This is a genomic window from Burkholderia sp. WP9 (assembly GCF_900104795.1).
Lineage (GTDB): Bacteria > Pseudomonadota > Gammaproteobacteria > Burkholderiales > Burkholderiaceae > Paraburkholderia.
Genome location: NZ_FNTG01000001.1, coordinates 518,218 through 633,560, shown reverse-complemented (window position 1 = coordinate 633,560; position 115,343 = coordinate 518,218). Strand labels below are relative to the sequence as shown.

97 protein-coding genes and 1 tRNA gene (2 of these 98 only partly in view) are annotated in these 115,343 nt (G+C 62.9%); 31 read left to right on the top strand and 67 right to left on the bottom strand.

Going from position 1 to position 115,343, the window contains the following annotated elements:
* Positions 1 to 1,169 carry the 3' portion of a hypothetical protein gene (locus tag BLW71_RS02765; RefSeq protein WP_091800302.1) on the top strand. The gene continues 241 nt to the left of window position 1, outside the view, so the window shows 1,169 of its 1,410 coding nt (coding positions 242–1,410); its start codon lies beyond the left edge, outside the window; it ends in the stop codon at positions 1,167 to 1,169.
* On the opposite strand, the gene BLW71_RS02760 is transcribed toward BLW71_RS02765, so the two are convergent.
* Entirely contained in the window at positions 1,149 to 1,688 is a 540-nt protein-coding gene (locus tag BLW71_RS02760; RefSeq protein WP_011488927.1) for an FKBP-type peptidyl-prolyl cis-trans isomerase, read from the bottom strand. The genes BLW71_RS02765 and BLW71_RS02760 overlap by 21 nt on opposite strands.
* Before the next feature lie 32 nt (positions 1,689 to 1,720).
* Here BLW71_RS02760 and BLW71_RS02755 point away from each other — a divergent pair, with 32 nt between their 5' ends.
* Together BLW71_RS02755 and BLW71_RS42075 are read left to right on the top strand one after the other, a co-directional pair.
* Entirely contained in the window at positions 1,721 to 2,980 is a 1,260-nt protein-coding gene (locus BLW71_RS02755) for a cupin domain-containing protein (protein WP_091792956.1), read from the top strand.
* Positions 2,981 to 3,212: 232 nt separating this feature from the next.
* Entirely contained in the window at positions 3,213 to 3,488 is a 276-nt protein-coding gene (locus BLW71_RS42075) for a hypothetical protein (RefSeq protein ID WP_091792954.1), read from the top strand.
* Between the two features lie 156 nt (positions 3,489 to 3,644).
* Here the strand turns inward: BLW71_RS42075 and yoaA are convergent, their stop codons facing one another.
* From yoaA to BLW71_RS02730, 3 genes are all read right to left on the bottom strand, one after another.
* A complete protein-coding gene (yoaA, locus tag BLW71_RS02740) occupies positions 3,645 to 5,897 on the bottom strand; it encodes a DNA repair helicase YoaA (protein ID WP_091792952.1) in 2,253 nt (750 codons plus the stop codon).
* A 64-nt stretch (positions 5,898 to 5,961) separates the two neighbouring features.
* Entirely contained in the window at positions 5,962 to 6,180 is a 219-nt protein-coding gene (locus BLW71_RS02735; protein WP_007181361.1) for a DUF465 domain-containing protein, read from the bottom strand.
* 127 nt (positions 6,181 to 6,307) lie between these two features.
* On the bottom strand, positions 6,308 to 7,342 hold the full coding sequence (locus BLW71_RS02730) for a hypothetical protein (RefSeq protein ID WP_353615878.1): 1,035 nt from the start codon (positions 7,340 to 7,342) through the stop codon (positions 6,308 to 6,310).
* Here BLW71_RS02730 and BLW71_RS02725 point away from each other — a divergent pair.
* Together BLW71_RS02725 and BLW71_RS02720 are read left to right on the top strand one after the other, a co-directional pair.
* Complete coding sequence (locus tag BLW71_RS02725) at positions 7,341 to 7,541, top strand: hypothetical protein (RefSeq protein WP_091792950.1); 201 nt, start codon at positions 7,341 to 7,343, stop codon at positions 7,539 to 7,541. The two genes, BLW71_RS02730 and BLW71_RS02725, sit on opposite strands and share 2 nt — an antisense overlap.
* Positions 7,542 to 7,705: 164 nt before the next feature.
* Positions 7,706 to 10,048 (top strand): Tex family protein, encoded by a 2,343-nt coding sequence (locus tag BLW71_RS02720; RefSeq protein ID WP_091792948.1) that lies wholly within the window; start codon positions 7,706 to 7,708, stop codon positions 10,046 to 10,048.
* A 194-nt stretch (positions 10,049 to 10,242) separates the two neighbouring features.
* On the opposite strand, the gene BLW71_RS02715 is transcribed toward BLW71_RS02720, so the two are convergent.
* The 17 genes from BLW71_RS02715 to ndk form a co-directional block, all read right to left on the bottom strand.
* On the bottom strand, positions 10,243 to 12,129 hold the full coding sequence (locus tag BLW71_RS02715; protein WP_091792946.1) for a potassium transporter Kup: 1,887 nt from the start codon (positions 12,127 to 12,129) through the stop codon (positions 10,243 to 10,245).
* Positions 12,130 to 12,410: 281 nt separating this feature from the next.
* Positions 12,411 to 13,001 (bottom strand): phosphoribosyltransferase, encoded by a 591-nt coding sequence (locus BLW71_RS02710; RefSeq protein ID WP_091792944.1) that lies wholly within the window; start codon positions 12,999 to 13,001, stop codon positions 12,411 to 12,413.
* Between the two features lie 3 nt (positions 13,002 to 13,004).
* Positions 13,005 to 14,351, bottom strand: a complete 1,347-nt coding sequence (locus BLW71_RS02705) for an adenylosuccinate synthase (protein ID WP_091792942.1) — start codon at positions 14,349 to 14,351, stop codon at positions 13,005 to 13,007.
* A gap of 204 nt (positions 14,352 to 14,555) precedes the next feature.
* Positions 14,556 to 15,707, bottom strand: a complete 1,152-nt coding sequence (locus BLW71_RS02700; RefSeq protein ID WP_091792940.1) for an ATP phosphoribosyltransferase regulatory subunit — start codon at positions 15,705 to 15,707, stop codon at positions 14,556 to 14,558.
* Positions 15,708 to 15,996: 289 nt separating this feature from the next.
* Positions 15,997 to 16,188 carry a DUF2065 domain-containing protein gene (locus tag BLW71_RS02695; protein WP_012433522.1) on the bottom strand — a complete coding sequence of 64 codons (192 nt, stop codon included), beginning with the start codon at positions 16,186 to 16,188 and terminating at the stop codon, positions 15,997 to 15,999.
* Positions 16,189 to 16,232: 44 nt separating this feature from the next.
* Positions 16,233 to 17,135 (bottom strand): protease modulator HflC, encoded by a 903-nt coding sequence (gene hflC / locus BLW71_RS02690; protein WP_091792938.1) that lies wholly within the window; start codon positions 17,133 to 17,135, stop codon positions 16,233 to 16,235.
* A 12-nt stretch (positions 17,136 to 17,147) separates the two neighbouring features.
* Positions 17,148 to 18,548, bottom strand: coding sequence for an FtsH protease activity modulator HflK (hflK, locus tag BLW71_RS02685; RefSeq protein WP_091792936.1), 1,401 nt, complete (start codon positions 18,546 to 18,548; stop codon positions 17,148 to 17,150).
* 49 nt (positions 18,549 to 18,597) lie between these two features.
* Positions 18,598 to 19,812 (bottom strand): GTPase HflX, encoded by a 1,215-nt coding sequence (gene hflX, locus BLW71_RS02680; RefSeq protein ID WP_177204955.1) that lies wholly within the window; start codon positions 19,810 to 19,812, stop codon positions 18,598 to 18,600.
* A 30-nt stretch (positions 19,813 to 19,842) separates the two neighbouring features.
* A complete protein-coding gene (hfq, locus tag BLW71_RS02675) occupies positions 19,843 to 20,079 on the bottom strand; it encodes an RNA chaperone Hfq (protein WP_006051315.1) in 237 nt (78 codons plus the stop codon).
* A gap of 153 nt (positions 20,080 to 20,232) precedes the next feature.
* Complete coding sequence (gene der / locus BLW71_RS02670) at positions 20,233 to 21,570, bottom strand: ribosome biogenesis GTPase Der (protein ID WP_091792934.1); 1,338 nt, start codon at positions 21,568 to 21,570, stop codon at positions 20,233 to 20,235.
* Between the two features lie 447 nt (positions 21,571 to 22,017).
* Positions 22,018 to 23,163, bottom strand: a complete 1,146-nt coding sequence (gene bamB, locus BLW71_RS02665) for an outer membrane protein assembly factor BamB (RefSeq protein WP_091792932.1) — start codon at positions 23,161 to 23,163, stop codon at positions 22,018 to 22,020.
* 86 nt (positions 23,164 to 23,249) lie between these two features.
* Positions 23,250 to 23,879, bottom strand: a complete 630-nt coding sequence (locus BLW71_RS02660; RefSeq protein WP_091792930.1) for a YfgM family protein — start codon at positions 23,877 to 23,879, stop codon at positions 23,250 to 23,252.
* A 78-nt stretch (positions 23,880 to 23,957) separates the two neighbouring features.
* Positions 23,958 to 25,298: a histidine--tRNA ligase gene (gene hisS, locus BLW71_RS02655; RefSeq protein WP_091792928.1), complete on the bottom strand. Its 1,341-nt coding sequence runs from the start codon at positions 25,296 to 25,298 to the stop codon at positions 23,958 to 23,960.
* Positions 25,299 to 25,319: 21 nt separating this feature from the next.
* On the bottom strand, positions 25,320 to 26,636 hold the full coding sequence (gene ispG / locus BLW71_RS02650) for a flavodoxin-dependent (E)-4-hydroxy-3-methylbut-2-enyl-diphosphate synthase (protein ID WP_091792926.1): 1,317 nt from the start codon (positions 26,634 to 26,636) through the stop codon (positions 25,320 to 25,322).
* A gap of 86 nt (positions 26,637 to 26,722) precedes the next feature.
* On the bottom strand, positions 26,723 to 27,835 hold the full coding sequence (locus BLW71_RS02645) for a helix-turn-helix domain-containing protein (protein WP_091792924.1): 1,113 nt from the start codon (positions 27,833 to 27,835) through the stop codon (positions 26,723 to 26,725).
* A 217-nt stretch (positions 27,836 to 28,052) separates the two neighbouring features.
* Positions 28,053 to 29,204: a dual-specificity RNA methyltransferase RlmN gene (rlmN, locus tag BLW71_RS02640; RefSeq protein ID WP_091800296.1), complete on the bottom strand. Its 1,152-nt coding sequence runs from the start codon at positions 29,202 to 29,204 to the stop codon at positions 28,053 to 28,055.
* A gap of 161 nt (positions 29,205 to 29,365) precedes the next feature.
* Entirely contained in the window at positions 29,366 to 29,791 is a 426-nt protein-coding gene (ndk, locus tag BLW71_RS02635) for a nucleoside-diphosphate kinase (RefSeq protein WP_007181343.1), read from the bottom strand.
* Positions 29,792 to 30,090: 299 nt separating this feature from the next.
* Between ndk and BLW71_RS02630 the strand changes: the two genes are divergently transcribed.
* Positions 30,091 to 30,789 carry a Bax inhibitor-1/YccA family protein gene (locus BLW71_RS02630; RefSeq protein ID WP_007181342.1) on the top strand — a complete coding sequence of 233 codons (699 nt, stop codon included), beginning with the start codon at positions 30,091 to 30,093 and terminating at the stop codon, positions 30,787 to 30,789.
* A gap of 145 nt (positions 30,790 to 30,934) precedes the next feature.
* Here the strand turns inward: BLW71_RS02630 and BLW71_RS02625 are convergent, their stop codons facing one another.
* From BLW71_RS02625 to BLW71_RS02580, 10 genes are all read right to left on the bottom strand, one after another.
* Positions 30,935 to 31,708 carry an MBL fold metallo-hydrolase gene (locus tag BLW71_RS02625; protein ID WP_091792922.1) on the bottom strand — a complete coding sequence of 258 codons (774 nt, stop codon included), beginning with the start codon at positions 31,706 to 31,708 and terminating at the stop codon, positions 30,935 to 30,937.
* A 7-nt stretch (positions 31,709 to 31,715) separates the two neighbouring features.
* Positions 31,716 to 32,855, bottom strand: coding sequence for an NlpB/DapX family lipoprotein (bamC, locus tag BLW71_RS02620; protein ID WP_091792920.1), 1,140 nt, complete (start codon positions 32,853 to 32,855; stop codon positions 31,716 to 31,718).
* A 132-nt stretch (positions 32,856 to 32,987) separates the two neighbouring features.
* Positions 32,988 to 33,914: a 4-hydroxy-tetrahydrodipicolinate synthase gene (gene dapA, locus BLW71_RS02615; protein ID WP_091792918.1), complete on the bottom strand. Its 927-nt coding sequence runs from the start codon at positions 33,912 to 33,914 to the stop codon at positions 32,988 to 32,990.
* A 43-nt stretch (positions 33,915 to 33,957) separates the two neighbouring features.
* Entirely contained in the window at positions 33,958 to 34,557 is a 600-nt protein-coding gene (locus BLW71_RS02610) for a class I SAM-dependent methyltransferase (protein ID WP_091792916.1), read from the bottom strand.
* A 73-nt stretch (positions 34,558 to 34,630) separates the two neighbouring features.
* Entirely contained in the window at positions 34,631 to 35,833 is a 1,203-nt protein-coding gene (locus tag BLW71_RS02605) for a tryptophan--tRNA ligase (protein WP_091792914.1), read from the bottom strand.
* 6 nt (positions 35,834 to 35,839) lie between these two features.
* Positions 35,840 to 36,502, bottom strand: a complete 663-nt coding sequence (locus BLW71_RS02600) for a site-2 protease family protein (protein WP_091792912.1) — start codon at positions 36,500 to 36,502, stop codon at positions 35,840 to 35,842.
* A 47-nt stretch (positions 36,503 to 36,549) separates the two neighbouring features.
* On the bottom strand, positions 36,550 to 37,185 hold the full coding sequence (locus BLW71_RS02595; protein WP_091800294.1) for an L-threonylcarbamoyladenylate synthase: 636 nt from the start codon (positions 37,183 to 37,185) through the stop codon (positions 36,550 to 36,552).
* Between the two features lie 157 nt (positions 37,186 to 37,342).
* Positions 37,343 to 38,173, bottom strand: a complete 831-nt coding sequence (locus BLW71_RS02590; RefSeq protein ID WP_091792910.1) for a 3',5'-nucleoside bisphosphate phosphatase — start codon at positions 38,171 to 38,173, stop codon at positions 37,343 to 37,345.
* 148 nt (positions 38,174 to 38,321) lie between these two features.
* The gene (locus BLW71_RS02585; RefSeq protein ID WP_091800291.1) at positions 38,322 to 39,206 is read right to left on the bottom strand and encodes an alpha/beta fold hydrolase; all 885 of its coding nucleotides are present in this window, start codon (positions 39,204 to 39,206) and stop codon (positions 38,322 to 38,324) included.
* 83 nt (positions 39,207 to 39,289) lie between these two features.
* A complete protein-coding gene (locus BLW71_RS02580) occupies positions 39,290 to 40,210 on the bottom strand; it encodes a ferritin-like domain-containing protein (RefSeq protein WP_091792909.1) in 921 nt (306 codons plus the stop codon).
* Positions 40,211 to 40,540: 330 nt separating this feature from the next.
* Between BLW71_RS02580 and BLW71_RS02575 the strand changes: the two genes are divergently transcribed.
* From BLW71_RS02575 to BLW71_RS02565, 3 genes are all read left to right on the top strand, one after another.
* On the top strand, positions 40,541 to 41,065 hold the full coding sequence (locus tag BLW71_RS02575; protein WP_091792908.1) for a gamma carbonic anhydrase family protein: 525 nt from the start codon (positions 40,541 to 40,543) through the stop codon (positions 41,063 to 41,065).
* 64 nt (positions 41,066 to 41,129) lie between these two features.
* The gene (hslO, locus tag BLW71_RS02570) at positions 41,130 to 42,080 is read left to right on the top strand and encodes an Hsp33 family molecular chaperone HslO (RefSeq protein ID WP_091792907.1); all 951 of its coding nucleotides are present in this window, start codon (positions 41,130 to 41,132) and stop codon (positions 42,078 to 42,080) included.
* A gap of 194 nt (positions 42,081 to 42,274) precedes the next feature.
* Positions 42,275 to 42,664, top strand: a complete 390-nt coding sequence (locus BLW71_RS02565) for a hypothetical protein (RefSeq protein ID WP_091792906.1) — start codon at positions 42,275 to 42,277, stop codon at positions 42,662 to 42,664.
* Positions 42,665 to 42,785: 121 nt separating this feature from the next.
* On the opposite strand, the gene ftsB is transcribed toward BLW71_RS02565, so the two are convergent.
* From ftsB to BLW71_RS02515, 10 genes are all read right to left on the bottom strand, one after another.
* The gene (gene ftsB / locus BLW71_RS02560) at positions 42,786 to 43,220 is read right to left on the bottom strand and encodes a cell division protein FtsB (protein ID WP_091792905.1); all 435 of its coding nucleotides are present in this window, start codon (positions 43,218 to 43,220) and stop codon (positions 42,786 to 42,788) included.
* Between the two features lie 107 nt (positions 43,221 to 43,327).
* A complete protein-coding gene (gene eno, locus BLW71_RS02555) occupies positions 43,328 to 44,611 on the bottom strand; it encodes a phosphopyruvate hydratase (RefSeq protein WP_042322785.1) in 1,284 nt (427 codons plus the stop codon).
* A gap of 165 nt (positions 44,612 to 44,776) precedes the next feature.
* On the bottom strand, positions 44,777 to 45,631 hold the full coding sequence (gene kdsA, locus BLW71_RS02550; protein WP_091792904.1) for a 3-deoxy-8-phosphooctulonate synthase: 855 nt from the start codon (positions 45,629 to 45,631) through the stop codon (positions 44,777 to 44,779).
* The gene (pyrG, locus tag BLW71_RS02545; protein WP_091792903.1) at positions 45,628 to 47,301 is read right to left on the bottom strand and encodes a CTP synthase; all 1,674 of its coding nucleotides are present in this window, start codon (positions 47,299 to 47,301) and stop codon (positions 45,628 to 45,630) included. The genes kdsA and pyrG overlap by 4 nt, the downstream gene beginning before the upstream one ends.
* A gap of 174 nt (positions 47,302 to 47,475) precedes the next feature.
* Positions 47,476 to 48,279 (bottom strand): alpha/beta fold hydrolase, encoded by an 804-nt coding sequence (locus BLW71_RS02540; RefSeq protein ID WP_091792902.1) that lies wholly within the window; start codon positions 48,277 to 48,279, stop codon positions 47,476 to 47,478.
* Positions 48,280 to 48,422: 143 nt separating this feature from the next.
* Entirely contained in the window at positions 48,423 to 51,167 is a 2,745-nt protein-coding gene (locus BLW71_RS02535) for a DNA internalization-related competence protein ComEC/Rec2 (RefSeq protein ID WP_091792901.1), read from the bottom strand.
* A 110-nt stretch (positions 51,168 to 51,277) separates the two neighbouring features.
* Positions 51,278 to 52,066 carry a TatD family hydrolase gene (locus BLW71_RS02530; protein WP_091792900.1) on the bottom strand — a complete coding sequence of 263 codons (789 nt, stop codon included), beginning with the start codon at positions 52,064 to 52,066 and terminating at the stop codon, positions 51,278 to 51,280.
* A 46-nt stretch (positions 52,067 to 52,112) separates the two neighbouring features.
* Positions 52,113 to 52,856 carry a lipoprotein-releasing ABC transporter ATP-binding protein LolD gene (gene lolD / locus BLW71_RS02525; RefSeq protein WP_091792899.1) on the bottom strand — a complete coding sequence of 248 codons (744 nt, stop codon included), beginning with the start codon at positions 52,854 to 52,856 and terminating at the stop codon, positions 52,113 to 52,115.
* Complete coding sequence (locus BLW71_RS02520) at positions 52,849 to 54,102, bottom strand: lipoprotein-releasing ABC transporter permease subunit (RefSeq protein WP_091792898.1); 1,254 nt, start codon at positions 54,100 to 54,102, stop codon at positions 52,849 to 52,851. The genes lolD and BLW71_RS02520 overlap by 8 nt, the downstream gene beginning before the upstream one ends.
* Before the next feature lie 313 nt (positions 54,103 to 54,415).
* Positions 54,416 to 54,661: a hypothetical protein gene (locus BLW71_RS02515; RefSeq protein WP_091792897.1), complete on the bottom strand. Its 246-nt coding sequence runs from the start codon at positions 54,659 to 54,661 to the stop codon at positions 54,416 to 54,418.
* 169 nt (positions 54,662 to 54,830) lie between these two features.
* Between BLW71_RS02515 and BLW71_RS02510 the strand changes: the two genes are divergently transcribed.
* From BLW71_RS02510 to BLW71_RS02490, 5 genes are all read left to right on the top strand, one after another.
* A complete protein-coding gene (locus BLW71_RS02510) occupies positions 54,831 to 56,015 on the top strand; it encodes a regulator (protein WP_091792896.1) in 1,185 nt (394 codons plus the stop codon).
* Between the two features lie 40 nt (positions 56,016 to 56,055).
* Complete coding sequence (gene recJ, locus BLW71_RS02505) at positions 56,056 to 57,762, top strand: single-stranded-DNA-specific exonuclease RecJ (RefSeq protein WP_091792895.1); 1,707 nt, start codon at positions 56,056 to 56,058, stop codon at positions 57,760 to 57,762.
* A gap of 153 nt (positions 57,763 to 57,915) precedes the next feature.
* Positions 57,916 to 59,020 (top strand): peptide chain release factor 2 gene (prfB, locus tag BLW71_RS02500; protein ID WP_143048276.1). Its coding sequence is split into 2 segments (ribosomal slippage): positions 57,916 to 57,996 and positions 57,998 to 59,020, totalling 1,104 coding nucleotides; the frame shifts between segments, so codons are not numbered across the junction.
* A gap of 170 nt (positions 59,021 to 59,190) precedes the next feature.
* Complete coding sequence (gene lysS, locus BLW71_RS02495) at positions 59,191 to 60,747, top strand: lysine--tRNA ligase (RefSeq protein ID WP_502686812.1); 1,557 nt, start codon at positions 59,191 to 59,193, stop codon at positions 60,745 to 60,747.
* A 291-nt stretch (positions 60,748 to 61,038) separates the two neighbouring features.
* Positions 61,039 to 61,770 carry a glycine zipper 2TM domain-containing protein gene (locus BLW71_RS02490; RefSeq protein WP_091792894.1) on the top strand — a complete coding sequence of 244 codons (732 nt, stop codon included), beginning with the start codon at positions 61,039 to 61,041 and terminating at the stop codon, positions 61,768 to 61,770.
* 122 nt (positions 61,771 to 61,892) lie between these two features.
* Here BLW71_RS02490 and iscX read toward each other — a convergent pair whose 3' ends face one another.
* From iscX to BLW71_RS02440, 10 genes are all read right to left on the bottom strand, one after another.
* On the bottom strand, positions 61,893 to 62,090 hold the full coding sequence (gene iscX, locus BLW71_RS02485) for a Fe-S cluster assembly protein IscX (RefSeq protein WP_007181290.1): 198 nt from the start codon (positions 62,088 to 62,090) through the stop codon (positions 61,893 to 61,895).
* Positions 62,091 to 62,105: 15 nt separating this feature from the next.
* The gene (fdx, locus tag BLW71_RS02480) at positions 62,106 to 62,447 is read right to left on the bottom strand and encodes an ISC system 2Fe-2S type ferredoxin (RefSeq protein ID WP_091792893.1); all 342 of its coding nucleotides are present in this window, start codon (positions 62,445 to 62,447) and stop codon (positions 62,106 to 62,108) included.
* Between the two features lie 159 nt (positions 62,448 to 62,606).
* Positions 62,607 to 64,478, bottom strand: a complete 1,872-nt coding sequence (hscA, locus tag BLW71_RS02475; protein WP_091792892.1) for a Fe-S protein assembly chaperone HscA — start codon at positions 64,476 to 64,478, stop codon at positions 62,607 to 62,609.
* A gap of 117 nt (positions 64,479 to 64,595) precedes the next feature.
* Positions 64,596 to 65,123, bottom strand: a complete 528-nt coding sequence (hscB, locus tag BLW71_RS02470) for a Fe-S protein assembly co-chaperone HscB (protein WP_091792891.1) — start codon at positions 65,121 to 65,123, stop codon at positions 64,596 to 64,598.
* 161 nt (positions 65,124 to 65,284) lie between these two features.
* Positions 65,285 to 65,608: an iron-sulfur cluster assembly protein IscA gene (gene iscA, locus BLW71_RS02465; RefSeq protein WP_028199494.1), complete on the bottom strand. Its 324-nt coding sequence runs from the start codon at positions 65,606 to 65,608 to the stop codon at positions 65,285 to 65,287.
* 151 nt (positions 65,609 to 65,759) lie between these two features.
* Entirely contained in the window at positions 65,760 to 66,173 is a 414-nt protein-coding gene (gene iscU / locus BLW71_RS02460; RefSeq protein WP_007181285.1) for a Fe-S cluster assembly scaffold IscU, read from the bottom strand.
* Between the two features lie 80 nt (positions 66,174 to 66,253).
* Positions 66,254 to 67,477 (bottom strand): IscS subfamily cysteine desulfurase, encoded by a 1,224-nt coding sequence (locus BLW71_RS02455; protein WP_091792890.1) that lies wholly within the window; start codon positions 67,475 to 67,477, stop codon positions 66,254 to 66,256.
* Between the two features lie 75 nt (positions 67,478 to 67,552).
* On the bottom strand, positions 67,553 to 68,083 hold the full coding sequence (gene iscR, locus BLW71_RS02450) for a Fe-S cluster assembly transcriptional regulator IscR (RefSeq protein WP_091792889.1): 531 nt from the start codon (positions 68,081 to 68,083) through the stop codon (positions 67,553 to 67,555).
* Between the two features lie 142 nt (positions 68,084 to 68,225).
* Positions 68,226 to 68,723: a low molecular weight protein-tyrosine-phosphatase gene (locus tag BLW71_RS02445; RefSeq protein ID WP_091792888.1), complete on the bottom strand. Its 498-nt coding sequence runs from the start codon at positions 68,721 to 68,723 to the stop codon at positions 68,226 to 68,228.
* A 182-nt stretch (positions 68,724 to 68,905) separates the two neighbouring features.
* The gene (locus BLW71_RS02440; RefSeq protein WP_091792887.1) at positions 68,906 to 69,145 is read right to left on the bottom strand and encodes a hypothetical protein; all 240 of its coding nucleotides are present in this window, start codon (positions 69,143 to 69,145) and stop codon (positions 68,906 to 68,908) included.
* Positions 69,146 to 69,443: 298 nt separating this feature from the next.
* Between BLW71_RS02440 and BLW71_RS02435 the strand changes: the two genes are divergently transcribed.
* Positions 69,444 to 70,007, top strand: coding sequence for a hypothetical protein (locus BLW71_RS02435; protein ID WP_091792886.1), 564 nt, complete (start codon positions 69,444 to 69,446; stop codon positions 70,005 to 70,007).
* Positions 70,008 to 70,246: 239 nt separating this feature from the next.
* On the opposite strand, the gene BLW71_RS02430 is transcribed toward BLW71_RS02435, so the two are convergent.
* Positions 70,247 to 71,662 (bottom strand): lactate utilization protein B, encoded by a 1,416-nt coding sequence (locus tag BLW71_RS02430; protein WP_091800285.1) that lies wholly within the window; start codon positions 71,660 to 71,662, stop codon positions 70,247 to 70,249.
* Positions 71,663 to 71,743: 81 nt separating this feature from the next.
* Positions 71,744 to 72,466 (bottom strand): (Fe-S)-binding protein, encoded by a 723-nt coding sequence (locus tag BLW71_RS02425; protein ID WP_091792885.1) that lies wholly within the window; start codon positions 72,464 to 72,466, stop codon positions 71,744 to 71,746.
* A 180-nt stretch (positions 72,467 to 72,646) separates the two neighbouring features.
* Between BLW71_RS02425 and BLW71_RS02420 the strand changes: the two genes are divergently transcribed.
* Complete coding sequence (locus BLW71_RS02420) at positions 72,647 to 73,453, top strand: IclR family transcriptional regulator (RefSeq protein WP_091792884.1); 807 nt, start codon at positions 72,647 to 72,649, stop codon at positions 73,451 to 73,453.
* Positions 73,454 to 73,547: 94 nt separating this feature from the next.
* On the opposite strand, the gene pbpG is transcribed toward BLW71_RS02420, so the two are convergent.
* Positions 73,548 to 74,720, bottom strand: coding sequence for a D-alanyl-D-alanine endopeptidase (gene pbpG, locus BLW71_RS02415; protein ID WP_091792883.1), 1,173 nt, complete (start codon positions 74,718 to 74,720; stop codon positions 73,548 to 73,550).
* 771 nt (positions 74,721 to 75,491) lie between these two features.
* Between pbpG and BLW71_RS02410 the strand changes: the two genes are divergently transcribed.
* Positions 75,492 to 76,064 (top strand): phasin family protein, encoded by a 573-nt coding sequence (locus BLW71_RS02410; protein WP_007181275.1) that lies wholly within the window; start codon positions 75,492 to 75,494, stop codon positions 76,062 to 76,064.
* Between the two features lie 349 nt (positions 76,065 to 76,413).
* Here BLW71_RS02410 and lpdA read toward each other — a convergent pair whose 3' ends face one another.
* The 3 genes from lpdA to aceE all read right to left on the bottom strand — a co-directional run bounded on the left by lpdA (position 76,414) and on the right by aceE (position 82,951).
* Positions 76,414 to 78,222, bottom strand: coding sequence for a dihydrolipoyl dehydrogenase (gene lpdA, locus BLW71_RS02405; RefSeq protein WP_091792882.1), 1,809 nt, complete (start codon positions 78,220 to 78,222; stop codon positions 76,414 to 76,416).
* A 286-nt stretch (positions 78,223 to 78,508) separates the two neighbouring features.
* Positions 78,509 to 80,167 (bottom strand): dihydrolipoyllysine-residue acetyltransferase, encoded by a 1,659-nt coding sequence (aceF, locus tag BLW71_RS02400; protein WP_091792881.1) that lies wholly within the window; start codon positions 80,165 to 80,167, stop codon positions 78,509 to 78,511.
* Between the two features lie 87 nt (positions 80,168 to 80,254).
* The gene (aceE, locus tag BLW71_RS02395; RefSeq protein WP_091792880.1) at positions 80,255 to 82,951 is read right to left on the bottom strand and encodes a pyruvate dehydrogenase (acetyl-transferring), homodimeric type; all 2,697 of its coding nucleotides are present in this window, start codon (positions 82,949 to 82,951) and stop codon (positions 80,255 to 80,257) included.
* A gap of 275 nt (positions 82,952 to 83,226) precedes the next feature.
* Between aceE and fixL the strand changes: the two genes are divergently transcribed.
* The 5 genes from fixL to folD all read left to right on the top strand — a co-directional run bounded on the left by fixL (position 83,227) and on the right by folD (position 90,377).
* Positions 83,227 to 85,743, top strand: coding sequence for an oxygen sensor histidine kinase FixL (fixL, locus tag BLW71_RS02390; RefSeq protein WP_091792879.1), 2,517 nt, complete (start codon positions 83,227 to 83,229; stop codon positions 85,741 to 85,743).
* Positions 85,740 to 86,384 (top strand): oxygen response regulator transcription factor FixJ, encoded by a 645-nt coding sequence (gene fixJ, locus BLW71_RS02385; RefSeq protein ID WP_007181270.1) that lies wholly within the window; start codon positions 85,740 to 85,742, stop codon positions 86,382 to 86,384. Before fixL ends, fixJ begins: the two co-directional genes overlap by 4 nt.
* A 570-nt stretch (positions 86,385 to 86,954) precedes the next feature.
* Complete coding sequence (locus BLW71_RS02380) at positions 86,955 to 88,316, top strand: DUF3300 domain-containing protein (RefSeq protein ID WP_091792878.1); 1,362 nt, start codon at positions 86,955 to 86,957, stop codon at positions 88,314 to 88,316.
* 18 nt (positions 88,317 to 88,334) lie between these two features.
* Positions 88,335 to 89,276: a DUF2950 domain-containing protein gene (locus tag BLW71_RS02375; RefSeq protein ID WP_091792877.1), complete on the top strand. Its 942-nt coding sequence runs from the start codon at positions 88,335 to 88,337 to the stop codon at positions 89,274 to 89,276.
* 240 nt (positions 89,277 to 89,516) lie between these two features.
* Entirely contained in the window at positions 89,517 to 90,377 is an 861-nt protein-coding gene (folD, locus tag BLW71_RS02370; protein WP_091792876.1) for a bifunctional methylenetetrahydrofolate dehydrogenase/methenyltetrahydrofolate cyclohydrolase FolD, read from the top strand.
* A gap of 170 nt (positions 90,378 to 90,547) precedes the next feature.
* Here the strand turns inward: folD and BLW71_RS02365 are convergent, their stop codons facing one another.
* Entirely contained in the window at positions 90,548 to 91,663 is a 1,116-nt protein-coding gene (locus BLW71_RS02365) for an acyltransferase family protein (RefSeq protein ID WP_091792875.1), read from the bottom strand.
* 326 nt (positions 91,664 to 91,989) lie between these two features.
* Between BLW71_RS02365 and BLW71_RS02360 the strand changes: the two genes are divergently transcribed.
* Positions 91,990 to 94,098, top strand: a complete 2,109-nt coding sequence (locus tag BLW71_RS02360) for a M3 family metallopeptidase (RefSeq protein WP_091792874.1) — start codon at positions 91,990 to 91,992, stop codon at positions 94,096 to 94,098.
* Positions 94,099 to 94,197: 99 nt separating this feature from the next.
* On the opposite strand, the gene BLW71_RS02355 is transcribed toward BLW71_RS02360, so the two are convergent.
* A complete protein-coding gene (locus tag BLW71_RS02355; protein WP_091792873.1) occupies positions 94,198 to 95,490 on the bottom strand; it encodes an amidohydrolase family protein in 1,293 nt (430 codons plus the stop codon).
* Between BLW71_RS02355 and BLW71_RS40680 the strand changes: the two genes are divergently transcribed.
* Both BLW71_RS40680 and BLW71_RS02350 read left to right on the top strand, forming a co-directional pair.
* Positions 95,489 to 95,707, top strand: coding sequence for a hypothetical protein (locus BLW71_RS40680; protein ID WP_143048275.1), 219 nt, complete (start codon positions 95,489 to 95,491; stop codon positions 95,705 to 95,707). The genes BLW71_RS02355 and BLW71_RS40680 overlap by 2 nt on opposite strands.
* Positions 95,704 to 96,402: an aspartate/glutamate racemase family protein gene (locus BLW71_RS02350; RefSeq protein WP_091792872.1), complete on the top strand. Its 699-nt coding sequence runs from the start codon at positions 95,704 to 95,706 to the stop codon at positions 96,400 to 96,402. The genes BLW71_RS40680 and BLW71_RS02350 overlap by 4 nt, the downstream gene beginning before the upstream one ends.
* Positions 96,403 to 96,589: 187 nt before the next feature.
* On the opposite strand, the gene BLW71_RS02345 is transcribed toward BLW71_RS02350, so the two are convergent.
* Positions 96,590 to 97,975 carry a hypothetical protein gene (locus tag BLW71_RS02345; protein WP_091792871.1) on the bottom strand — a complete coding sequence of 462 codons (1,386 nt, stop codon included), beginning with the start codon at positions 97,973 to 97,975 and terminating at the stop codon, positions 96,590 to 96,592.
* Between the two features lie 871 nt (positions 97,976 to 98,846).
* Here BLW71_RS02345 and tssF point away from each other — a divergent pair.
* The 4 genes from tssF to BLW71_RS02325 all read left to right on the top strand — a co-directional run bounded on the left by tssF (position 98,847) and on the right by BLW71_RS02325 (position 105,750).
* Positions 98,847 to 100,733: a type VI secretion system baseplate subunit TssF gene (gene tssF, locus BLW71_RS02340; protein WP_091792870.1), complete on the top strand. Its 1,887-nt coding sequence runs from the start codon at positions 98,847 to 98,849 to the stop codon at positions 100,731 to 100,733.
* 88 nt (positions 100,734 to 100,821) lie between these two features.
* Positions 100,822 to 103,581: a type VI secretion system Vgr family protein gene (locus tag BLW71_RS02335; protein WP_091792869.1), complete on the top strand. Its 2,760-nt coding sequence runs from the start codon at positions 100,822 to 100,824 to the stop codon at positions 103,579 to 103,581.
* Between the two features lie 38 nt (positions 103,582 to 103,619).
* Positions 103,620 to 105,020, top strand: coding sequence for an N-acetylmuramidase family protein (locus tag BLW71_RS02330; RefSeq protein ID WP_091792868.1), 1,401 nt, complete (start codon positions 103,620 to 103,622; stop codon positions 105,018 to 105,020).
* The gene (locus tag BLW71_RS02325) at positions 105,004 to 105,750 is read left to right on the top strand and encodes a hypothetical protein (protein WP_143048274.1); all 747 of its coding nucleotides are present in this window, start codon (positions 105,004 to 105,006) and stop codon (positions 105,748 to 105,750) included. The genes BLW71_RS02330 and BLW71_RS02325 overlap by 17 nt, the downstream gene beginning before the upstream one ends.
* Positions 105,751 to 106,127: 377 nt before the next feature.
* On the opposite strand, the gene BLW71_RS02320 is transcribed toward BLW71_RS02325, so the two are convergent.
* Both BLW71_RS02320 and BLW71_RS02315 read right to left on the bottom strand, forming a co-directional pair.
* Positions 106,128 to 106,204 (bottom strand) — tRNA-Met (locus BLW71_RS02320).
* A 78-nt stretch (positions 106,205 to 106,282) separates the two neighbouring features.
* Positions 106,283 to 106,570: a hypothetical protein gene (locus tag BLW71_RS02315; RefSeq protein ID WP_091792866.1), complete on the bottom strand. Its 288-nt coding sequence runs from the start codon at positions 106,568 to 106,570 to the stop codon at positions 106,283 to 106,285.
* Positions 106,571 to 106,741: 171 nt separating this feature from the next.
* Between BLW71_RS02315 and xth the strand changes: the two genes are divergently transcribed.
* Entirely contained in the window at positions 106,742 to 107,518 is a 777-nt protein-coding gene (gene xth / locus BLW71_RS02310; protein ID WP_091792865.1) for an exodeoxyribonuclease III, read from the top strand.
* 56 nt (positions 107,519 to 107,574) lie between these two features.
* Here xth and BLW71_RS02305 read toward each other — a convergent pair whose 3' ends face one another.
* The 4 genes from BLW71_RS02305 to glnA form a co-directional block, all read right to left on the bottom strand.
* A complete protein-coding gene (locus BLW71_RS02305; RefSeq protein WP_091792864.1) occupies positions 107,575 to 109,656 on the bottom strand; it encodes a prolyl oligopeptidase family serine peptidase in 2,082 nt (693 codons plus the stop codon).
* A gap of 154 nt (positions 109,657 to 109,810) precedes the next feature.
* A complete protein-coding gene (gene ntrC, locus BLW71_RS02300) occupies positions 109,811 to 111,325 on the bottom strand; it encodes a nitrogen regulation protein NR(I) (protein WP_091792863.1) in 1,515 nt (504 codons plus the stop codon).
* Between the two features lie 35 nt (positions 111,326 to 111,360).
* Positions 111,361 to 112,503, bottom strand: coding sequence for a nitrogen regulation protein NR(II) (glnL, locus tag BLW71_RS02295; RefSeq protein WP_091792862.1), 1,143 nt, complete (start codon positions 112,501 to 112,503; stop codon positions 111,361 to 111,363).
* A 199-nt stretch (positions 112,504 to 112,702) separates the two neighbouring features.
* Positions 112,703 to 114,118, bottom strand: coding sequence for a type I glutamate--ammonia ligase (glnA, locus tag BLW71_RS02290; RefSeq protein WP_091792861.1), 1,416 nt, complete (start codon positions 114,116 to 114,118; stop codon positions 112,703 to 112,705).
* A 441-nt stretch (positions 114,119 to 114,559) separates the two neighbouring features.
* Between glnA and BLW71_RS02285 the strand changes: the two genes are divergently transcribed.
* Entirely contained in the window at positions 114,560 to 115,024 is a 465-nt protein-coding gene (locus BLW71_RS02285) for a rhodanese-like domain-containing protein (RefSeq protein ID WP_091792860.1), read from the top strand.
* A gap of 263 nt (positions 115,025 to 115,287) precedes the next feature.
* Here the strand turns inward: BLW71_RS02285 and BLW71_RS02280 are convergent, their stop codons facing one another.
* On the bottom strand, positions 115,288 to 115,343 hold the 3' end of the coding sequence (locus BLW71_RS02280) for a competence/damage-inducible protein A (protein WP_091792859.1). Its footprint extends 781 nt past the window's final position; the window shows 56 of its 837 coding nt (coding positions 782–837); the start codon falls outside the window, past its right edge; its stop codon occupies positions 115,288 to 115,290.

Sequence of the window (115,343 nt, the reverse complement as noted above, 5' to 3'; positions counted from 1 at the left end):
AAAGCGCGGCCGACGAAGCACCGACGCAGCGGCTGATCGACGCGATCAGCCGCGAGCGCGACATGTCGTTCATCGTGTACGACGGCAATCTGAAGGGCGCCAAAGAGGCCTGCCGCGATGCGCTCTACGAACGTCGCCACGCGTTGCTGGAAGCGTCGCGACCCGCCCTCTTCTTCATTCCCGGCCAGCATGACTGGGCCGATTGCGGCACGGCCGAGGCCGGCGGCTTCGACCCGGTCGAACGGCTCGATCAGTTGCGTCAGACACTCTTCAGCGACGCCACGTCGATGGGCCAGAACCCGATCGCGTTGACGCGTGAAAGCGAAGTCTCGCGCTTTCGCCCGTATCGTGAGAACGTGCGCTGGCAAGTGGGCGATACGGTGTTCGTCGGCCTGAACGCGCCGAGTCCGAACAATCACTATCTCACTGCCGGCGGGCGCAACGGTGAATTCGAAGATCGCGTGATCGCCAATGCGTTCTGGCTGGAACACGCCGGCGAATATGCGAAACGCCGCGACGCGCGCGCAATTGTCGTGTTCATTCAAGGCGACCCGGACCCTGAACGTTACGAACGGCCCGACCGTTTCGCATGGCTGCGTTTTGCGCGCAATACCCGCCGCGACGGCTTCCTGGAATTCAAGCGCAGCCTCGTCAAGCTCGCGCAGATTTTCCGCGGGCCAGTGCTGGTGATTCATTGCGACGACGAACGTGCGAGCGCCGGCTTCGTCATCGATCAGCCGCTACGCAATGACAAGGGAATGCTCGTGACGAATCTCACGCGTGTCGCGCTCGCGCCGCATGATCGTCTCAATCAGTGGATTCAGGTGGAAGCGGATCTCGGCAGAAAACCGCCGTTCCGCGTAAGTGTGCGCGACGTGCCGAAGCAGATGCCGATGCCCACGGCGCAGCCTGTTATGCCACGCGACGAACCTGCCGCATCCATGCCGGCTGTACCCGCGCTCGGACCCGCATCGGAATTGCCGCCGCTGTTGCAATCGCCCGGGGACTCGCAACTGGATCAGCAGCCGCGCATACCGGCCGATCAGGGCGGTGGTGGATATGGGCCGGCGACCTCGACCCCGCCCGCCTCCGCTACGCAGCCGCGCACGCCGGGCGCTTCTTCAAGCATGCCCGGCGTGCCCGCCAGTTCAGTGCAGCGTGGGCCCTGACTTGTCCTCTTCGTCGTCCTCGTCATCGTCGAGGACTTCGAGGCCGTCGGCACCGTGCGCGTGTTCGTGCTGGATTTCGTCCTCAGTCGCCGGGCGCACGTCTTTCACGGTCAACGCAAAACGCAGCGCCATGCCGGCGAGCGGATGGTTGCCGTCGAGCACGACTTTGTCTTCCGCGACGTCGGTCACCACGTAGACGAGCGAGTCGAGGTCCTCGTCGCCTTCTTCGGGTGTGCCTTCGAATTGCATGCCGACTTCGAGCGGTTCCGGGAAGCGATCGCGCGGCTCGATCTTCACGAGATCGGGGTCGTACTCGCCGAACGCGTCTTGCGGCTCGAGCTGGATCTGGGTCTCGAAGCCGGCCTCATGGCCGTCGAGCTCTTCCTCGATCTTGGGGAACGTGCCATCATAGCCGCCGTGCAGATAGACCATCGGCTCGTCGCTTTCCTCGATCAGATTGCCCTGCGCATCCGACAGCTTGTAAGCGACCGACACGACGGTGTTCTTTGCGATTTTCATTCGATTCTCCAGAATACAACTCACATTATACGATGCCCAAGCGGCCCACTGACCACCCGGCCGACGCTGCATCGGCACGGAATTCGTCGCCGGCTTCAAAGCCGGCTCTGTCCGCTCTTCCGGTTCTGCCGCCCGCGCCGGACACGCCTACACCGCTGCTCGGCAATCTGACGCCGTCGCAATTCATGCGCCGCTACTGGCAGAAGAAGCCGCTGCTGATTCGCCAGGCGATCCCGAATGTCGAGGCGCCGCTCTCGCGAGAAGAATTTTTCGAGCTGGCCGATCAGGACGAAGTCGAAGCACGTCTGGTCACGCATTTCCGCAATAAATGGCAGCTGGAGCACGGTCCGTTCGCGCCTGACGAACTGCCTTCGCTGAAGCAGCGCGCATGGACGCTTCTCGTGCAAGGTGTGGATCTCTACGACGATCGCGCGCGCGCCCTGCTCGACCGCTTCCGCTTCGTGCCGGACGCACGTCTGGACGACCTGATGATCTCGTATGCAAGTGACGGTGGCGGCGTAGGCCCCCACTTCGATTCCTACGATGTGTTTCTTTTGCAAGTAAAAGGCAAGCGGCGTTGGCGCATTAGCGCGCAGAAAGATCTGACACTGCAAGCCGGCTTGCCTTTGAAAGTTTTACAGAATTTCCAGGCCGAAGAGGAATGGTTGCTCGAACCGGGCGACATGCTGTACCTGCCGCCGCACATCGCGCACGACGGAGTTGCCGAAGGCGAATGCATGACCTGCTCGATCGGTTTTCGCGCCCCGTCCGCAAACGAATTGACCGCGCAGTTCCTCTATCATCTGGCCGAGCGCGGCGAGTCGTCGGGCAATGCGGGAGCGCTTTACCGTGATCCGCAGCAGCCCGCTGTGGACCGTCCGGCTGAACTGCCGGCGGCGCTCGTTGAAAGGGTTGGCGCAATCCTTGCTGGCATTAAATGGAAAGAGCAGGATATTGCGTCGTTCCTTGGCACGTATCTCAGCGAACCCAAGCCGAGTGTCGTCTTTGATCCGCCGCAAAGGCCGCTTAATGAAGCACGTTTCATCAGTCAGGCTTTGAAGTCAGGTATTCGGCTGGACCGCAAGACCAATTTGTTGTACAACCGCCGTTTTTTCTTCATAAATGGAGAGGAAACGTCATTCGATGGCGCAAAAAAGTGGTTGTTTGACCTCGCCGATCACCGCTGTATGAGTGCGAAACGCTTTGTAACACTCTCACACGATTCGTCGGTGACAGCACGGCTACACGAGTGGTATTGTGCGGGCTGGATACAAGTGGGCGAGCTTGCGTAACTCCGCCTACCTGCTATACCGTACAGTGAAATTTTGTATGAGAAAGACAACGTATTGACCCCGGATTTATGGATTGTCAGTACGAAAGTGCATATAATTTCCGCCCAAGCCGTAGGGAAGATTCCAGCTCGTCAAAAGAGCGTCTCCACCAGCGGCCCAGGTCGGTGTTGGAGCACATTACCGGTTTTATTTTGCGCTGTTGCTTACCTTTAAACCATAAAAGGACGTGATCATGAAGAAATCCCTCCTCGTAGCATCCCTGTTGGCAGCTGTGGCACTGGCTGCATGCAACAAGAGCAACGACCAAGCCGCTGCCCCGGCTAGCGACGCAGCTGCTGCTTCGGCACCGGCTGCTGCAGCTTCGGATTCGGCTGCTGCTGCTTCGGGTGCTGCTGCTGCTGCGAGCGACGCTGCTGCTTCGGCTACGACCGCTGCTTCGGACGCAAGCGCTGCTGCTTCGGACGCTGCTGCTTCGGCTGCTGCTCCGGCTTCGGGCGCAAGCCAGTAAGCTGCTGCATAGGGTTCGCCTCTGGGCGAAAACTGCATCGGGAAATCTTCGCGGTTTCCCGGGCAGTAAAGCAAAACGCCACGGATTCACATCCGTGGCGTTTTGTCATTTAAGCGCCGCTTTTTACAACGGCGCTCATTGATTCCGATTGGCTTATTAACCCGCTGTTTGATTCTCTTCAAAGAACTCGCGCACGACTTCGATCTCACGTGTGCGTTTAAATGGCGGCAGGCTCTGCCAGATACGGCGTCCATACGGTTTATCGACGAGACGCGTGTCGCAGATCATCAGCACGCCTCGATCGGTCTCAGCGCGAATCAGGCGCCCCGCACCCTGCTTCAGCGTAATCACGGCCTGCGGCAACTGATGCACGGCGAACGGGCTCAAGCCTTTCTTGGTCAGCGCGTCGAGACGTGCGGACAGAACAGGATCGTCGGGCGGCGCAAACGGCAGCTTGTCGATCACTACCAGCGACAATGCGTCGCCGCGCACGTCCACCCCTTCCCAGAAGCTCTGACTGCCCACCAGAATCGCGTTGCCGTAAGACCGGAAACGATCCAGCAATTCGGTGCGGCTTGCATCGCCCTGCACGAGCAGCGGATAGTCCCAGCCACGCGCTTCGATCGTGTCGCGCAGCTTGGCTGAGATGCGGTCCACGGCGCGCAGCGTCGTGCACAACATGAAGACGCCGCCGCCCGATGCCTCGATCGCCGGCAACGCGGCGTCGAACACGGCGTCGGTGAACATCGGCGAGGACGGCTGCGGCAAATTGCGCGGCACGTACAGCAGCCCCTGAGTCGGATAATCGAAGGGACTGGGCAACGTCATGGAACGTTTCGCGTTCAGGCCCATTTGCGCGGCGTAGTGCGTGAAATCGCCGCGCACCGACAACGTGGCCGACGTGAAGATCCACGCACGCGGCACGCCGGCGCGCTGCTTCGCAAAGATCGGCGCAACCGACAATGGCGTTTCGTGCAACTGCACGGTATGCGAGAAGACTTCGATCCAGCGCACCTTTTCATTCGGGTCGGCGCGCTCGGCCTTACCGTCGGCCGAAGCGGCGTCGGCGGCCTCGCGCTCGGTCTGCGTGGGCGGCGTAGTCCAGCCGGCGAGCACACCCTGCAGTTCGCGCGCACGGCGCAGACACGCGCCGATCGATTCAGCGCGCTCGGCCTGACCCGCCAGCGCGGACGCGAGCGCGTCGAGTTCGGTTTCGAGCGTTTCGAGCGCGGGGAACAGCGGGTGGTCGTCCGGCAACTGGCCGATCGACAGGCGCACCGAGTCTTCCTTGAACGCGAGCCGGACGTCGCGCGCTGCGCGTTCGAGCGTCGAGCCCAGCGTGACCCAGTCGACCGTTTCACGCGCATGGCCCAAACCTTCGGCCACCGAATCGCGAGCAAGCTCGAGAAACTGCGTGGTCGAAAGCGTCTCGCCGAAAAAGAGCGTCGCCGTTTCGGGCAACTGATGCGCTTCGTCGAAAATGATGGTGTTGGCGGTGGGCAGCAGTTCCGCCATGCCCGTATCGCGCAACATGATGTCGGCGAAAAAGAGATGGTGGTTGACCACCACGATATCCGCCTGCTGCGCCTCGCGGCGCGCCTGCATTACGAAGCAGTCCTTGTAATGCGGACACTCCTGGCCGAGACAGTTTTCGCGCGTCGACGTGACCATCGACCACACCGCCGCCGTTTCGGGCACGCTGGCGAGTTCAGCCTTGTCGCCAGTGCGCGTGATCTTCGCGAAACGCACGATATCCTGCAGATACGAGGTTTCCTGGCGCGACGGCAGACGGCCGTTATCCGCGGTGCGCTGCAGATAGTAGTGGCACAGGTAATTCGCGCGGCCCTTGAGCATGGCGACCGATACCGGCACCGCGAGCGCATCGCGCACGGTCGGAATATCGCGCTGAAAGAGCTGGTCCTGCAGATGCTTCGTGCCGGTGGAGACGATCACCTTGCCGCCCCACAGCATGGCCGGCACGAGATACGCGTAGGTCTTGCCCGTGCCTGTACCCGCTTCGACGATCAGCGTGTTTTCGCTGCCGTCGAGCCCGCCCGATTCGGCGCTCTCCGCAGCCTCGGCGGTGGCGTCCGCGCCCGGTGCCTGCAGACGCCGTGCCGGACGCTTCTGCGCCTCGAACATCGCGGGCTCGGGCATTGCGCGGCCCGACGCTTCCATGGCCGCAGCCACGGCGCGCGACATTTCGATCTGCGACGCCCGCGAGCGGTAGCCGTCGATCTGACGGGCCAGCAAGCCGTTGTCGGCGAAGATCTCGTCCAGTTCAACGACGCGGCGCGGATTCAGCGACGCGCTCAGTGCGGACGCGACAGGACGCGGCGCCGGCGCATTGGCTCCGGCTGCGTCGTCGCCCGGCGTGGCACGGGATGAAGTTTCAAGCGGTGAATTCAAGGCAAGCGTTTCCTGCAAAGTCCGGCTCGCGCGGCGCGCGCCCGGCGCCTGCCAGGCCGCGAACTCAGGCGCGTGCGTCCGGTTCGAGCTGCAACTGCAGCAAGATGATGGTGTCCTTGACTTTGAGTTTGCGCTTTTTCAGGCGCTGCAACTCGAAGTCGTCGATGCCGGGCTCATCCGACATTCGGTCGATCAGGCGATCGAGCCCACTATGCTCCGATTCCAGTTGCAGAATACGGTCGCGAAGTGTGTCCGCGTTGATGACGTGATGTTGATCGCGCATACTCGCCTCCTCTCGTCTACGGAGCGGGCGGCGTGTGCAGCCCGATACCTGAGGTTGCTGTCCGGCTTAAAACGCATTACGGCGACTACGGCCCTGCCACACACGCTCAGGGCCCATTCCAGCACGCTTACTGCTGTTGTTGCTGCTGCTTTTGCTGCTCTTCGAGCTGCTGCTGTTTCAACGCGTCCTGACGTTTCTGCTCGGCTTTCTCCGCCGCCTGCTTCTGACGCGCTTCCACATCGGCCTTGTGCTGCGCCGCGTCGGCCTGCTTCTTCTCGAAGCTCTGCTGCTTCTGCACGCGCTCCTGCGCCTTCTGCGCACCTTGCGCACGCGCCTCGTCGAGCTTGCGTTGGAAGTCGGCCTGCTTCTGATCGTACGCCTGCTGGTTGGCGGCGGCCTGCGACGGGCTGACGCCGCGCTGCGCCTGATCCAGCGCATGCTGACGCTGCTTCTGCTGATAGGCCTGCTCATTCGCGCTGCGCTGCGGCGCCTCGGCGGCGCGCTGCGCCTGATCGAGCTGATGCTGGCGCTGCTTGTCCTGGTATGCCTGCGCGTTGCGCGCGTCTTCGGCGGCGCGTTGCGGCGCGCCCGCTTCTTCCTGGGCACGCTTGAGCGCGGCCTGCTCGTCACGGTCGCGGGCACGCTGCGTGCGCTGCTCACCGTCGAGCGCAAGTTGTTCCTTGCGGATGTCGGCCTGCACCGAGCGCATGCTGTCGCGCGCCTTGTTCAGGCAGTAGTTGACGAAGAACTTGCTGTAGCAGTCGTGTTCCGCGACGCCATAGCGATAGTTGTTCTCCTCCGTGCGCTGATCCAGGACTTTCTGCCGGGCGTCGAAGCCACTGTTCGGCGAGGCCGCATTGCCGGCGCTGTCCGTACCGCCGGCGTTCGTCCCGCCCTGCGCATTCGTGGCGCTCATGGCCCCCACGCCCGACGCAGCGGCCGGGGCGAGCGCGCCCGCGGGCCGCGCGGCGCTGCTGCTTGCCGGCAGCACGGACTGAGCCATCGCCGGAAGGGGCGCGGCCAGCGCGGTGGCGAGAACGCACGACGCACACGACGCGAGCAATACGCCATTAGAAAGGAACGCGGACCTGAACACCGGGCGCGAAGCCGCCACGAGCGAGCCGAGCGGTGAGCGCAACGTACGCGCCGAAAAATGCGGCATGGAACGCAGCACGGAACGCATCAGCGAGCGCGATAAGAAACGCGACGATAAAAACGGCGGCAATGGAGTCAAGCGCGATGCCAAGCGCGGTGTCAAGCGAGAGACCAAGCGGGAGCCCAGGCGGTTGAGGGACAAGGAGATCGGCAACGTCGTAGAGGGTCAGCGGAACATGCCCGAAATTCTATCACCCTGCGGTTGAGCCCTTTTGCATTTATGGCAAAATGCCCCGCTCCAGCAACCTGGTCGCAGCGCGCACGCCCGGCGAGCCCGGACGTGCCCCACGTGCCTCATTTGCCCTAACGTGCCCACATGTGCGGTTAGCGCGCGGCCCCTGAACTGAGTCCGCAGGAACACCAAGACCTTATGACGGAAACCGTAGCACTCAAGATCGTACAGCGCATCGCCGCCGAACTGTCCGTCCAGCCGCGCCAGGTCGCGGCCGCGGTGCAACTTCTCGACGAAGGAGCGACTGTTCCGTTCATCGCCCGCTACCGTAAGGAAGTGACCGACAATCTCGACGACACGCAACTGCGTAACCTCGAGGAACGCCTGCTGTATCTGCGCGAGCTGGAAGACCGGCGCGCCGCGATCATCGCCAGCATCGACGAACAGGGCAAGCTCACCGACGAGCTGCGCGCGGCGATCGAAGGCGCCGACAGCAAGCAGGTGCTGGAAGACCTGTATCTCCCGTACAAGCCTAAGCGCCGCACACGCGCGCAGATCGCTCGTGAAGCCGGCCTGCAGCCGCTCGCCGACGCGCTCCTCGCCAATCCGCTGCTCGACCCGCAAACCGAAGCCGCCGCCTACGTGGACGCCGAAAAAGGCGTCGCCGACGTCAAGGCCGCGCTCGACGGCGCACGCGACATTCTCTCCGAACAGTTCGGCGAAACCGCCGAGTTGCTCGGCAAGCTGCGCGATTACCTGTTCAATCAGGGCGTGGTGTCGTCGAAAGTGGTGGAAGGCAAGGAAAACGCCGAAGAAGAAAAATTCCGCGACTACTACGACTATGCGGAAACCATCCGCACCGTGCCGTCGCATCGCGCGCTGGCGCTGTTCCGCGGCCGCAATGCGGGCGTGCTGATGGTCAAGCTGGGCCTCGGTGAGGAACTCGACGCGCAGGTGCCGCATCCGGGCGAAGCGCTGATCGCGCGCCACTTCGGTATCGCCAATCAGAACCGTCCGGCCGACAAGTGGCTCTCCGACGTGTGCCGCTGGTGCTGGCGCGTGAAGGTACAGCCGCACATCGAAAACGAACTGCTGACCAATCTGCGCGACGAAGCCGAGCACGAAGCGATCCGCGTGTTCGCGCGCAATCTGAAGGACCTGCTGCTGGCCGCGCCCGCCGGACCGAAGGCCGTGATCGGCCTCGACCCGGGCATGCGCACCGGCGTGAAGGTCGCCGTGGTTGACCGAACCGGCAAGGTGCTCGCCACCGACGTGATCTATCCGCACGAGCCGCGCCGCGACTGGGACGGCTCGATCGCGAAACTCGCGCGCCTCTGCGCGCAGACGCAGGCCGAACTGATCAGCATCGGCAACGGCACGGCGTCGCGTGAAACGGACAAGCTTGCGAGCGAACTGATCGCGCGTCATCCGGAATTCAAGCTGCAGAAGATCGTAGTGTCCGAAGCCGGCGCGTCGGTGTACTCCGCCTCCGAACTCGCGGCGAAGGAATTCCCCGACATGGACGTGTCGCTGCGCGGCGCGGTGTCGATCGCGCGCCGTTTGCAGGATCCGCTCGCGGAACTCGTGAAGATCGAACCGAAGGCGATCGGCGTCGGCCAGTATCAGCACGACGTGAACCAGCGCGAACTGGCCCGTTCGCTGGATGCCGTGGTCGAAGACTGCGTAAACGCCGTCGGCGTGGATGCGAACACGGCGTCCGTCGCCCTGCTCGCCCGCGTCTCGGGTCTGAATGCCACGCTGGCGCGCAACATCGTCGATTATCGCGATGCGAACGGACCGTTCCCGTCGCGCGAACATTTGCGCAAGGTGCCGCGTCTGGGCGACAAGACGTTCGAGCAGGCAGCCGGGTTCCTGCGCATCAACAATGGCGAGAATCCGCTCGACCGCTCGTCGGTTCACCCGGAAGCGTATCCGGTCGTCGAACGCATGCTCGCGAAAATCAGCAAGCACGTCGGCGAAGTGCTGGGCAACCGCGACGCGTTGCGCGGCCTGTCGCCCGCGGAATTCGTCGACGATCGTTTCGGCCTGCCGACCGTGCGCGACATTCTGCTCGAACTCGAAAAGCCGGGCCGCGATCCGCGTCCCGAGTTCAAGACGGCGACCTTCCGCGAAGGCGTCGAGAAGGTCAGCGACCTGACGCCGGGTATGGTGCTCGAAGGCGTCGTGACGAACGTGGCGGCGTTCGGCGCGTTCATCGACATCGGCGTGCATCAGGACGGTCTGGTGCACGTATCGGCTATGTCGACGAAGTTTATCAAGGACCCGCACGAAGTCGTCAAGGCCGGCCAGATCGTCAAAGTGAAGGTGCTCGAAGTCGACGTGAAGCGTCAGCGTATTGCGCTGACCATGCGCATGGACGACGAAGTCGGTGCGGCTTCGGCGCGCAGCGGCGGTGGTGCCCAGCAGGATCGCGGCGCGGGTCGCTCAGGCGGCGCACGCGGTGCGCCGCAACAGCGTTCACGTGAACCAGAAGCAGGCGGCGCGATGGCGGCTGCATTCGCCAAGCTCAAGCAGAAGTAAGATCGCTGGTTAAGCGCGTGATTTTTTCATGCGCTTGTAGTGCACGTTGCGCTTGTCGAGCACGGTAAACCGCGGTGCAGAGCACTGCGCAATTTGACTCAGCCGAACATGCGGCACATAAAAAAACCCACGCATTCGCGTGGGTATTTTTTTTTGCCCCGGCATCTGGGGCGTTCATGAATCAACGGCGACCGTCAGATCTCAATCTTCGTCCCCAACTCCACCACCCGGTTGGCCGGAATACTGAAGAAGTCCGTCGGCTTCGCGGCATTCTGGTGCATCCACGCGAACACGCGCTCTCGCCACACCGACATGCCCGGCAACTGCGTCGGCACCACCGTTTCGCGCGCGAGGAAGAACGACGTGTCCATCAATTCAAAAGTCATGTCATGCGTGCGGCCGACTTCGAGCAGCACCGCCTTCACGTCCGGCGTTTCGTTGAAGCCGTAGGCCGCCTTGACGAGATACAGGCCACCGTCGATATCCTTGACCGTCACACGTTCCGCGTCGTTCACGTACGGAATGTCGCGCGTCACGAAGGTCAGGAAAATGGTGCGCTCGTGCAGCACCTTATTGTGCTTCAGGTTGTGCAGCAGACTCACCGGCACGAGCGAATCGCTGCCGGTCAGATAGATCGCCGTGCCCGATACGCGATGCGGCGGATGCGCGAGCAGCCCCTGCAGGAAAGGCATGAGCGGAATACCGTCGGCCGCCGTGCGTTCCTTGACGATCATGCGCCCCTTGTACCAGGTCATCAGCAGGAAGAAAAGCAACGCGCCGATGCCGAGCGGCAGCCAGCCGCCCTCCTCGACCTTCAGCAGATTGGCGCCGAAAAAGCCCAGATCCACCGTCATGAAGACGCCGATGATCAGCGCCACCAGCAGCTTGTTCCAGTTCCACACTTTCACCATCACGACGCAGGCGAGCACCGTGGTGATCACCATGGTGGCCGTCACCGCGATACCGTACGCGGCCGCGAGATTGTCCGAACTCTTGAACGCAATCACGATGCACAGAATGATGAACAGCAGCATCCAGTTCACCACCGGCACATAGATCTGGCCGATCGCCAATTCAGACGTGTGCAGAATCTTCATACGCGGCACGTAGCCGAGCTGGATCGCCTGGCTCGTGAGCGAATAGGCACCGGAAATCACCGCCTGTGAGGCAATCACCGTCGCGACCGTGGACAGCACCACGAGCGGCAGCAACGCCCAGTCCGGCGCGAGCAGGAAGAACGGATTTTCGATCGCTTTCGGATCGTGCATGAGCAGCGCGCCCTGGCCGAAATAGTTCAGCACCAGCGACGGCATCACGAGCACGTACCACGCCATGCGAATCGGCTTCGCGCCGAAGTGGCCCATGTCGGCGTACAAAGCTTCGGCGCCGGTCAGCACCAGCACCACCGAGCCGAGCACCACATAGGCCTGCAGCACGTGCGCGGCCATGAAGCTGTAAGCGTAGTACGGGTTCAGCGCGCGGATCACGTTCGGCGACTGCAGGATGTGCCACAGGCCGAGCGCCGCGAGCACCACGAACCACAGCACCATGATCGGACCGAACAGGCGGCCGACCATGGCCGTGCCGTGCCGCTGAATCCAGAACAGCAATATCAGGATCACGATGGTCAGCGGCAACACCAGATGCGACAGATTTGGCGCCGCAATCTCCAGACCTTCTACGGCCGAGATCACCGAAATGGCCGGCGTGATCACCGCGTCGCCATAGAACATGCAGGCGCCGAAGATGCCGAGCATCATCAGCAAGCCGGCCATTTTCGACTTCTCGTCGAGCGAGCGCAGCGCCAGCGCCATCAGCGCGAGAACACCGCCCTCGCCGTTATTGTCCGCGCGCATCACGAACAACACGTACTTGATGCCGACCACGATCACGATCGCCCAGAACAACAGCGAGATCACGCCCAGAATGGATTGCTCGGTCAGCGGAATGCCGTGGGATGGACTAAAGGCTTCCTTCAGCGAGTACAACGGGCTCGTGCCGATATCGCCGAATACCACTCCGATCGCAGCGATGGCGAGGGAAGGCAGAGGCTGTTTGTGCTCGTGATTGTTATCTGTCATAAACGCGAGGAAATCCGTTCCCTGGGCGAAAAAGCGACCGCTATTCTAAACTGCCCGCCTGACGCCGCCCGGCTTGTTGTGGATACACCACGAGATGGTCCGCGAAGTGTAGCACCGCGATATGGGCGCGTCTGCTGGGCGGGCCGTATTAGCGGCATCGCCGATGCGCAGTTTGCGAAGCACGCGCGCACGGCGCGCACATAAAAAAACGGAGCCCAATGAGCTCCGTTTTGCGAGACAACGCGGGGGACGACGCAACGATTTCGGCGCCGAAGTTCGCATCACTTCTCCGACGACTCCTGCGCTTGCGCCGTGCCACGCTTGATCCATGCGCCGAGGTTGTGCGGACGAACCGTGTCCCATTCCTCGAACGGCTGATGAATCCACGGATTGGTGGGCAGATACTGCACGTGGTAGTCGGGCTTCACCTTCGAGCAGCCCTTGTACCAGAGCACCGCCGAACGCACCGCGGTGATCGCCGGATAACGCTCTTTCAGATGCTGCTGAACACGTGCGAGCGTTACGCCCGAATCCACCAGGTCGTCGACCAGCAGCACGTTGCCGTGCAGTTCGCCACGCGTCATGGTGATGTATTGCGCGATATCGAGTTCGCCCTGCTCCGTGCCGGCCGCTTCACGATACGAACTCGTGGCAAGAATCGCCAGCGGCAGATCGTAAATGCGCGAGAGCTGATCGCCGACGCGCAAACCGCCGCGCGCGAGGCACAGGATCTTGTCGAATTTCCAGCCCGACTCGTGCACCTGCAACGCGAGCATTTCGATCAGCCGGTGATACTCGTCCCAGCCGACCCACAGGTTCTTGTCGTCGTTGCGCGGATCTTTCATCGCAATCATGGGTACACCTTGCACCATGGCTTAAACCTTGAACGGATGACGAAGCAGAATGGTTTCGTCGCGATCCGGACCGGTCGACACCATGTCGATCGGAATGCCCGCGACTTCCTGCACGCGCGACAGATACGCACGCGCGTTCGCCGGCAGCTTGTCCCATTCCTTGATACCAACCGTGCTTTCCTTCCAGCCCGCGAAGGTTTCGTACACTGGCACGCAGCGCGCGACTTCCGACGAACCACGCGGCAGCAGGTCGACATGCTGGCCGTCGACCGTGTAGCCGACGCACAGCTTCACTTCGTCCAGACCGTCGAGCACGTCGAGCTTGGTCATGCACAGACCCGACACGCCGTTGATCTGGATCGAACGGCGCAGCGCGGCGACGTCGAGCCAGCCGGTGCGGCGCGGACGGCCGGTGACCGAGCCGAATTCCTTGCCGACGGTGGCCAGTTCGAGGCCGATCGCTTCCTGACGGGCGGCGTTGTCCGCGTCGTACAGTTCGCTCGGGAACGGGCCCGAGCCGACGCGTGTGCAATACGCCTTGGTGATGCCGAGAATGTAGTTCAGCTTTTGCGGACCGACGCCCGCGCCCGCCGTGGCCGCGCCGGCCACGCAGTTGCTCGACGTGACAAACGGATACGTGCCGTGGTCGATGTCGAGCAGCGTGCCTTGCGCGCCTTCGAACAGCAGGTTGCTGCCGTTAGCGTTCGCGTCGTACAGGCGGCGCGACACGTCCGTCACCATTGGCTTCAGACGGTCGGCATAGCTGAGCATCGTGTCGAGCGTTTGCTGGAAGTCGACAGCGGCGACACCCAGGTATTGCGTCAACACGAAGTTGTGATAGTCGAGGTTTTCACGCAGACGTTCGGCGAAGGTCTCCGGCTCGAACAGGTCCTGCACGCGCAAACCGCGGCGCGCCACCTTGTCTTCGTACGCCGGGCCGATGCCGCGGCCGGTGGTGCCGATCTTGCCCGCGCCACGGCGCGCTTCGCGGCCCTGGTCGATGGCGATGTGGTACGGCAGGATCAGGGTGGTGGCTTCGGAAATGAAGAGGCGATTCTGGACATCGACCCCGGCGGCTTCGAGCTCGCCGATTTCCTTGAAGAGCGCTTCCGGCGACAACACGACGCCATTGCCGATGTAGCACGCGACGCCGGGATGCATGATGCCCGACGGAATCAGACGCAAGATGGTTTTCTTGCCGCCGATGATAAGCGTGTGACCGGCATTGTGACCGCCCTGGAAGCGAACGACGCCTTGAGCGTGGTCCGTCAGCCAGTCGACGATCTTGCCCTTGCCTTCATCACCCCACTGGGTCCCCACGACGACGACGTTACGCCCGGGGTTCACATTCACTGCGCTGGCAGACATGTTGTTTCGTAAGCTGGTTAAAAACGTATTCTACCTATGTTCGCGGAACCTTCCGAATTTTTCCGTTTCCGCTCAACGGTATGCACGTTATGGTGGGTATGGCGAAAGTAGCGCGGCCACTGGCCGCGCCCTGCTTCGGCGACACATTCGACGCCGTCTGACATGCCCTGAGGATCGCCCTCGGGCGGGTCTGCCGGAACGCGCTCAGGCGCGCGGTTCGACGACCCAATTACCGTTGCGCTCGATCAACACACGGTCGAACGCGAATTCGTCCAGATCGTGCTCATGGCCGGGCAGCGCCTGAATCACCACCTCGCCGGCATCTCGCAACGCGGCGACGCTCACGCGCAGCGCCTCGTCATGCTGCCACGGCGCGAGAATCGCGCTGCTGCGCGCTTCGACCGGTGAAATCCGCGCCACCTCGCGCAGATCGAGCGAAAAGCCCGTGGCCGCCCGTGCGCGGCCGTACGCTTGACCCACGTGGTCGTAACGGCCGCCGCGCGCTACTGCATTCGGCACGCCGTCCACATACGCCGAGAACATCACGCCGCTGTGATAAGCATAGCCGCGCAGATCCGCGAGATCGATCATCACTTCGGCGCCCTCCACCTGGCTCGCGAGGAACGCGAGATCGTCGAGCGCACGGGCAATGGCCGGCATATTCGGCAAGCGCGCGCGGGCTTCGTCGAGCACGGACGCGTCGCCGTACAGCGTGGGCAGCGCGCGCAACGCGTCGCGAATCGCCGGCGTCAGGTTCGCCGTGAGTTCGACGAGGCGCGGTACGTCTTTGCCCGCGAGCGCGTCGTAGAGCGACTGCCCGAGCTCGGCCGCGGCCGGTTCGGCTTCGATCAGCGCGGCGAGCACGCCCGCGTGGCACAGATCGAGGCGAACTTTCGCGAGGCCCGCCAGACGCAGTGCGTCGAGCATCAATTGCTGGATTTCCAGGTCCGCTTCGAGGCCGGCGTGGCCGTAGATTTCCGCGCCGATCTGGATCTGCTCGCGCGTGGCGTGCAGGCCGCGCGGCCGCGTATGCGCGACGTTGCCCGCGTAGCAAAGGCGTGTCACGCCCTGGCGATTCAGCAGATGCGCGTCGATTCGCGCGACCTGCGGCGTAATGTCCGCGCGCAGACCGAGCGTGCGTCCCGACAGTTGATCGACGAGCTTGAAGGTGCGCAGATTCAGATCGTGACCGCCGCCCGTAAGCAGCGACTCGATGTACTCGAGCAACGGCGGCATGACCATTTCGTAGCCGTACGAACGGAAACGGTCCAGCAAATGGCGCCGCAACTCTTCGATCTTACGGGCTTCCGACGGCAGCACGTCGGCAATATTCTCGGGAAGTAACCAGGTCGACATCGATACAGTCCTACGACGTTGAACACGGCGTCTGGGTGCGCCGGTAAGTGAGTGTGAATGGCGGGCGGCGGCTCGATTTTGGCGGCTGTCGCGGGCGTTGCGCGGGCGTTGCGTGGTCGTTGCACGGTCGCTGCAATTACCTGCGGCGACCGCTTGCGGCTTTTGGCCGCTGGGCGCTGCACTACGCGGCGTTCAGAACCCTCAGGTACTGGCGCGCAACGGCGCACATTCGCGCTCGAGCGCGGGCAGCCTGCGCAGCCTGTCAGCCCGCCCGCAATAGCAGGCCCCTTCAGGTCACGATAAACAGCAGGATCAGCCCGAGCACCATCACGATCAGGCCGCCCACACGAATCTGATGCGGCGGACGTTCCGCTATTTTACGGAACGTGTCGCTCCAGGCGCTCGGAAAAACGAAGGGAAACATGCCTTCGATAATCAGCATCAACGCGATCGCGAGCAGTAACGAGCCGGCTATATCCATGCGAATGAAGGTGCCGCGATGCGGATGCCGCGGCGCTCCGGTTATCAGTGTTTGCGCGGGACCGCGGGAGCGTCCGGGGCTGCGCCGCCGGTCGGGCTACGCATGAAGCGGAAGAACTCGCTGCTCGGGTCGACCACGATCACGTCGCCCGGCTTGAAGGTGTTCTTGTACGCCTGCATGCTTTGATAGAACTGGTAGAACTGCGGGTCGGCGCCGTACGCTTCGGCGGCGATTTCCGCGGCCTTGGCATCGCCCTCGCCCTTGATGGTCTGCGCCTGACGATAACCGTCCGCGAGAACCGCCTGTTGCTGGCCGAGCGCGTCCTGCCTGATCTTGTCGGCCTCAGCCGTGCCCTTCGCACGTTCGTCGGCCGCGATCTGCTGGCGTGCGGCGATCATCCGTTTGTAGACGGAATCGGCCATCGACGCGGGGAAGTCGACACGCGTGAGTTGCACGTCGACCACCGACACGCCGAGCGACGCCGCGGCCTTGTCCATGGCGGTGCGCGCTTCGTCGGCGACGGCCTGCTGACGGGCCAGCGCGTCGGACAGCGTGACCTTCGCGAACGCATCGCCAAGCGCGCTGCGCGACAGCAAGGCGAGCCGGTCCGGCAGGCTCTGCGCATCTCCTCGCGTTTCGGCGAGCAGCTTGAGCGGATCGGTCACGCGGTATTTGACAACCGGGTTCGCCAGCAAATCGGTTTTATCGGACGTCACGTAGCGGTCTTCGTCCGGGGCGTCGAGCGACTGGATACGGTTATCGACCAGCGTGACCGTTTGCAACGGCGGCGGGAGTTTGACGTGCAAGCCGGGGCCGAGCAGGCTCGGCGCCTTGTCGCCATGCGACGACAGGACAGCCAGATGCCGCTGATCGACGACGAACACCATCGACGAAGCGGCAAACAGCACGATGACGATAGCGACGACGAGCGCAATGATCTTGTTCATGATGTGCGCTCCTTATTGAACGTCGTCTTCGCGCATACGGCTGCGGAAGGAGTCGCGTGAACGCAGCGCGTCGCTGCTGGCTGCGGCCTGGCTGGCGGGCGTGGCGACCGCCGCCGGCGCGGAGGCTGCGGTGCCGGTTGCGGAGGCAGACGGGGCGGCCGACGGCGTGGCCGACGGCAACGCGGCAGCGCTCGCCGCTTGCGGCGCGGCAGCGGCCGCGGTGCCTGAAGCGGCAGCAGCCTCGGACACACGCTGGCGGGTTTGCTCGACCAGCTTGTCGAGCGGCAGATACAGCACGTTGTTCCCGCTCTTGCTATCCACAAACACCTTGGTCGTATTCGAATAGATCTGCTGCATGGTTTCCAGATACATGCGCTCGCGAATCACAGCGGGCGCTTTCGAGTACTGCGCATAGACCTGCTTGAAGCGTTCGGCGTCGCCTTGCGCCTGGGCCACCGTCTTGTCGCTGTACGTTTTCGCTTCGTCGATCTGGCGCGCCACGTCGGCTTGCGCGCGCGGCAACAGATCCGCGGCATAGGCCTCGGCATCGCGTTTCGCCCGCTCGTTTTCCTGACGGACTTTCGCGGCGTCGTCGAACGCGGCTTGCACCTGGCTAGGCGCCTGCACACCCTGGATCGTCACACCGGTCACGGCGAGTCCGGACTGATATTCATCCAGGGATTGCTGGATCGCCGCGATCAGTTGCTGGCGAATTGTTTCGCGATCCTGATAGAGAATGTCGTTGGTGCTGCGCGCGCCGACGATGCTGCGCACCGCCGCCTGAGCAGCCTGCATCACACCCTGATCGGGATCGACGCTGCGAAACAGGTAGTCGGTCGGCTTCTTCACCTGATACTGCACGGCGAAGCGCACGTCGACGATATCCGCGTCGTGCGTGAGCATCGACGCGTCTTTCACATTCGCGAGACGCACCACGTTGTTGCGGCCGATCTCCACCTGGCGGACCTGACCGATATTGACGAGCTCATGCGCTTCGAACGGATACGGCAGACGCCAGTGCACGCCCTGACCTGCCGTGTAGCGATACTTGCCGAACTGCATCACGACCCCGGCCTGGCCGTCCTGCACGACGAACACGCCGCTGCCGAGATAAATGGCCAGCAGCACGCCGATCACGATGCCCACGCCAATGCGCGCGCCACGACCGTTGTCCGGCCGCCCGCCACCCGCGCCGCCACCCTTGCGACCGAACACGCGGCTCAAACGGCGGTTGAAATCGCGCCACATCTCGTCGAGATCGGGCGGGCCTTCACCGTCCTTGGTCGGTGGACGCTTAGGCTCGTTTGGACGTTGCCGCTCGCCATTGCCATCCCCACGGCCCCAGCGCGGATCGTTCAGTGAAAGCATGGCGCGCATGCGCAGCCAGATACTCCGCTCGTTGTAATCGTTCACCTGTGTTCGTTCACCAGAGTAGACAGCGGGTCAGTGCAATTGGAACGGGTCAATGCCCGAGTTCTGGGACCTTGCGGTCGTCGCGTGGTGCTGCCGACCGGTCTTCTTCCGAGAGATCGACCAGCGTTTCGGGAAGAGGTTCGGCAGTAGCGATTTCAGCGATGGCAGCGCGCAGTGTGTCTAGCCCTTGCCCCGTGCGCGCGCTCAAAAAGACGCGCGAAATATTACCATACTCGTCCCTTTCAACCGCGTCCCCACGGGCCGCCAACTCCGGCACCGCGTCGATCTTGTTGAAGACGAGCACCTGCCGGATCGTGTCCGCACCGATTGCGTGCAACACCTCGTTGACCTGATCGATCTGATCGAGCCGCACCGCGCTCGACGCGTCGACCACGTGCAGCAGCAGGTCGGCGTGAATCGTTTCTTCGAGCGTGGCGCGAAACGCCGCCACGAGTTGGTGAGGCAATTCGCGGATGAAACCGACCGTGTCGGACACCACCACCTGCCCCGCTTCGTCGCCGAGATAGACGCGCCGCGATGTCGTATCCAACGTCGCGAACAACTGGTCGGCGGCGTACGCCTGAGCCTTGGTGAGCGCGTTGAAGAGCGTGGATTTGCCCGCGTTCGTGTAACCGACGAGCGACACGGACATGGTCTGATTGCGGCTGCGCGCGCGGCGCTGCGTGCCATGCTGACGGCGCAGTTTTTCGAGCCGCGTCTTGAGCGCCTTGATGCGCTCGCCGATCAAACGGCGGTCCGTTTCGAGCTGCGTTTCACCCGGGCCGCGCAAACCGATACCGCCTTTTTGCCGCTCCAGGTGAGTCCATGCGCGGATTAGCCGCGTGGACAGATACTGCAGTTGCGCGAGTTCCACCTGCAGCTTGCCTTCGTGGCTGCGGGCGCGTTGCGCGAAAATATCGAGGATCAGACTGGTGCGATCGATCACGCGCCGATTAAGCGCTTGCTCCAGATTGCGCTGCTGCGCAGGCGCCAGAGCGTGATTGAAAATGACGAGTTCGATGTCGTTCGCCTCACACGCAAGACGCAGCTCTTCGGCCTTGCCGCTGCCGACGAACATCTTCGCGTCGGGACTGGACCGGCGCCCGGTGAGGGTGACTAAGGGATTCGCGCCCGCGCTTTGCGCGAGCAGGCTGAGTTCTTCTAGGCTGGCTTCGAAATCGATCTTACCGAAGTCGATGCCGACAAGCGCTGCATTGATCAAATTGGAGGGTATCAAAATGAGGCGGCCGGAAGTAATCGCCAACGGGCGACGTTACGCCGGCCGCGACGGGGGTTAGGACTGTTCGGAATCCGGGTGGAAATTCACCGGGCGGGCTGGCACGACAGTCGAGATTGCGTGCTTGTAGACCATCTGGGTGACCGTATTCCGGAGCAACACGACGTACTGGTCGAACGATTCGATGTTCCCTTGAAGCTTGATGCCGTTGACCAGGTAGATCGACACCGGCACATGCTCTTTACGCAGTGCGTTCAAAAACGGGTCTTGTAACAATTGCCCTTTGTTGCTCATAGCAAACTCCGTATTTTTTTGCAGGTTGACTTAATTGACGACGAAGAAAAAGAGATCCGCCGTCAACCGCTACACTATAGCCGATTTTCATTTTTGCGCGAGCGACCTGGCCAGGCGGCCAAAGCCAGCACACACGCGGGTTTCAGCCTGGATTTAGCCTTTATCCGCGTAAGGGTTCGTCGACGATCTGAACTCTATGCGCAATGGAGTCCCAGTCAGCTTGAAAGTTTCCCGGAAGCGGTTTTCGAGGTAGCGTTTGTACGTTTCGGTGATCGCGTCGAGCGCATTGCCGTGAATCACGATGATCGGCGGATTCTGTCCGCCCTGGTGCGCGTAACGAAGTTTCGGGCGCACCGGACCACGCCGGCGCGGCTGCTGGAATTCAACGGCATCGATCAGCGCGCGCGTGAGCTTCGGCGTCGGCAGCTTGGCCATGGCGGCTGCGTACGCGTCGTCCACCGAGCGCATCAATGGGCCGATTCCGGTTTTTTCCGCAGCGGAAATGAAATGGAATTTGGCGAAGTCGAGAAATTTTAGTTTGCGTTCGAGGTCCGCCTTGGTGCGCTCGCGCACATGCGGATCGAGCCCGTCCCACTTGTTCACGCCCACCACCAGCGCGCGGCCCTGCTCCACCACGAAGCCCGCAATGTGCGCGTCCTGCTCCGAGATGTCCTGGCGCGCGTCGAGCAGCAGGATCACGACGTTCGCGTCGGAGATCGATTGCAGCGTCTTCACCACCGAGAATTTCTCGATCGCTTCGAACACTTTGCCGCGGCGGCGCAAACCGGCCGTGTCGATCAGCGTGTACGGCTTGCCGCCTCGCTCGAAATCGACGTAGATCGAATCGCGCGTGGTGCCGGGCATGTCGAACGCGATCACGCGCTCTTCGCCCACCAGCGCGTTGATCAAGGTCGACTTGCCGACATTCGGACGGCCGACGATCGCGATTTTCACGCCACGCGTTTCTTTCTCTTCGTCGCTTTCTTCCGGCTGACCGGCGTACGCGACTTCGAGCGCCTCGTTGATCATCTCCGTCACGCCGTCGCCGTGCGCCGCGGAAATCGCACGCGGGTCGCCCAGACCGAGTTCGTAGAAGTCGGCGGCGACCGTGCTGTACTTCATGCCCTCGGCCTTATTGACGACGAGGAAGATCGGCCGGCCGACCTTGCGCAGGTAGTCCGCAATCGACTTGTCCTGCGGCGCGAGGCCATTGCGACCGTCGACGATGAACACGACGATGTCCGACTCCTCGACCGCCTGGCGGGTTTGACGCGCCATTTCGTGCAGGATGCCGTCTTTCGCGACCGGCTCGAAACCCCCAGTATCGACGACCAGATACGGCCGGTCGCCGGCGCGCCCTTCGCCGTAATGGCGATCGCGGGTAAGACCGGGCAGGTCGGCAACCAGCGCATCACGCGTACGCGTGAGACGGTTGAACAGCGTGGATTTCCCCACATTGGGGCGCCCGACGAGGGCAATAACGGGTTTCATCAGATGTTGTTCACGGTGAAACGCGGGATCGAAATCGACCGTCCGCGTAGCGACGCCATGCGGCCGCTACACGGCAGCGTTTGACGAAAATTATCACGAATTCGGCCAGCCCCGGATGTGCTGTCAATATGCGCACCCGGGCGGACGGGGGTTTGGCTGTATGGGGCGGCGCCAAGGGGCCGCCAGGTCTGGTCTTTCCTGCTCGACGGCTCGCACGCCAATTCGAATACGACGCTCCGCGATATTTGCGAAGATGCCGCCGATGGTGGCGCCGCAAGCAGCCACCGATGGCCACGTGGGCCCGTGTGCCATGTCTGATCCGACTTGCCGGACCAGCCAGTCCGGCGCAATTCTTCTACTTACTCTGCCCTGCAACACACTCTTCTAAAACGCGTACGGCCGGCGAAGCCGGCCTGCACGCTCAACGGCGATTGCCTCCCCGCGCGATCAGCGCGGGCGGTAGCCGTACAGATCGCCGTCGTGCGTCAGCACCACCAGCGTCTCGCCGGCCAGCACCGGTGCCGCGGTAATCGGGCTGCCGTCGGTCTTCAGGCGGGCGACGAGCGTGCCGTCGTCGCGGGACAGGAAGTGCACGTAACCCTGGTAGTCGCCCAGCACCGCAGCGTGACCCAGAATGAACGGCACGCTCAGGTCGCGATTCTTCAGCTTGTCGTTCTTCCACAGCGGCGCGCCGCTGCTGACGTCGAACGCCGACACCACCGACCAGTCGTCCGCCGCGACCACGGCGCGGTCATCCTGCGCCAGACCGCTCGTGCTGGAAAACGCCTTTTCCCACACCGCGCGGCCCGAGTTCGCGTCGAAACAGCCAATCTGCCCCTGGAACGTCACGGCGCAGGTTTCCGAACCGACCAGCGTGGGCGGTCCGGTCACGTCGTTGATCCGCTCTACTTCCGTCACGCCCTTCGGATAGGACACCGGCGTTTGCCAGTAGTTGTCGCCCGTCTGCAGGTTGATTGCCGCGAACGCGCCGCCCGGGAAACCGGCCAGCACGGCTGCGTCGCCCGCGAAGGTCATGCCCGACGACACGCGCAGATTGAGCGGCACCGCGCGGTTGCGGTAGTTCCACTTCTGCTCGCCGGTTTGCGCATTGAACGCGACGATCTGGCCGTCGACCGTACGCACCACCACGAGTCCGTTGCCGACGAGCGGCGGCGAAATGATCTCGCCTGGCGCCTTGGCGGTCCAGAGTTGCTTGCCGTCCGCCCCGAGCACGTACACGTCGCCCTTCAGGCCGCCGACAGCAGTGAGCGTGCCGTCGCTGCCGACACCTGCCGAGAGGTCGTCGTGCAGCTTGACACGCCACACGTCCTGCCCGGTTTGCGCGTCGATCTTCGCCACCGAACCGTTCGCGCCAGCCGCGTACACCGCATTGCCAACCGCCACCGGCGAGAACAGATAGCGGCCCGCCTTACCGACGCTCGCCTTCCAGGCCTGCTGCACGTCGAGCACGGGTTTGAACTCGGTGAGCGGCGTCGGCACGCGGCGCTCGTCTTTCGTGGATGAGCAAGCCGCCATGGTAAGGACGGTCATCGCACAGGCAACGGGCACAGCGTAACGTTTCAGCAGATTCATCGGTGGACGAAGCATTCAGGAAATTAGTTAAAGGAGACCGGTTGGTCGTTACACGCGGCGCCGATTATGGCGCTGACATGCGGCGATCAGCCGCCCAGCGCGTCCAGCTTGAACTGAATCAACTGGCGTGCCGAGCTATCGTTTTTCGACAGCGAGTCGAGCGCGAGCTTGTAAGCCGCACGCGCATCGTCGCGCTTGCCTTGAGCGGCGAGCAGATCGCCGCGGCCGTTCGCCACGATGCCTTTGAACGCGTCGGACTGCGGTTCGGCGAGCAGCGCCAGACCCTGGTCGTAGGCCTTGTCGTCGAGCAACAGCGAAGCGAGGCGCAGTTTGGCGATCTGCTTGAACTCGTCATCTTTCGCGTGATCGATGGTCCATTGCAGTTGCGCCTTCGCGGCCGGTTCGTCGCCCGCGGCGTACAGCGCCTTGGCCGCGCCCAGCGCGGTCATCTGTGCATACGCGGTGCGGCTGAACCTGTCTTCCATGTCGGCGGCGACGCGGGTGATCTTCGCCTTGTCGCCCGATGCCACGGCTTGCTGCACCTGGTCATACAGCACGGCGGCTTCCGCCGCCTCGCGCCGTTGCCAGAAATTCCAGCCGTTCCAGCCGGCCGCGGCCACCAGTGCTACCAGCACGATCCATGTGGTTGCATTGCCCCACTGCGTCCACCATGCCTTCAGACTTTCAATCGATTCTTGTTCGTCGTGGTAACTCATTGCCCGGCGATTTCCTCTTTCTTGCTACGTGTGCGTGTCGAGCCTGATTGCGAACCAACCGGCTCGACGACATCGCGATCAGTCGTCGCCGTCTTCGGCGGTTGCAACCATCGCATTGATTAGAAATTCGGTCAAGTCTTCGGCGGGCACGTTATGTTGCTCGTTTTTACCGCCGTTAGCATTTGTATCGCGCAGCGGCTTCACACCGACTGTGCCATTGGCGATCTCATCTTCGCCGAGCACCACGGCGAAGGCCGCGCCGCTCGCGTCGGCACGCTTCATCTGCGATTTGAAGCTGGCCGTCTGACCGTCGGCGCTGCAATGCAGGATCACGTCGAGGCCCGTATCGCGCAGACGCTCGGCGATGATGAAGGCCTGCTCACGCGCCGCGTCGCCCTGATGGACCACGTACACGTCGCACCCTTCGTCTTCCGGCACAAGTTGCTCTTCTTTCAGCAACTCGAGGATCCGCTCGACGCCCATTGCCCAGCCACATGCTCCCGTGGGCTTGCCGCCGAGCTGTTCGATCAACGGATCGTAACGGCCGCCGGCCGCGACCGTACCCTGAGCGCCGAGCTTGTCGGTCACCCATTCGAACACGGTCAGATTGTAGTAATCGAGACCGCGCACGAGGCGCGGATTGATCGTGAACGGAATGTTGTTCGCTTTCAGAATGCGCTGCAGACCTTCGAAGTGCGCGCGCGATTCTTCGCCGAGAAAATCGATCAGCTTCGGCGCGTTCTGCGCGACTTCCTGCATGGCCGGATTCTTCGTGTCCAGCACGCGCAGCGGGTTCGTGTAGAGACGGCGCTTCGCTTCTTCGTCGAGCACGTCCATGTGCTTTTCGAGGTACGCGATCAGCTCGACGCGATGGGCCGCGCGTTCCTCGGCGAGACCCAGCGAATTGAGTTCGAGCTTGATGCCCATCAACCCGAGATCGTCCCACAGCCGCTGGCACATCATGATGATTTCCGCGTCCGCGTCCGGACCGGCAAAGCCCAGCGCTTCCACGCCGACCTGATGGAACTGGCGATAGCGGCCGCGCTGCGGACGCTCGTGACGGAACATCGGGCCGATGTACCACAGGCGCTTCGGGCCGTCGTACAGCATGTTGTGTTCGATCGCCGCGCGCACCACCGCCGCCGTGTTCTCCGGGCGCATGGTCAGATTTTCACCGTTGAGCGCGTCCGTAAAACTGTACATCTCTTTCTCGACGATGTCGGTCACTTCGCCGATACCGCGCTTGAACAGCTGCGTATGCTCGATGATCGGCGTACGAATATTCTGGTATCCATACGAACGCAGCATCGACTTGACGGTCGTTTCGAAAAATTCCCACAGCCCGGCTTCCTGCGGAAGGATGTCGTTCATGCCCTTCACGCCGGACAGCTTGTCGAGCTTTTTCTTCTGTTCAGTCATCTGTATGTCGAGAGCCGATATTTAGTTGGCTACCGTGGCGCGGCCATAGCTGCGCTCAACGTAGTCACTCACGATTTGCTGGAATTCTTGCGCGATGTTATCGCCGCGCAGCGTCTTCACTTTTTCGCCGTCGATGAACACCGGCGCGGCGGGATTTTCGCCCGAACCCGGCAGGCTGATACCGATGTTGGCCTGCTTCGACTCACCCGGACCGTTGACGATGCAGCCCATCACCGCGACGTGCATCTTCTCGACGCCAGGATATTGATCGCGCCACACCGGCATCTGCGTGCGCAAGTAGGTCTGGATTTGCGACGCCAGTTCCTGGAACAGCGTGCTGGTGGTACGACCGCAACCCGGGCACGCGATCACCATCGGCGTGAACGAGCGCAGACCCATGGTCTGCAGAATTTCCTGGCCGACGATCACCTCGCCGGTGCGCGATCCGCCCGGTTCCGGCGTAAGCGAAATACGGATCGTGTCGCCGATCCCCTGCTGCAACAGCACGGACAACGCCGCGGTCGATGCCACGATGCCTTTCGAGCCCATGCCCGCCTCGGTCAAGCCGAGATGCAGCGCGAAATCGCAACGGCGCGCCAGTTCACGGTACACGGCGATCAGATCCTGCACGCCGCTGACCTTGCACGACAGAATGATCTGGTTGCGCGACAGGCCGAGTTCGACCGCCCGCTCCGCCGAGCCGATTGCCGACTGGATCAGCGCTTCGTACATCACGCTTTGCGCTTCCCACGGCGTGGAACGCGCCGCGTTCGCGTCCATCATCTTCGCGAGCAGATCCTGGTCGAGACTGCCCCAGTTGACACCGATACGGACCGGCTTGTCGTACTTCACCGCGGCTTCGATCATTTGCGCGAACTGCGTGTCGCGCTTCGCGCCGTGGCCCACGTTGCCCGGATTGATCCGGTACTTGGACAGCGCCTCCGCGCACGCAGGGTAATCGCGCAACAGCAAATGGCCGTTGTAGTGGAAGTCGCCGACGAGCGGCACCGACACGCCCATCCGGTCGAGCTGCTCGCGCACGGCCGGCACGGCCGCGGCCGCTTCCGGCGTATTCACCGTGATACGCACCAGTTCCGAGCCGGCTTGCGCGAGCTCCTTGATCTGGATCGCGGTGCCGATGGCGTCCGCGGTATCCGTGTTGGTCATCGACTGGACGCGCACGGGCGCGTCGCCACCGATGGTGACGAGCTGGCCGCCCCAACGGACGTCGACCGCATGCGACTTGCGCCGCGCAGCCTGGCCGCCGAACACCGGCTCGTCGGAAATAATCTTGCTACCAGATTGGGATTGAGCTTCGGAATGCATCGAAAAACCCATTTACGCCGCATGCGCCACACAAAAGACGTGGCGCCTGAATTGAAAAAGCGCCGCGGACCGGTTGGCCGCGGCGCATACCGTATTTGTCAAGGCAGTGCGAAACGCGCCACGTTACCTTTGGCAGCCGAATATTTCGACGGATCGACCGGCTGGCCATCGAGCGTCAGCGATTCAAGACCGGCCTTGTTGCCAACCGTGATCTTGAATGGTGCCGCGCCCGTCACTTCCTTCGTATCGCCCGCGTGCACGAGGCCGGAGAACACCTCCTTGCCATCTTTGCTACGCACACTGAACCAGCTGTCTTGTGTCACACGCAATGCGACGACTGAGTCACCGGCAGCCGGCGCCACCATTGCCGCCGACGCGCCCGCAACCACCGCCGCCGGCGCACTCGCGCCCGGTGCTGCGGCCACCTGGGCCTGTGAGCCTGCCTTGGGCGCAGCCATTGTTGCCGTGACCGCCGGCGCTGACGACGGCGTCGTGCCGGTGGCAAGCGGCGCGGGCATCGGCGTAGCCGACGCTGCGTTCTCTGCTGCCACCTGTGCCTCCGGCGCTGACGCAGACTCAGCCGCCGTTGCTTCGGAACCCGCCGATTGACCTTGCGCCACCGTACCCGATGCGCCCGTCACACCACCAGCGGCACCGTTCGCGCTCGCTTTCAAACGCGCAAGCCATGCAGACGAATCGCCACCGTTGGTGTGCCACATGCCGAGCGCGATCACCGCGACGATCACCGCCGCCACGCCCCACAACCAGGAGCGGCTTTTTTGTCCGCTACCGCCCAGCGACAGCGACACCCGCCCGCGCGGCAAATCTTTTCCCGACGAAGCCGGCATCGACAGATCCGGCGCGGCCACACCCTTCTCGCGGCGCAGCACCGCCGTGAACGGCGCGGGATCGGCGCCGAGCATCTTCGCGTAGCTACGCATCACACCCAGCGCGAAGGTCGTGTCCGGCAAGTGGCTGATGTCGCCCGATTCGAGCGCGCGCAACTTGATGACTGACACTTTCAGACGCGCCGACACGTCGTCGACCGTCCAGCCTTTCGATTCACGCAGTTGGGTCAAGCGCGCGCCCACCGCCGCCAACGAATCCATGCCCGGCTGCACGGCGGGCTGCACCACCGCCCGTGCGACCGGCGACGGATGGCCTTCGTTCGTGTCTGTGTCCTGCGGCTGCGGGTGCTGCGGCTCACTCATCCCAAATCCTTTCGCGTCGATTCTTTTTCACTTGTGCAACCCCGACAGGCTCAAGCCTCACGTCCGAATCGCAGACCGTTTATAACAAAATGTGCGGCCTTGTGTGCCGCTTCCGATCGCTTCTGCAAACTTTCTTTTCAATCGACGCCGGCACCGCAGGTTTTCGCGCTTTCGGGGAGCATTCCCCGACCATCTGCGCGCTGCGGTCCCCGCGCGATTACACGGCGCGAACCTCGATAATCTTCGCTGCCTTCCCGGTGCGTTCAGCAAGGCGAGTGCGGTCTTTTACCGCACCGGCCAACTGACCGCAGGCAGCGTCGATATCATCGCCGCGTGTTTTGCGCACCGTGGTGACGACGCCTGCGTCCATCAACACTTGTGCAAACCGCTTGATCTGTTCTGGCTTCGAGCGGATGAGGCCCGATTCGGGGAACGGATTAAACGGAATCAGGTTGAACTTGCACGGCACGTCGCGCGTAATGGCGAGCAACTCGCGCGCTTGCGCCTCGCTGTCGTTCACGCCGTCGAGCATGCAATATTCAAACGTAATGAAGTCGCGCGGCGCGACTTTCAGATAGCGCTGGCAAGCTGCCATCAGTTCGCGCAGCGGATATTTCTTGTTCAGCGGCACGAGCATGTCGCGCAGCGGATCGCTAGGCGCATGCAGGGAGACCGCGAGCGCCACCGGCAGATCGGCGCCGAGCCGGTCCATCATGGGCACGACACCCGAGGTGGACAGCGTGACGCGGCGGCGCGACAGGCCGTAGGCGTTGTCGTCGAGCATCAGGCGCATGGCCGGCACGACCGCGTCGTAGTTGAGCAGCGGCTCGCCCATGCCCATCATCACGACATTCGTGACGACGCGCTCGCCCTTGCCGTCACCGCCCGTGGCGCGACCGCCATCCACACCGCGCGACGCGCGCAGCGCGAACTCGGCCATGCGCAACTGGCCGATGATTTCGCCGGTGGTGAGATTGCGGGAAAAACCCTGTTTGCCGGTCGAACAGAAACGGCAATTGACTGCACACCCGGCCTGCGACGACACGCACAGCGTGCCACGCGTTTCTTCGGGAATGTAGACAGTTTCAACCGCGTTGCTGTTGCCGACGTCGATCAGCCACTTGCGTGTGCCGTCGGTCGAAATATGGTCGCTGACGATACCGGGCATCGAGATCGTGGCGCGCCCTTTGAGCTTTTCGCGCAAGGACTTCGCCAGATCGGTCATGCCGTCGAAGTCGGCAGCGTTGTATTGGTGAATCCAGCGCTGCAATTGCTTGGCGCGAAACGGCTTCTCGCCCAGGCTGTCGCAGTAGGCGACAAGCCCTTGGGCGTCGAGGTCGAGAAGGTTGACGGTGGGACTGCTCGTCATATCGAATCCTGCCATTTCAGTGCGAGACTACGTTCATGCAACAAGCTGCATGAACGCAATGCCGTTCGCGCCCATTCCTGCTGCTTTTACCTTACTACTTTGCCGGGCGATTCGTGCGATAAAACAGATCGGCTGCACGAACCGCGCAGGGCAAGTCCTGCTTAACGCGAGTAGACGTTCACTTGCGGGAAGAAGAACGCGATTTCGACTGCTGCCGTTTCAGGCGCGTCGGAACCGTGCACTGCGTTCGCGTCGATGCTGTCTGCGAAGTCGGCGCGGATCGTGCCCTTTTCCGCCTTCTTCGGGTCCGTTGCACCCATCAGGTCACGGTGCTTAAGAATGGCGTTTTCGCCTTCCAGCGCTTGCACGACGACCGGGCCCGAGATCATGAAATCGACCAGATCCTTGAAGAACGGACGTGCGGCGTGCACGGCGTAGAACTTCTCTGCGTCGGCGCGCGACAGGTGAACCATGCGCGAAGCCACGATCTTCAGACCAGCGTTCTCGAAACGGGTATAGATCTGGCCGATCACGTTCTTGGCCACTGCGTCCGGCTTGATAATGGACAGGGTGCGTTCGATCGCCATAAAAACTCCAAAAAATTAAGAGGTTACAGATTCAAATGAATCCGCTATTGTAGCATGTTCCCGTGTATGATTGCGATTGAACCCTTACAACACTGAAAGACTCCAAGCAGGAGTTTCCGAATACTGGTAGCGTTGGCCGTGTGGGTGCCAAGTCAGTATTTTCAGGGCATTGAAACTCCCTGCCCGCGCGCCAATCTTAGGGATGAGAGCGCCGCGCCGGTGACAGGGATGCCACGGCCCGGCTCGCTACAACCCGCTTCACAACCATACGCAACTTGCTTCTGAGGTAAGGAGAGACCATGAACGATCATCCGTATAGCTTTGGCCGCAATGGCGCGGTCAGCACGGTCGAAACGCGTAACCGCGTGCTACGGAACACCTACTGGCTGCTCGCGCTGTCCATGATTCCGACAGTGCTCGGCGCGTGGGTGGGCCTCGCCACGGGTTTCTCGCTGTTCGCCGCCACGAGTCCCGCCATGAGCATGCTGGCGTTCTTCGCGATCGCCTTCGGCTTTATGTTCGCCATCCAGAAAACCAAAGACAGCGCGGCCGGCGTGTTCGTGCTACTCGGCTTCACGTTCTTCATGGGCCTGATGCTGTCGCGCATCCTGAGCTTCGTGCTCGGTTTTTCGAACGGCCCGTCGTTGATCATGCTCGCCTTCGGTGGCACTGGTGTGATCTTCGCGTCGATGGCGACCATCGCCACGGTTAGCAAGCGCGACTTTTCGGGTCTCGGCAAGTGGCTGTTCATGGGCGTGATCGTGCTGCTGCTCGCATCGGTCGCGAACGTGTTCCTGCATCTGCCGGCGCTGATGCTCACGGTGTCGGTTCTCGCCATCGTGATCTTCTCGGCCTACATGCTGTTCGACGTTCAGCGCGTCGTGAACGGCGGTGAAACGAATTACATCACCGCCACCCTCGCGATCTACCTTGACCTGTACAACGTGTTCGTCAACCTGCTCGCGCTGCTCGGAATTTTCGGCGGTAACCGCAACTAAGGTTGGCAAACCAGCCTGATTCAGGGCGCGGCGTTCGAGACGCTCCGCCTTGAAGAAAAAGCCCATAACGAGTAATCGTTATGGGCTTTTTTCATGGAATCGCGGCACCCGCCGCGCGGGGCAAGCGTCAGGAATCAGGCGCGGATCAGACGCTCAGCCACGCAAACCCGTCGTCCTGCGAAGCCACCACCACTTCTGTAGGCGCCGCGCCCAGCACGCCGGCCATAGCGGCCTGCGCCAGTTCAGGCGAATTGTTCTGCTGACTCAGATGCGCGGCGACCAGGTGGCGCAATCTCGAACGATCGAGCGAAGCCAGAATTTCAGCCGCCGCGTCGTTGTTCAGATGCCCATGATTGCCGCCGATGCGCGCTTTCAACGATTGCGGATAGCGGCTGCCCGCCAGCATCCGCACATCGTGATTGCATTCGAGCACCAACGCGTCGCATCCGCTCAGCACCGAGCTGATATGAGGCGTGGACGTGCCGACGTCCGTCAGCACGCCAAGCCGGCTCGCGCCGTTCGAGAGCACGTATTGCAACGGCTCGCGGGCGTCGTGCGGGACGGTGTAGGGGAGAATGCTGAGGTCGCCGATCGCCACCGCTTCGTCGCCCCAGAGCACCTGCAGGTCCACGTCGGCTTCGTCGGCGCCTACCGCGCGAGCGGTGCCCCAGCTCATGTACAAGGGAATCGACCACTTGCGCGCCAGCGTTAGCGCACTGCCAATGTGATCGCCATGCTCATGCGTGATCAGAATCGCGTCGAGACCTTCGACGCTCGCGCCAAGCCGCGTCAGCCGCCGCTCGACTTCTTTGGCCGAAAAACCGCAGTCGAGCAGCACACGCGTGGTGGTCGCGCCGCTTTGCGCTTCCACCAGCATGGCGTTGCCTTCACTGCCGCTGCCGAGACTCGCGAACCTCACGGTCCGCTTAGTTCAGTTGCGCGTGCAGCAGCGTCACGATGCGCTGCGCGTCGGACGAATTGTCCACCTGTCCGTTCGCGTTCAGCACGGCCACCTGCGTCACTGCATCGCCCTTCGAGCGAACGTTGACGAGGAATTCCTGACCCGGCTTCTTCGCCGTATTGCCGCTGTAGAACAGCTTGCCGAACAGCCCTTCTTTCTTCAGCTCCTGCATCGAATCCGCGTAGCGCACGTAGTAGATGCCCTTCGCACGATCGCGGTTGTCGACGGTGAAGTTGGTGCGGTCGAGCGCGAGGCCCACGCGCAGCCATGCGCGGTCGAACGACTCCTGCAGATCGAGCGTGGACGCGCCCGCGCTCTGGTCGAGCGTGGTCGGCGCCACCGCCGGACGCGCGTCGGTCAGCAACTGCTTCGACTGCGCTTCGGTCAGACCGAACTTCTGCATCAGCTTGGTCAGGAACAGCGCTTCCAGGGCCGGATCGCGAGGACGCTCTTCCCAACGCGAGGACGTCTTGTCCTGCCCTGTCATCACTTCTTCCATCGCGCTGTGCGTGATGGAAATGTCCGTTGTTTCGCCCGGCGCGCGCGACACGAGCGTGCGGAAGCTGTCACGCGTGCCCGACGAATACGCGAAATCGATGACCTTGCCGACCGTGCGGCGGAACCAGTCGTCCGGAATGTTGGCGCGGTTTTCAGCCCAGTCGGTCGTCATGATGCCGGTAGCCGGCGCGTCGGTCTTCAGCGCAAAGCCGTTCTCCTGCCAGAACTCCTGCAACTGCGACCAGAGTTGTTCCGGCGTGCGGCCGTCGACCACCAGCCAGCGGCGATCGCCGTCACGTTCGATATGCATGCCGAACGGATCCTGCGCGTTCGGCTGACCTTCGGTCGAATTGCCGGCGGCCGTGACCGCGCGCTGCTGCGCGCCGCCCAGCGCCAGATTGGCCGGCGGTGCGACATAGCGCTGATCGGTCGGCGTGGTGCTCAGATCGCCGGGAACGGCGAGCGCCGGCGCGCTGCCCGCGCCCTTGTAGTTGACGCGGTCGGAAGCAAACCAGTCGTTCAGCGTGTCACAGCCGGCGAGCGTCGTGAGGGCAAGCGCCAGCGCCGCCATGCGGGTTGCGTGGAGGGAAAGTGCGGAACGTTTCATGAGGTCCTTCGTGATGCTGGAACGCGGTGCCTTGGTTCTGTGTGCCGGGAACGTGGGCTGGATCGACGTCGGTTAAGGGAGTGCCGGTGGCAGGCTTTCGTTGGCGCTGGTGGTGCCGCGGACGCTGTCCGCCTAGCCCAGCAGGCCCGCTTCGCGCAGCGCGCCGCGCACCACTTCGTGGTATTGCGGATCGAGCGGCGTGAGCGGCAGGCGGATTCCGCCCTGCACACGACCCAATTGCTGCAGCGCCCATTTGGCCGGAATCGGATTCGATTCGATGAACAGGTTCTTATGCAGCGACAGGAGTTTCATATGAATCTCGCGCGCGGTCTTAGCGTCCGCGGCGAGCGCAGCCTTGCAGAGATCACTCATGGCGCGCGGCGCGACGTTGGCGGTGACCGAAATATTGCCGTGGCCGCCGAGCAGCATCAGCGCGATGGCGGTGGGGTCGTCGCCGCTGTAGATGCCGAAGTGCGACGGCGCGGACTTGATCAGATGCGCGGCGCGATCGATATTGCCGGTCGCTTCCTTCACACCGATGATGCCCGGCACCTGCGCGCAACGCAGAATGGTTTCGTTGCTCATGTCCGCAACGGTGCGGCCCGGCACGTTGTACAGGATCACCGGCAGATCGACGGTTTCGGCGATCTTCGCGAAATGGCGGTAAATGCCTTCCTGCGTCGGCTTGTTGTAGTACGGCACGACCTGGAGCGTGGCGTCGGCGCCGACTTCCTTGGCCTGCTGGGTGAGTTCGATCGCCTCGGTCGTGGAATTGCCGCCCGAGCCCGCGATCACCGGAATCCGGCCCGCCGTGTGCTCGACCGCGGTCTTGACCATCAGCACGTGTTCCTCGACCGACAGCGTGGCCGATTCGCCGCTCGTGCCGACCACGACGAGAGCGTTCGTGCCCTCTGCGATATGCCAGTCGATCAGTTTGCGAAACGCCGGCAGATCCAGGCTGCCGTCTTCGAGCATCGGGGTGATGATGGCAGGAATGCTGCCGCGAATCTGAACGCCGTCGTTGCTGCCTTGGTTGCTGCCTTGGTTGCCGTTAGTCATGAAACGCCATGAATTTGATCAGGTAAACCGCGATTGTAGCGGATTAGCCAGCCAACTCGTAACAAGGCGGAGCTGCCGCCTGCGCGGGGTCGACTGAGCGCTCCGCCTCCAGAATTGCGCAGATCCGCTGGACGTAGGCCGGGCGCGGCTGCGCGAGAAAACCATCTTGAAATGCGACCACCCGGAGCTGGCCGCGCACGCGCTCGAGCAGCTCGCCGGGCGCCAGTAGAAACGCCGGATTAGAGGGTTTGCCGACCCTTTCGTTTCCTTGCGCGAAGGTCTCGTAAACCAGCACGCCGCCGGGCGCGAGCGCGCGCAAAAGCTGTGCAAAGAGCGGGCGGTGCAGGTAATTCGTCACCACGACGGCGGCGAATTTCGACTCGGCGGGCAACGGCCACGCGGCGCCTTCGAGGTCGGCTTCGACTGGCGTGACGAGCGGCTCGCCACGCAGCATGCCGAGCGCCGCCGCGTCGCGGTCGATGGCGGTCACCGGATGCCCCAGCGACGCAAAGAACCGCGCATGCCGGCCCGCGCCGGATGCGACGTCGAGCACCGCGCCGCCCGGCGCGACCAGATGCGCCCAATCGCGCACCCAGGGAGACGGCTCGCCCAGTCCGTGCATGGCGGCAGCGGGCGTGCTCATCGACTTGCCCGCCGTTCAGCACGGCTCACCGGTTGGATCACTCGCGTCAGCTGCTTCACTTGCGTCAGTTGCTTCAGTTGTAAGACAGGCCCATGGCCTCGCGAACGTCGCGCATCGTTTCCGTGGCGAACTTGCGAGCCTTGTCGCAGCCGTCGGCGACGATCGCGCGCAACAGCGACGGGTCGTCCATGTACTTCTGCGCGCGCTCGAGCATGGGCTGCTGCTCGCGCAGAATGCCCTCGATCACCGGCTGCTTGCACTCGAGGCAGCCAATGCCGGCCGACCGGCAGCCCTTCTCCACCCAGTCGTGAGTGGCTTCGTCGGTGTAGACCTGGTGAAGCTGCCACACCGGGCACTTGTCGGGGTCGCCCGGATCGGTGCGGCGCACGCGAGCCGGATCGGTCGGCATGGTGCGGACTTTCTTCGTGATCGTCTCCGCGTCTTCACGCAGGCCGATCGTGTTGCCGTACGACTTCGACATTTTCTGACCGTCGAGACCCGGCATGCGCGACGCCTCGGTCAGCATGGCTTGCGGCTCGACCAGAATGATCTTGCGCGAACCTTCGAGGTAGCCGAACAGACGCTCGCGATCGCTCATCGACAGGCTCTGTGATTCCTGCAACATGGCGCGCGCCTGTTCGAGCGCTTCGTCGTCGCCTTCCTGCTGGTAGGCATTGCGCAGTTCGTGATAGAGCTTGGCGCGCTTGCCGCCGAGCTTTTTCGCCGCCTCGTTCGCCTTCTGCTCGAAACCCGGTTCACGGCCGTACAGGTAGTTGAAGCGGCGCGCGATTTCGCGCGTCATTTCGACGTGCGGCACCTGGTCTTCACCAACCGGCACGAGCGAGCCGCGATACAACAGGATGTCCGCCGCCATCAACACCGGATAGCCGAGAAAACCGTAAGTGGACAGATCCTTGTCCTTCAGCTTCTCCTGCTGCTCCTTGTAGGTCGGCACGCGTTCGAGCCAGCCGAGCGGCGTGCTCATGCCGAGCAGGAGCGCCAGTTCGGCATGCTCGGGCACCTTGCTCTGAATAAACAGCGTGGCCTGCGCCGGATCGATACCCGCTGCCAGCCAGTCGGTCAGCACATCCCAGACGTTCTTTTCGATCACTTCGGGCGTTTCGTAATGCGTGGTCAGCGCATGCCAGTCGACCACGCAGAAGAAACACGGGTACTCGGACTGCAGCCGCACCCAGTTTTTCAGCACGCCGTGATAGTGGCCGAGGTGCAACGACCCGGTGGGCCGCATGCCGGAGAAGATACGGTCTGGGAACATGATTATTTAGAAAAGCGAAACAAGAGGAGTCAGAATGGCGGTGATCGCGCTATAGCCGATCGTGACAAGCGGGTTCAGCCAGTAGCGCGTCAGCGTGCCCGTCATGACGAGCGCCATTACGATGAAAAAACCGTACGGCTCGAGGCGCGACAGCGTGATGGATTGCCGCGGCGGCAGCAGCGCCATTAGCACACGGCCGCCGTCGAGCGGCGGCAGCGGAAACAGGTTCAGCACGCCGAGCACGAGATTCACGCCCACGCCGGCTCCCGCCATGCGCGTGAAGAACGGCTCGTCCACATTCATTACCGCGAGCGCGACACCGAACAGGCCCCAGACCAGCGCTTGCACGAAGTTGCAGGCCGGTCCTGCCGCCGCGACCCACAGGCTGCCCCAGCGCGGATTGCGCAGGTTGCCGAAGGCGACCGGCACCGGCTTGGCGTAGCCGAACATGAACGCGCCGCTGGTGGCGAAGTACAGCAGCAAGGGAATCGCGATCGTGCCGAGCGGGTCGATGTGCCGCATCGGATTGACCGACACGCGGCCGAGTACGTAGGCCGTGTTGTCGCCGAGCCAGCGCGCCACATAGCCATGCGCGGCTTCATGCAGCGTGATGGCGAAAATCACGGGCAACGCGTATACCGCAATGGTCTGTATCAGGGAAGAATCCATAACTCGCTATTGTAACAACGCGATTGCGTGCGTCTGTCCGCTTTCACTCATGCCGTCTCTTCGAGGCCGAACGGCGCGAGAGAGCCGCGCCCTGCCCGCACCAGCACCGGTTCCGCGCCGGTCAGATCGATCACCGTGGACGGCTCGCACACGCAAGGACCGCCGTCGATCACCAGATCCAGCTGCTTTTCCAGACGCGCGCGGATTTCTTCCGGGTCGTTCATTGGCTGGGTTTCCCCCGGCATGATCAGCGTCGAACCGAGCAGCGGCTGGCCGAGTTCTTCGAGAATTGCCAGCGTGATCGCATGATCCGGCACGCGCAGGCCGATGGTTTTGCGCGACGGGTGCGAGAGGCGCCGCGGCACCTCCTTGGTAGCCTGCAAGACGAATACATAGGGGCCGGGCGTCACCGATTTGATCAGCCGGTACTGCCGGTTATCCACCATCGCGAAATTCGAGAGTTCGGACAGATCGCGCACCAGCAGCGACAGCAGCTGCTTCTCGTCCAGTCCGCGAATGCGCCGCAGACGCTCGACCGCGTCCTTGTCGTCCAGATGGCAAGCGAGCGCGTAGCTGGAATCCGTCGGCAGCGCGACCACGCCGCCATCGTTGATGATCTGCACGGCCTGCTTGACGAGGCGCGGCTGCGGGTTATCAGGATGAAGCCGGAAGTATTGGGACATGGCTAACGTTGGCTGACGAATGAACTGCGGCTGAACGGTAAATGAACTGCGGCTGAAGACCGGCCGGAAGATCGCGCCCAAGCCTGGAGCCAGGCGCGTGCCGCGCGCCGCGCCCCGCCGGCTTTCGCGCTCGACGTGCCGCTACGGCACGGCGCGCTCACAGCCAGCGTTCCCAGACGGGCTTCAGATCGGAGGGCAGCGGCGGCAGCGTGCCGAGGTCGACACGGCCTTCGCCGGGTGCGTGGAAGTCGGACCCGCGCGACGCCTCGAAGCCGAAACGGCGCGCGACATCCGCGTATTCGCGATACTGGTCGGGCGTATGGCTGCCCGTCACCACTTCGATCGCCTTGCCGCCGAGATCGATGAATTCGGCAAAAAACGCGTCGAATTCGACCGGCGAGTAAGCATACCGACCCGGATGCGCAATGATGGCTTCGCCGCCGGCAGCCTGGATCCAGCCGACCGCGTCGGCCAGTTTGGCCCACCGGTGCGACACGTAGCCGGGCTTGCCGTCGCCCAGATAGCGCGTGAACACGTCTTGCGTGGAAGTGGCGTAGCCGTTTTCAACCATGAACCGCGCGAAATGCGTGCGCGAAATCATGTCCGGGTTCGATACGTATTTGAGCGCGCCCCGATAGGCGTCGGGAATGCCGAGCGTGGCCAGTTGCTCGCCGATGGCTTCGGCGCGCGCGGCGCGGCCGTTGCGGGTGCGCGCGAGACCGTCGATCAGGATCGAACTGGTCGGATCGATGCCCAGCCCGACGATATGCACCGTGCGCGACGCCCACGTCACCGAAATTTCGACGCCGCTCAGATAGCCCATGCCGAGCGCTTCGGCGGTGTTTTTCGCTTCGTGCTGGCCGCCGAGTTCATCGTGATCGGTGAGCGCCCACAGCGTCACGCCGCCCGCGTGCGCGCGGCGCGCAACTTCGGCCGGCGCGAACTGGCCGTCGGAAACGGTGGAATGACAGTGGAGGTCGGCGTTCATCGTTGTCTTGAAAAGGATCTGCACTCATTTTACTGCAACGCAGTAAGTGGACGCAGAGCTATCTCGCGCAACCGCCGACCGGAGGCAGTTCCTATGCGGGGCGTTCCGAAGGAAGCGCCCTTTGCGATTCCTCGGCCTTTCGAGGACGCTACGCGCAGAACCCTTCTATCAGCGCGGCCACCTGCTCCGGCTGGTCGTGGTGAACCATGTGCCCTGCTTCGTCGATGATCTTCTCGCGCCAGTTCGGGAACGCCTGAAAGCGCGCCTTGAACTCGTCGAGCGGAATTTCGCCGGCGATCTGCGCAAGCGTCGGCGAGTTGGCGGCTTCCACGTGCAGCACCCTGGCGCTCACCTTGCGCCACGTCGCCATCACTTCGTCGAGACGGTACAGCGCGGGGCCGCGCAGTTTGTGCGCTGGGTCGGCGAGCAGCATGAAGCGCCCTTCGCCATCCGGCTTCGACCAATGCTGCGCGAGAAACTGCGCGCGCTGCGGATCGAGGCGCGGATTGGTCTTGATGAGACGCGCGGCGACGTCCTCGAGCGACGCGTAGCGCTTCAGCTGCGGCGGATCGCGCAATTCGTCGAGCCAGTTGCGCAGACGTTTGGGCGCCTGCGCCGCGTGCGAAGGCGCGAGGCCGAACCCTTCGAGGTCGACCACGCGCCGCACCCGCTCCGGCCGCACGCCCGCATACACGCAGGCAATGTTGGCGCCCATGCTGTGGCCGACCAGATTCACTTCGCCGGTCGGCGCATAGTGGTCGAGCAAGGCGTCGAGATCGGCCAGATAGTCCTGGATCCAGTAATTGCCGCCGCCGCGCTCCGCCACCGGCCAGTCCGACAGGCCGAAACCGCGCATGTCCGGCGCCAGCACCTGCCACTCGCCGCCCAACGCGTCGACGACGAACTGGAACGAGGCCGCGACGTCCATCCAGCCGTGCAGCATGAACAGCATCGGCGCATCCGGGTTGCCCCAGCGGCGCACATGCAGACGGATGCCGCGCACGGCGACGAATTCAGACCGGGAAGAGTTCATGAACGGCACGTCCAAAAAAGAATGGTCGTTCGATTATAACGAGATAGGCCGGCAACGCGCGGCGCCGGATTGCGAAGGAAACCTCAGTCGGCGGCCGACGGCGGCACCGCCTGCGGAGCGTCGAGGCCCGCGAGGGCTGTCAGCTCGGCCAGTTCCGCTTCGTCGAAGCCGGCCTCGCGGCGCGCCTCGAAATTGAACGGACCACGTAATTTCGGTGCGTGATACTGGTCGGCAAGACGCGTGTACGAGTCATGAGGGTCGAATCCGCTGGCGTCGCACAGGTGCCGGAACCAGCGGTTGCCGATCAGCACGTGGCCGATTTCGTCGCGCAGGATCACGTCGAGAATTGCCGCCGATGCCTGATCGCCCGCCTGCAACAGGCGCGCTCGAATCGGCGGCGAGGCGTCGAGGCCGCGCGCCTCGAGTGTGCGCGGCACCAACGCCATGCGCGCCAGCACGTCGCCGCGCGTGCGCTCGCACATGTCCCACAAGCCGTCGTGGGCCGGGAAGTCGCCGTAGACGTGGCCGTACTGCGCGAGGCGCGCGGCCAGCAGCGAGAAGTGATAGGCCTCTTCGGCGGCGACTTTGAGCCAGTCTGTGTAGAACGCCGCGGGCATGCCGGCAAAGCGCCAGACCGCGTCGAGCGCGAGATTGATGGCGTTGAATTCGATGTGCGCGAGCGCATGCAGCAGAACCGCGCGCCCTTGCGGCGATTGCATGCTGCGCCGCTTCAACTGGCGCGGATCGACCAGTTCGGGCCGCGCGGGACGGCCCGGCAGACCGGCCGGTTCGACGAGTTCGAGGTCTGCGGCGCACACCATGCCGCCTTCGAGTACCGCCGCGTAGAGCCCTCGGGCCGCGGCGGCCTTGGCGGCCGGATCGGCTTCGCACAATGCGTGGAGCGCGGCGGCGCGCGCGCAATGCGCTTGCCGTCCGGAATCGGCGACGGATGAATCAGACGGAGCGGACGGAGCGGACGGAGCGGACGGAGCGGCAGACATCATGGCAAGCGGATCGACAAAGGAAACAGCAAAAAGAGCCGAAGGCGCGGAGGCCAGGGAAACGGCAGGACGAGCCGCGGCCGATACATCGACCCGCGGCCTTCAAAGCACGAGCCGCGGCACGACCACGCATCCGGCAGCCCCAGGAGCGAAGCGGCGTATCGCGCCGCCGTATCAAGCGGCTCAAGCACACAACCGTTTACAATACTCGATTCGACGACCATCCAACGTGGCCAAAGCCTTGGCGTGGCGGCACAGCCCGGCGGCGCAAGACATGCCGGCCTGTTTCGCGCCCTATTCCGCGCACGTAGCGACCGATCAAGAGGAGACACTGTGACCATTTACAAGCTTGGCGATGCCGCCCCGACCATCCATGAAAGCGTGTTCGTAGCGGATTCAGCGAGCATTATCGGCAACGTGACGCTCGAAGAGAACGCCAGCGTCTGGTTCGGCGCGACGATTCGCGGCGACAACGAGCCCATCACCATCGGCACGGGTAGCAACGTGCAGGAAAACGCCGTGCTGCACACTGACCCCGGTTTTCCGCTGACGATCGAGCCGAACGTCACGATCGGCCACCAGGTCATGCTGCACGGCTGCACGATCAAGGAAGGTTCGCTGATCGGAATTCAGGCCGTGGTCTTGAATGGTGCGGTGATCGGCCGCAACTGTCTGGTCGGAGCGGGCGCCATCGTCACCGAAGGCAAAGTGTTTCCCGACAATTCGCTGATTCTCGGCGCGCCCGCCAAGGTGGTGCGCGAACTGACCGAGAAGGATATCGCCAACATGCAGCGCGGCGCGGCAACCTATGCCGAGCGCCGCGAATATTACAAGGCGCAGCTCGTGCGCATCGGCTAGCCAGCCGGTGCGCACGGCGCGCACGACGCGGCATCACGCTGCGTCATTTGACCGAGGAAAAGTTGTGAGCGACCAGTTGCAAAAATTCATGTTCAGCGCGGCGCCGGTGCGCGGCGAGATCGTTTCGCTGCGCAATACGTGGCAGGAAGTCCTGACACGCCGCGATTATCCGGCGCCGGTGCGCACGGTGCTGGGCGAAATGATGGCCGCGTGCGCGCTTCTGTCGGCGAACCTCAAGTTCGACGGCACGCTCATCATGCAGATTTTCGGCGACGGCCCGGTCAAGATGCTGGTGGTGCAGTGCGGCTCCGATCTGTCGATGCGCGCCACCGCCAAGCTGTCAGGCGAAGCGGCCAATGTGATCGGCGAGACGACCAGCATGGTCGACCTGTTGAACGCGAGCGGCCACGGCCGTTGCGTGATCACGCTCGATCCGGCCGACAAGCAGCCCGGTCAGCAACCGTATCAAAGTATCGTGCCGCTCTCGGGCGTGGACGGGCCGCTCAACTCGATGTCCGAAGTGCTCGAGCATTACATGCACCACTCGGAGCAGCTCGACACGCGTCTATGGCTCGCGGCGAACACCGAGCGTGCCGTCGGCATGTTGCTGCAAAAACTGCCGGGAGACGGCGGCATCGTCCCGCATCCGGGCGATCTGGACGCGGACACGTGGGAACGCGTCTGCACGCTGGGCGGCACGATGTCGCAAGACGAGTTGCTGAAGGAAGAACCGGAAACGATTTTCCGGCGCCTGTTCTGGCAGGAGAACGTTCAGCATTTCGAACCGGCAAAGACGCGCTTCGAGTGCACGTGTTCGCGCGAAAAGGTCGGCGGCATGCTGAAGATGCTGGGCCGCGAAGAGGTGGACGGCGTACTCGAAGAGCGCGGTCACGTGGAGATTCATTGCGAGTTCTGCAACCAGCGTTACGAGTTCGATCCGGTCGATGTCGCGCAACTTTTTGTCGCCGAGGCGCTCTCACAAGGAGTGACGCCCGCGGCTGAACAGCGGCACTGAACGGCCCGCCGGCGCGCGGGCTCCATGCACGCCGAACGCCGGTCCGTCACGCTTGTGTCACGGCAGACAATACCGTGTCGCCCGCTGCATTTTCAGGGCTCGGGCGGCACAGCATCGTCGAATATTGCGTTGAATCATTGGCGGGGCCAGGCGGCGCATGATTTGCTTAGGCATCCGACCGATGGAGATCGAACATGAACCACCCTGCTTCGTTGATGCCGCTGCTGCGTCACGCACGCGCGGCCGCCGTGCTGGCTATCGTCGTCGGCAGTAGCGTGCTGGCCGGCTGCATGATGGACCCGCCGGGGCCGTCGCCGATCTATAGCCGCCTGCCCGCCGACCAGTCGGGCATGGCCGGCACCGCCCAACCGCTGACACCCGCAGAGCGCCAGCGCTATGACGCGATCGACCAGCAGGTCATGGCCGAGCAGAATCAGGCGATTGCCGCCGAAAACGCGGCGCAAGCCTGGTCGCGTTACTACACGCCGCCAGTCAGTGTGTACGGCAGCTACTACGGTGGTGGTTGGGGGCACGGCTGGGGTACGGGAATTGGCGTCGGTTACGGGCCGTACTGGGGTTGGTGAGCGGCGGCAAGCTCACGCGGCGCGAGAATCCGGCCCGACGAGCGAGCATAAAGAAAAAGGCACGGTACTCGCCGTGCCTTTTTTACGTCTCTCGTATTGCGCCCTTGAGCCGCGACGAAGCTCAGTGCGCAGGCTTCTTCTCGTTCGCAGCACCTTTGCCGCCGTGCTTGCGATCCGGCTTCGCGCGCGATTCCGGATTCGGCACCACATGCAGCGGCGCCGCCGACATCTCACCGCGCGTGGATGTGGTCACCGATGGCGTGTTCGCCGTCGGCAACGGCGCATTCGGCGATACGAACTGCACGAACACTTCGCCGTCCTTCACCATGCCCATTTCATAGCGCGCCCGCTCTTCGACCGCGGCCGTGCCGTTCTGCAAATCCTGCACTTCACCTTGAATGCGCTCGTTACGCAGCTTCGAGTCGGCATTCTTTTGCACCTGCTGCGCCAGTTGCTGCTGCAACTCGTGGACGCGCAGCCAGCCGCCATGCCCCCACCAGAGCGGGTACTGGATCAGCGCCAGTAGAACGATCAGGACAGCAGTGACAAGCCGCATGAAGTAAGCACAATAAATACACGCCGCCCTGCGCTATACGCAGGGCGGCGGGGTCAATCAGAAACGAAGGATAACCGGCTCATCGGTCGGCGCCAGCACAACAGCCATTAGCGCAGATTGTAGAACGCCGACTTGCCCGGGTAGCTGGCGATATCACCGAGGTCTTCTTCGATGCGCAGCAACTGGTTGTACTTCGAGATGCGGTCCGAGCGCGACAGCGAACCCGTCTTGATCTGACCGGCGTTCAGGCCGACTGCGATATCCGCAATCGTCGAATCTTCGGTTTCGCCCGAGCGGTGCGAGATCACGGCCGTGTAGCCCGCGCGCTTGGCCATTTCGATCGCCGCGAAGGTTTCCGTCAGCGTGCCGATCTGGTTGATCTTGATCAGGATCGAGTTGGCGATGCCCTTCTCGATGCCTTCCTTCAGGATGCGCGTGTTGGTGACGAACAGGTCGTCGCCCACGAGCTGAACCTTCTTGCCGAGCTTGTCGGTCAGAGTCTTCCAGCCGGCCCAGTCGCTTTCGTGCATGCCGTCTTCGATCGAGACGATCGGGAATTTGTCGGCCAGGTTCGCGAGGTAATCCGCGAATTCCGTCGAGGACAGTTGCAGGCCTTCACCAGCCAGCTGGTACTTGCCGTCGTGGTAGAACTCGCTCGCTGCGCAGTCGAGCGCGAGCAGCACGTCTTCACCGGCGCGGTAGCCTGCTTTCTCGATGGCTTGCAGGATAGTCGACAGGCATTCGTCGTTGCTGCCGAAGTTCGGCGCGAAGCCGCCTTCGTCGCCCACTGCCGTGCTCATGCCGCGATCCGACAGGATCTTCTTCAGCGCGTGGAACACCTCGGCGCCGCAGCGCAGTGCTTCGCGGAAGGTCGGCTGGCTGACCGGCACGATCATGAATTCCTGGATGTCCAGGCTGTTGTTGGCGTGCGCGCCGCCGTTGACGATGTTCATCATCGGCACCGGCAGTTGCATCGCGCCCGAGCCGCCGAAGTAGCGGTACAGCGGCAGGCCGGCTTCTTCAGCAGCGGCTTTGGCGACGGCCATCGAGACAGCCAGCATCGCGTTCGCGCCGAGGCGCGACTTGTTGTCGGTGCCGTCGAGCTCCAGCAGCGTCTTGTCGAGGAACGCCTGCTCGGAAGCGTCCAGACCCATGATCGCTTCGGAGATTTCGGTGTTGATGTGCTCGACGGCCTTCAGCACGCCCTTGCCGCCGTAACGGCCGGCTTCGCCGTCGCGCAGTTCGATCGCTTCGCGCGAACCCGTCGACGCACCCGACGGCACCGCAGCGCGGCCCATCGTGCCCGACTCGAGCAGCACGTCGCATTCGACGGTGGGGTTGCCTCGCGAATCGAGAATCTCTCGACCGATGATATCTACGATAGCACTCATGGTTTCCTCAAGAAATGACGTTGAATTCTTTACTGTGACACTGTATCTGGCGCAGACCGGTCTCCCCGGCAAACTGCTTGCGCGCCGATACGTTCGACGACCATTGCGTGCATTCGCCGCGTGCCGATTGTGCAATCCGATCGTGACACGCGGTGAATGCCTGAATCAGTTGAAATCGCTTTCGAGGAACGGCGCGCGCTTGACGGCCTGATCGAGCGTAACCAGCGTCTCGAGCAGATCGGCCATGCGATGAAGCGGCACCGCGTTCGGACCGTCCGATTTGGCTTCGGCCGGATTCGGGTGAGTCTCCATGAAGAGTCCCGACACGCCCACCGCCACCGCGGCACGTGCGAGCACCGGCACGAACTCACGCTGACCACCCGAGCTCGTGCCCTGCCCGCCCGGCAACTGCACCGAGTGAGTGGCGTCGAACACGACCGGCGCGTTGGTTTCGCGCATGATCGCGAGCGAGCGCATGTCCGACACGAGATTGTTATAGCCAAACGACACGCCGCGCTCACACGCCATGAAACGGTCTTCCGACAGACCCGCTTCACGCGCGGCATCGCGCGCCTTGTCGATCACGTTCTTCATGTCGTGCGGGGCGAGAAACTGGCCTTTCTTGATGTTGACCGGTTTGCCCGAACGCGCGCAAGCGTGGATGAAGTCCGTTTGACGGCACAGGAAAGCCGGCGTTTGAAGCACGTCGACCACCGAGGCGACCTGCTCGATCTCGTGCTCGGCGTGAACATCGGTCAGCACGGGTAGACCGAGTTGACGCTTCACTTCGGACAGGATGCGCAAACCTTCGTCCATGCCCAGACCGCGGAACGACTTGCCGCTGCTGCGGTTGGCCTTGTCGTACGACGATTTGTAGATGAACGGAATATTCAGCTTCGCGCAGATTTCCTTCAGCCGGCCGGCTGTGTCGATCGTCATCTGTTCGGATTCGACGACACAGGTGCCTGCGATCAGGAAAAACGGCTTGTCGAGCCCGATTTCGAAATCGCCCAGTTTCATGCTTTCTCCCCGACTGCGGTCGCCGTGCTTGCCTCGTGGTGCGCGAGCGCTGCTTCGACGAACGACTTGAACAACGGATGGCCGTCACGCGGCGTGGACGTGAATTCCGGGTGGAATTGCACGCCGACGAACCACGGGTGCATGCTGCGCGGCAATTCCATCATTTCCGGCAGATCTTCACTCGGGGTACGGGCGCTGATGATAAGGCCGCCCGCTTCGAGTTGGGGCACGAAGCGGTTATTGACTTCATAACGGTGGCGATGGCGCTCGTTCACGTCCTTGCCATAGATCTCTTCGGCCATCGTGCCGGGCTTGATCGGGCAGCGTTGCGAGCCGAGGCGCATCGTGCCGCCCAGATCCGACTCTTCCGTGCGCTTCTCGACGCGGCCTTCGCGGTCGTACCATTCGGTGATCAGCGCGACCACGCGGTTCGGCGTTTCCTGATCGAACTCGGTGCTGTTCGCGTCTTTCAGACCCACCACGTCGCGGGCGAATTCGATCACGGCGAGCTGCATGCCGAGGCAGATGCCGAGATACGGCACCTTCGCTTCACGCGCATAACGGATCGCGGCGATCTTGCCTTCGGTGCCGCGACGGCCGAAGCCGCCCGGCACGAGGACCGCGTCCAGATGCTTGAGGCTTTCGACGCCTTGCGTCTCGATTTCTTCCGAGTCGATGTATTCGATGTTGACCTTGGTCGACGTATGCATCGACGCATGGCGCAGCGCTTCGATCAGCGACTTGTACGACTCGGTCAGATCGACATACTTGCCGACCATGCCGATCGTGACTTCATTCTTCGGATGCTGCAGCTTCTCGACCAGATCGGACCACATGGACAGATCGGCCGGCTTCGGCGTGAGCTTGAGCTCTTCGCAGATGATCGCGTCGAGGCCCTGATCGTGCAGCATCTGCGGAATCTTGTAGATGCTGTCCGCGTCCCACACGGAGATCACGGCGTCTTCCGGCACGTTCGAGAACATGGAGATCTTCGCGCGCTCGTCGTCCGGAATGCGGCGGTCGGCACGGCACAGCAGCACGTGCGGCGAGATACCGATTTCGCGCAGCTTCTGCACGCTGTGCTGCGTGGGCTTGGTCTTCAGTTCGCCGGCCGTGGCGACCCAGGGCACCAGCGTGAGGTGCACGAAGCACGCGCTGTTGCGGCCCATGCGCAGGCTCATCTGACGCGCGGCCTCGAGGAACGGCAGCGATTCGATATCGCCCACGGTGCCGCCCACTTCGACGATGGCGACGTCCGGCTCACCGCACGTTGCGGAAGCCGCACCGCGTTCGATGAACGCCTGGATTTCGTTCGTGATGTGCGGGATGACCTGCACCGTCTTGCCGAGATAATCGCCGCGGCGTTCCTTGCGGATCACCGATTCGTAAATCTGGCCCGTGGTGAAGTTATTGGCCTTGCGCATCTTCGTGCTGATGAAGCGCTCATAGTGGCCGAGGTCGAGGTCGGTCTCCGCTCCGTCTTCCGTCACGAACACTTCGCCGTGTTGAAACGGGCTCATCGTGCCGGGGTCGACATTGATGTAGGGATCGAGCTTGAGGAGGGTGACTTTAAGACCGCGCGATTCGAGGATCGCGGCGAGGGAAGCGGCGGCAATACCCTTGCCGAGGGAAGATACTACGCCGCCGGTGACGAAAACATATTTGGTCATCGCTGGATGCTCGCGGGAAAAACGGATTATACCGTAAAGCAGGGTCTCAACCCAGCAAAATCCGAGCAATGTCTGCGCGCGCATATGCCACCGCGGCGGCCGTCGCCGCAGGTCGATCATGCACCTTTTTTTGCGGCGCATGCACGGCGGCCATGCGCCGCACTCAACGCGGCGTCAGGCGCGCCGCTCCAGTTCATGCAACATGCGTTGCACCGCGCGCGCGGTTTCGAGCGGTTTTTCCATCGGGTACAGATGACTGCCCTCGATCCATTCCACATGACCGCCGGTCGCACGGCGGGTGGCCGCGAGACCGGCCTGGCGAATTTCCTTCGAACGCGTGCCGGCGATGAAACCCACCGGCACCGGTGCGCCCCGGGCGAGCCGCGAGCCGAGCGTATGCGGCAAGGTTCTATAGATCTGATACTCGGTGCGGCGATCGAACGCCAGCGAACGCGAGCCGTCCGGCGAAGTTTGCGGAATCCCGAAGTCGATGTAGTCGGAGAGCATGCGCTCATCCCAGCGCGCGAATGCCGGCTTCGAATGGAAATGCCGCCACGCTTCGTCGCGGCTCGCCCACTGGGTGCGGCGCGTACGGGTGGCGGCCGCGGGCGAGAGCCGCTCGTCGAGCCCGGTCCATTGCGACACCCGCAGCATGCTGCTGCGCCAGCCGGCGATCACCGGCGAATCGAGCATCACGACCCCTCTCACCCACTGCGGCTTTTTCAGCGCGGCCATCAGCGACAGATAGCCGCCGAGCGAATGCCCCACCAGCCACACCGGGTGTTCGTACGTTCTGCCGATGTCGTCGAGCAACTGCTCGACCAGATGCGGCCAGTCCTGCGTCACCGGAAAGCGCGCGTCGTGACCGATCCGCTCGATGGAGCGCAGTTCATAGTCGTCGGCGAGTTCGGCGAAGATCGTCCGGTAGGTCGACGCCGGAAAGCCGTTCGCGTGCGAGAAGTGGATGATGTTTTTCAACTGCGGCTATCTCCGTTCTGTTTTTTGCGCGCGGGGCTTCCGTGCGCGCTTGCGCGCAGGCGCTTTGCCCAGCAGCGCGTTTCTTGTGCGGTCCTGCTGCGTTTCGTCCATCCATGCCGGCCGGCATTTCGCCGACAAGCCTGCTAGCGATCCATCCAGTAGCGGCGCTGCGTGTCGCGATAACGCTCGAGCGTGAGCCCCGCACTTTCGCTCGTGGCGCGAGGATTCGACCCGGCGCCCGGGTTCACCTCGACCCGCACCGCACCGTCCGTATCGCTGCGGCCAAGTTCGATCTGCCGTGCCTTGTAGCGCTCGAACACACCCGCACTCGGATGATGAAAACGGTTGCGATAGCCTACCTGAAATAGCGCGACGAGCGGGTCGATAGAGTCGAGGAACGGCTCGATCGACGAGGTCTTGCTGCCGTGATGCGGCACGACCAGCACCTGAGCCTGCAATGCGCCGCGATCACGCGCGAGCAGAACACGTTCCACGGGCGCCTCGATATCCGCCGTGAGCAAGGCGGTCATGACCGGCGGCGTTGTTTGAACGGGTTGAACGCCCGCGGTCGGCTGACCGGTGGCGGGCGGCAACGTGCTGACCCGCAGCACGCAGCAATGCGCGTTCGGCTTGCCTTGCAGCGGACCGGCGTCGGGCCAGAGCATCGTGAACTCGACGCCGTCCCACTGCCAGCGCTGCCCAGCCGCGCAGGGCAGCGTGTCGGCGCCGTGCCGGCGCGCGTTCGACCACAGCGCATTCGACGGCGCCAACGCCGCCACCATTTGATGCACCTCGATCGCGTCGAGAACAGCGGGCGCGCCGCCCGAATGATCGGAATCGGCGTGGCTGACGATCAGCGTATCGAGCGCGTTCACACCATGCGCCTGCAAGAACGGCACGACCACCCGCTCGCCCGCGTGAGTCGATTCCGGTCCCGGACCCGTATCGAACAGCAACGTGTGACGCGCCGTTTGCACCAGCACGGACGTACCTTGACCGACGTCCAGCGCCGTGAGGCGGAAGCTGCCGTGCGGTGGCCCGGACGGCGCCGGCATGACGAGCGGCAGCCACGTCAGCGGTGCGGCCCAGCGCAACGGCCAGCCGCGCGGCGCCAGACACCAGAGCACGCCGAGCGCGGCGGCGGCCAGCGTCCACGCATCCGGTTGCGGCAGGCGCCAGAGCGCCCAGGCGGGGCCCGACAGCCGCTGCAAGCCCGCGGCCAGGCACTCCAGCAAAGCATGCGCGACATGCCACGCGTAAGCGTCGAGCGGTGCGGGCAGCGCGACGCCCGCCAGTACCGACGGCGTCACCAGCAGGCTCACCCACGGAATCGCGAATGCATTCGCGAGCGGACCGATCAGCGGAATCTGCGCGAACCAGTAAACGGTGAGCGGCGCGAGCGCGACCGTCACGGCGAACTGCACCTGCGCCGCACTGCGCAGTCTTACGCCTGCACCGCGCACGCGGCGCGGCAATCCGGCACGCAGCCTCGATAGCCAGGACGGTGCCTCACCGTTCACGTTCGCATCGTCGTGGTGCTGTTCGTGGTCCTGCACTTGCGGGCGTCCCGACATGGCGAACAGGATTGCCGCGACCGCGCAGAAGGACAACCAGAATCCCGCCGACACGACCGCCCAGGGATCGATCAGCAGCACGAGCCCCAATGCCCAGGCAAGCACCGCGGACCGCGCCACATTGCGCCCGCTGACGAACGCGAGTGCGACCACAGCCGCCATCCATAGCGCGCGCTGCGCCGGCACATTGAAGCCGGCCAACGCGGCGTGCAGCGCGGCGAACAGCGCACCGCCCGTCATCGCGACGACTTGTGCGGGCAGCCGCAAGGGCCAGTCGCGGCCGATCCAACCGGAGCGCCGCCACAGCGCTCCCGCGAACCAGCCCGCGAGACCCGCGACGAAGCCAATGTGCAGTCCCGAAATCGCCACGAGATGACTCGTGCCCGTGCCGCGCATCAGCAGCCAGTCCGCGGCGCTGACTTCGTCCTGCGCGCCGATGGCGAGCGCCACGACGATCCCGCGGTGTGGCGCATCCCCGAGTACCGCGCCGATCCGCGCGCGCAGCGCCGCACGCCAGCGGTCCACCGTCACGCCGATCCCGCGTGCGTGGCCACGCAATCGCACCGCGCGAGCCGGCGCGCTCACGTAGCCGGTGGCCCGCACGTTGCGGGCGAGCAGATTGGCCTCGGCATCCCGCACGCCGAAGTTGGCGTTGCCATGCGGACGTTTGAGCCGGACGGTCAACTGCCAGCGTGCGCCGGGTTCGAGGATCGGCGGCGGCGCATCTTCGGCAATCCACGATAGCTGGATCACGCGCGGGAAATTGGCAATAGGCGCGTCGGCCGATTCGACGTCGAATAGAAAACGCGCGCCGTTTTCGTCGCGTGACGGCAAGCCTTTGATAGTGCCGGAGACTTCGATATCGCGACCTTCCCATGCAGTCGGCAAGCTCACCGCGAGGCGCATCTCCGCGCGCAGGGCGGCGTAGCCGAAGCCCGCGCACAACGCGGCGCACCACAGGGCGCCCCAACCGGCGACTGAACGCAAGCGCGGGGTAAAGCGGACGCGAGTTATGAGTGAAGCGAGCTTCGCGGCGCGAGCGTACGCGCCAAACGTAGGCGCGGCGGTTGGCGGCGGCGACGACGCCGACGCAGGAGCTAAACACTCCTTCGCGCCAGCAGCCAAACCGGCTGCCGCACCCACCGCCCCATGCCCCTCCACCAACCCCTCAGCCCCGCCCAACCCCCACACCGCCACGACAACCGCAGCGCACGCGACCATCACCAGCCCGCACATCGCCACCCAATCCGGCAGCGCCGCCTGCCGCTGCAGCCAGACCACTCCCAACGCAAACCCGCACCACCATGCCCGCATCCGCCCTCCGCCAGCAGACGCCGGACGACACAACGCCTACGCGCGGGCGTCAACGAACCCGCCGGGCGTGGGTGTCGCCCGGCGCGAACCACTCAGACCATCGAGTTCAATTATGCAGAGGAAAGTGCGAGCCGCGGCAGCGCGGCGAGCGCGTTAGCCGTTGTGCCTAGGGCGGCTTCATCGGCTGTCATGCCGCGCAGTTCCGCGAGGCCCGCGCCGATCGCCGGAATCTGCTCCGGCGAGTTGCGCTGCTTGTAGATCCAGGCCGGAGCGATGTCCGGCGCATCGGTCTCGACGACCAGTGCGTCGAACGGCAACTGTTCGGCGAGGCGGCGGATTTGCCGCGCCCGCTCGAACGTCAGATTGCCGCCGAAACCGAGATGCATGCCCTGGTCGATATACGCCTGAGCCTGCTGAAAACTGCCGTTGAATGCATGCGCAATGCCGCGGTGAATCTGATGCCGCCGCAGCCCCTTGATCACCTGATCCTGCGATTTGCGCACATGGCAGATCACCGGCAGATCGAATTCGCGTGCGAGTTGCAACTGAGCGTTGTAGAAGAACTGCTGGCGCGCGTCGTCGAGACCGTCGACGAAATAATCCAGCCCGATCTCACCGATACCGACAAACAGCGGATCGTCGAGACTCGCCTCGATTTCCATGCGCAACAAATCAAGATCGCTCTCTTGCGCCGACGGCGTGAACAACGGATGGATGCCGAGCGCATACGCGCCGCCGGCGACCCGGTGCGCCAGTTCGCGCACCGTGGCGAAGTTCTCGCGGCCGATCGCCGGAATCACGATCCGCCCCACGCCCGCGCGCTGCGCCGCCGCCGCGACTTGCGCGCGGTCGGCGTCGAATTCCGATGCATCGAGATGACAGTGCGTATCGATCCACATGGCGTGCCTCGCTAACGGCTCAGCCCAAGCTTTCGGTGTCCGGCAATCAGACCGGCACCACCGGCTCTTCGTGCAGCACCCCGTCGCGCAGCCGCATGATGCGGTCGCAACGTCCCGCCAGTTCCGGATCGTGCGTGACGATCACGAAGCTCGTTTCGAGCGTTTGCGACAGTTCGAGCATCAGGTTGAACACGGTGTCGGCGGTGCCGCCGTCGAGATTGCCGGTCGGTTCGTCGGCCAGCACGCAGGCGGGCTTCGTCACCAACGCGCGCGCAATCGCGACACGCTGACGCTCGCCGCCCGACAACTCGCCCGGACGATGCTTCGCGCGATGCCCCATGCCGACGCGCTCCAGCACCGCGAGCGCTTCGCGGCGCGACGCTTCGGTGGACATGCGGCGGATTCGCAGCGGCATCGCGACGTTATCGAGCGCGGAAAACTCGGGCAGCAGGTGGTGGAACTGATACACGAATCCCAGCGCGCGGTTACGCAGGTCGTTGCGCTCGCGCTCGGAGAGCCTGGTGAACGGTTTGCCCATGACGGAGACATGCCCGGCGCTCGGGTCGTCGAGGCCGCCGAGCACATGCAGCAGCGTGCTCTTGCCGGACCCCGACGCGCCGACGATCGCCAGCTTCTCGCCGCGCCGCACGTTCAGTTCCGCGTTGTTGAGCACCGTCACGTTCAGACCGCCCTGCACGAACGACTTGGAAATGCCGGTCGCTTCCAGCACATAGGGATGCAGCACGGTATCTGAAGAAGCCATGGATAGAGTAGCGGAACGGTCATTCATAGCGCAGTGCCTCCGCGGGACGGACTTTCGCACCACGCCAGCTCGGGTACAAGGTTGCCAGCGCCGACATCAGGAAGGCGATGATGCCGATCCGCGCGACGTCGGCCGGAATCAGTTCGGACGGCAATTCGCTGATGAAATACACCGACGGCGGCAGGAACTGCACGCCGAGCATGTGCTCGATCATGGGCACGAGCCACGGAATGCTCCACGCGATCAGGCAACCGAGCGCGACGCCGGTGGCCGTGCCGATAAAGCCGATCGTCACGCCCTGCACCACAAAGATCTTCATGATCGAGCCGGGCTGCGCGCCGAGCGTGCGCAGAATCGCGATGTCGGCCTGCTTGTTGGTCACCGTCATGACGAGCGACGAGACCAGATTGAACGCCGCCACCGCGATGATCAGCGTGAGGATGATGAACATCATGCGTTTTTCGATCTGCACCGCCGAGAACCAGGTCTTGTTCTGCTGCGTCCAGTCGCGAATGTACAGATCACCGGACAGCGTGCGCGCGAGCTGATGCGCGACTTCTGGCGCGCGCTGCATGTCGGTCAGGCGCAACCGCACGCCGGTCGGCGCGGGCAGCCGGAACAGCGCCTGCGCGTCCTTGATGTTGATCAGCGCGAGCGTGCTGTCGTATTCGTAATGCCCCGACTCGAAGATGCCGACCACCGTGAACTGCTTGAGCCGTGGCAGCATGCCGGCGGGCGTGATCGTGCCTTCCGGCGCGACCAGCGTGATCTTGTCGTTGACCGTGACGCCGAGACTGGTGGCGAGATCGGCGCCGAGCACGATGCCGAAATCGCCCGGCACCAGCGCGTTCAGACTGCCGCCTTTCATTTCCTTGCCGATATCGGACACCTGCGGCTCGAGCGACGGCTCGACGCCGCGCAGCGCCACCCCGCTCACCGCGTCCTGACGCGTGAGCAGCGCCTGCGCTTCGACATACGGCGCCGCGCCGATCACTTCCTTGTTCTGGCGGGCTTCCTGGGCGGTCAACTGCCAGTTGGGCATCGACCCGGTCGGCGAGAAAATTTCCACGTGCGCGAGCACCGACAGCATGCGGTCGCGCACCTCTTTCTGAAAACCGTTCATCACGGACAACACGACGATCAGCGCCGCGACGCCGAGCGCGATGCCCGACATCGAGACGAGCGCGATGAAGGAAATGAAGCCGTTACCGGTCGTGCGTTTGCCGGCGCGGGTGTAGCGCCAGCCAATCTGCCATTCGTAGGGAAATTTCAAGCGAATCCTTTTCTGCGTTTCTTCGGCTTTGTGCCGCGCACGAAGGCGTGAAGCGCCTGCCGTGCGGCCCGAGCGTCGTGATTATTGGTGTCGTTGCGCAGCGGATGGTTCCGGCATGACGCGCCATGCCCTTAGCAATGGGCGCGCCACCCCGATCCGCGGCGGTCTGGAAGACGCCCGCCGCCGCTGGCACCGCCACTGCCACCACCAATCAAGCGCGAAGTTTGCCATACAATGCCGCCGACTCGCGCAAAGGCAGTCGGCAGCGGAGCGCAGGCGCAATGACCGGCCCCGAAACGCACGCCCATTCCACCTACCGCAGGTTGTAACGCCCGCGCAGCTCATTGATGATGCCCGCGGCGGCGCTGTTGGCGACCCCGGCCACGTCGGCGTCCTTGCGGTCGCGGTGCAGATGGCTGATGTCCCAGTTGCAGCCGGTCTCGTCGTCCACGGTTTCGTGGAAACCGGTTGGAATCCAGCCGGCCGTGGCCGGATTGGCATCGAGCGCCTTGACGACCAGCGCCAGCAGTTCCTGTTCGGTTTTGAGTTCACGCGACATGACGGTCTCCATCGTCCTCTGCGCGGTGCCGCCGCGCGCGGCTGTTGCTCCACGCTTCAGGCCCGGGTCTGACCACGCCAGGCTGATACGGCGGCGAACGCATGGCCCGCCGCCGCGGCTTCAGCAAGCGGGAGCTGATGGACGGAATACTCGCACTCTTTGCCCTACAATGCGCAGCATCATGCTCGCCAACCGCCTCCATCTTCTCCTGCCCTTCGCGCTGCCCGCCGCAGCGGACGCCGCAACCGCCCTTCACGATATCCGCAGTCCCGCCCTCGACCGGCTGATTTCACGCGCGACGCTGGTGGAGCGCGTGATCGGCGAAGACTTTCAGCGCACGCTGCCGCACGAGCGCTGGGTCGCGCGCCAGTTCGGCGCGCTGCCGAGCGGCGCGGCCGCCGCCGACGAAGCGCCGCTCGCGCCCTACATGCTGCGCGCCGACGGCGGTGAACCCGGCAACGCGACATGGGCCTGCGTGCAGCCGGTGCATGTGCGCATCGCGCACGACCATCTGGTGCTCATCGATCCGGCCTCGCTCGATCTGTCCGATGCGGAAGCCGGCGCCCTGCTGGCGGTCGCGCGGCCGCTGATCGAGGAACTCGGCGTGCGTATCGAAGCGCCGCGGCCCGCGCGCTGGTATCTGTCGGGCGAAGGGTTCGGCACGTTGGCCGGCGCGTCGCCGTTGCGCGCGAGCGGGCGCAACATCGAAATCTGGCTGCCGCACGAGGCGCATTCCGGCGAGCGTTCGCGCGCCTGGATGAAGCTGCAGAACGAAGTGCAAATGGCATGGTTCGAACATCCGGTCAATGAAGCGCGCGAAGCGCGCGGCCTGCCGGCCGTCAACTCGATCTGGTTTCACGCGCAAGGCGCGGCGCAACCGGTGCGCAGCCCGTTTGCACGGGTGTTCTCCGACGCCGCCGCCACACGTGGCCTCGCGATGACCGCGGGCGTCGCGGCGGCTGCGCCGCCGGCGTCGTTTGCGGCGCTGCGGGCGGCGGGCGCGACGCGCGGCGCTGCGGATAACGCGCTGCGCGGCACGTCGGGCGGCGCGCCCGCGCTCAACGCCAACGCCAACTCGAATGCAAACACGGACACGAGCGGTTCCACGCTGGTCGAACTCGATCCGTTCTCCGCGCCCTACATCGAGCAGGATTGGGCGCGCTGGAACGACGCCTTCGCCGCCATGCAAACGGACTGGTTCGAACCGGCGCTCGCCGCGCTGCAATCCGGCGAGCTCGGCGAACTCGGCCTGACCTTGTGCGGCGACACGGGCTCGGTGACGCTCTCCGTTACGCGCGGCGATCTGCGCAAATTCTGGCGGCGGCGCGTGCTCGCCTCGCTGTTCATCGAATGAATGATCGAATGACCCAACGAATGATCCACGGCCTTTCCGAATGACTCGAATCGTTACGCGCACCTGCTCTCCCGTCGACGCTGAAATTCTCACCCGCCACGGCCTGCATCCGGTGCTCGCGCGCCTCTACGCGGCGCGCGGTGTGTGCATGCCCGACGAGATCGAAACGGGCCTCGCGCGGCTCGTGCCGCCGGTCGCGCTCAAAGGCTGCGAAGACGCCGCCGCCCTGCTCGCCGACGCGATCCAGAACCAGCGTCGCATGCTGGTGGTCGCCGACTACGACTGCGACGGCGCTACCGCCTGCGCGGTCGCCGTGCGCGGCCTGCGCATGTTCGGCGGCCGGATCGACTACCTGGTGCCGAACCGTTTCGAATACGGCTACGGCCTGACGCCGGAGATCGTCGCGCTGGCGGCGCGCAATCCGTCGGGCAAACCGGACTTGCTGATCACGGTGGATAACGGCATCGCCAGCGTGGACGGCGTGGAAGCGGCCAACGCGCTCGGCATCGACGTGCTGGTCACGGATCACCACCTGCCCGGCGACGAACTGCCGCCCGCCCGCGCGATCGTCAATCCGAACCAGCCGGGCTGCACGTTTCCGAGCAAGTGCATTGCGGGCGTCGGCGTGATGTTTTATGTGCTGCTCGCGTTGCGCGCGGAATTGCGCCGCCGTGGCGCGTTCAACGATAACTTCCCCGAACCGCGCCTCGACGGTCTGCTCGATCTGGTCGCGCTCGGCACGGTCGCGGACGTGGTCAAGCTCGACGGCAATAACCGCGTGCTGGTCGCGCAAGGGTTGCAGCGCATCCGCAAAGGCAAGATGCAGCCGGGCATCGCCGCGCTGTTTCGCGCAGCCGCGCGCGACGCCCGCAGCGCGTCGGGGTTCGACCTCGGCTTCGCGCTCGGGCCGCGCCTGAATGCGGCGGGCCGCCTGTCGGACATGTCGCTCGGAATCGAATGCCTGACGACCGACGACATCGGCCGCGCCTGGGACCTTGCGCAGCAACTCGACACGATGAACCGCGAGCGCCGCGAAATCGAAGCCGACATGCAGCAACAGGCGCTCGACGACCTCTCGGCGATCGACCCGGACGGCAGGACCACCATCACGCTCTTCAATCCCGACTGGCACCAGGGCGTGATCGGCATCGTCGCGGGACGGCTGAAGGAGAAATTCCACCGGCCCTCGTTCACTTTCGCGCTCGCCGACGACAGCGGCCAGACCGTCAAAGGCTCCGGCCGCTCCATTGCGGGCTTCCATCTGCGCGACGCGCTCGACCTGATCTCGAAGCGCGAGCCGGGCCTGATCGTGAAGTTCGGCGGCCACGCGATGGCCGCGGGCCTTACGCTCGCCGCCGCCGACGTGCCGCGCTTCACCGCCGCGTTCGAAGCGGTCGGCCGCGAATGGCTGTCCGAAGAGGCGCTCTCGCGCACGGTGGAAACCGACGGCGAGCTCGAAGACGCGTACTTCACGCCGCAATTCGTCGAAATGCTCGACGCCGCCGTGTGGGGCCAAGGTTTCCCGGCGCCGGTGTTTTCGGGCGAATTCGATATCGCGTCGCAGGCGCTGGTGAAGGACAAGCACCTGAAACTGCAACTCGTGCGCGGCCGCCAGCGCTTCAACGCGATCTGGTTCAACCACACGGACACGCTGCCCGCCCGCACCACGGTCGCCTACCGTCTCGCGAGCGATACGTGGAACGGCGTGTCGCGCGTGCAGTTGATCGTCGAGCACGCGGCGAGCTGAAGCTCGCGCAGCGCGCCGGGGTCCGGCGTCCTGAAAACGTCGAAAATCTCCACAAAATCAACCCCAAACACGCGCCGGATCGCTCAAGAGCCTCCGGCGCGCCGCGCCGATCGGCTATAATTTCGTCTTTTTACGAAGCTATAAAAGATCGACATGGAAGCGGAACGTCTCAACGCGATCGAAGCCTCACTGGCGGACCTGCGCACTCGCGCGGACTCGCTACGGGGGTATCTTTGACTACGACGACAAAGCACTGCGTCTAATCGAAGTCAACCGGGAACTCGAAGACCCGGACGTCTGGAACGACTCGAAGCACGCCCAGGCCCTCGGCCGGGAAAAAAAGCTGCTCGACGACACGGTCGGCAAACTCACGTCGCTCGATAACGACCTGCGCGACGCGCAGGACCTGTTCGACATGGCCCGCGAAGAAGACGACGAGGAAACCCTCCTCGCCTGCGAAGCCGACGCGCAAGGCATCGAACAGCGCGTGGCGGACATGGAATTCCGCCGCATGTTCGCGAACCCGGCCGATCCAAACAACGCGTTCCTGGACATCCAGGCCGGCGCCGGCGGCACCGAGGCGTGCGACTGGGCATCCATGCTGCTGCGCCAGTACCTGCGCTACTGCGAGCGCAAGGGCTTCAAGACCGAAGTGCTGGAACAGACCGACGGCGACGTCGCGGGCATCAAGAACGCCACGATCAAGATCGAAGGCGAATACGCGTACGGCTTTCTGCGCACCGAAACCGGCGTGCACCGCCTCGTGCGCAAGTCGCCGTTCGACTCGTCGGGCGGCCGTCACACGTCGTTCTCGTCGGTGTTCGTGTACCCGGAAATCGACGACTCGATCGAAGTGGACATCAATCCGGCCGATCTGCGGATCGACACGTACCGCGCGTCCGGCGCGGGCGGTCAGCACATCAACAAGACCGACTCCGCGGTGCGTATTACGCACATGCCGTCGGGCATCGTCGTGCAGTGTCAGAACGACCGTTCGCAGCACCGCAACCGTGCTGAAGCCATGGCCATGCTGAAATCGCGCCTGTACGAAGCGGAAATCCGCAAGCGTCAGGAAGAGCAGGACAAGCTCGAAGCCGGCAAGACCGACGTGGGCTGGGGTCATCAGATCCGCTCGTACGTGCTGGACAACAGCCGTATCAAGGATCTGCGCACCAACGTCGAAATCAGCAACACGAAGAGTGTGCTCGACGGCGACCTCGATCCGTTCATCAGCGCCAGCCTGAAACAGGGCGTCTAAGCGCAAACGGCGCGGCCTGAAAAAGCCGCGCCGCATCTTCGCCGTCTTCTGCTGCTTCTTCCTGTTTCTTCGCTGTTTCTTCGCTGTTTCTTTACACCGCCTGAGGTTTTTACTGACTGGCCACCCGCAAGCGCGCCACTCGCCTGCGGGCCACCGAATATCAAATCATCATGACCGAACCGACCCAGCCTAACGCGGCCCAGCCTGACGCGGCCCGACCGAATGCCGTGCCCGAGGTGGACGACAACAAAATCATGACCGAGCGCCGCGAAAAGCTGCGCGAGTTGCGTGAGCAAGGCGTCGCCTATCCGAACGATTTCCGCCCCACGCACCACGCCGAAGATCTGCAGTCGCAATACGAGCACGCCGACAAGGAAGCGCTCGAAGCGAATCCGCTCGAAGTCGCGATCGCCGGCCGCATGATGCTCAAACGCGTGATGGGCAAGGCAAGCTTCGCGACGGTGCGCGACGGTTCGGGTCAGATCCAGTTCTTCATTACGCCTGCCGACGTTGGCCAGGACACGTACGACGCCTTCAAGAAGTGGGACATGGGCGACATCATCGCAGCGCGCGGCGTGCTGTTCCGCACCAACAAGGGCGAGCTCTCGGTGCGCTGCACGGAACTGCGTCTGCTGTCGAAGTCGCTGCGTCCGCTGCCCGACAAGTTCCACGGTCTGGCCGACCAGGAAATGAAGTATCGCCAGCGCTATGTCGATCTGATCGTCACGCCGGAAACGCGCAAGACGTTCGTCGCGCGCACCAAGGCGATTTCGTCGATCCGCAAGTTCATGTCGGACGCCGACTTCATGGAAGTCGAAACGCCCATGCTGCACCCGATTCCGGGCGGCGCGGCGGCCAAGCCGTTCACCACGCACCACAACGCGCTCGACATGCAGATGTTCCTGCGTATCGCGCCGGAGCTGTATCTGAAGCGCCTCGTGGTCGGCGGCTTCGAGCGTGTGTTCGAGATCAACCGTAACTTCCGCAATGAGGGCGTGTCCGTGCGCCACAATCCGGAATTCACGATGATCGAGTTCTACGCCGCGTACACCGACTACAAGTGGCTGATGGATTTCACCGAGCAGCTGATCCGCCAGGCGGCGATCGACGCGCTGGGCACGGCTACCATCACGTATCAGGGCCGCGAACTCGATCTGGCGAAACCGTTCCATCGCCTCACGATCACGCAAGCAATCCAGAAGTACGCGCCGCAGTACACGAACGAGCAACTCGCCGACAGCGCGTTCCTGCGCACCGAGCTGAAGAAGTTCGGCGTGGATGCGTCGCAGCCGCAGTTCCTGAACGCGGGCGTCGGTTCGCTGCAACTGGCGCTGTTCGAAGAAACCGCCGAGTCGCAATTGTGGGAGCCGACTTACATCATCGATTACCCGATCGAGGTGTCGCCGCTCGCGCGCGCGTCGGACAAGGTTGAAGGCATTACGGAGCGTTTCGAACTGTTCATCACCGGCCGTGAAATCGCCAATGGCTTCTCGGAACTGAACGATCCGGAAGACCAGGCAGCGCGCTTCAAGAAGCAGGTCGACCAGAAAGACGCCGGCGACGAAGAAGCGATGTTCTACGATGCGGACTATATTCGCGCGCTGGAATACGGCATGCCGCCGGCCGGCGGTTGCGGCATCGGTATCGACCGCCTGGTCATGATGCTGACCGACAGCCCGAGCATCCGCGACGTGATTCTGTTCCCGCATCTGCGCCGCGAAGACTGATCGCTGCGCGGTTGAAGTTGCGGTTGAACACACCCCAAGCGCCCGGCATGAGCCGGGCGTTTTTCTTGCTGCTCCGAAGACGTGTGGCGGCTGTCAAGTTTGTAACCATCGGTAAAAACTGCCCACCCTGCCGGGCTCGGCTGTATGGGATCACCATTCGAGCACCTGCTTTCGACGCGGCGCAGTCAGGATGATTGCCCGGAAATCGTTACAAATTGAAACCCTTGCGGAATCGATTTGTCAGACACTTTGCCTTACTAAAAGTCGACTCTGCTAAAGACGGAGGCCAAAATGGACAATCCCAACACGCAACCCACCACGCAATCCCAACAGCCTACGCAACAGCGCCGGATACACCCGCTGGTCGCGACCGCTGCCGGTGCGGTGATCATCGCTAGCCTGGCCGCCACGGCGGCCGTTACGGGCCTGTTTCCGAAGGCGTCCAGCAATGGCGCGCAAAACGATCAGACTCAGGCGGCGCAAGTCTCTACGCAAGGCACACAGCCGGGCGTAGTCGATTCGGCAGCGCCCGCCAACCCGACGGCGCAGCAGGCTGCCCAACAGCAGGTGGCTCAGCAACCGCAGCCTGCACCCGCCCCCACGCCCGCCCAGCAGCAGCAATACGCGCAGCAGCAACAGGCTCGACCGGCACCTGATTACGCCCAGCAACAGCCCGCACAACCGGCCTACTGCTCGACATGCGGCACGGTCGAAGCCATCTCGGCGGTACGTCAGGAAGGGCACGGCACCGGCATCGGCGCAGTCGGCGGCGCGGTAGCCGGCGGCGTGGTCGGCAATCAGTTCGGCAGCGGCAACGGCCGCACTGCGATGACCGTTCTCGGTGCGCTCGGCGGCGGCCTTGCCGGCAACTCGGTCGAAAAACATATCCGCAGCACCACGTCGTACTCGGTGCGCGTGCGGATGGAAAGCGGCAAGACGCGTTACTTCACCTACCATGAAGCGCCGCCGTTCCAGCAGGGTCAGCGCGTTCGTGTTGAGAACGGCACACTCGTGGCAAGCTAGACACCCACTGAATACGTTTTCGATAGACGCAAAAAAGGCGATTCCAATGGAATCGCCTTTTTCTTTGCCGTAACCGGAGGGGCGAGCAGAACGCCGGCCGGCGCCGGAAAACTCAGTGACGCTCAGTAATCCGCGTCTTCAATCCATGCAGCCTGAATCGCCTCGAGGATCTTTTCGTTCGAACGGTTAGGATCGTCGTCGAATCCTTCCAGTTCGGTAACCCAACGGTGCAAGTCGGTGAAGCGCACCTGTTGCGGATCGATGTCCTGGTGCTTGTCAGTCAGGGCCATCGCGATGTCTTGCGTATCGGTCCACTTCATGGCTGCATCCTCCTGTTAGTGGTTTTCCTTCGCGTGATTGATCGAGTAGCGAGGGATTTCGACAACCAGATCCTGCTCGGCCGGCACCATGGCCTGGCATGACAGGCGCGAGGTCGGTTCGAGCCCCCATGCCTTGTCCAACAGATCGTCCTCGTCTTCCTCGGATGGCGTCAAGGCGGCGAAACCCTCACGCACGATCACATGGCAGGTCGTGCACGCGCACGACTTCTCGCACGCGTGCTCGATTTCAATGCCGTGCTCGAGCAGGCTGTCGCAGATGCTCTTGCCGGGCACGGCATCGATCACCGCGCCTTCCGGGCACAGTTCGACGTGAGGCAGCACAACGATTTGAGGCATACATTTTCCGTTTGGGTCTGAGGCACGGCGGCCTCAAACAGGCTCCGTACCATTTTACTGGCGACGCGAGGACTTTTTAAGTCCACGCGGCGCGATTCGAATTTTTGCAGCGGCGGACAACGCAGGCCGCCTGCCGCTGCTGCAAGGCTCGGGTCGAGCTCAGATCTCGTCGAGCTTGCGGCCGGCAAGCGCGCGGCGAATGCCCTTGTTCATGCGGCGGGCGGCGAATTCGTCGGTGCCTTCAGCGAGGGCTTTCGTGGCGGCTTCGATTGCATCCACGTCGTCGCTCTGCGCGACATTGCGCAATGCATCGAGCAGCGTGTCGAGTTCGGCGCGCTCGCTGTCGTCGAGGAGCTCCGCGTCGGCGGCGAGCGCCGCGTCGGTGGCTTCCACGAGACGCCGCGCTTCGACTTGCGCTTCGCGCAGCGCCCGTGCCCGCATGTCGACCTCGGCGGTCGAGAAGCTCTCTTCGAGCATTTTCGCGATGTCGTCGTCGGCGAGACCGTAGGACGGCTTGACTACCACCGACGCTTCCACCCCCGAGCCCTGCTCACGTGCGAACACGGACAGCAGGCCGTCGGCGTCCACCTGGTAGGTCACGCGAATGCGCGCGGCGCCCGCGGCCATCGGCGGAATGCCGCGCAGCTCGAAACGCGCGAGCGAGCGGCAGTCGCTGACGAGTTCGCGCTCGCCCTGCACGACGTGGATCGCCATGGCCGTCTGGCCGTCCTTGAAGGTCGTGAAGTCCTGCGCGCGCGCGACCGGAATCGTCGAATTGCGCGGGATGATCTTCTCGGTCAGACCGCCCATCGTCTCGACGCCGAGCGACAGCGGAATCACGTCGAGCAGGAGCCACTCGTCGCCGTCCGCGCCGCGGTTGCCCGCGAGCAGATCGGCCTGGATCGCCGCGCCGAGCGCGACCACCTGATCCGGATCGAGATTGATCAGCGGCGGCTGGCCGAAGAACGACTCGACCGCGCGTCGGATCACCGGCATGCGCGTCGCGCCGCCGACCAGCACCACGCCCTTGATGTCTTGCGTCGTGACCTTGGCGTCGCGCAGCGCCTTTTTCGTCGGGCCGAGCGTGCGCTGAACCAACGCCTGCGTGATGGCCTCGAAAGTGGCCTCAGCGATCGTCAGATCGATCCGGGTGCCGTTCGAGAGCGTGACCTGTAGCTTCGCATCCGGCGCATCCGACAGCGCCTCCTTGGCCACACGCACGCTGTCAAGCAGAAGGCGGACGTCTTCGGGTGCGAGCGTTTGCGGCGCGATGCCCACCTGCTCCAGCACGTAACGATACAAGGCGTGATCGAAATCGTCGCCGCCGAGTGCGGAGTCGCCGCCCGCCGCGAGCACTTCGAACACGCCTTTGGTGAGCTTGAGAATCGACAGGTCGAAGGTGCCGCCGCCCAGGTCGTACACGGCGTACAGCCCCTCGGAACCGTTATCGAGGCCGTAGGCAATCGCGGCCGCGGTCGGTTCGTTCAGCAGGCGCAGCACATTCAGGCCGGCCAGACGCGCGGCGTCTTTGGTCGCCTGACGCTGGGCTTCGTCGAAGTAAGCCGGCACCGTGATGACCGCGCCGACGAGTTCATCGCCGAGCGTGTCCTCGGCGCGCTGACGCAGCGTCGCGAGAATTTCGGCCGACACTTCGACGGGGCTCTTCACGCCGTCCACGGTGCGGATCTGCACCATGCCGGGTGCGTCGACGAAATCGTACGGCGCGTTTTCGGCGCCTTCCACTTCCGCCTTGCCACGGCCCATGAACCGCTTGACCGAAACGATGGTGTTGCGCGGATCGCTCGCCGCCTCGGCCTTGGCCGTACGGCCGATGCGGCGGCCGCCCTTTTCCAGGTAGCGCACCACCGACGGCAGCAGCGCATGGCCGTCTTCGTCGGGCAGCACGTCGGGCACGCCGCTGCGCACGGCGGCGACGAGGGAATTGGTGGTGCCGAGATCGATGCCGACCGCCAGACGCCGCTGGTGGGGTGCCGGCGCCATGCCGGGTTCGGAGATTTGCAGTAAGGCCATCTGGGTCTTCTCGGGGCCGCTCGGCCCCGTCCTGAATTTTCGCGTTGCTGGATATAAAGCTACGGCTCGGCTGGCGAACGTGGCCGCGCTCCCGCTGCTGCGCGCGGCGCGGGCTCGCTAGGAGTCGAGCCGCTCGATCTGCGTACCGATTTCCGACGCCACCCGCTCGATGAACATCAACTGCCGCACGGCCTCGCCTGCGGCCTGATTCGCGCCGCTGTCGAGCAACGCGCCTAGCTTGTCGAAACGCATGCGCTCTTCGTCGCGCAGTTCCGTGAGCAAGGCGTCGAGCGCGTCGACGTTCTTCGCCGCGGCCGCGTCTTCGATGCCTTCGCGCCATTCCATTTGCTGCATGAGGAACGCCGGCTCCATCGCCGTATTGTTCTCCGCGCCGACGTCGATACCACGCAGATGCAGCAGATAAGTGGCGCGCTTCAACGGATCGCGCAGCGTCTGATACGCCTCGTTGGTGCGCGTCGCCCACTGCATCGCAATGCGCTTTTGCGCGTCGCCGGCCGCCGCGAAGCGGTCCGGATGCACTTGCGCCTGGACCGTGCGGTAGGCGTGATCGAGCGCCGCCGCGTCGAGCGCGAATTGCGCCGGCAGGTCGAACAGGTCGAAGTGGCTGTCGTTCAGCGAGGCCATCGGATAGAAGAAGTCCGTTCAGGAAAGCGCACCGGAGTGCAGTCTAAAAACTCGGCTCGGTGGAGCGTGAAGGCAGCGTGGCCGCGCAGGCGAATGCGTGGATCAAACTAAAAAGGCGGCCCGCGCCGCCTTTGATCCGCTGCACGCGGAAATGTCCGGAATTACACGCGGAACGATTCGCCGCAACCGCATTCGTCCTTCACGTTCGGGTTGTTGAACTTGAAGCCTTCGTTCAGCCCTTCACGTGCGAAGTCGAGCTCGGTGCCGTCGATATAGGCGAGGCTCTTCGGGTCGACAATGATCTTCACGCCGTTGCAATCGAAGACTTCGTCTTCGGGCGCGAGTTCATCCACGTACTCGAGCTTGTAGGCCAAGCCGGAGCAACCGGTGGTGCGCACGCCGACACGCAAGCCGACGCCTTTACCGCGCCGGGTCAGATATTTCTGGACGTGCTGTGCTGCCTTTTCGGTCAACGTAATTGCCATAGCGTTTCTCATTGCGCAGTGCGTGCCGGCCGTTCGTCTGCCTTCTCACGCGCTGCTACCCTGCCTGCATCAAATATCGCTCGTGTCGGACGGTTGCGTTGAATTCGCGCCGTCCGTTTCCATTCACCTGAAACCGCGCCGCAACCGCCGCTTAGGCGTGTTGCTTCTCGTCCGCGACGACTGCTTCACCGTGACGTTGCTTGTAGTCGGCGACCGCTGCCTTGATCGCGTCTTCCGCGAGGATCGAGCAGTGGATCTTCACCGGCGGCAGCGCCAGTTCTTCGGCGATCTGCGTGTTCTTGATCGACATGGCCTGATCGAGCGTCTTGCCCTTCACCCATTCGGTCACGAGCGAGCTCGACGCGATGGCCGAACCGCAGCCGTACGTCTTGAACTTCGCGTCTTCGATAATGCCGTCCGCGCCCACGCGGATCTGCAGCTTCATGACGTCGCCGCATGCGGGCGCGCCGACCATGCCGGTACCGACCGCATCGTCGTCCTTCGCGAAGGAACCGACGTTGCGCGGGTTTTCGTAATGGTCCAGAACCTTGTCGCTATAAGCCATGATGACACTCCTTGATTCGTTTCAACCTGCAATTCGTGCAATTCGCAATTCGATCAATCCGACCTGATCCAGACGGCGCGTCAGTGCGCTGCCCACTGGATAGTCGAAATGTCGATCCCGTCCTTGTGCATTTCCCACAGCGGCGACAAGTCGCGCAGCTTCGAAATCTTGGTCTTCAGCAGGTTGATCACGTAATCGACATCCTGCTCGGTCGTGAAGCGGCCCACCGTGAAGCGGATCGAGCTATGCGCCAGCTCGTCGTTACGGCCCAACGCGCGCAGCACGTACGACGGCTCCAGCGAAGCCGACGTACAGGCCGAGCCCGACGACACCGCCACGTCTTTCACCGCCATGATCAGCGACTCGCCTTCGACGAAATTGAAGCTGATGTTCAGGTTGTGCGGCACACGCTTTTCCATGTCGCCATTCACATATACCTCTTCCATTTCCGACAGGCCGCGCAGCAGACGGTCGCGCAACATGCGGATACGTTCGTTCTCCGTCGCCATTTCTTCACGCGCGATACGGAATGCCTCACCCATTCCGACGATCTGGTGCGTAGCCAGCGTGCCCGAGCGCATGCCGCGCTCGTGACCGCCGCCGTGCATCTGCGCTTCGATACGGATGCGCGGCTTGCGGCGCACGTACAACGCGCCGATGCCCTTCGGTCCGTACGTCTTGTGCGCCGAGAACGACATCAGGTCGACCTTCAGCTTTTGCAGGTCGATCGCGATCTTGCCGGTGGCTTGCGCGGCGTCGACGTGGAAAATAATGCCCTTTTCACGGGTGATCTCGCCGATCGCCTCGATGTCCTGAATCACGCCGATCTCGTTATTGACGGACATGACCGACACCAGAATCGTGTCCGGACGCAGCGCGGCCTTGAATTTCTCGAGGTCGATCAGGCCGTCGTCCTTGACGTCCAGATACGTGACTTCGAAGCCTTCGCGTTCGAGTTCGCGGCAGGTGTCGAGCACGGCCTTGTGCTCGGTCTTCACCGTGACGATGTGCTTACCCTTGCTCTTGTAGAAGTGCGCGGCACCCTTGATCGCGAGGTTGTCCGACTCCGTGGCACCCGAGGTCCAGATGATTTCGCGCGGGTCGGCGTTCACCAGCGCGGCGACATTCTCACGCGCTTCTTCGACTGCGCGCTCCGCGTCCCAGCCATACGAGTGGCTGCGCGATGCGGGGTTGCCGAACTGCTCGCGCAGATACGGAATCATCTTGTCCACCACGCGCGGATCGATCGGCGTCGTCGCGCTGTAGTCCATGTAGATGGGCAGATGGAGAGTGTCGTTGTTCATCAATTGCTCCGGGGACGTCATGTGCTCTGGCTTCTGGGTTTCTGATCAGGCTGCGGTTTCTGCTCGATACCGCGCCTAGGAACCGGCCATGTTGAAAACGGAATTCGGCCCTTTCGGCGCCACGCGGACAGGTTCGACCGCCGGCGCCTCGTTGCGCCTGTCGCGCAATACGGCCGGCGCGCCTTCGCGCGAACGCTGCTGGTCGACCAGATCCTTCAGGGAGACCGAATCGAGGTACTCGACCATTTTCTGGTTCAGCGTGGACCACAGTTCGTGCGTCATGCAGTGGCCGTCGTGCTGCTTGGTACCCTCGCAGGAGCCTTTGCCGCCGCACTGGGTGGCGTCGAGCGGCTCGTCGACCGCGATGATGATGTCGGCCACGGTCACGTCTTCAGAGCGGCGGGCCAGATTGTAGCCACCGCCCGGTCCGCGCACGGACTCGACGATTTCATGACGACGCAGCTTGCCAAACAGCTGCTCGAGGTACGACAGGGAGATATGTTGGCGCTGGCTGATACCCGCAAGCGTCACCGGGCCCTGCTCCTGGCGCAGTGCCAGGTCAATCATCGCCGTGACGGCGAAACGGCCTTTCGTGGTGAGTCTCATATGTAGGGGAACCGCAATTCTCGACAAGTTTTGTCAAGTATAAATACATGAGCGATTTAGTCAAGTATCCCTATCGCGATTTGGGTCATTCGCTTAATTGCGAGATAGGCTCGGCGCACTAACGCCCACGGCCGCCAAGCGCTTAAGCCAGCAAATGCGGGCGCAACGCCGCGATCAGGCCACGGCAGGCCGCTTCGCACTGATCCAGCACCTGCTCGAAACCTTCCGCGCCGCCGAAATACGGATCCACGACTTCGCGGGCGCCGCCCCAGCGGACGTCCGCCTCGGGGACGAACTCCATCAGCAGACGAATCTTGTCGTGCTGTTCCGGCGCGCAGACCTGGCGCAGGGCGGCGACGTTTTTATCGTCCATTGCGATCAGCAGATCGAAACGCTCGAAGTCCGCAGCGGCGATCTGGCGGCCGCGCAACGCGGCTAGTTCATACCCGCGCCGGCCGGCCGCGTGCTGCGCGCGCTCGTCCGGCGGCTCGCCGATGTGCCAGTCGCCCGTGCCTGCGGAATCGATCAGAATGCGCTCCGCGAGCTTCGCCTCGCTCACCAGATGGCGCATCACACCTTCCGCAGTCGGTGAACGGCAGATGTTGCCGAGGCAGACAAAGCAGATCGACACGGTTTTCATCAGAGGCTTTTCCGGCGCGCCAGCGCTTCGGCCGACGGTTAGCAAACAGTTGCCGCGATTATACAAAGCCGGCCGGAATTTCGCCGAAAGCCCGGCGCGCGGCAGTTTGGGATGGCGCGGCGCTACGCGGCGATGACACTTGCGCCGCTGCGGTCGCGCGTACCTTGTGCTTACCTTCGTGTTTACGACGCTTCCGCGAGCGGCATCGCGGTGACAGCTCGCATCGGTTTCGCCGGCAGCGCCGAGGCGGCATCGACCATGCCGTACGAGACGGCGCGAGCGAGTTCAGCCGTCAGTTGATCGGCAGCGAGCGGGGCTTGCGACGCGTGCGATGCGGTGTTTCCGCAAATGTGCAGATAGGCAGCCGCAGCGAGCGGCACAACGATGGCTAATGGCCAGTACACCGATATTGTCTTTTTCATGATGTCGTTTCTTCCGATTGTGGGCGGATGAGCTTGTAGCCCACTATGCCCAGTCCAAATCCTATAGGAATATGCAATCGGGAAAAACCCAACGCCGCGAGACAGATCGTTGCTCTCAATGAAACAGTCGATCGGCTGTTTGCGGCGCGCGTCGCGGGCGTCGCGGGCGTCGCGGGCGTGCGGCTTGCGACAGAAAAAGAAATCCTTACAAACGCATACAAAGCTCTTGTGACGGATGACGATAATAGCGGTCTTAAAAATACATGCCCTCGTACTGGTCTATCTTGGTCTATCTCACATGAAACGCTTCGCACCAATCGTCTGTCTCGCGGCCGCCGCCCTGCTCGGCGGCTGTGCGGTGTATCCGGACGGCACGCCGATGTACGGCAATGCCAATGGCGGATACAACGGCTATAACGCCTATGACGGGTACGACGGGTACGCCACTGGCGTGCCGGTCGTGCCGCAAACCAACGTCTACATGGGCTACGGCAACTACTCGGAACCGGGCTACTACGGCGGCCCGGGCCGTTATTACGGCCCCGGACCCGGTTATGGCGGCTATCCCGACCACGGTCGGCCGAATAACGGCAACTATGGAAATAACGGCAACCACGGCGACAACGGCGGCTGGCATGGTCAGCCCGGTGGCGGTGGATCGCACGGCGGACCGCCGCCTCAAGGCGCGGCGGGCGGACCGCGGGGGCCGAGCGGATCGAATGCGCCGCGCCCGGGAGCCGGCGCCCCGCCACCTCCGCCGCCGCCTCAACAGGCAGGGAATGGCGGCCATGGCAACGGCAACAACGCGGCACCCGTGCGCGGGGTGCCGGGCCGACAGTCCGGCCAGATGACGGACCATTAAGGCAAGCGTTCGCGTTGGAGTTCCGACGCGAACGTGCGAATCCGCCAGGCGACCGCGCTCCAATTGACGGCTACGGGAGCGCACTTGAGCCTACTCTGCGGCTTCGGCTGAGTTCATCCGAAGCGCCAGCCAGAAAGCGAGATGAGCAATCAGACAGCGCGATGCCGGAATCTACGGCTCGCGCACAATGCCGCGAGACATCGGACCTACGACACCAAGCCCCGCTTGCCCCTATCCGCTCAGCCGATATGACTGCGTTGCGCGGCGTACAACTCCCTGAACGTCCGTCCGACCGGTGCGGGCATATCCCGCGTATCGGTCCAGCCCGCGCCACCTAACGGCAGCCTGGCAATCGACCGGTTCGTGCCACCCATGCGCTCGAGCACCCGCACGGCCAGCTTCGTAAAGAGCGCATAAGCATCCGGATGCAGCGCCAGAAAACCCCACACGGCGAGCCCCACGCGTTCTTTCCAGGGGCGCAGCCGCCGCTCCACCTGCTTCTCGCGCAGCTTGCGCAACAGATCCGATAGCGGGATCCCCACCGGGCACACGCTATTGCACTCGCCACACAAGGTCGCGGCCTGCGGTAAGTCCAATGCCTTGTCGATACCGACATAGCTTGGGGTCAACACCGAACCCATCGGCCCTGGATATACCCAACCGTACGCGTGGCCGCCCACCTTCTGGTACACCGGGCAGTGGTTCATACACGCGCCACAGCGGATGCACCTCAACATTTCCTGGAAGTCGCCGCCGATCAGCCCTGTGCGCCCGCCGTCGACGAGCACCACGTACATATGTTCAGGACCGTCCTGATCGCCCTCGCCGCGCGGCCCGGTCAACACGGAAAAGTAGTTCGAGGTCGCCTGCCCGGTCGCCGAGCGCGGCAGCAGACGCATGGCCGTAGCCAGATCCTCGAGCGTGGGCAATACTTTCTCGATTCCGGTCACCGCCACATGCACGCGTGGCATGACCGTGCACATGCCTTCATTGCCTTCGTTCGTGACCAGCGCGACCGAGCCGGTTTCCGCCACCACGAAATTGCCGCCTGTCACACCCATGTCCGCCGTCATGAAATGCGGACGCAGAATCTCGCGCGCTTCGCGCGTCATGTCGGTGATTTCGGTCAGGCGCGGCCGGTTGTGAGTCTTTGCGAACAACTCGGCGATTTCGTCCTTATCTTTGTGGACGACCGGCGCGATAATGTGGCTCGGCGGCTCGTTGTCGTTGATCTGGAGGATGTACTCGCCCAGATCCGTTTCGATGGATTGCACGCCCATTTGCCCGAGCACTTCGTTCAGGCGCATTTCTTCGGTGACCATCGACTTGGTCTTGATCACCTTCTTTACCGCGTGACGACGGGCAATGTCGCCGACGAGCCGCGCTGCCTCCTGGGTTGTCTCGGCGAACAGGACGGTCACACCACGCCGGGCCGCCTCGCGCTCGAAGGTTTCCAGCCACACGTCGAGATTGTCCAGCGCGCGATTGCGGCGCTCCTTCAGCGCGACGCGCGTGGCCGGAAAGTCGATCTCGGTCATGGCCGAGGCACGGGCCGTGACGAATTTGGTCGACAGCTTGGTCAGGTTCTGCTGCAAGCGCTGATCGGCGAGCTTTTGACCAGCGCGCGCCTTGAATTGCATGGATTGGACTTGCATGGCGGCCTTGTGCGGAATCGGGCAAAACGCGCGTGAAAGCTGAAGCGCGAATCTCAAACGGCGGGAATGCGGCGAGCAGCGTTACACGTCGCCGGCCAGGACCTGGGCGATGTGCAGCACCCGCGTGGTGACGTCGCCGGTACGCCGCAAACGGCCTTCGATATTCAGCATGCAGCCCAGGTCGCCGAGCACCACCGTGCCGGTTTCGCTCGCCCGGATGTTCGCGCATTTTTCGTCGACGATCGCCGTGGAAATATCGCCGTACTTGAGCGCGAACGTGCCGCCGAAGCCACAGCAATGCTCGCAGTCCTTCATCTCGCTCACCGTCACGCCGACCTGCGCCAACAGCGCGCGGGGCTGCGCTTTCACGCCTAATTCGCGCAACCCTGAGCAGGAATCGTGATACGTGACGCGACCCGCGAACTCACCCGGCTGCAACTGCACTTTGGCCACATTCACGAGGAAGTCGGTCAGTTCGAACACTTTGGCGCGCAGGCGGCCGAAGCGGTTCATCAGTTCGGGATCGTCGGCGAAAAGGTCGCCGTAATGCGCGCGGATCATGCCGCCGCACGAACCGGACGGCACCACGACGTAATCGAACTGTTCGAACTCGCGCAGCGTTTTCTCGGCCAGATCGCGCGCGATGCGCCGTTCCCCTGAGTTGTAGGCCGGCTGCCCGCAACAGGTTTGGGCAGGTGGCACCATCACCTCGAAACCCGCGGCTTCGATCAGCTTGATGACCGAAAACCCGATCTCGGGACGCATCAGGTCGATCAGGCAGGTAACGAACAATCCGACTCGCATGAGCCCTCCTTCGGGAAAACGTCCCTGATTATCCGCTGTTTGGCGCACAATACCAACGGCCGGAAGGCATAGGACACAGATCAAGTCCGATTGGAATAGCGCCTCCAACCGCTTTCTTTTTTTTCACAATACGGGATACAATCAATTTCCGCTGTTTGACGCGTCAACCGATTCCTCCCCATGAGCGATACGAACCCGGATCCCAAGACTTCGATCCAGGTGATCGAACGCATGATGCGCTTGCTCGACGCCCTTGCTGCGCATAGCGACCCGGTCAGCCTGAAAGAACTCGCCATCCGCACCGAGTTGCACCCTTCCACCGCCCACCGCATCCTGAACGACATGGTGATGTGCCGGCTGGTGGACCGGTCCGACCCCGGCACTTACCGTCTGGGCATGCGCCTGCTCGAACTCGGCAATCTGGTGAAAGCCCGCCTGTCGGTACGCGACGCGGCGCTCACGCCGATGCGTGAATTGCACCGTCAGACCGGCCAGACGGTGAACCTGTCGGTACGTCAGGGCGACGAGATTGTCTATATCGAGCGTGCTTATTCCGAGCGTTCCGGCATGCAGGTGGTGCGCGCCATCGGCGGGCGGGCGCCGCTGCATCTGACGTCGGTCGGCAAGCTGTTCCTCGCCGCAGACGAATCCACGCGCGTGCGCGCCTATGCCACCCGTACCGGCCTGTCGGGCCACACGCAGAACAGCATCACCGACCTGACGAAACTGGAGCGCGAACTCTCGCACGTGCGTCAGCAAGCCTGCGCGCGTGATAACGAAGAACTGGAACTCGGTGTGCGCTGCATCGCCGCCGGCATTTACGACGACACCGGCAAACTGGTCGCCGGTCTGTCGCTGTCCGCGCCGGCAGACCGCCTGCAGGACTCCTGGCTCGGCCAACTCAGCCAGACCGCGCTGATGATCTCCGAGTCGCTCGGCTACCGGCCGCAACCGGCGCAAGACCATTCGCATAGCCATCACGCGTAAGCCGGCGCCTGACTTTCAGCGCAATAAAAAAGCCTCGCATTTGCGAGGCTTTTTTGTACGGGCCGATCCGGAAACCGGCCGCTCACGAGCCGCTTCAGGTACCCGAACCGCCGGCGTCCGCGCTGGTAATGCGCGGCTGGTCGCCGCCGTTGTCCAGCCACGTGCGCAGACGCGTTGCGTCCGCGAACCGCGAGTACTTACCTGACGAGTCGAGCAGCACCATGATCATCGGACGGCCGTGAATGGTCGCCTGCATGACGAGGCACTCACCCGCTTCGTTGATGAAGCCGGTCTTTTGCAGACCGATGTCCCAAGTCGGGTTACGCACCAGCGCATTCGTGCTGTTGTACGCCAGCGAACGCTTGCCGGTGTACACCTCGTAGCTGTGATCTGTCGAGAATTTGCGAATCACCGGATACTGATACGCGGCGTTGACCATCTTCACGAGGTCGCGCGCGCTCGATACGTTCTGGCTCGTCAAACCCGTCGGGTTTTCAAAGTGCGTGTCGGTCATGCCGAGTTGCTTGGCCTTCGCGTTCATGGCCGCGAGAAACGCCGGACGGCCGCCCGGGAAGTAGCGCGACAGCGCTGCGGCCGCGCGATTTTCCGATGCCATCAGCGCGATATGCAGCATGTCTTCACGCGAGAGCACGGAGCCCACCGACAGGCGCGAGCCGGTGTTCTTTTCGTAGTCGCGGTCTTCGTCGGTGACTTCGATCTGATCGGTCATCGGCTCTTTCGAATCGAGCACCACCATCGCCGTCATCAGCTTCGTGATCGACGCGATCGGCACCACGGCGCGCGAATTCTTGTCGAACAGCGGTTCCCCGGAGTTCTGATCGATCACGTAGGCGACGCTGGAGCGCAGCATGAGCGCGTCCGGCGTTTCGTGCAGGCCGAAAGCCTGGCCGACGCTCGGCGAACGCGGTTCATACGCGACACGGCGCACCACCGAGTGGTGACGGCCATTCGACGTATAGGTTACGCGCTTGCGCTTGACGCCCGCGCGTGGCGCGTCGTCCTCAGCGGCTACCGACTTTGCAGCCGCCGCTTTCGATGCCTTCGACACCTTGGCGGGGGCGGCAGCCGGCTTTTTGGCTGCTTTCGCGTGTTTGGAGGTTTTTGCAGGTGCAGCGGGCGTGGCGGCAAAAGCGCTCACAGGCGTGGCGAACGCCGCTGCGATGACCATGGAGGCGGCCACCGACAGAGCGGTGCTGCGGGCCGCGCCGTGGATCACTTTTAGCGACGAAAACATGTCGGTTTTCATGGGTGTTCGGTAGGGAGCGGCGAGAGGTTTTCCGCAAGTGTAGTAAAACAACGAAAAATTAGCAATTTGAAGCACTTATACGCGCTCCTTAAACCGGCTTGTAAGCTCCGATCGCAAAAACACGAATAAGTGCCACGCCTCGATCGAAAAAAACGATCGCCCAGGCGTTTCGCCTCGCGGCTGCCGCCATACGCAAGAATCGAGGTGATTCTTCCAGCATAACGGCAATTTCGAGACAACCTTGATCAGGGGAAATACGGTCAGAGCACGGGCGGACCGACGCTGTGCAACAGTACGAAATTGGGATCGATCCATGGGCGTGTTAAACGTCCACTGGAAACCGCCAACGCGCGTTCGACCGGATTCAGTCATTAACGTTCCGTGACACTTTCCGGTTTACATCGATTTGCATTTGCGGCGTTTTGTTAATTGTCGGATGTTACCGGCTTCCCTTGCTGGCGTGTGACGGGAGGTCGAAATGCCCCACAACGCGGCAATAACTACAGTATTTCGTTAGCACCAGCGCGGTGCAGCGCTCAATTTGACCTGCGTCACGCGAACGTCATGCCCAACGCATAACATCTTGTTTTATCAGCGGTTTCTTAATATGGTGCGACGCACAAAAAACACTTGACATTCGTCGTGGCCATCCTAAAATGGGAACCATTGCTGCGATGCACCATACATCGCGGTCCGGCGGGACGCACCAATGTGTCTCACCACCCACCAATGCGGTCCGCACAGACAGACCGCGATCCAGGAGCGTAAACCATGACTCTGCTGACCCCTGAGCAATTCGCCGCAGCCCAGAAAGCCAACTTTGAAACGCTGTTCGGCCTGACGACCAAAGCATTCGAGGGCGTCGAAAAGCTGGTTGAGCTGAACCTGCAGGTCGTGAAATCGACGCTCGCGGAAAGCCAGGAAAATGCTCAACGTGCGCTGTCGGTGAAAGACGCGCAGGAACTGCTGGCACTGCAGGCAAGCCTTGCACAGCCGGTAGCCGAAAAGGCGCTGTCGTATGGCCGTCACGTGTATGAGATCGTTTCGGCAACGCAAGGCGAATTCGCCCGCGTCGCGGAAGCGCAATTCGAAGAGCAAAACCGCAAGGTTCAATCGCTAGTCGAAAACGTTGCAAAGAATGCCCCGGCTGGTTCGGAAACCGCTGTCGCCGTGATGAAGTCGGCTATCACCGCCGCCAACACCACATACGAAACGGTTCACAAGGCAACCAAGCAAGCAGTCGAAATCGCTGAAAGCAACTTCAATGCAGCTGCAACGGCCGCATCGAAGGCAGCTTCGCAAGCTGCAGCACAAGCGTCGCGCTCGGCCAAGAAGGCCGTCTAAGCTTCCGTCTCAAGCATCACCTCTGCAGGCAGCATTCAACGCCGGCACAGCTCACCGCTGTGCCGGCGTTACCGCAAGCAACAGCGTCGTGCCGTTGCCGCTCACACGGTGTTAATTGGCCGAACGCTCCGATACGTTGAACAGCGTATCGTTTGCCCGGCGCAAGGCCGGGATTTTTTTACCCGCCGCGCCTGTTCCGGAGCTTGTGTCGTTCAGCCGATTTGATACCGTCGTCGTCGCACGGTAATGGCCCTGCCCTGCTGTCCAAAAGAAAAACGGCGCGTCCTTTGCGGGACGCGCCGTTTTTTTATCCGGACCACCCGCATGAATGCGGGCGGGCCAGAGCGCATTACTTCTTTTTCTGCGGCGGCAAGTCGGTACACACGCCTTCATACAACTCGGCGGCCATACCGATCGATTCGCCCAGCGTCGGATGCGGGTGAATCGTCTTACCGATATCCGTTGCGTCCGCACCCATCTCGACCGCGAGACACACTTCGCTGATCAGGTCGCCTGCATTCAGACCGACGATCCCGCCGCCGATCACGCGATGCGTTTCCTCGTCGAACAGCAGCTTCGTGAAGCCTTCGTCGCGGCCGTTGGCGATCGCGCGGCCGGAAGCCGCCCACGGGAACACCGCTTTGCCGTACTTGATGCCGGCTGCCTTCAACTGGTCTTCCGTCTTGCCAGCCCATGCCACTTCCGGGTCGGTGTAGGCCACCGACGGAATCTGCAGCGCGTCGAAGTACGCTTTCTCGCCATGCGCGGCTTCGGCGGCAACGTGGCCTTCGTGCACGGCCTTATGCGCGAGCATCGGCTGACCGACGATATCGCCGATCGCGAAGATGTGCGGCACATTGGTGCGCATCTGCTTGTCGACGTCGATGAAGCCGCGATCCGTCACCGCGACGCCGGCCTTGTCCGCGCCGATCTTCTTGCCGTTCGGCGTACGGCCGACGGCGACCAGCACGAGGTCGTAACGCTGCGCTTCGGCCGGGGCTTTTTCGCCTTCGAACGACACGTAGATGCCGTCGTCTTTGGCTTGCGCACCGGTAGTCTTGGTCTTCAGCATGACGTTGGCGAAACGCTTGCTGTTGTACTTCTCCCAGACCTTGACCAGATCGCGGTCCGCGCCGGCCATCAGACCGTCGAGCATTTCGACCACATCGATCTTCGCGCCGAGCGTGGCGTACACGGTGGCCATTTCCAGACCGATGATGCCGCCGCCGATCACCAGCATGCGCTGCGGAATCTGACGCAGTTCGAGCGCGCCGGTCGAATCGACCACACGCGGATCTTCCGGAATGAACGGCAGCTTCACCGCTTCCGAGCCCGCGGCGATGATCGCCTGCTTGAACTTGACGACCTTCTTGCCGCCCTCGGTCTGCACTTCCATGTGATACGGATCGACGAACGAGCCGTTACCCGTTACGACTTCGACCTTGCGCATCTTCGCCATGCCGGCGAGACCGCCGGTGAGCTTCTTGACGACGCCAGACTTGAAGTCGCGCAGCTTGTCGAGATCGATTTGCGGCTTGCCGAACGTGATGCCGTGCGCGCCGAGCGCCTCGGCTTCGTCGATCACGAGCGCGGTGTGCAACAGCGCCTTCGACGGAATACAGCCGACGTTCAGACACACGCCGCCGAGCGTCGAGTAACGCTCCACGAGCACGGTCTTCATGCCGAGGTCGGCGGAACGGAACGCGGCGGAATAACCACCGGGGCCCGAACCGAGCACGAGCATGTCGCATTCGATATCCGCGCTGCCGGAATAGCTGCCGGCTTGCGGCGCGGGTGCTGCCGCCTTGGCCGGAGCCGCCGCAGCCTGGGCCGCCTGCGGTTTGGCTTCCGCTTGAGCGGGCGCTTTCTCGGGTTCTTTGGCCGGAGCCTTCGGTGCATCTTTCGCGGGCGCCGCGTCTGCCGATGTTTCGACGAGCGCGATCACCGTACCTTGCGAGACTTTGTCGCCGGCTTTGACGCGGACTTCCTTGACCGTGCCGGCGGTATCGCTCGGCACTTCGATGGAGGCCTTGTCGGACTCGAGCGTCATCAGCGCCTGTTCATTCTCGATGACATCGCCCGGTTTGATATTGACTTCGATGACATCGACGTCTTTGAAGTCGCCGATATCCGGCACTTTTACTTCGACGAGACTCATTAGTGTCCCCTTCTCTTATTGACCGTGATGAAGAAGAACCCCACCCCACAGCAGCCTAAAAGCTGGCAACGCCGTGGACAGAATCAGCCTTTGCTGTCCGCCCAAGGACGCGCCTTTCTTTTGCCTACTTTTCTTTGGAAGACGACCCGAAGGTAGTCCCTGTGGGACAAAGAAAAGTAGGTGCCGCCCCGCACAGGGGCAACGCTAATAGACCGACGCGAAAACAGGTTCTACAGAGAGACGCGGATCACAGAAAAACCCACCCGCGCCCCGCGCAACCCCACGATCAAAGAATCACACGCCGGAAATCGGCAAGAAGCGCCCCAAGATACGCATTGAACCTGGCCGCCGCAGCACCATCAATCACCCGATGGTCATACGACAAAGAAAGCGGCAGGATCAAACGCGGCACGAACTGCTTACCATCCCAAACCGGCTTCATCGCACCGCGCGACAGACCAAGAATGGCGACTTCAGGCGCATTGATAATCGGCGTGAAGTTCGTGCCGCCAATGCCACCCAAAGACGAAATCGAGAAGCACCCGCCTTGCATCTGATCCGGCTTCAACTTGCCGTCGCGGGCGGCCTTCGACAGCTCGGCCATTTCCTTGGCGATATCGATCAAGCCCTTCTTGTCCGCATCGCGAATGACAGGAACGACCAGACCATTCGGCGTGTCAGCCGCAAACCCGATATGGAAGTACTGCTTGAACACCAGGTTGTCGCCGTCGAGGCTGGCATTGAACGTCGGGAACTGCTTCAAGGCCGAAACAACAGCTTTGATCACGAAAGCCAGCATGGTGATCTTCACGCCGGCCTTTTCGTTCTCCTTGTTCAACTGCACGCGCAGCGCTTCGAGATCGGTGATGTCCGCTTCGTCGTTGTTGGTGACGTGCGGAATCATGACCCAGTTGCGATGCAGATTCGCGCCCGAAATTTTCTTGATGCGCGACAGCGGCTTCGGATCGATCGGACCGAATTTCGTGAAGTCGACCTTCGGCCACGGCAGCAGGTTCAGTTCGCCACCACCTGCCGCAGCCGGTGCGGCAGCACCGGCCGGCGCCGCACGCTGGCCGGTCATGACGCCCTTGATAAAGGCGGTCACGTCGGCTTGCGTGATGCGGCCCTTCGGACCCGTGCCCTGCACCTGTGTCACGTCGACGCCGAGTTCGCGCGCGAACTTGCGCACCGACGGCGACGCATGGCTCGCGTGACGCGCGCCACCTTCGCCGGCCGGAATGACCGGTGCCTGAGCGAGCGCCGACGGCGCCGCCGGAGCCGGCGACGGCGTGGCCGGCGCATCGGACGGCTTCTCGACGGCTTCCTGCTTCGGAGCCGGAGCCGGCGCAGCCGCGCCGCCTTCCGCTTCCACCACCACGATCACCGAGCCTTCCGAGACGGTATCGCCGACCTTGACCTTCAGTTCCTTGACAATACCGGCAGCCGAGCTCGGCACGTCCATGGTCGCCTTGTCGGATTCGAGCGTCACGAGCGACTGCTCTTTCTCGACGCGATCGCCGACCTTCACCGCGACTTCGATCACGGGAATATCTTTGTAGTCGCCGATATCCGGTACTTTGACTTCCTGCAGACCGCCGCCCGCGGCGGCCGCGGGTGCGGCAGCTGGTGCCGGCGCCGCAGCCGCAGCCGCAGCCGCAGCCGGTGCAGCGGCAGGCGCCGGAGCAGGCGCAGCCGCGCCGCCTTCAGCGCCTTCCAGCACGACGATCAACGAACCTTCCGAGACGTTGTCGCCGACCTTGACCTTCACTTCCTTGACGACGCCGGCGGCCGAGCTCGGCACGTCCATGGTCGCCTTGTCGGATTCCAGCGTAACGAGCGATTGCTCTTTCTCGACGGTGTCACCCGCCTTCACCAGCACCTCGATCACAGGGATGTCCTTGTAATCGCCGATGTCCGGCACCTTGACTTCGATCGCTTGACTCATTGTTAGTGTCTCCTGGGCCGCGCACGCGCCCAACCCCTGTCGATCAGGGGTCGGGCGCGCACGCCATGGCACACGGGGAAGGATGCCTTAGACGGTCATCGGGTTGGGTTTGGCGGGATCAAGGTTGTATTTCTTGAGCGCCTCGGCGACGACCTTGCGTTCGATCGTGCCTTCATCTGCCAGTGCATTCAACGCGGCAACCGTGACCCAGTAGCGGTCGACTTCGAAGAAGTGGCGCAGCTTTTCGCGCGTGTCCGAACGGCCGTAGCCATCCGTGCCCAGCACGACGAACTTCTGCGGCACGAACGCGCGAATCTGCTCGGTCAGCGCGCGCACATAGTCGGTCGAAGCGATGACCGGACCTTGCGCGTCCTTCAGCAGCTTCTCGACGTGCGAGAGCTTCTTCTCTTCGGTCGGGTGCAGCAGGTTCCAGCGCTGCACTTCGTGGCCTTCGCGCGCGAGTTCGGTGAAGCTCGGCACGCTCCACAGATCGGCGGCGACGCCCCAGTCGTTCTTCAGCAGGTCGGCGGCGGCGATCACTTCGTTGAAGATCGTGCCCGCGCCCATCAGTTGCACGCGCGGCGCCTTCTTGTCCGCTTCGGCCTTACGGAACGCGTACATACCCTTGATGATGTCGGCCGCTACAGCGTCGCCCTGCGGAATAGCCGGGTGCTCGTAGTTCTCGTTCATCACCGTGATGTAGTAGTACACGTCTTCCTGATCCGCGACCATGCGGCGCAGGCCGTCCTGCATGATGACCGCGAGTTCGTAACCGAACGTCGGGTCGTAGCTGATGCAGTTCGGCACCGAAGCCGCCCACAGCAGCGAGTGGCCGTCTTCGTGCTGCAGACCTTCGCCGTTCAGCGTCGTGCGGCCAGCCGTGCCGCCAAGCAGGAAGCCGCGCGAGCGCATGTCGCCCGCTGCCCATGCCAGGTCGCCGATGCGCTGGAAGCCGAACATCGAGTAGAAGATGTAGAACGGGATCATGATCTCGCCGTGCGTCGAGTACGACGTCGCGGCTGCGATCCAGTCGGCCATACCACCGGCTTCGTTGATACCTTCCTGCAGGATCTGACCGGTTTCCGACTCACGGTAGAACATCAGCTGGTCGGAATCTTCCGGCACGTACTTCTGGCCGTCCTGATTCCAGATGCCGATCTGACGGAAAAGGCCTTCCATACCGAAGGTACGCGACTCGTCCGGCACGATCGGCACGATGCGCTTACCGAGTGCCTTATCCTTCAGCAGAATGTTCAGGATCCGCACGAACGCCATGGTCGTGGAGATCTCGCGGCCTTCGCCCGTGCCCTTGAGCAGCGGCTCGAATACCGACAGCTCCGGCACCGGCAGCGACTCGGCCTTCTGGCGACGCGCCGGCAGATAGCCACCGAGGTCCTGGCGGCGAGCACGCATGTACTCCAGTTCCTTCGAACCTTCTTCGAACTTGAGGTACGGCACGTTGACGAGATCTTCGTCGGAGATCGGCAGGCGGAACTGGTCGCGGAATTTCTTCAGCTGATCCACGTGCAGCTTTTTCTGCTGGTGGGTGATGTTCATGGCCTGGCCGGCTTCGCCCATGCCGTAGCCCTTGATCGTCTTCGCGAGAATGACGGTCGGCTGGCCCTGCGAATTCGACGCTTCCTGGAACGCTGCGTAGATCTTGTGCGGATCGTGTCCGCCGCGGTTCAGGTTCCAGATTTCCTCGTCGGACCATTCGGCGACCAGCGCCTTGAGTTCCGGCGTGTTGAAGAAGTGTTCGCGCACATACGCGCCCGACTCCGACTTGTACGTCTGATATTCGCCGTCGACCACGGCCATCATGCGGCGCATCAGCGCGCCCGACTTGTCGCGTTGGAACAGCGCGTCCCAACGGCTGCCCCAGATGACCTTGATGACGTTCCAGCCGGCGCCGCGGAATTCGCTTTCCAGTTCCTGGATGATCTTGCCGTTGCCGCGCACCGGACCGTCGAGACGCTGCAGGTTGCAGTTGATCACGAACACGAGGTTGTCGAGGCGTTCACGGCCAGCCATGCCGATCGCGCCGAGCGATTCCGGTTCGTCGGTTTCGCCGTCGCCGAGGAACGCCCAGACCTTGCGGCCGTCGGTCTTCGCAATGCCGCGCGCCTGCATGTACTTCATGAAGCGCGCCTGATAGATCGCCATGATCGGGCCGAGGCCCATCGAGACGGTCGGGAATTGCCAGAAGTCCGGCATCAGCCACGGGTGCGGGTACGACGAGATGCCCTCGCCGCCCACTTCCTGGCGGAAGTTGTCGAGCTGGTTCTCGGTCAGACGGCCGAGCAGGAACGCGCGCGAGTACACACCCGGCGACGAATGGCCCTGCACGAACACGAGATCGCCGCCATGTTCAGCCGACGGCGCATGCCAGAAGTGGTTGTAGCCGACGTCGTACAGCGTGGCGGCCGAAGCGAACGAGGCGATGTGGCCGCCCACGTTGGTTTCCTTGCCGGCGCGCAGCACCATGGCAATGGCGTTCCAGCGGGTGTACGAGCGGATACGGTGTTCGATGTCCTGATCGCCGGGAATCTTCGCCTGGCGCGAAACGGGAATCGTGTTGATGTACGGCGTGTTGGCGGAGAACGGCAGATGTTCGCCATGCACGCGGGCGAACTCGATCTGTTTCTCGATCAGGTAGTGAGCGCGATCGGGGCCCACAGCAGAAATCACGCCATCCAGCGCTTCAAGCCATTCGCCGGTTTCCTGGGGATCGTCGTCTTTTTCAGCAGCGACATATTTCATGACTTCGTCGGGTACAGCGGACATGCTCGTCTCCTGGATGTAGAGGAACGCTCTTTGAACAGACGACGCGGACGAAGCACGGCCGCGGCAGCTTCGGCCGATTGTAATAAGGGTCCCGACGTCCGCGCAACAAAATTTTCGAATTACGAGATCGATTCTCATAATGCGGAAAATTGTTGCGACGCAACCTGATTTGACTGCCGATCGACGGATACGTCGGCTAGTTTGCGCCGATTAATGGCACTTTCAGCGCTTTTTTGCGCCATTTACTAGCTTCACGCTGCGCTACAATGCCTCGCATGTTGACCGAACGGCTTTTCGCACGCTCGGCGCGCACCGCCGGTTCGCCTGCGGATTCGACGCCGTCCTCCCGCTGGCACCACGGACCGTGGTGGTCCAATTCCTATTTGCTCACGCCGCTCCTGTCGATCCTGGTGTTTCTGGTCGTCATGAGTCTGATTCTGTGGAGCCTGAACCGGCGCGAACAGCAACAGCAGGAAGACACGCTTTACCGTAATGTCGCGTGGGCGCAGCAGCAGATCCGTCTTTCCATGACCGGCGCGCAGGAACAGATCCAGGCGCTCGCGCGCGATCTGGTCGCCGGTCACGCCGATCCGCATTCGTTCCAGGTGTCCACCACGGACATCATGCAGGGGCATCCCGAGATCCTCTACATGAACTGGTACACGAGCCAGCAGCAGCCGCGCTGGCCCAATACCGCGCTGCCGGTGTTCGGCCAGCGGCTCGCGAGGCCGAACGACACGCAGATGGACGAAGCGGTCAAAGCCGCCTTCACCGAGGCGCGCAATACGCGCCGCCAGGTCTATTCGCCGCTCATCTACGACGACCTCGGCAACGGCTACATCACGCTGCAAACGCCGGTGTTCCGCGACCGCGACTTCCTCGGCACGATCGCCGCGGTGTTCTCGGTGGAAGGGATCCTCAAGCACGACATTCCGCCCGAGCTCTCGGCGAAATACAAAATCTCGATCATCGATGTGAACAACCGCGAGTTGACCACCACGTCGACCCGCCCGCGCCTGCCGCGCGACATGTTCTACGACCTGCCGCTCGACCCGCCGGGCCAGGGCGTCTCGGTGCGCGTCTACGCGTTCCCGCAGATGACCAACTTCACCAACAACACACTGGTGTGGCTGGTGGCGGGTCTGTCCTGTTTCGTGTTGTGGAGCCTGTGGAGCTTGTGGAAACACACGCGCCAACGCTTCGAGGCGCAGCAGGCGCTGTACGCCGAGGCGTTCTTCCGCCGCGCGATGGAAAACTCGGTGCTGATCGGCATGCGCGTGCTCGACATGCACGGGCGCATCACCCACGTCAATCCAGCGTTTTGCCGCATGACCGGCTGGGACGAAAGCGATCTGGTCGGCAAGAACGCGCCGTTCGCCTACTGGCCGCGCGACGCTTATCCGGAAATGCAGCGCCAGCTCGACATGACGCTGCGCGGCAAGGCGCCCTCGTCGGGCTTCGAATTGCGGGTGCGCCGCAAGGACGGCTCGCTGTTCCACGCCCGCCTTTATGTATCGCCGCTGATCGACAGCTCGGGCCGCCAGACCGGCTGGATGTCGTCGATGACCGACATCACCGAGCCGAAACGCGCGCGCGAAGAACTCGCCGCCGCGCACGAGCGCTTCACCACCGTGCTCGAAAGCCTCGACGCGGCCGTGTCCGTGCTGGCCGCCGACGAAGCCGAACTGCTGTTCGCCAACCGCTATTACCGGCACCTGTTCGGGATTCGCCCGGACGGACATCTGGAATTGGCGGGCGGCGGGTTCGATAGCGCACAGGCGTCGTCCGATTCGATCGATATGGTGGACACCTATGCCGGGCTGCCCGCCGCGGCGTTGACCGAAAGCACCGCCGATGCGCAGGAAGTCTACGTGCAAAGCATCCAGAAATGGTTCGAAGTGCGCCGCCAGTACATCCAGTGGGTGGACGGCCACCTCGCGCAGATGCAGATCGCAACCGACATCACGACGCGCAAGCAGGCGCAGGAATTGTCGCGCCAGCAGGACGAAAAGCTGCAGTTCACCAGCCGTCTCATGACGATGGGTGAAATGGCCTCCTCGCTCGCCCACGAGTTGAACCAGCCGCTCGCCGCGATCAATAACTATTGCTCCGGAACCGTCGCACTGGTTAAATCCGGTCGGACGACACCTGACAATCTGCTGCCCGTGCTCGAAAAGACGGCCCAGCAGGCGGTGCGTGCCGGCATGATCATCAAGCGCATTCGCGAGTTCGTGAAGCGCAGCGAGCCGAAGCGTCAGGCCACGCGCGTGGCCGATATCGTCGCGGACGCGGTGGGTCTGGCCGAACTTGAGGCGAGAAAGCGCCGCATTCGCATCGTTACGGATCTGCGCGCGCGCCTGCCGGTGATCTACGTCGATCCGGTGCTGATCGAGCAGGTGCTGGTCAACCTGCTGAAGAATGGCGCCGAAGCGATGGCCGAAGCCCGTCCGAACGCGGTTGATCCGGTGATCCGCGTGGTCGTGCGGCTGGAAGGCGGGTTTGTCTGCATCAGCGTCGTCGACCAGGGGCCGGGCGTCGACGAAGCAACAGCCGAGCGGCTGTTCGAACCGTTTTACAGCACCAAGTCCGATGGTATGGGCATGGGGCTGAATATTTGCCGTTCGATTATCGAATCGCACCGCGGTCGTCTGTGGGTGGTGAACAACGTCGAATCTGACGGCCACATCACGGGCGCCACGTTCCATTGCAGTCTGCCTATTGGAGAGCCTGACGGCCCGAGCAACGGCGGGTCACAGGCGCCGACACCACAAACCGTTACGGGAGAGCTATGAACAGCCCAGTCACCACACAGGAAACTGTCTTTGTCGTCGACGACGACGAGGCCGTGCGAGATTCGCTGCGCTGGCTGCTGGAGGCGAACGGCTACCGCGTGCAATGCTTCTCCAGCGCCGAGCAGTTCATCGACGCATGGCAGCCGCACACGCATCCGGGCCAGATCGCCTGCCTGATCCTCGACGTGCGGATGTCCGGCATGAGCGGGCTCGAGTTGCAGGAACGCCTGATCGCCGACAACGCGTCGCTGCCGATCATCTTCGTGACGGGCCACGGCGATGTGCCGATGGCTGTGTCCACGATGAAAAAAGGCGCGATGGACTTCATCGAAAAGCCGTTCGACGAAGCCGAGTTGCGCAAGCTGGTCGAGCGCATGCTCGACAAGGCGCGCAGCGAAAGCAGCAGCGTGCAGCAGCAGCGCGCCGCCGCCGAGCGTCTGGGCAAGCTGACCGCGCGTGAGCACCAGGTGCTCGAACGCATCATCGCGGGCCGCCTGAACAAGCAGATCGCCGACGACCTCGGCATCAGCATCAAGACGGTCGAAGCGCACCGCGCGAACATCATGGAAAAGCTCAACGTCAACACGGTCGCCGACCTGCTGCGACTCGCGCTGTCGAACAAGCCGCAACCGGCGCAATAAGCCGCACCTGCCGGCACGCCCGAAGGAAGTCCCCTCGTGGGACTCGCCACCGGAACAGTGCCGCGCATCAATGGCCGGACTATCCACGAGTCCGGCCCGCCTCGCCCTCTCCCGCCTGTTATTCCCTCAGCGCCCTTCAGCGCCTCGCACACTTCTCACGGCCATCAACGCGAACTGCGTTAAATCGACGCATCTCCCGGAAAATAATACGCATTACTCAGCAAATGCTTACCCGATTTCGCAACAATTTCTTTCCTCAGACAAGATTGACGGACTGATCCGCACCCTTTAATTTACGCAGAACTCCTTAGCGGTTGTCGTCGATAGCGCGATCAACGCGGGAATGGCGTGCTGCAAAACGCCGCACGCCGTATCGCCTGGTGGTGCGAAACAATCGGATAGGATCGAATGTTTCCCTCTAGCAGCACGTGTTTTCGCCGAGCCACTTGACGGCAAACCGGACACCTGCTCGCTCCGCCACTCCATGGCAGATTCCATTGCGACGAACCGACGCAGTCAGTACTGCGAATCCACGTCGCGTCTTATCAACACCACCGGGAGGAATTCATCGTGAAACGATCCGGAGCACACCGCTCGCGTGCGTTGTTCGTCTGCGCGGTTCTCGCGGGCGCGCCACTCTTCAGCGGGCTCGCCACGCCGGACGCCGTCCGTGCGCAAGCCGCCACCAGAATGTCGAACCAGCAGCTCGATTCGCTGGCCGCTCCCGTCGCGCTTTATCCGGACGCCCTGCTCGCCCAGGTGCTGATGGCCTCGACCTTTCCGCAAGACGTGCGGGCTGCGGCCGCATGGTCCAAAGCGAACGCCAGGCTGCAGGGCGACGACGCGGTCAGAGCGGTCGCAGCCGAGCCGTGGGACGCGAGCGTACAGTCGCTCGTCGCTTTTCCGCAGGTGCTCGCCACCATGGCCTCGAAATCCGATTGGGTCGCGCAACTCGGCACCGCGTTCCTTGCCCAGCCTGGTGACGTGATGGACTCCGTTCAGCGTCTGCGCAGGCAAGCGCAAGCGGCCGGCAATCTGAAAACGAGTGCGCAACAAACGATTGTGGTCGAGCAGAGCACGATTCAGATCGTGCCGGCCAATCCGCAGGTGGTGTACGTGCCGACCTATAACCCCACGGTGGTCTACGGTGTATGGCCCTATCCCGCTTATCCGCCGGTGTATGTGCCGCCGCCGCCCGGCTACACCATCGCCACCAGCTTCATGGCCGGCCTCGCATTCGGCACGGGTATCGCCGTCGCGAACGCACTGTGGGGCGGCTTCAACTGGAACTCGCATGACGTCAATATCAACGTGAACCGGTACAACACGATCAACGTGAACAACCGGCTCAACGTGAACGGCAGCACGACGAACTGGAATCGCAATAGCAACGTCAACCGCAACGTCAACAACGCGAATCTCGAACGCAACCTGAACAACAACGTCGGCGGCACGCAGCGCGAGGCGTATCGCGGCCGGGACAACGCCCGCGCTCAGGCACAGCAGACCTTGCAGAGCCGCACCGGCCAGAATCTGGGCGGCAGCGCGAGCGAGCGCCTGCAAGGGATCCGCCACGGCGGCACGGCGAACCCCGAATTGCAAAACCGCGCGCAGAACGCCAATCGCGACAACGCGCTGCGCGGCGCCGGCGACGGCAACGCCGCGCGACAGGACACGCAGCGCGGTCAGACAAGCCGCGACGCGCTCGCCAGCCGCAATGGCCAGCAGTACGCGGCAGGAGATCGCGGTGCGAACGCGGGCGGCCTGCAACACTCGCACGCCGCGCCCGGTGCAAACGGCAGCGGCCAGCAGCGCACGTCGGCAGGTCTCGGTGCAAACGGCAGCGGCCAGCATGGCAGCGGAATCGGCAATTGGAGTGGCGGATTGGGCGGCGGCGGCGCAGGTGAGCACCACTTCGGCCGCGGCCGTTGAACAAAAAAGGAGTCTCTGATGATGCGTCTATTCTCAACGCGCACGCTGCGCGCCAACGTCCTGACAGTGGCGGTCGCTCTCGGCACCACTGCCACGCTGCTCCTTGCTCCGGTGCTGCTGATCAGCACGGTCCCGGCCCATGCCCAGGCGATCTACCCTAGCGCCAACGACGCCGCCAATGCATTCGTCGAAGCGCTCGCCCGTAACGACGAGGACGCGCTCAAGCACGTGCTCGGCAGCGACTTTCAACGCGTCATTCCGACCGAAGGCATCGGCGAGGACGACATCTACCAGTTCCTCGGCGAATGGTCGAAAAACCATCAGATCATCGAGGAGCCGGCTATCGACAGGGGGCGCGTCACCGCGCATCTGACGGTGGGCTACAGTGGCTGGAACCTGCCGATTCCGCTCGTGCAGGCAGGCAACGGTTGGCGCTTCGACCTGCCGGCGGCACGCGACGAGATGCTGACGCGCCGCATCGGCCGCAATGAGCGCGCCGCGATCCTGACTTCGCTCGCCTACCTGGATGCGCAATACGACTATCGCAATCTGACCCAGCGCTACGCACAACGCTTCGTCAGTACGCCGGGACAGCATGACGGACTGTATTGGACAACGGCGCCAGGCGAACCGGAAAGCCCCTTTGGACCGCTCGCCGCCACCATGCCGAACGGCACGCTGCCTCAGGAGGCCTATCACGGTTATCACTACCGCATCCTCACGGCGCAAGGGCCGCACGCGAAGGGTGGCGCGCAGAACTACTTCGAACACGGCGTGCTGTCCAAAGGCTTCGGGCTGATCGCCTCGCCGGCCGGATACGGCAAGACCGGTGTGATGAGTTTCATCGTCAACCAGGAGGGGCAGGTGTATCAGAAGAACCTCGGGCCGCAAACCACGCGTGCGGCGGCGGCGATCAAGACGTTCGATCCGGACTCGGGTTGGCAAGCGGTCCAGCCGTAGCGAGCCGGCGCGACGGCGTACGCGTCTCCCCCCGCAACGCCGCGATGCAACCGGCCATCCGTGCGCGGCGCACGAGGCAGGGCCGGTATAATGTCGGACTTTGCAGCGCCGCTTAACCCCGATTCGCGCCGCGCGCTTTTCACGTGCCGACCTATTCCCGATGAAAAGCGCCATCGCGCGTGGCCCGCTCGAGCGTCTGCGCCCTGCCCCGCTTTCCAAACTGCCCATCTCGACCCGACCATGACTGCCAAACTGATCGACGGCCTCGCCCTTTCCAAGACCCTGCGCGCGGACGTCGCCGCACGCGCCGCCGCCCTCACCGCCCGCGGCCATCAGCCAGGCCTCGCCGTGGTGCTGGTCGGCGACAATCCGGCTAGCGAAGTGTACGTGCGCAACAAGGTCAAGGCGTGCCACGACAATGGCCTCGGCTCGTCGTTCGACCGTTATCCGGCCGACCTGCCGGAAGCCGAACTGCTCGCGCGCATCGACGAACTGAATCACGACCCGCGCATCCACGGCATTCTGGTGCAGCTGCCGCTGCCGCCGCACATCGACAGCCATAAGGTGATCGAGGCGATCGCGCCGGAAAAGGACGTGGACGGCTTTCACGTCGCCAACGCCGGCGCGCTGATGACCGGCCAGCCGCTGTTTCGCCCGTGCACGCCGTACGGCGTCATGAAAATGCTCGCGGCCTACGAGATTCCGCTGCAGGGCGCGAACGCGGTGGTGATCGGCCGCTCGAACATCGTCGGCAAGCCGATGGCGCTGCTGCTGCTCGAAGCCGGCGCGACTGTGACGATCTGCCACAGCAAGACGCGCGACCTGGCCGCCCACACGCGCAACGCCGACGTGGTGGTCGCCGCCACGGGTTTGCGCAACATTCTCACGGCCGACATGGTGAAGCCCGGCGCGGCGGTGATCGACGTGGGCATGAACCGCGACGAAGCCGGCAAACTGTGCGGCGACGTCGACTTCGCGGGCGTCAAGGAAGTGGCCGGCTATATCACGCCGGTGCCGGGCGGCGTCGGCCCGATGACCATCACCATGCTGCTCGTCAACACGATCGAAGCCGCCGAGCGCGAAGCGGCAGCGAGCGCGTAAAGCGGAGAACGTCGGGCGGTGAACGTCGGGCGGAAAGCCGGCAGAGCGCAGAGCCGCTCCGCCGGCATCGAAACCTTGCAGCCCCTGGCCTCGCGCCAGGCATCGACCATGATCGGCGCCACACCGCGCCACCTTCGCGCCATATACCCGCCCCACACGCGCCGCATATCTCAGCGCACGGCTTGATCGCTTGCCGGCATACCCGTCGCTAGCGGCGTCGAGCGGCGCGCCAGACGCCCGCGGCACCACTTCAGCACGGGCCGTTCCACGAAGTGCCACGACAGCGCCGCGCACAGCAGGATGAACGGCGCGGCGATCAGGACCGCCGCCACATGGCTCAATTGCGGCGCGAGATTCGCAACGCATTGCTGCACCATGAAGCCGTACAGATAGATGCCGTACGAGTAATCGTGACGCGGCACGAGGCGCCGCAACAACGGCGTCGTTCCGACCCACAGCACGCCATACACGAAGGCCAGATAAAACAGCGGCTGCGCGCCGGCCGTGTCGCGGAACACCAGAAACACCATCGTGAGCGCCAGCGCCGTCAGACCGTTGATGTCGATGCGTTCACGCCAGCCGTACAGCAGCATGCCCAGCATGAAAAACGGCTCCGGCCAGAATGAATACCCGCCGGGCGTTTCGCTGAAATCGCGCAAGCCGACCTGCCAATGCGACAGATTCACGCGCAGTACGAACGCGGCGCAACCCAGCGCGGCAGCGAGCGCCACGCCGCGCGAACTGGACAGCAGTCCGACCATGCCGGTCACGAGCACGATCAGATAGCACCTTACTTCGAGCGGCAGCGTCCAGAGCGGGGCGCAGACGTCGACGGGAAAGCGGTTGTGCTCGAACACGCCCGGCAGCGCCCAGCCGGTTTTCAGCACGATGGTCGAGAAATTGTCGAGGTTGGCCCACGTCATGCCGGAGGCGAAATACTCGCGCAGCGGCAGCGTCGTAAACAGCGGGCCAACGATGAACACCGTCACCAGCGAACCGGCCGCGACCGCCGGCCACAGGCGCGCGATGCGCAAGACGGCGAAGCGCGGCACCGAGCGCTGCCGGTCGAAGCTGGCGGTGACCAGCATGCCGCTCAAGAGGAAAAAGGCGTACACGCCGAGCGCGCCAAAACCGTCGAAACCCAGCGCGTTCTGGACCCAATCCGTGGTGCCGTCCGGCGCCTGGAGCAGATAGGAATGACCGTAGACGACGGCGATAGCGGCCAGCAGCCGCACGAGATCAAAGTTGTTGCCCTTGCGCGATAACGCATCCGAAAGCGGGTTCATCCATACCTCTTTTACGAAAAACGCCGCTGACCGGTAGCGACACCCCACCTTGCCGCATAGCAGCAATTGGAACCGTTCGTTTTCGCACAAAGCACAGTGGCGCTTTTGCCCCCGCGCCGCGCTTGTCCCGCTTGTCCTGCAACCCGCACGGCACGGCGACATCTGATAATTTGTCTGCCGACGGATTGGAATCGGCGCGCCCTGCCCCAATAATGTCTGTATCGGCTGCGACAGGGCGTCGTCGCGCGCGCCCCGAAGGGCGTTGCCCAAGGGAATACCCGTCCATGCACCGATTACCCGTTCACCCGCGTCAGACAGGAAGCCTCATGTCCACTACCGCCTCGAATCACGACAATCCGCTCCTCGATTTCTCCGACCTGCCGCGCTTTGGCCAAATCCGTCCCGAACACGTCACGCCCGCCCTCGATGTGCTGCTCGCCGACGCTGCCGCCGCCGTCGAGCGCGCCGCCCAGCCGATCACGCCCGCCTCGTGGGCCGACGTGGTCGAACCGGTCGAGCGCGCGACCGAACCGCTGTCGCGCGCCTGGAGCGTGGTCGGCCATCTGAACGCCGTCGCCGATACGCCCGAGTTGCGCGCCGTGTATGGCGAGAATCTGCCGCGTGTCACCGAATTCTGGTCGAGCGTTGGACAGAATCTCGCGCTGTACGAGAAGTACAAGGCGCTGCATGCCAGTAGCGATTTCGCCTCGCTGACCGGCGAACGCAAGAAGATCCTCGGCAATGCGCTGCGCGATTTCCGCCTGTCCGGCGCGGAATTGCCGGAAGACCAGAAGCCGCATTTCGCCGAATTGCAGGAACGTCAGGCGGCGCTCTCGAAAGCGTTTTCGGATCACGTGCTCGACGCGACCAATGCGTATGCGTATATCGTCGAAGCCGGCAATGAAGCGCAACTGGCCGGCCTGCCCGAAGACGTGGTCGAAGCCGCCAGGGAAGCGGCCGAGCGCGAAGGCAAAACCGGCTACAAATTCACGCTGCATTTCCCGTCGTATTTCCCGGTGATGCAGTACTCGGAAAATCGCCCCATGCGCGAGGCGATGTATCGCGCATACGTGACGCGCGCCTCGGAGCTCGGCCCGCAATACGGCAACGGCAAGCCCGAGTGGGACAACACGGCGGTGCTCGCCGAGCAGTTGAAGCTGCGCGCCGAAGAAGCGCACATGCTCGGCTTCAACAACTTCGCCGAAGTCTCGCTCGCGCCGAAAATGGCCGAGTCGCCCGCCCAGGTCATGAGCTTCCTCGAAGACCTCGCCACGCGTGCGCGTCCGCATGCGGAGCAGGACTGGAAGGAGCTGCGCGAATTCGCCGCGAACGAACTCGGCATGAGCGAGCTGCAACCGTGGGACATGACGTTTGCCGCGGAGCGTCTGCGTCAGAAGCGCTATTCGTTCTCCGAGAACGAGGTCAAACAGTACTTACCGGAAGACGCTGTCTTCAAGGGTCTTTTCAAGGTCACGGAAACGCTGTTCGGCGTGCGCATCCGCCGCGACGAAGCGGCCGTGTGGCATCCGGACGTGCGCTTTTTCCGCGTCGAGAATCAGGACGGCGGGCTCGTCGCGCAGTTCTACCTCGATCTGTATGCGCGTGAAGGCAAACGCGGCGGCGCCTGGATGGACGACGCGCGCGGCCGTCACAAGCACACGCATGGCAGCGTGCAAACGCCGGTCGCGTATCTGACCTGCAACTTCTCGGCGCCGGTCGGCGGCAAGCCCGCCTGCTTCACGCACGACGAAGTGATCACGCTGTTCCACGAGTTCGGTCACGGCTTGCATCACATGCTCACGCGTGTGGATGAGCTGGGCGTGTCGGGCATCAACGGCGTGGAGTGGGACGCGGTCGAACTGCCGTCGCAATTCATGGAGAATTTCTGTTGGGAGTGGGACGTGCTGAGCGACATGACTTCGCACGTCGAAACCGCCAAGCCGTTGCCGCGCGAACTGTTCGACAAGATGCTCGCCGCGAAGAACTTCCAGAGCGGTCTGGGCACGCTGCGCCAGATCGTATTCTCGATGTTCGACATGCAACTGCATACCGGCTTCGACGCCTCCGGCACGAAGAACGCCACCGAACTCGCGAGCGAAATCAACGAGCGCTTCCACGTCGTGCCGCAAGCGCCGTTCTCGCGCTGGCCGAATACGTTCAGCCATATTTTCGCGGGCGGCTATGCGGCGGGCTACTACAGCTATAAATGGGCTGAAGTGCTCTCTGCCGACGCCTACGCGGCATTTGAAGAAGCGGCGCAAGCGGCGAGCGGCAGCGTGCTCGATCAGGCGACCGGCATGCGTTATCGCAAGGAGATTCTGGAAGTGGGCGGCAGCCGTCCGGCGATGGAATCGTTCAAGGCATTCCGCGGCCGCGAGCCGAATATCGACGCACTGCTGCGTCACAACGGCATGACGCCGGGCGCGGCGCATTGAGGGGTTAATGCGAGCGTCGGCGCTTGGGTGAGCCGATGAAAGCCGGTGACTTGCTTAACGCAAGCACCGGCTTTTTCTTTGTCAGCGCTGAACGCGCAGCTAGGCGCGATGCAGTTTGAAATCCACTTCCGATGGCCGCCCTTCGAGCGACAACGCGGCACGCGCAGCCGGCGCGTGGCTTACCACCTTGCCGCGACTCACCACAGCAAGACGCGCCGCGCGCAAGCGGATTGCTTCCACCGGATCGCGCGCGTCGAGCAACACGAGATTGGCCGCGCAGCCCGGCGCGATGCCGTAGCCTTCGAGGCCGAGAATGCGCGCGGCGTTCACCGTCACCGCGTCGAAGCAGGCGCGCATGCCTTCGACGCCCGTCATCTGCGCCACATGCAAACCCATGTGCGCGACTTCCAGCATGTCGCCCGAGCCGAGGCTGTACCACGGGTCCATCACGCAATCGTGGCCGAACGCGACGTTGATGCCCGCTGCCATCATTTCCGGCACGCGTGTCATGCCGCGACGTTTCGGATAGGTGTCGCTGCGGCCTTGCAGCGTGATGTTGATCAGCGGATTCGCAATCGCCGCGACGCCCGCCTCGCGCATTAGCGGCAGGAGTTTGCTGACGTAGTAGTTGTCCATGGAATGCATCGAGGTCAGATGCGAGCCGGTCACGCGCCCCTGCAAGTCGAGCCGATGCGTTTCGGCCGCGAGCGTCTCGATGTGACGCGACAAAGGGTCGTCCGATTCATCGCAATGCATGTCCACGCGCAAGCCCTGCTCCGCCGCGTACTCGCACAAGAGACGCACGGACTGCGCGCCGTCGGCCATGGTGCGCTCGAAATGCGGAATGCCGCCGACCACATCCACGCCCATCGAGATCGACCGTTTGAGATTCTCGAAAGCGCCCGCGCTGCGCAACACACCGTCTTGTGGAAAGGCCACCAGTTGCAGGTCGAGATACGGCGCGACGCGGCGTTTCACTTCGACCAGCGCCTCGACCGCGAGCAGGCGCGGATCACACACATCCACGTGGCTGCGGATGGCCAGCAGCCCGCGCGCGACGGCCCAGTCGCAATACTGCAGCGCGCGCTCGATCAGCGCCTCCTGCGTGAGGTCCGGCTTCAGTTCGCCCCATAGCGCGATGCCCTCCAGCAGCGTGCCCGATGCGTTCACGCGTGGCAATCCGTACGAGAGCGTCGCGTCCATATGGAAATGCGGATCGACGAACGGCGGCGTGACAAGTGAACCGGCGGCATCGATTTCTTCGCGCGCGCTCGCGGCCAGATTCGGTTCGACGGCGACGATGCGGCCCGCTTCGATGCCGATGTCGACCGGCTCCTTGTGCTGCGGCGCGGCGCCCGCTGGCAACGTCGCGCGGCGGATGATCAGATCCATGTATCGCTCCCTTTGGCCCTTCCTGATTGATCACGATTTTATCGGCGTCAGAAAGCGCGTGGCGACGTTTATCCGGCGTTTTTTGCGCGTTTTTTCATCTGGCCGTACCGGCGAGCGGCGCGCGATCCGTACCGGCTGCGCGTCCGGCCGCCCGCCTATACTCGCCGGACAGACGGTCGATGCCGCGCCGTCATTCACTCAGGGAGCAGGCCCATGAAAACAATTGGGGTGATCGGCGGGATGAGTTGGGAATCGTCCACCGAGTATTACAGGCTCCTGAACCGCCACGCCAAAGCGCGCCTGGGCGGCCACCACAACGCCCGCAGCCTGATGCTCACCGTCGACTTCGCGCCGATCGAAGCGCTCCAGCGCGCGGGCGACTGGGACACGCTTGGCCGACAGTTGGCCGATGCCGCGCGCCAACTCGAACGCGGCGGCGCCGGTCTGGTGCTGCTCGCAACCAATACGATGCATCGCGTGTATGAATCGATCGAAGCGGCGATCGACGTGCCGTTCCTGCATATCGCCGACCCGACCGGCAACGCGTTGCGTGCGGCCGGCGTCGAGCGAGTGGGTTTGCTCGGCACGCGCTATACGATGGAGCAGACTTTCTACACAGGGCGCCTGCGCGAGCGCTATGGCCTGACAACACTGGTTCCGGATGAAGCCGAACGTGCTGAGGTGCACCGCATCATCTACGACGAGCTGTGCCACGGTAAGGTGAATGACGCTTCACGCGCGGTGTATCGGCGTGTGATCGAGGCGCTGGCCGCCCGTGGCGCGCAGGCGGTGATTCTCGGCTGCACGGAAATTACGTTGCTGATCAAGCCGGAAGACTCGGTGTTGCCCGTGTTCGATACGACCGCGTTGCATGCGCAAGCGGCGGTGGAGTGGGCGATTGGTGGGGAGTGAGGGCCGCACGGGCGGAGCGGAAAACTTCGGCGCACGCGTCCGCGCCCAACTGCCGCTGGCGGCGCTCAAGGCATATGACCATGCGCGGCGCGGACGACCATATCATCCTATTGGCTGGGCGTACGGTTTGATTGCCTTGCGTGCAGGGCAGCGGCTCGGCTGCCCCGCGCACCGGTCAAACAACCCGTCAGGCTTCAGCCGCGCCCGCTTCCTTTGGCGGCTGCAACGTGACGTCCTTGCCACGCATGCCGTTCCTGTCAACTATATGGGCAGTCTCGGAACCGTCGGCATTGACAGTTGCGACTGTCCGGCTACCGTCTTTGTGGTACTCCACCAGGAACGTATCCTTACCATTCTCGTCAAGGTCACGCGACAATACGGGCTGTCCATCGCGATCGTACTGGAACTGCGCCCGAACACGTCCTTCTGCATCATAGTTGGACACCGTACGCCCGCCGTCCGTTGACTTGCGATCCTGAACTGCGAACTTCCCCGTTTCTGGAACGATGTAATTCGCTTCGATTTTCTCTCCCTTGCCGTCGAATTGGGCAATCTGCGTGTTGCGGTTTTTCGCATCGAACGAAGTGGCTTGAGACGAGTTATCGCTCGCATAATCGCGCACTGTTCCTGACCTGTCCGCATTGAACTCGGCACGCTCAGTTTCACGCCCCGCGCCGTTCCTGACGTCGACCGAATAGGCACCGTCCTTTGCGTAACTATAGGCCGCTGTCGAGGTTAATTCGCCGTGAGCGTCCGCGAGTTCTGCAGTCTGGATTTTGCCTCTTGAGAACGTCTGCGTGCCGACATCGCCGGACGCCCAATGCTCAGTCATCGAATTAATGTCACCCTGCTCGTCGCCGGTGAACTCTACCTGCTTGATACTGCCGGTTTCAGGTGCCGGCGCGCGACTGCCCTCCCCGTAGTATTGGTAGTAGGACTTACCGGTCGCGGTGGAAGGATTTGCATTAACATAGGCGTTCATCCCGGCAACGATAAGATTATTGCGATCCTCCGCGCTCGACTTGCCTGCGCCTACATCGACTGCGTGCAGCGCATCGAGTTTTTCCTGGACGCCTCGGAGTCCGCTAACGTCGATCTGGGTTGCAGGCGCGTTCCCAGAGGCCGTGTTTTTCTGGATTTCCTGTTGAATCTGATAGTTATTCGCGACCGCCTCCCCTTCTTGATGAGCACCGATTAGCGCCGCCACGTTATAGGCCTGGGGATCGCGCGGATTGACGGCATACTGCGACTTGAACGCTTTATCGTTCGCGCGATTCTCGTAGTGACCAATTTCATGCGACAAATGACCCAGCACAGCAGCGTCTGACATCGTCGAGTGTTGATATTGACCGATTACGATGTGCCTGCCGTCGAAATACGTGGCGATGTCTTTACCCCTGCTCATCGGATCCATATTGCCCGAACTCACGTCACTGCCATAATCGAATAATTGGGATTGAAACTGGGGGCTCGCATTGACGAGCCTGATCTGCTCGGGTTTCAGCTTCACGTCACCAAAGTAGGATTCCTGACCAGTGACCACGTTCGTTCCCACACTCAAGTTCGATGCCATATCCATCCATCCGTTAGCCATTGAGGAGCCTCTCGCGATCCGCTTGCCTGTGCACGTAGCGCGAGAGGGCCGCGCGCCTGGCGCGACAAGATGGAGTGTGCCGATCTGTTTCTCGCACGGGTGGTGTTTGCTCACCCGCTTCGCTTCCCAACACCTGGCCGGCATATGCACGACTCGGAACAAGGCCGTTGACGAACACCTTAATTGGTAAATGGATTGTCTTGCTGAACGGTGGTGGCTTGTCCGCAGCGGCAACGCCCATGAGCGGAAGCGGTCACGACGTGAATCGGTTCCCGGCTAGCTATGCAGCCTCGCTGTGCGCCGCGGGATAAGAATCACCGTGCCGCTATCGAAGGTAGCGATCAGATTTCGCTCATCGCGAATCATGCAGGTTCTCACAGCGCTCACGGCGACAGCATCGCTTTGCTGATTCATCTGCGTCGTACACGTCATATTTAAACGGCACGAACCCAGATTGTCGACGGCCGGTTTGACGAAGTGTCGCAACGGGTCAGGGCAAAACACAGGAGCCTGGAGAGGCCGTAACCGCTGACTCGACCAACGACGCAAGGCAAATCATTGCAACGCTAATGGGACCGATCAGGAAAGCAGTGCGCGCTGACCTCGCGCAGTCAATTCGCACTGTGTTCGACGCGTGCGCCCTAAGGGAAATATCTCCCGCCCTTTTGTGAATTTTCCGATGGCAGGATGGGCCGGCTTACGCTTCAATGACGGTTCCGGTCTGTCTTTCAACTCAAATAATAAGGATGACATAGCGATGGGATATGTAGAGGACACGCGTGTCCACCCCTGCAACGGACGCACCCTTCCGTTTGCCTTGCCAAGGCGCTGCCCGAGATAATGTGCACAGATGCATCCGCGACTTCTTGAGCACTACAACGCCGAACTGCTCTACATGCACGAACTGGCGCAGGAGTTTGCCAACGCGCATCCGAAGATCGCGAAGCGACTCGGCATGCAGGCGGGCGAAGTCGGCGATCCCTTCGTCGAGCGCTTGCTCCAGTCATCGGCCTTCTCGACCGCGCGCATGCAGATGCGCCTCGATGAAACCTTCGCGGAGTTCACCCAGCCGCTGCTGCAAACCCTCTATCCGAACTATGTCAGCCAGACTCCCTCAATGGCTGTCGCGCGTGTGTTCCCGCTCGTACGAGGAAAGCAGTTCGCCAACGCAACCGTGGTGCCGCGCGGCACCGCCTTCATGTCACGCGTGCCAGACGGTGAGTTGACGGCCTGTGAGTTCCGCAGCAGCCAGGACGTGACGTTGTATCCACTGGAAATCGCGCAGGCACGGCTAACCGGCATCCCGCCCGACATTCCGGGGCTCGGCCGCTACGTCGCCCAAGACGTGCAGATACAGGGCGCGCTGCGGCTTCTTCTGCGAACGATCAACGGCGCACCGATCTCAAGTCTCGCGGAACTCGACCGGCTGACGGTCTGCCTGGCCGGCGCCGAAGCGAGCGCCTCACACCTGTTCGAACTGGTTCACGCGGCCGGCGTGGCCACCATCACGGGCGTACCCGGCGAGTTCACGACCGGCACGCTGCATGTCGTCACCGAGAATGCGGTCGTGCATGATGCACTCGAACCGGAACAGAGCCTGCTGCCCGCCGTTCCTCACAAGTTTCACGGGCACAACCTGTTGCAGGAGTATTTCAGCTGTCCCGCACGCTTCTGGTTTTTCACGCTCACCGGCCTTGGCAAGGGGTTGTCCGCCATCGGCAGCACTGAGGCTGAAATCATCGTGTTACTCGACCGCCGCGTGGACAAGCTGGCAGAGACGGTCGACGCGTCGCATTTCGCGCTGTTCTGCACGCCCATCATCAACCTGTTTCCACGGCGCACCGAGTGGCTGGCGCTTGGCGCTCGGGCAGCTGACCACCCGCTCGTGCCTGTGGCCAAATTTCCGCGCGACTACGAGGTGTATTCGGTATCGGGTGCCTGGGGACAGGTTTCGGAACATGCCGAAGCGCTGCGATTCCATCCACTGCACGCGCGCTACCGGGATGGCGATGGTCAAAGCGGGCGCTACTTTACGATACGGCGCGAGTTGGCCCGCCCGGCTGATGACTCCCGCCACTACGGCAGCCGCCGGCCGTTCACGGAAACACGCACGTTCCTCTCGCTGTTGGACGAAAACGGAATGCCGGATGCCGAAGGCATTCGCAATGTGTCGCTCGAAGCGCTCCTGACCAATCGTGACCTCCCGTGCGTGGTGCCGCGCAACGGCGTGTCCGACCTGTCTGTGGCGAGCTCGATTCCCCAAAAGAGCATTGGCCTGCTACGCGCGCCGACGACGCCACGGCCACCGCTTGCGTTCGGTAGGCGCGCATGGCAGTTGATCGGACAACTGAGCTTCACCTACAGGGCGTTCGATGGCCGGCCGGATCAACCGTGCGCCGGCGACGCACTGCGCACGCTGATGGACCTGTACCTGGGCACCGAGTCTCATGAATTGCGGCGTCAGGTCGCGGGGCTCGTGGGCGCAACCGCCACGCCTGTCAACCGTCGTCTGGCGCTCGACGGCGATCACATGTTCGGCCGCGGGATTGAATGCGAGCTGACTTTCGACGAAACGGAGTTCGGTGGCGTGAGCCCGTACACGCTTGCGCTCGTGCTGGAACGCTACGTGGCACGCCATGTGTCGCCTCGTTCGTTCACCACGACCGTACTGCGCTCGAAGCAGCGCGGGCGAATTGGACGCTGGCCACCGCGCGCCGGCACGCGCGACGCGGTTTGAGCAGCGTGACGATCTCATTTTCCAGTGCCTGATTTACCACCCTATCTGAGTTGCTCGCCAAGGGAGTTGCTGATGATTGGAGTCGCCGATGTCCTGGTTTAAACAGCCGCGCACGCTGGAAATGAGCGGCAAGGCGCTGCCGCAATGGGCAGGCGAATCACTGTTCGTCGTTGGCCGGCTGGCGGGGAAAGAGAAGCTCGGCCGTCTGTACGACTACGATGTCGATGTCAGCACGATGGATGACGCGCGGCTGAGCGTTGTCGAGGCGCAGCGGCTAGTCGACGTCGACTCGCTGATCGGCAAGGAGGTCACCGTCAACATCGCTATCGAGGGCAGTGGCGCCTCGGATCCGGGCCGCTCGGGCGCGGCAGCGAACTGCGGCGGGGACGTGCGCAAGCTGACAGGGCTGATCGTCTCGGCGAAGTGCGTCGGCGCGGATGAGCGGCGTGCGTACTACCGGCTCAACATTCGCCCCTGGTTATATCTCGCCACGTTGAACCGTGATAGCCGGATCCTGCAAGACAAGGACGTGACCGAGATAACGCGCGAGGTACTGCAGAAATACCCGTACCCGTTCGACATGCGCCTCGCCGGTCCCGGCGCTGCGCGCCGCCCCTATCCGAAGCGCGAGTATCAGCGGCAGTGGTGGGAGTCGGATTTCGCGTGGCTGTCCCGGCTGTGGCAGGAATGGGGCATCACGTTCTTCTTCAACGAGAGCACGCTGGTGTTGTGCGACTCGCCTGGCTCCTACCAGAAGCACCCGCCCGCTTATCAGACGCTGCGCTTTCTCGACCGCGACGGCCAGCGCATCGACGAAGAACATGTCCACGCGTTTCGCGTTTCCCGGCAACTGACGACGGGCCAGGTGACGCTGGTCGACTACGACTACACGCAGTCACTTTCGGCGCTGACGGTCGAACAGGCGGACCACAGTCAGCGCTCATGCGACAACGCCGAGGAATATGCGTGGGGCGACTACTCGCAGCCCATGGAAGGACCGAACGGTGTCGATCCTTCGTGGCGCAATGATCCCGACTTCGACAGCAAGCACCTCGCACGCGTGAAAGTCGAAGCACACCGGTCGAAGAGTCTGAGCGCGAAAGGCAAAGGCAACCTGCGCGGACTGATGACGGGCTATACGTTTGCCCTCCAGGGCTATCCGCTGACGCCCGGCGACGGCGAATACCTGGTCGTGTCCACCGATACCGAAATCGTCAACAACGATACCGTCTCGCAGCACGGCAGTCTCATGCGCCCGTACAGTTGCGAAACGAAGTTTATGGCCGTGCCCGCCGCTACGTTCTACCGTACGCCGCAAAAAGCGAAGAAGCCCCGCGCCTACGCCGAAGCGGCCGTCATCACGGGGTACGGGGAAGAGTCAACTTACTGTGACCAGTACGGGCGCGTCAAAGCTCATTTTGTCTGGGACAGGATCGGGCCGACCGACCAGGACGCAAGCTGCTGGCTGCGGGTCGCGTCGCCCTGGCATGGCGCCGAACACGGCGCAATGTGGCTGCCGCGCGTCGGACACCACGTACTGGTGGGCTACTACGACAGCGACCCGGACCGGCCCTACATCATGTCCGAGCATACGACAGAGCTTCACCAGGCTCCGTGGGCCTTGCCGAAGAACGATGCGCTGTCGGGCTGGCGCAGCCGGGAACTGAAAGGCCACTTGGCCAACAGCGTCGTGACGGACGACACTCCTGGACAGTTGCAGGTTCAGGTTGCAAGTGACCACGCGCAGTCGCGGCTCGTGCTTGGCTTTAACACGCGTATCGACGGACACCAAGGACGCGACGAGGCGCGCGGTGAAGGCTTCGAACTGGCAACGCAGGCGCACGGCGTGGTGCGTGCAAACCAGGGCATGCTGGTGACGACCGAACCACGGGCCGGGGCAATGTCGCCCGTCAAGGACATGGGTGAAACGGTGCAGCGTCTAACGCGGGCGCGCGAACAGCATGAAGACCTCGCGCAGCTTGCGCAGCGGCACAACGCCCAACCCATCGAAGCAAACCAGAACGACGCAGCCCGCTCGATCGGCGCGCAGAACAACGCGCTCAACGGCGGCGCAAGAACCTGCGAGAACCCGTCACCGGAAATGACGCGCCCCGATTTGCTGCTGGTGAGTAGCGCGGGCATCGCGACCTCGGCGGCCGACGGCACGCACATGGCGAGCGCAAATGATCATGCGGTCACGGCGGGCCGCGACGTGAGCGTGTCATCAGGGAGGTCTTTACTCGCCTCGGTGCGCGGTGCGATCTCCATGTTCGCCTACGCGCTCGGCATGAAGCTGATCGCGGCGAAAGGCAGGATAGACATCCAGGCGCAAAGCGATGAACTGGCGCTTGCCGCTCTCAAGGACATCACCATTGGCAGCACAGACGGCAAGATTGTTCTCACCGCCGCGAAGGAAGTCTGGATTGGCGCGGGCGGTTCGTACATCCAGATCAGCGCGGGCGGCATCGTCAACGGCTCGCCCGGGCCCATTCTCGAAAAGACCCCTCACTGGGGCAAACCGGACGCATCGTCGATGCGCGCGCCACTGCCCGTCCTTCCGCTCGCCCCGCTCGTTCAGAATCCGGCCGGCATTTACACCCAGACGTTCGACGTGAGTACCGTCGCCAGGAATCATGGCGTCGGCCTAAGGCTGGCAGACCAGTCTTATCGAATTTATCTGCCCGACGGCACGATCCAGCAGCAGGGGATGTTGACGAACGGGGCCACGCTCACCGTCACCACGCCGGCATCGACCCAAGTGAAGTGCGAAGTTGGCGCGGGCGACTGGCGCGTCGCGGAAGACGCGTACGACCATGACGAGTCCGACGATAGCGACGCGTCGGCGTGAGTCGTGTGTGCAAACGAACAACGAACCTGCAAGAACCTATGGCTCATCACAAGCATCCAGCAAGTCAGCCGAAGGCATCGGCTGCGCCCTACGTGCAAGCTACCCTTGTCTTTCGTGACGTCCTGCAGAAGCCCATTGAAGGACTCTCCGTGCAGATCAAGGCGGGTGCGGGCGCGCGGCCCGCTCCGCAATGGACAACCGGCGCGCAGACCGACGCTGCCGACGCATCGGCAACGCTAGCCACGTCCGCTCCCGCCGTCGCCTCCGCGACTACCGCGCCTCCTCCGCCTGCGATTGCAAACACCATTGAAGCGACAACGGACAAAGACGGCTACGCGATCACGATTCGCAATGCCGCACGCAACCAGCCGATTGACGTGCTGGTGAAGAACCGTCGAGGCGAGTTCGTCTGGAAGGCCACGGTCACACCGAAGAAAGACATCAGCGTATTTACGGTCACCAGCCCCGAATACCACCTGGAAGCCACGACGAAGCTCACGCCGAAGGAGGAATTCGAGCAGGAATTGAACGTTCCTGTGGTGCAACACGATGAAGTCATGACCGTCGAGCGGCTCGTGGGCGAGTTTGGGCCTTATATCGGTTGGTCGCAGAAAGTCACTGAGCAGGGCAAAGTCAAAAGGGATACGCCGACACGCCATAAGGAAACCACGATCGACGGTAAGACGAAAAAGGAAAAGACGACCGTGACCATTGACCACTACTACACGGTTGTCGATACCGGCAAGCCGACCACTGTCGCATTCAACGTGCTCGGATCAAAGCTCAACTATCCCAAAACGCTCGAAATAAGCGAGAAGAAATACGCTGAGGCGGCGAAGACTCTCGGCTGTGAGGCGGCTGCCATCAAGGCGGTCGCGATGACCGAAAGCGATGGGGTGGGATTCTGTGACAACGGCTTGCCAAAAATTCGCTACGAACGTCATGTCTTCTTTCGATCCCTCTTGCCGAAGGACAAGAGAAATGAAAAGCCGGCTTTATTAAAAAAGCAGCCGAATCCTTTCCCGGCATTTCCTAATCTTTGCCTGCCGATTCAAGGCGGATACACGGCTGGCGAAACTGACGATCATGGCTGGTCGCACAGCGATGAAAAAGTCATGCACCAATACGAGCGTTTTGTTCAGGCATGCGCGTTGAATCGTGATGCCGCGATCATGGCCTGCTCATGGGGAGCATTCCAGGTGTTGGCCTTTTTCTACGAAGAAATGGGCTACGCAAGTCCCATCGAGTTAGCCAACCTCGAAATGCAGGGCGTTGACGAGCAATTTGATCTTTTTGTCGCCTACGTCAACATGAACAGTTCAGCAAAAAAAGCACTGCAAGAGAAGAACTGGGAGTCTTTTGCATATTATTACAACGGCCAACATTATCCTCAAAAATATCCTGAATCGATGAGAAAATTTTATGAAAAATTCAAATAGAGGGCTTTTCAAAGCGATTGCATCCTGCTTCCTTATGTTGGCCTGCCAAATCGCCACCGCCGGTGTCGCGACGACATACGACGAACTGAGTTTCGTAACGTATCAGTCGGGAGAGGATATCGTCGGCTATTACCGCGCCCAGGAAACCCCATTCTCATGCGGGTTCCTGTTCATGGCGAACAGAGATGAGGGAGTCAAAAGCGCGGACGGAACAGCGGTGTTGCGAATGAAGACGTTCGACTTCATTCCCTATAAAGGAATGTTCTCCTATGCTCAACGCGACCCACGGGCGGAAATCGACGGCACGCTGTATCTGCACGACAATGAAATCGCGCTAAAAACAGATCGTCCGCACGCGGGGTGTCAGAGTGCAGCGGGCTTGTTTAATGCGGCGCCCGGAGAACGTGGCGCAAGTCAGTATTCGGCGACTGAACGATTCGACGCCGTTGGTATCGCCGTTTCCACCAACAAAACCTATTTCTATGAAAAACCGGGCATCGGCAAACGGCGGCAGTATATTTTGCCAGGAGATCTCGTCACATTACTTAGCCGGCGCGAAGGTTACTCGTACGCGCGATACGTGAGTCCCGATATGTCGATTGATGAAACAGACTCTCGTAAGATCGTGACCGGATGGCTTCGCAACCGCGACTTGACCAACCCCTTCCCTGCTTCCGCGGCAAGCGAGTCGGTACGAACGACCAAGATAGGGAGACAGGACAATGATTGAGCTGGTGCGGCTCAGGTGACGCCATCCATCGCGAACGCAGCGTACGGCGCGAATTTGCGTTAATCCGCGCCCGCGTCTGGCGCGCGGTGGTGTAGCGCGTTGAGATCGCTCACGACGATCAAGTGATATCCCTTCCTTTGCAAGCCCGCTGCCGCGAATGGTTGCAATGCACGCACTTTCGCACGAGCAGTTGTCGAATGCGTTAGCCAGCGGGTCTCAATAGGTCAGATGCGGAAAACAAAAAACCCGCCGTAGCGGGTTTGATGTTTTGCGATATTTTTGGACACTCACGCTTGAACGACACGGCGATTGCCCTGCAAGCAAACAAAGAACCTTTTGCATGCCACCCAGCTATCGCGACACTCACTACTGGGCTTTGGTTGCGGGGGTAGGATTTGAACCTACGACCTTCGGGTTATGAGCCCGACGAGCTGCCAGACTGCTCCACCCCGCGTCAGAGAAAACGAATTGTATAGAGATGTTCTCAATACGTCAAACAAACGCGCGAATTATTTCGCGCTCGCGAAACGACTCACAGATCCTGGACCGTCGCGCCTTCCACCTTGCCGTCGATGATATCCGCGCCGTACTGGCTCGCGCTGCGCTTGGCCACACCAAAATCGGAAAACGTGGACGGCCGCACGAGACGAAACACGCGGCTCGCCGTCGAGCCGCTAATCGCGCCGGGCCGGCAAACGCGTACCGCGACGTCGTAACCTTCGGCATGACGCTTGTGGCCGTCGAACTTGTCGAACGTCCGCGAAAACACCAACGGGTGCACTTCGAAGTCCTTATAAAGAGCCGGATAAAGTTCAGCCATGATGCCTCCCCCGATGCGCAAGAATGCGAGTGTGTGTGATCCCACTATACGCCGCAGCGGGACGGCACCGCCCTTTTATTTTCGTTGCCGCGCCAGGGCCATTTTCACCACCCCCTCTTCCGCGCGATAAGATGCGGGACTATCGGAATCACGCAAGCTTGTGAGAATGTCATGAAAATCGCTACCTGGAACGTCAACTCCCTCAAAGTCCGCCAGCAGCATGTGATCGACTGGCTCGAAACCAGCGGCACCGACGTGTTGTGCCTTCAGGAACTGAAGTTGCCAGACGAAAAATTTCCCCGCGCCGAACTCGCGGAGAAAGGTTACCGGAGCTGGTTTGCCGGTCAGAAGACTTACAACGGCGTCGGCATTCTGGTGCGCGACGGCCTGACGGTCGACGAAGACAGCGTCGTGCGCAATATTCCCGGGTTCGAGGATCCGCAGCAACGCGTAATTGCAGCGACCATTGAAGGCACGCGCGTTATCTCCGCCTACTTCCCGAACGGCCAGGCGCCGGGCACCGACAAGTTCGCCTACAAGCTGCGCTGGCTCGCCGCACTGCACGACTGGATCGCGAGCGAGATGGCATTGCATCCGAAGCTCGCGCTGCTCGGCGACTACAACATCGCGCCGGAAGATCGCGACGTGCACGATCCGAAAGCGTGGGAAGGCCAGAATCTGGTGTCGCCGGAAGAGCGCGCGGAGTTCGTGCGTCTGATCGAACTCGGCCTCGTCGACGCATTCCGCCAGTTCGAGCAGCCGGAGAAGCTCTACTCGTGGTGGGACTACCGGATGATGGCGTTCCGCCGTAACGCCGGGTTGCGCATCGATCACATTCTGCTGTCGAAGGCGCTGGCTGAAGTGTGCTCGTCATGCGACATCGACAAGGTGCCTCGCAAGTGGGATCAGCCGTCGGACCACGCGCCGGTTGTCGCGCAACTCGGCTGACGCTCGCCTGGCCGACTGACTGGACCTCACGCGCCCGCATGGCGCTCAGGTGGCACTCAGGTGACACGCCGCTCGCCGTCACCCAGGCACGACCACAAGAACTCGAGGACAAGAGCGTCCTGCACCGCCATTTGCAGCCCGTCCGCGGCTGCGTGGCCGCCCTGCGTGTCCTCGAAGTACCAGACCTGCACGGCGCCGAGCGCCTGCAATCGTGCGGCCATCTTGCGGGCATGGCCGGGGTGTACACGGTCGTCGTCGGTGGATGTCATGAACAGCACGGGCGGGTACTGCCGGTTAGCCGATACCCGATGGTAAGGCGAATACGCGGCGAGCACGCTCGCGTCCCCGGGCACATCCGGATCGCCGTATTCTTCGAGCCATGATGCCCCTGCGTGCAGAAGATGGTAGCGGCTCATGTCCAGCAGCGGCATCTGACTGACCACGGCACCGAACAACTCGGGCCGTTGCACCATGCAAGCCGCCACCAGCAGACCACCGTTGCTGCCGCCCTGAATGCCCAGTTGCGCAGGCGTCGTCACCCCGGTGTCAATGAGCGCCTGCGCGACAGCGATGAAGTCGTCGAACGCGCGCTGCCGGTTGGGACCCACCGCCGCGGTATGCCAGGCAGGGCCGAACTCCCCGCCACCACGCGTATTCGCCACCACGTAGACACCGCCGGCCTCCAACCAACCGAGACCGACCCCGCTCATGTAGCCCGACGTCAGCGAAATCGCGAAGCCGCCATACCCGTTCAGCAAACACGGCCGCGGTTGCTCTGTGCGCTCTCGCGGCCCGATCAGGGTATAGGGCACCCGGGTGCCGTCCGCCGACACCGCGTGAGCGCGCGTCACCGCGAAAGGCGTGGCATCGAAACTGGCAGGGTATCGGTCAATCAATTGCCACTGCGAGAGATCATCCTGCGCGAGATCGACAATCCAGCAACCACCCGGCTGAAGATAGTCCTCCACACTGACATACGCCTCGTCGCCGATGGTCGACTCGATCGGCGAAACACCGACCTGCACGTTCTCCTGCAATGGAAACTCGCGCGACACCCACTCCCAGGACGCATCGCCCGACGGTCTTGCATGCCACAGAACCGTGCGCTGCTGCACGTCGTCGAGATATGAAACGATCAGCTGGTGCTGCGTGATCGAGTAGCCGCAGCCCGAAGTTGTCGGCGTGGGCACGAAGAGTGGCACGCAATCGCGCTCGCCGCGCAAGAATACCGCCTCGCGAACGGCCAGCAATGTCCCGCCGGCATAGACCACCCCGCCGCAATCCCAGGGAAGGCGCGGTTGAAGCAGCAGCCAGCCGGCCCACGCCTCGATTGCGACGTGCGTCGGCGCGTCGAAACGCTGCCACTCCTGCGAAGCGGAAAGATAGTAGGTCTCCGAATCAAATGAATCGACGGCGACGGACAGCGCGTGGCGCCGATCGACGGGATCGTAAAAGGCGCAAACCGAGACATCGTCGAATTCTGCGCGGAACACGACCGGTGCGTCCGTTATCGGTGTGCCGCGCGCCCAGCGCCGCACTTCGCGCGGATAGCCGGAACGCGTCAGACTCGCGCCGCCGTTGTCCCAACCAACATAGACAGTGTCGCGGTCGATCCAGAAAATCGAATGCTTGCCTGGTCCGGGAAGCGCGAATCCATCATCGACAAAACGCAGTGTTTCCAGATCGAACTCGCGCACGACGAGCGCATCCGACCCACCGGGCGAGAGGAAAATCAGCGCCCGGTCGCCATCCGGATCGAGGATCTTCTCGTTGACGCAGACCCACGGCGTCTGCTCTTCTTCACAAAGCAGATCGAAATCGAGCAATGTCTGCCAGTCGGATTGGCCTGCACGCCAATTCGCCCATGAAGTGCGGCGCCAGATACCTCGGGGATTGTGTTCGTCTTGCCAGAGATCGTAAGCCCAATCCCGCCATCGCCCGGGGATGACCGGGCGATCGTCACGCAAGTAAATCGCGGCGAGCCGGTCTTTGAACGCGTCAAAGCGCGCCCCGCTCCCCCATGCCGCAAGCGTACGCGCGTTCTGCCGCCCCACCCAATCGAGCACCACCGGATCGTCGAGCGCTTCGAGTGCGAGGAAGGTGTCGGGGGAAAGAGGCCAGGAAAACGGCGTCGACATAACGGCTCCCGAAATAGAAAGGAGAACCGATTATGCCGCTCGCTCTGCAGGTGAACTCGTTAAGGCGACATCGTGCCGCACCATGCGCGCCAAAGCGCCCATGGTGCCAGACATCAAGTTCAGAATAGATAGGATTACCGACCAGGCAATCCCTTTAAGGCTCGAGATTCAGTTCCTGAATCTTGCGAGTAATCGTATTGCGGCCGATGCCAAGACGCTCGGCCGCTTCCACCTTGCGGCCGCGCGTGAAGTCCAGCGCCTCGCGAATCACCGCTGCTTCGAACCGGCGCGCGAGTTCGTCCATGACGTCCGCCGCGTTCTCGCGCAACATGCGCGCGACTTCGGTGCGCAAGCCGCCTTCCCAGGCGCTGACAGGGCTCGCAACCGGCAATCCGCCCGCCGCGGCCGGATGCACCGCAGCGCTCGCGCCGTTGACCGGCGCGCCGCCGGCCAGGCTCGCCTCCCCCGCACCGATCGCGCCGCCGCCACCAGCCAGATCGGTCACGCCTGCTTGTGCGGGTCCGAGGTCGGGCGGCAAGTCCTTGATCTCGATGGTCTGCGCGGGCGCCATCACCGTCAGCCAGTTGGCGAGGTTCTCCAACTGACGCACGTTGCCCGGAAACGGAAGCGAAGCGAGATAGGCCAGCGCCTCTTCGGACACGCGCTTCGGCTCGACGCCGAGATCGCGCGCGCTCTTTTGCAGAAAGTGGCGCGTGAGGAGCGGAATGTCTTCGCTGCGTTCGCGCAAAGCCGGCAAACGCAAGCGGATCACATTGAGACGGTGATACAAGTCTTCCCGAAACAGACCCTGACGAACACGCGATTCGAGATTCTGGTGCGTCGCCGCGATCACGCGCACATTGGCGCGCAACGGATTGTGGCCGCCGACGCGATAAAACTGCCCGTCCGACAGCACGCGCAACAACCGCGTCTGCAAATCGAACGGCATGTCGCCGATTTCGTCGAGAAAGAGCGTGCCGTTCTCAGCCTGCTCGAAGCGCCCCTGGCGCATGGCCTGCGCGCCGGTGAAAGCACCCCGTTCATGACCGAACAATTCGGATTCCAACAGATCCTTTGGAATCGCCGCGGTGTTCAGCGCGATGAAGGGACCGTTCGCGCGTGGGCTATGTCGGTGCAACGCACGCGCGACCAGTTCCTTCCCGGTGCCTGATTCGCCGGTAATGAGCACGGTTGCAGCAGAATGGGACAGTCGGCCGATCGCGCGAAACATGTCCTGCATGGCCGGCGCCTGGCCGAGCATTTCCGGTGTTTCGGTGACGCGCTCGTCCCACGTCTGTTCGCCGCGCATGCTTTCGTCCACCGCGCGGCGAATCAGTTCGACCGCCTTGTCGACGTCGAAAGGTTTGGCGAGGTATTCGAACGCACCGCCCTGGAATGCGGCGACCGCGCTATCCAGATCGGAGAATGCCGTCATGATGATGACGGGCAAGCCCGGCACCTTGTCACGGACGGTTTGCAGCAATTCGAGGCCCGAGCCGCCAGGCATCCGGATATCGGAAACCAGCACCTGCGGGCTGTCGTGATCGAGCGCGGCCGACGCTTCGCGCACGTTCGCGAAGCTGCGGGTCGCGAAGTTTTCGCGGGCCAGTGCTTTTTCGAGCACCCAGCGAATCGATTGATCGTCGTCTACTATCCAGATCGGCTTCATATGGGTCGGTCAGAAGTCTTGAGATACATATCGTGTTAGCAGTCGAGCGGCAGCAGAATCTGAAACTCGGTGTGGCCCGGGCGGCTATCCACTTCGATCAAACCGTCGTGCTGTTGCACGAATGTCTGCGCGAGCGTCAGTCCGAGACCGCTGCCGTCCTCGCGCCCCGACACGAGCGGATAGAAAATGCGGTCACGGATTTCTTCGGGAATGCCTGGGCCGTTGTCAGTAATACGCAAGTCCAATGCCAGCTTACATAAACGTTTCGACACGGTAATCTTGCGGGCCACGCGAGTGCGCAATTCGATCCGCGCATCGCCTTGCGAAATCCGTTCACGCAGCGCTTCGGCCGCGTTGCGCACGATGTTCAGGAGCGCCTGGATCAGTTGCTCCTTGTCGCCGCGCAGGTCCGGCACGCTCACGTCGTAATCGCGCTCGATGGTGAGACCGCGCGGAAACTCCGCGAGAATCACCTGGCGCACGCGCTCGCACACCTCGTGAATATTCACGTCGCCGACGATATGCGGATGGCGGTGCGGTTCGAGCAAACGGTCGACCAGCGTTTGCAGACGATCCGATTCCTTGATGATGACCTGCGTGTACTCGCGCAACTCATCGCGCTGACGCTCGCCGAGTTCGAACTCGAGCAGTTGCGCCGCGCCGCGAATCCCGCCAAGCGGGTTCTTGATCTCGTGCGCGAGATTGCGGATCAGTTGCTTGTTGACCGCCGTGAGATCGTTGATGCGCTCCTCACGGTCGGTGCGTAAATGCCGCTCGTTCTCGAACAGCTCGAGCAGCACATAGTCTTGCGCGCTTTCCAGAAAGCCGACGATCGCATGCACATGCAGCGGCTCATGGCCCGGACGCTCGAGCACGGCGTCCAGATGCGTCGCGTGAAAACGGTGGGCGGCGATCGCGGAAATGGTCGCGACCAGTTCGTCGGCATTCGAAAAGATGTCCGGCCACGCCATCTGCGTGAGTTGCCGGCGCGAAAGATCCAGCATCGACTCCGCCGACGGATTCGCAAACGCGACGCGCAGCGTACGCTTTTCGAGCACCAGCACGACCGTCGGCAGCGCCTCGAAGCCGGGCAGCAAACCGGAGCTGACGAGTTGAGCGTCGTCCGAGAGCGTCTGCTCGTGCCCTTTCCTTGCCTTGATCAGATTCTTTAGAACCATCTTGCAGTCTGGCCGATAGGAGATGGTGATAAATCAGGTAGTCCGCGTGTTGCCTTGCTCGATACCTCTACCACGCCCGTACGCCGCAAACGTTGTGCTCGGCCTAACAAAAAAGGGACGGCGCCGCCGTCCCTTCGTGACCGATCGCGAGCGTCGGGCAAAGCGCTTCGCCGTGTGAAGGGCGAAGCGCCATTGCCGCTTACAGCGAGTAGTACATTTCGAATTCGATCGGGTGCACCGACTGACGATAGCGTTGCAGCTCGCCCGTCTTCAGTTCGATGTACGCGTCGAGCATCGAATCCGTGAACACGCCACCGCGCGTCAGGAACTCGCGGTCGCCGTCCAGCGCGTCCAGAGCCTGGTCGAGGCCGGCGCACACGGTCGGGATCTTTGCATCCTCTTCCGGCGGCAGGTCGTACAGATTCTTGTCGGCGGCTTCGCCCGGGTGAATCTTGTTCTGCACGCCGTCCAGACCCGCCATCATCAGCGCGGAGAAGCACAGGTACGGATTCGCCATCGGATCCGGGAAACGCGTTTCGATACGGCGGCCCTTCGGGTTCGACACGTGCGGAATGCGGATCGATGCCGAACGGTTGCGAGCCGAGTAAGCCAGCTTGACCGGTGCTTCGAAGTGCGGCACGAGGCGCTTGTACGAGTTCGTCGACGGGTTCGTGATCGCGTTCAGCGCGCGAGCATGCTTGATGATGCCGCCGATGTAGAACAGCGCGAATTCCGACAGACCTGCGTAACCGTTGCCTGCGAACAGGTTCGTGCCGTCTTTCCAGATCGACTGGTGAACGTGCATGCCCGAACCGTTGTCACCGACCACCGGCTTCGGCATGAACGTTGCCGTCTTGCCGTACGTGTGCGCGACGTTGTGGATGATGTACTTCATTTGCTGCAGCCAGTCAGCGCGTTGCACCAGCGTCGAGAACTTCGTGCCGATTTCGTTCTGGCCTTGGCCCGCGACTTCGTGGTGGTGCACTTCGACCGGAATGCCGATCTGTTCGAGCAGCAGACACATTTCCGAACGGATGTCCTGGAACGTGTCGACCGGAGCGACCGGGAAATAGCCGCCCTTCGTGCCCGGACGGTGGCCGGTGTTGCCGCCTTCGAAGTCCATGGACGACGACCACGGTGCTTCTTCCGAACCGATCTTGACGAACGTGCCCGACTGATCCGTGCCCCACTTGATCGAGTCGAAAATGAAGAATTCGGGTTCCGGACCGAAGAATGCCGTGTCGCCGAGGCCCGTGCTCTTCAGATACGCTTCAGCGCGCTTTGCCAGCGAGCGCGGGTCGCGCTCATAGCCCTTGCCGTCCGCCGGTTCGACGACGTCGCAGGTCAGCACGAGGGTCGATTCTTCGTAGAACGGGTCGATGAAGGCCGTGTTCGCGTCCGGGACCAGCAACATGTCCGATGCTTCGATGCCTTTCCAGCCGGCAATCGACGAACCGTCAAACGCATGGCCGCTTTCGAACTTGTCTTCATCGAATGCCGACACCGGCACCGAAACGTGTTGCTCTTTGCCGCGCGTGTCGGTGAAACGGAAGTCGACAAACTTGACGTCTTCGTCTTTGACGAGTTGAACGACGTCGGCCACGGATTTACTCATAACCTATCTCCTGATTAACGAATTCGGCGGATTCAGCCGCCGCCCAATCTAGCTGACCCGTCCCGGCACGTCCACCCCTCAATGCCTCAGGATGAATATAAAACTATGCTCGGACAAATCGATCGGCACCAATAAAGCAGCTTCTGTGCCATGTATGCGCCAACCCGGCGCAAAACCACACCACGCGCGCGTTTGCGGGGAATGGGCGCACCGCGCCACATGCAGCCCTAAAAACTTTGGGCTCTGCGTCGCACCAAATACGTGCATTCGCCAAATCGGCAACATTCATCTTCTTTATTTTGGTGCATTCACGGAAATCTGCACCAAGTTCGCGCGCACCTCCCGTCGCGACGATCACGCCGTTCTGCGCCGTTCGAGCCATGCATGCGCGACCTTGCCGCGCGCTAGAATGATTATTTGGCCCGAAGGAGATTTGCGCTCATGAGCTCGCTCGAACAGTTGTACGCAGTCGCGGACAAGCGCCGCAACGAGAACCAGTTGCCGTACGCGGGCGCAGTGTCGCCGGCGGAAGCATTCGAACTGTTGCAGCTCGATCCGCGCGCCCGCCTCGTCGACGTGCGTACCCGCGCCGAACTCGATTGGGTCGGCCGGCCGGTTATCGGCGACGGACAATACGCGCACGTCGAATGGACACGTTATCCGGGCGCGGTGCCGAATCAGGAATTCCTCCAGCAATTGAACCAGGTCGCCACGCCCGATACGCCGGTGCTGTTCCTGTGCCGCAGCGCCGCGCGCTCCAAGCTCGCCGCGATTGCCGCCACGCAAGCCGGCTTCAACAAGGCATACGACCTGCTGGAAGGCTTCGAAGGCGACAAGGACGGCCAAGGGCATCGTAAGACAGTGTCGGGCTGGTGCTTTCGCGGGTTGCCGTGGATCGGCGCATGAATGACGGGATGTCGCACCGCGATTGCGGCCTCGTTTTTGCCTGAAGTGTTCGCGCAGGTGTTGCCTGATCCCTGGCTGTTGCCGAGGTTCGTCGAGGCCGGTGCAATACCGCCTTGATGCAGGCGCGCCTGTGAGAACAGGCACATCGTCTGCGCCGAATGTGACAGGCCGATGATGCGCTCAAGCCGCGCTCGAATCAAAGACGGGCGCGGTGAAAAATGGGCGCCGCAGCGCCCGAACCCACCTGAAAAATGCCGCGCGGCTCAGGCGCGCGGTTTCGCCGCCGCGGCCGCCGCCTCGGGTTCGACGATATCGCCGC

What these genes read in the sequence shown, in the direction of transcription:
- BLW71_RS02760 (WP_011488927.1), bottom strand. Translation starts at nt 1,688, where the DNA reads ATGAAAATCGCAAAGAACACCGTCGTGTCGGTCGCTTACAAGCTGTCG.
- BLW71_RS02755 (WP_091792956.1), top strand. Translation starts at nt 1,721, where the DNA reads ATGCCCAAGCGGCCCACTGACCACCCGGCCGACGCTGCATCGGCACGG.
- BLW71_RS42075 (WP_091792954.1), top strand. Translation starts at nt 3,213, where the DNA reads ATGAAGAAATCCCTCCTCGTAGCATCCCTGTTGGCAGCTGTGGCACTG.
- BLW71_RS02735 (WP_007181361.1), bottom strand. Translation starts at nt 6,180, where the DNA reads ATGCGCGATCAACATCACGTCATCAACGCGGACACACTTCGCGACCGT.
- BLW71_RS02725 (WP_091792950.1), top strand. Translation starts at nt 7,341, where the DNA reads ATGGAACGCAGCACGGAACGCATCAGCGAGCGCGATAAGAAACGCGAC.
- BLW71_RS02730 (WP_353615878.1), bottom strand. Translation starts at nt 7,342, where the DNA reads ATGCCGCATTTTTCGGCGCGTACGTTGCGCTCACCGCTCGGCTCGCTC.
- BLW71_RS02720 (WP_091792948.1), top strand. Translation starts at nt 7,706, where the DNA reads ATGACGGAAACCGTAGCACTCAAGATCGTACAGCGCATCGCCGCCGAA.
- BLW71_RS02715 (WP_091792946.1), bottom strand. Translation starts at nt 12,129, where the DNA reads ATGACAGATAACAATCACGAGCACAAACAGCCTCTGCCTTCCCTCGCC.
- BLW71_RS02710 (WP_091792944.1), bottom strand. Translation starts at nt 13,001, where the DNA reads ATGGTGCAAGGTGTACCCATGATTGCGATGAAAGATCCGCGCAACGAC.
- BLW71_RS02705 (WP_091792942.1), bottom strand. Translation starts at nt 14,351, where the DNA reads ATGTCTGCCAGCGCAGTGAATGTGAACCCCGGGCGTAACGTCGTCGTC.
- BLW71_RS02700 (WP_091792940.1), bottom strand. Translation starts at nt 15,707, where the DNA reads ATGTCGACCTGGTTACTTCCCGAGAATATTGCCGACGTGCTGCCGTCG.
- BLW71_RS02695 (WP_012433522.1), bottom strand. Translation starts at nt 16,188, where the DNA reads ATGGATATAGCCGGCTCGTTACTGCTCGCGATCGCGTTGATGCTGATT.
- hflC (WP_091792938.1), bottom strand. Translation starts at nt 17,135, where the DNA reads ATGAACAAGATCATTGCGCTCGTCGTCGCTATCGTCATCGTGCTGTTT.
- hfq (WP_006051315.1), bottom strand. Translation starts at nt 20,079, where the DNA reads ATGAGCAACAAAGGGCAATTGTTACAAGACCCGTTTTTGAACGCACTG.
- der (WP_091792934.1), bottom strand. Translation starts at nt 21,570, where the DNA reads ATGAAACCCGTTATTGCCCTCGTCGGGCGCCCCAATGTGGGGAAATCC.
- bamB (WP_091792932.1), bottom strand. Translation starts at nt 23,163, where the DNA reads ATGAATCTGCTGAAACGTTACGCTGTGCCCGTTGCCTGTGCGATGACC.
- BLW71_RS02660 (WP_091792930.1), bottom strand. Translation starts at nt 23,879, where the DNA reads ATGAGTTACCACGACGAACAAGAATCGATTGAAAGTCTGAAGGCATGG.
- hisS (WP_091792928.1), bottom strand. Translation starts at nt 25,298, where the DNA reads ATGACTGAACAGAAGAAAAAGCTCGACAAGCTGTCCGGCGTGAAGGGC.
- ispG (WP_091792926.1), bottom strand. Translation starts at nt 26,636, where the DNA reads ATGGGTTTTTCGATGCATTCCGAAGCTCAATCCCAATCTGGTAGCAAG.
- BLW71_RS02645 (WP_091792924.1), bottom strand. Translation starts at nt 27,835, where the DNA reads ATGAGTGAGCCGCAGCACCCGCAGCCGCAGGACACAGACACGAACGAA.
- rlmN (WP_091800296.1), bottom strand. Translation starts at nt 29,204, where the DNA reads ATGACGAGCAGTCCCACCGTCAACCTTCTCGACCTCGACGCCCAAGGG.
- ndk (WP_007181343.1), bottom strand. Translation starts at nt 29,791, where the DNA reads ATGGCGATCGAACGCACCCTGTCCATTATCAAGCCGGACGCAGTGGCC.
- BLW71_RS02630 (WP_007181342.1), top strand. Translation starts at nt 30,091, where the DNA reads ATGAACGATCATCCGTATAGCTTTGGCCGCAATGGCGCGGTCAGCACG.
- bamC (WP_091792920.1), bottom strand. Translation starts at nt 32,855, where the DNA reads ATGAAACGTTCCGCACTTTCCCTCCACGCAACCCGCATGGCGGCGCTG.
- dapA (WP_091792918.1), bottom strand. Translation starts at nt 33,914, where the DNA reads ATGACTAACGGCAACCAAGGCAGCAACCAAGGCAGCAACGACGGCGTT.
- BLW71_RS02610 (WP_091792916.1), bottom strand. Translation starts at nt 34,557, where the DNA reads ATGAGCACGCCCGCTGCCGCCATGCACGGACTGGGCGAGCCGTCTCCC.
- BLW71_RS02605 (WP_091792914.1), bottom strand. Translation starts at nt 35,833, where the DNA reads ATGTTCCCAGACCGTATCTTCTCCGGCATGCGGCCCACCGGGTCGTTG.
- BLW71_RS02600 (WP_091792912.1), bottom strand. Translation starts at nt 36,502, where the DNA reads ATGGATTCTTCCCTGATACAGACCATTGCGGTATACGCGTTGCCCGTG.
- BLW71_RS02595 (WP_091800294.1), bottom strand. Translation starts at nt 37,185, where the DNA reads ATGTCCCAATACTTCCGGCTTCATCCTGATAACCCGCAGCCGCGCCTC.
- BLW71_RS02590 (WP_091792910.1), bottom strand. Translation starts at nt 38,173, where the DNA reads ATGAACGCCGACCTCCACTGTCATTCCACCGTTTCCGACGGCCAGTTC.
- BLW71_RS02585 (WP_091800291.1), bottom strand. Translation starts at nt 39,206, where the DNA reads ATGAACTCTTCCCGGTCTGAATTCGTCGCCGTGCGCGGCATCCGTCTG.
- BLW71_RS02580 (WP_091792909.1), bottom strand. Translation starts at nt 40,210, where the DNA reads ATGATGTCTGCCGCTCCGTCCGCTCCGTCCGCTCCGTCCGCTCCGTCT.
- BLW71_RS02565 (WP_091792906.1), top strand. Translation starts at nt 42,275, where the DNA reads ATGAACCACCCTGCTTCGTTGATGCCGCTGCTGCGTCACGCACGCGCG.
- ftsB (WP_091792905.1), bottom strand. Translation starts at nt 43,220, where the DNA reads ATGCGGCTTGTCACTGCTGTCCTGATCGTTCTACTGGCGCTGATCCAG.
- eno (WP_042322785.1), bottom strand. Translation starts at nt 44,611, where the DNA reads ATGAGTGCTATCGTAGATATCATCGGTCGAGAGATTCTCGATTCGCGA.
- kdsA (WP_091792904.1), bottom strand. Translation starts at nt 45,631, where the DNA reads ATGAAACTGGGCGATTTCGAAATCGGGCTCGACAAGCCGTTTTTCCTG.
- pyrG (WP_091792903.1), bottom strand. Translation starts at nt 47,301, where the DNA reads ATGACCAAATATGTTTTCGTCACCGGCGGCGTAGTATCTTCCCTCGGC.
- BLW71_RS02535 (WP_091792901.1), bottom strand. Translation starts at nt 51,167, where the DNA reads ATGCGGGCATGGTGGTGCGGGTTTGCGTTGGGAGTGGTCTGGCTGCAG.
- BLW71_RS02530 (WP_091792900.1), bottom strand. Translation starts at nt 52,066, where the DNA reads ATGTGGATCGATACGCACTGTCATCTCGATGCATCGGAATTCGACGCC.
- lolD (WP_091792899.1), bottom strand. Translation starts at nt 52,856, where the DNA reads ATGAATGACCGTTCCGCTACTCTATCCATGGCTTCTTCAGATACCGTG.
- BLW71_RS02515 (WP_091792897.1), bottom strand. Translation starts at nt 54,661, where the DNA reads ATGTCGCGTGAACTCAAAACCGAACAGGAACTGCTGGCGCTGGTCGTC.
- BLW71_RS02510 (WP_091792896.1), top strand. Translation starts at nt 54,831, where the DNA reads ATGCGCAGCATCATGCTCGCCAACCGCCTCCATCTTCTCCTGCCCTTC.
- recJ (WP_091792895.1), top strand. Translation starts at nt 56,056, where the DNA reads ATGACTCGAATCGTTACGCGCACCTGCTCTCCCGTCGACGCTGAAATT.
- lysS (WP_502686812.1), top strand. Translation starts at nt 59,191, where the DNA reads ATGACCGAACCGACCCAGCCTAACGCGGCCCAGCCTGACGCGGCCCGA.
- BLW71_RS02490 (WP_091792894.1), top strand. Translation starts at nt 61,039, where the DNA reads ATGGACAATCCCAACACGCAACCCACCACGCAATCCCAACAGCCTACG.
- iscX (WP_007181290.1), bottom strand. Translation starts at nt 62,090, where the DNA reads ATGAAGTGGACCGATACGCAAGACATCGCGATGGCCCTGACTGACAAG.
- fdx (WP_091792893.1), bottom strand. Translation starts at nt 62,447, where the DNA reads ATGCCTCAAATCGTTGTGCTGCCTCACGTCGAACTGTGCCCGGAAGGC.
- hscA (WP_091792892.1), bottom strand. Translation starts at nt 64,478, where the DNA reads ATGGCCTTACTGCAAATCTCCGAACCCGGCATGGCGCCGGCACCCCAC.
- hscB (WP_091792891.1), bottom strand. Translation starts at nt 65,123, where the DNA reads ATGGCCTCGCTGAACGACAGCCACTTCGACCTGTTCGACCTGCCGGCG.
- iscA (WP_028199494.1), bottom strand. Translation starts at nt 65,608, where the DNA reads ATGGCAATTACGTTGACCGAAAAGGCAGCACAGCACGTCCAGAAATAT.
- iscU (WP_007181285.1), bottom strand. Translation starts at nt 66,173, where the DNA reads ATGGCTTATAGCGACAAGGTTCTGGACCATTACGAAAACCCGCGCAAC.
- BLW71_RS02455 (WP_091792890.1), bottom strand. Translation starts at nt 67,477, where the DNA reads ATGAACAACGACACTCTCCATCTGCCCATCTACATGGACTACAGCGCG.
- iscR (WP_091792889.1), bottom strand. Translation starts at nt 68,083, where the DNA reads ATGAGACTCACCACGAAAGGCCGTTTCGCCGTCACGGCGATGATTGAC.
- BLW71_RS02445 (WP_091792888.1), bottom strand. Translation starts at nt 68,723, where the DNA reads ATGAAAACCGTGTCGATCTGCTTTGTCTGCCTCGGCAACATCTGCCGT.
- BLW71_RS02440 (WP_091792887.1), bottom strand. Translation starts at nt 69,145, where the DNA reads ATGAAAAAGACAATATCGGTGTACTGGCCATTAGCCATCGTTGTGCCG.
- BLW71_RS02435 (WP_091792886.1), top strand. Translation starts at nt 69,444, where the DNA reads ATGAAACGCTTCGCACCAATCGTCTGTCTCGCGGCCGCCGCCCTGCTC.
- BLW71_RS02430 (WP_091800285.1), bottom strand. Translation starts at nt 71,662, where the DNA reads ATGCAAGTCCAATCCATGCAATTCAAGGCGCGCGCTGGTCAAAAGCTC.
- BLW71_RS02425 (WP_091792885.1), bottom strand. Translation starts at nt 72,466, where the DNA reads ATGCGAGTCGGATTGTTCGTTACCTGCCTGATCGACCTGATGCGTCCC.
- BLW71_RS02420 (WP_091792884.1), top strand. Translation starts at nt 72,647, where the DNA reads ATGAGCGATACGAACCCGGATCCCAAGACTTCGATCCAGGTGATCGAA.
- pbpG (WP_091792883.1), bottom strand. Translation starts at nt 74,720, where the DNA reads ATGAAAACCGACATGTTTTCGTCGCTAAAAGTGATCCACGGCGCGGCC.
- BLW71_RS02410 (WP_007181275.1), top strand. Translation starts at nt 75,492, where the DNA reads ATGACTCTGCTGACCCCTGAGCAATTCGCCGCAGCCCAGAAAGCCAAC.
- lpdA (WP_091792882.1), bottom strand. Translation starts at nt 78,222, where the DNA reads ATGAGTCTCGTCGAAGTAAAAGTGCCGGATATCGGCGACTTCAAAGAC.
- aceF (WP_091792881.1), bottom strand. Translation starts at nt 80,167, where the DNA reads ATGAGTCAAGCGATCGAAGTCAAGGTGCCGGACATCGGCGATTACAAG.
- aceE (WP_091792880.1), bottom strand. Translation starts at nt 82,951, where the DNA reads ATGTCCGCTGTACCCGACGAAGTCATGAAATATGTCGCTGCTGAAAAA.
- fixL (WP_091792879.1), top strand. Translation starts at nt 83,227, where the DNA reads ATGTTGACCGAACGGCTTTTCGCACGCTCGGCGCGCACCGCCGGTTCG.
- fixJ (WP_007181270.1), top strand. Translation starts at nt 85,740, where the DNA reads ATGAACAGCCCAGTCACCACACAGGAAACTGTCTTTGTCGTCGACGAC.
- BLW71_RS02375 (WP_091792877.1), top strand. Translation starts at nt 88,335, where the DNA reads ATGATGCGTCTATTCTCAACGCGCACGCTGCGCGCCAACGTCCTGACA.
- folD (WP_091792876.1), top strand. Translation starts at nt 89,517, where the DNA reads ATGACTGCCAAACTGATCGACGGCCTCGCCCTTTCCAAGACCCTGCGC.
- BLW71_RS02365 (WP_091792875.1), bottom strand. Translation starts at nt 91,663, where the DNA reads ATGAACCCGCTTTCGGATGCGTTATCGCGCAAGGGCAACAACTTTGAT.
- BLW71_RS02360 (WP_091792874.1), top strand. Translation starts at nt 91,990, where the DNA reads ATGTCCACTACCGCCTCGAATCACGACAATCCGCTCCTCGATTTCTCC.
- BLW71_RS40680 (WP_143048275.1), top strand. Translation starts at nt 95,489, where the DNA reads ATGTATCGCTCCCTTTGGCCCTTCCTGATTGATCACGATTTTATCGGC.
- BLW71_RS02355 (WP_091792873.1), bottom strand. Translation starts at nt 95,490, where the DNA reads ATGGATCTGATCATCCGCCGCGCGACGTTGCCAGCGGGCGCCGCGCCG.
- BLW71_RS02350 (WP_091792872.1), top strand. Translation starts at nt 95,704, where the DNA reads ATGAAAACAATTGGGGTGATCGGCGGGATGAGTTGGGAATCGTCCACC.
- BLW71_RS02345 (WP_091792871.1), bottom strand. Translation starts at nt 97,975, where the DNA reads ATGGCATCGAACTTGAGTGTGGGAACGAACGTGGTCACTGGTCAGGAA.
- tssF (WP_091792870.1), top strand. Translation starts at nt 98,847, where the DNA reads ATGCATCCGCGACTTCTTGAGCACTACAACGCCGAACTGCTCTACATG.
- BLW71_RS02335 (WP_091792869.1), top strand. Translation starts at nt 100,822, where the DNA reads ATGTCCTGGTTTAAACAGCCGCGCACGCTGGAAATGAGCGGCAAGGCG.
- BLW71_RS02330 (WP_091792868.1), top strand. Translation starts at nt 103,620, where the DNA reads ATGGCTCATCACAAGCATCCAGCAAGTCAGCCGAAGGCATCGGCTGCG.
- BLW71_RS02325 (WP_143048274.1), top strand. Translation starts at nt 105,004, where the DNA reads ATGAAAAATTCAAATAGAGGGCTTTTCAAAGCGATTGCATCCTGCTTC.
- BLW71_RS02315 (WP_091792866.1), bottom strand. Translation starts at nt 106,570, where the DNA reads ATGGCTGAACTTTATCCGGCTCTTTATAAGGACTTCGAAGTGCACCCG.
- xth (WP_091792865.1), top strand. Translation starts at nt 106,742, where the DNA reads ATGAAAATCGCTACCTGGAACGTCAACTCCCTCAAAGTCCGCCAGCAG.
- BLW71_RS02305 (WP_091792864.1), bottom strand. Translation starts at nt 109,656, where the DNA reads ATGTCGACGCCGTTTTCCTGGCCTCTTTCCCCCGACACCTTCCTCGCA.
- ntrC (WP_091792863.1), bottom strand. Translation starts at nt 111,325, where the DNA reads ATGAAGCCGATCTGGATAGTAGACGACGATCAATCGATTCGCTGGGTG.
- glnL (WP_091792862.1), bottom strand. Translation starts at nt 112,503, where the DNA reads ATGGTTCTAAAGAATCTGATCAAGGCAAGGAAAGGGCACGAGCAGACG.
- glnA (WP_091792861.1), bottom strand. Translation starts at nt 114,118, where the DNA reads ATGAGTAAATCCGTGGCCGACGTCGTTCAACTCGTCAAAGACGAAGAC.
- BLW71_RS02285 (WP_091792860.1), top strand. Translation starts at nt 114,560, where the DNA reads ATGAGCTCGCTCGAACAGTTGTACGCAGTCGCGGACAAGCGCCGCAAC.